The following is a 91,017-nucleotide window of genomic DNA, read 5'->3' on the forward strand; positions in this document are numbered from 1 at the left end:
AGCGACCTCGAGCCGATGGCGCCCGGAGCTGGACAGCGAAATGCGGAGGGCGCCGGTTAGCGACGTACAGATTGGAGGGGTTCTGACGAGATAAAGGAAACACGGCGACGAAGGAGCCGATGTTGACTTATCGTAGGAAGATACCTGAAATCTGCTAGTCGCTGGCGCCCGGAGCTGGACAATAGAAAAGCGAAAGGCGATTGATTAGGGGCTTATGACCTCGAGCCCCTATCGCCTGCAGCTGGACACGGAAAGGCGGAGGGCGCCCGATAATCGGCGACAAGCGCTGGAGGTGAAGAACGGGTGGGTGCTTTTCAACCCACCTGATCTTCTCCGAAGCGACCTCGAGCCGATGGCGCCAGGAGCTGGACACGGAAAGGCGAACGGCGCGTTTTGAACGTCCATGATAGCCTGTCCTTTTTAAAATACTGTAAGGAGATCGTTTTATCATGTTATATGAATTGTTTACTTACAATTGGCAAATTAGGGACGAATGGATCGAATGGTGTGACAGTCTCTCTATAGAAGAATTAAACAAGAAACGGGCCGGCGGTATGGGAAGTATACTTTATAACTTATTTCATGTTATCGATTGCGAACAACTATGGATCAATCAGCTGCAAGGAACCCCCGTTATCCAAAGGGATATGAAAGAGACAGATTTGGAAGAAATTAAGGAGTTTTCATGTGTAACGAAAAAGGCAAGCGGGAGTTTTATTGAAGAGTATGAGAATAGCAAAGAGAAAAAACTGTTTATTCACACTTCAATAAACGGAATTCATAGAGAATGGACTTACGATAAGGTCCTCTATCATATTATTACTCATGAAATACACCATATCGGGCAATTGTCCGTTTGGGCCAGAGAAATTGGATTGAAACCAATTTCATCAGATTTGATTTTTAGAGATATTAAATTATAGTATAAATTCTTCAAGTATTAGCTTAACCATTACATATATCGTTGAAGAGCGACATGGAGAGATGTCCATAAATGAATCATAACACGTGTTCCATTTTCACAGCTAAGGGCGCGCTGTTCTTCGCCATAATGCTGGTAAAGCGCTGTATACAGCAATGGCAGAGCAACTAGGTATATCACCAAAAAGTTTAGCGACGAACGATCGGTGGCTCTAGCGAGGCGAACACGGTGAATCTGGAGCTTGTTGGGCTGAGCCCAGTAAGAATCCAGAAACCAAACCCCATATAACCGACAACAAAAACGGATCCAGACAGCCCCATTGCTCCGGATCCATTTTTATTGCTTATTACATCGATAAATAAGAACCTGGCTGAATATCTGCGATCAGGTAGTCCCCAGGATGGCTGCTCGTTATCCGGACCACCCGGCACTGGCTGCCGAGTGGCTCGACGATAAGCGGAATGCCGTTCCATTCGTAATGCATCTGGCTGCCAAACTGATCTTCACCGACTGGAAAAATCAATTCCGGCGGCACGATCGAATGAATGATCATTGGATCAGATCCCTTCCCTGCTGCTGTCCCTTCAGCGCAATCAACTCATTCAGCTTTTTGAGCGCCTCTCCGATGCCGCCGACTTCATCGATCAAACCACAATCTACCGCTTCCGGCCCGACGATATTCGTACCGATGTCTCGGGTCAGATTCCCTTTGGCAAACATCAGATCTTTGAACATATCTTCTGTGATGTTCGAATTCCGGACAACGAATTTCACGACCCGCTCCTGCATTTTATCCATGTATTCAAACGATTGCGGCACGCCGATGACAAGCCCCGTCAGCCGGATCGGATGAATCGTCATTGTCGCCGTTTCGGCAATAAAGGAATAGGAACAGCTGACAGCGATCGGCACACCGATCGAATGGCCGCCGCCAAGGACGATCGATACCGTCGGCTTTGACAGTGTCGAGATCATTTCAGATATCGCAAGCCCTGCCTCCACGTCGCCCCCAACTGTGTTAAGGACGACAATCAGCCCTTCAATCTTCGGATTCTGCTCAATGGCGACAAGCTGCGGAATGATATGCTCATACTTGGTTGTTTTATTTTGCGGTGGCAGCTGCATATGGCCTTCGATCTGCCCGATAATCGTCAAACAATGAATATTCGTATCCTGCCCCATGTTCGGGACATTCGTTTGGCCGAGCTGCTGGATTTTTTCAATGATTCCCCCTGGTGCGGGACTTGTTTCCCCTCCAGGTTTTGTTTCTTCCCGTTCTTCCTTGGACGAAAAATCGTTTGGCATTTGGTCCTCCTTCATGTATCACGATGATACGATTAGTATGACGCAGCCAGTAAGAAACATGCATCGGAGGGGGGAGACGCACGTACATTCAAAAAGAAAAAGCCTGTACCCGGCGAGGGCACAGACTTTGTGTTAAATTTCCATGATGATTGGTAAAATCATCGGGCGGCGCTTTGTCTTGTCATAAAGGAAATAATTGAGCTTGTCCCTTATCTCCTGTTTGATGCTCGACCAATCAAACGCGTCATTCGCCAAAGTATCTTCGACAATATCCCTGACAAGCTTCGCAGATTCTTCAATCAAGTGCTCCGATTCACGGACGTAGACGAAACCGCGTGAAATGATTTCCGGACCGGCAGCGATCTTTTTCTGCCGCTTGTTCAGCGTCACAACGACAGTAAAAATGCCGTCTTGTGACAGAAGTTTCCGGTCGCGAAGGACGATATTTCCTACATCGCCGACGCCGATTCCATCAATCAGCACATTTCCTGCAGGAACCCGGTTGCCTGGAGACATCCTGCCGTTTTTGTATTCAAGGATCTCGCCCTTGCCTGGGATGAAAATATTCTCATGTGGGATGCCGATCTCTTCCGCAAGTTTGGCATGCGTAACGAGCATCCGGTATTCACCCTGGATCGGTACAAAATATTTCGGCTTCATTAGGTTGAGCATTAACTTCAGCTCTTCCTGGCTGCCGTGGCCCGAAACGTGGAAGCCTCGTCCCGGCGAACTGACCTCAGCGCCGGCACGGCAAAGTAGATCAATCGTCTTGGAAAGGAATGTTTCCAGACCAGCTGAAGGAGTAGCTGTAATCAGTACCGTATCGCCCTCTTTGATGTTCACATGCTTATGGTTTTGGCGAGCCATTTTCTGCAGTGCTTCAATCGGCTCACCCATCGTTCCGGTTGAGATGACAACAAGCTGGCTGTCGTCATACTTCTGCATTTCGGACAGCTTGATAATCAGGTCTTCATCAGCAAGCGACAGATAGCCAAGCTTCATTGCAATTTCGAAGCTCTTTTCTATGCTTTTCCCAACCATGACGACTTTTCGACCATGCTCATATGCAGCATCCAGTGCCTGCTGGACACGGATGAAATTGGAGGCGAAACAAGCGACGATCACGCGTCCTTGCGCCGCGCGGATCACATTGCTCAATTCGCGGCCGATGGCTGTTTCGGATTTGGTGAACCCCGGTGTCTCTGCTTCCGTACTGTCGGACAGCAGGCACAGTACACCCGAATCGCCGACAGCGGCCATTTTTCCGATTTCCGCTTTGTAAGCGCCAGTAGCTGCCTGGTCGAACTTGAAATCTCCAGTATGGACGATTTTCCCCTCTGATGTGTGAATGACAACACCCAGTGAATCAGGAATGCTGTGCGTTGTATGGAAAAATGTTACTGTCACTCCGCCAAACTTCAAGCGCGAGTTTGCCTTAACCGTATGGAACTGTGCACCCGCTTTTTCACCGGCTTCTTTTAATTTTTCCTTCGCAAGCGCCACTGTCAGCCTCGAGCCATAGACGGGCGCCTTTAGCTTCCGCATAATGTAGGGAAGCGCTCCGATGGCATCTTCATGGCCGTGTGTAAGGAAAATCCCTTTGATCCGATCCTTGTTTTCCTCCAGCCATGTTGTTTCAGGAATAACGATGTCAATGCCGAGCATTTCGTTCTCCGGGAACATCAGCCCTGCATCGATGACGAAGATCTCCTCGTCCACCTCGATGACATACATATTCTTCCCGATCTCCCCCACGCCTCCGAGCGGGATGATCCTTATTTTTTCATTTATAGTTTTGGTCAAAGCCTTCTTCCTCCCATGTTGTATTCCCGATCTGCATCAGTACATCCATTATACTTGAAGTTGAAATCTCTGTTCAACAATTTCCCATTCACAAAAATTTCAGGGGTGTTTGGAAAAATCACGAAAGCCGGGCCTCCCTAGGAAGACCCGGCTCCTCATTCTTTGCAAAAATGTTTATTAAAGCTGCTTTTGAACATCGAGCTGCTGCAATAAATGAGCAACATCCCCACGCTCCTGCTCTGTTAAAGGTACGAGCGGCAGGCGAACTGGACCGACATCCAGTCCTGTCAGCTGCAATGCAGTCTTGACCGGAACCGGGCTCGGCGCCTTAAACAGTCCGCGCATAAGAGGCAGTAGCTGCCTGTGCAAAGCACCTGCTTCAGCTGTCTGTCCAGCGAGGAACAGGCGAATCATTTCCTGAAGCTCGTTGCCGATTACATGGCTGGCAACCGATACGACACCTGCGCCGCCAATCGCAAGCACTGGTAGAGCAAGACCGTCATCACCGCTATAAAGAAGGAAATCCTCATCTGTCCCTTCGATGATTTCCGCCATAGCATCGAGATTTCCGCTTGCCTCTTTTACCGCAACAATATTGTCGATTTTGGCCAGCTCAATGATCGTCTCCGGTTCAATATTGACTGCCGAACGACCCGGAATGTTATAGACCATAACCGGAAGCTTCGTTTCCGCTGCGATCGCTTCGAAATGCTTATAGAGGCCCGCCTGATTCGGCTTATTATAATAAGGGGCAACAAGCATAATCGCATCAGCGCCTGCATCTTCCGCCTTTTTTGTCAGCTCGATCGAAGCATACGTGTTGTTGCCTCCGGTTCCCGCAATGACAGGAACTTTGCCTTCTGCGGCTCTCACCGTATGCTTGAACAGGGCGACCTTCTCCTCGGAAGAAAGTACCGGAGACTCGCCTGTCGTACCTGCCACTACGAGCGAGTCCGTGCCGTTGCTGATCAAATGCTTGATAAGCTTCGTTGTTTTATCGAAATCAATATTTCCTTTGTTATCAAATGGCGTAACCATTGCTGTTGATACACGTCCAAAACGCACCATTCTTTCACACCTCTATCCGAATCTTTCCTTTAAATTTCTACCATTTCATCATGAAGGTGGAATTCCTCATGAAGGATATTCACTGCTTCAGCTAGATCCTTGCCATGGACAAGCACCCAGATGGTCGTATGGCTGTCCGCTGATTGCAAAATTTGGATTTCCTTCCCGGAAAGAGCTGTGACGATTCTTGACGCCACTCCCGGCACGCCGGCAATCCCTGCACCGACAACAGACACTTTTGCGCAAGAGCGTTCGACTATCGGCTGATAGCCTCTGCTTTCAAGCACGCGGACGGCTTTGGCAATGTGCTGATCGGAAACCGTATATACGACGCCGCTTGGTGAAATGTTGATGAAATCGACGCTGATGTCCTCCTGGGCCATTGCCTTGAATACTTCCGCCTGCAGATTATACTGCCCTTCTTTTGCATTCACCGTAATCTGAGAGACGTTCGGCACGTATGCTATGCCCGTGACGAGCCTTTCTTTTACATCACCAGCCTGGGGCATGCTGTTCATAGCCGTGACAAGAGTCCCCGGCAGTTCCGAATAGGTGGAACGGATCCGGATCGGGATTTTTGCCTGCATGGCAATTTCCACAGCACGCGGATGAATCACCTTTGCCCCTTGGTATGCCATATTGCAAACTTCAGTATACGTGACGACCGACAAAGGTCTCGCTTTCTCGACGATCCGTGGATCAGCTGTCATCATTCCGTTTACATCGGTGAATATATCAATCCATTCCGCCTTTAAAGCAGCGCCGAGAGCAGCGGCAGATGTATCGCTGCCTCCTCGGCCGATTGTCGTGACGTCGCCGTTTTTGCCGGCTCCTTGGAATCCTGCGACAACCACTGCATCCTTCGTTTCCAGTTCACGCAGGAGCCGCCCGCACTTCATTTCAAGGATCTTCGCATTTGTATGCTCGTTGTTTGTGACAAATCCGGCCTGCGCACCTGTCATTGCCGAGGCTTCAATTCCATTGTCATTCAGCATCCCGGAAAATACGACACTTGAAATTGTTTCGCCGCAGGACAACAGCATATCGACTTCACGGTTCGATAGCTTGCGGTCGGAGCTGCCGACGAGGGAAAGAAGTGTATCCGTTGCATATGGATCGCCGCTTCTTCCCATCGCGGAGACGACTACAACAACTTTATAGCCGTCCTCAATCGCCCGCTGGATATGTTTTAATGCATGGCTTCTCGTTTCCTCCGTCTGCACGGAAGTTCCGCCGAATTTCTGCACGATGATTTTCATGCTTACACCTCTTCTGTAGGTTAACTATGTTGTACGTGGGACAATAGGCCAAGCTTGACCAGGCTCTCAGCAATCTGAATCGTATTGAGGGCTGCCCCTTTCAGCAGGTTGTCTGATACAATCCAAAGGTGGAAGCCGTTGTCTTCATCAAGATCTTTCCGTACTCTTCCGACAAAAACATCATCCTTGCCGGCAGCCGCTGCAGGCATTGGATAAAGCTGCTCGGCCGGATTATCTTGAAGGGTCACACCCTGTGCAGAGGAAAGCGCACCGTGGAGATCTGCTACAGACACTCCGCTTTTCCCAAGCTCAATGTACACGGATTCGGAGTGCCCTGTTTCAACCGGCAGCCTGACACATGTGGCCGCCACCTTCAACTCCGGCATCTCCATGATCTTTTTCGTTTCATTGATCATTTTCAATTCTTCAAGCGTATAGCCGTTGTCGGCGAACATATCAATCTGAGGAATCGCATTGAATGCAATCTGATAATGTTTGTCGGCACCGCCAACAGGCAGGATCGCCGGCTCATATTCCTCTTCATCCAAAATCGCCTTCGACTGGCTGTTTAATTCATTGATGGCTGCAGCACCCGCGCCGGAAACTGCCTGATAGGTGGAAACAACTACCTTTTCAAGCCCGAATGCTTTTCTGATCGGCTCAAGGGCAGCGACCATCTGGATCGTCGAGCAATTCGGATTGGCAATCACCCCTTGATGATCCTTCAACGCATGCTCATTCACTTCCGGCACGACAAGCGGTACATCCGGATCCATCCGGAACGCACTCGTGTTGTCAACGACTACAGCCCCGCGCTTGACCGCTTCTGGTGCGAATTTCTTGGACACACTTCCGCCGGCACTGAACAGCGCGATGTCGACCCCTTCAAACGATTCTGGCACAGCTTCCTGCACGATAATTGTCTCGCCTCTAAACAGCACTTCTTTGCCCGCAGAACGCGAGGAGGAAAGCAATGTCAGCTTCTCAACTGGAAATTCCCTTTTCTCAAGCTGGGCGATGATCTGCCGACCGACCGCACCTGTTGCCCCCATTACCGCCACATGATAACCTTTTTGATCTGCCATCCTTATTTTCCCCTTCCACTCCATCAACATGTTGATTGCTATTTTTCGAATTAACCGATAATGATTATAGTATCATAGTTTCGTTATCTATTCTTTCATTTTAGCAAAAAATCCGCGGATATACTATCGAGAATATAGGAAGCAGGGCAATGGCGGCTATCAGGCGTCGCGGAACTTTTCTACAAGCACCGGCTGCAGCTGCTCTCCTCTAAGCGCTGCTTCGACCGTGTCCTCAAGCATCGGCATTCTCGCCACCATGGAAGTCGGCTTATTCACCGGATCGTCCTGTCCGAACGGGATAAAGTATACATGCTTTGCCGCCATTAGTTTCATCAAATTTACACCGTTCAGCCCGAGAGCATCGTTTGTCGATATTCCCAGCACGACCGGCTTTCGGTTTCGAAGTGTCGCCTTAGCTGCCATGAGAACGGGTGAATCCGTTAACCCGTTGGCAAATTTGCTCATTGAATTGCCTGTCATCGGCGCAATCACCATGCAATCAAGCGGGGCTGTCGGTCCAAGCGGCTCCGCTGCCACCATTGAATCGATTGCCTTTTTCCCTGTCAGCTCCTCAATCTTCCGGACCCAGTCTTCACCGTCTCCAAATTTCGTATCCGTATTTTTCAATGTGAACGTCACGACCGGAACGACATCTGCTCCTGCATTTACGAGCTTCTCCAGCTCTGGCATCACTGCCTCATAGGTGCAGTGAGAACCCGTCAGTCCGAACCCGATTCTTTTTCCCTGTAAACTCATGATTTTGACTCCCCTCGTGTTTGGTGATCTTCGGCCAATAAACCTGAAAGTACCTTCGCCAATATTTGACCTGCCGTCTTCGGTGCGACGATCCCCGGAAGCCCTGGTGCGAGCAGTGCCTTGATCCCCCTCTTTTCAGCATAGCGGAAATCTGTCCCTCCTGGCTTTGAGGCAAGATCGATGATTAGAGAGCGCGGCGGCATCTTTGCAATCACGCCGGCGTTCACTATCAAATGGGGAATGGTGTTGATGCAGACATCAATGTCCTGCACTTCCTCGCGAAGATCATTCAGATGGAATGGGGTCAGTCCCATTTCCGTAATCCTGGCGAGATGCTCGCTCTTTCTTGCTCCGACTTTCACCTTTGCCCCAAGCAGCGCAAATGTTCTCGCCACCGTCATTCCGACCCTCCCAAGCCCGAGAACGGCGACGGAAGATTGGTGGATTGTAATATCCGTATTCTGAATGACCATCATGATCGTGCCTTCAACCGTTGGAATTGAATTATAAATAGCGACGTCATCACGCTCAAACAGCTTCACCAACTTCCGGTTCGCTTTTTTGGCAATCTCATCGAGATACGCATTGCTGATACCAGAATAAATTTTGCAATGGGATGGTGTTTTACCAAACATTTCTTTCGTGAGCACGACCTTTTCATTCGAAAAAATTGTTTCAACCACTCCGTCTAGATCCGTGCCGGGAACCGGCAGGATCAACGCATCCATTTGTGAAAAGTCCAATTCGCCGATCTTTTCTTTGATGGCGCCAGCGAAAGGAATGCCAACCTGCTCAAAGCCAATTAAATACAGCTTTGCATCCAGCTCGGTCAGGCTCTTGATGATCTCAAGCTGCCTCGCATCTCCACCGATAACAGCCACCTGCATCCCTGTTAACATCAAGCTGCTTCACCTTCTTTGCTTTTGCTATCCTTGCAAAACCTTGCTTCCATACAGTATGTAATCCGTCATGAAGCCGTGCATTTGCCTGCAATGGAATCAATAAAAAAACAGCAAGGGCGCCCTTGCTGTTCAAAATATTTCCTTATTTACTTAGGTAGGCATCGATTCATCCATTGACACCATGTCGCACGATCACCTTGCAGGCTCCGGCACTTCCAGGATGATCATATCCTTGCCGATTGTCCGGATAAATCGCCAAGGCACCTCGATTTCTTGCCCGCCCTTTCTCATGCTCCATTTACCCGCCGGGATGATCAGATGATTGATCTGCCCCGTACGCGGATCGATGTCGAGATCCGTCTGTCCCAATACTCCAAGACGTTCCGCTTTCCTGAAATCAACAATCTCTTTCCCTCCCAGTTCACTCAGCCTCATTCCGTCCCTCCTTTCCCTGCTTGTATCAATATATGGGCAGAACGAATAAAAAAACCCCTTTTTTATAAAAAGGGGTCAGGATCCAAATGATTTACGCTACGCCCGCCGGCATCTTCGTTTCAGGGCTGATCAAAGAAATCGTAAAATCATCGGAGAAAATTTTATTCGCCATGCTGATGACGGTGTCGACCGTCACACGGTCGATATCCTGAATGATCTCATCAAGAGACCGATGTTTTTCGAGCAGCAGTTCATTCTTGCCATTCCGGCTCATCCGGCTCCTTGTGCTCTCAAGACCAAGCATCAAGCTGCCTTTGAGCTGTTCCTGGCTGTTCGTCAATTCCTTCGCTGTAATGCCGTCCCTTTTCAGAACTGCAAGAGTCTGCTGGACAGTTGCAAACAGTTCTTCCATCTGGCTCGCGCCTGTGCCTCCATAAATGGTGACAAGTCCGCTATCCTTGAAGGATGAGTGATAGGAGAAGACCGAATAAGCGAGTCCCTTATCTTCACGCACGTCTTGGAAAAGGCGCGAGGACATGCTGCCGCCGAAAATATTGTTCATGACGATCAGGTCATAAATACCGTCATCGTAGATGGGCAGCCCTTCAAAGCCGATGCAAAGGTGAGCCTGTTCGGTGTCCTTTTGCTTCGAGATTTGGTTCGGATGGAAAACCGGCTTCCCTTCCGATTGCGGGCGCACCCCGCGTTCGAAATGGCCAAACATGTCTTCGACCGTCTGAATGAAGCTTTCTTCGATGTTCCCTGCAATCGAAATGACGATGTTTTCCGGTGTATACATATCATGGACGTACTGCTTCAGCATCTCGCTCGTAAAGCTTGAGAGCGTCTCTTCCGTGCCAAGGATCGGATAGCCGAGCGGATGGTTCTCATAAGCGGCTTTCGCTAATAGATCATGGACGATATCATCCGGTGTATCTTCATACATCTTGATCTCTTCAAGAACGACATTCCGCTCCTTGTTCATTTCATCAGAATCGAATTTTGAGTTAAAGAACATGTCCGCCAATATTTCAAGCGCAAACTTGGAATGCGTGTCGAGGACTTTCGCATAGTAGCAAGTGTACTCCTTTGATGTAAATGCGTTAACCTGGCCGCCGATGGAATCAAATGCTTCAGCGATATCCCGTGCTGATCTCGTTTCCGTTCCTTTAAAGAACATATGCTCCAAAAAGTGCGATATCCCGTTGTTTTTTTCATTTTCATCTCTGGATCCAGTTCCGATCCAAACCCCCATTGCTACGGAACGAACAGTCGGAATGTTTTCGAGGACGATTCTGACTCCATTTTGACAAGTATATTTTTTGATCACAGCAATTCCTCCTATTCTCGGTGCAAACAGCATCACGGATTTAAAGCATTATTTTACCATTCTTTCCTCTTCCATCAGCTTTGAAACCGTGCCTATCTTTAACTCTTTCTTCTTTAGCTCTATTATTAAGGTTTCCAGTGATTTTGCTGTCGGGTCTGTCGGGTGCATGAGAATCATCGCACCGGGATGGACTTTAGAAAGCACTCGGTTAAGCAATTCGGCTGGGGACGGCTTTTTCCAGTCTATGGTGTCGACAGTCCACATGACCGTTTTCAAGCCGACAGAGCTTGCAATCTCCACCGTTTCCTGGCGATAGCTTCCAGCCGGAGGCCCGAACCATTCTACTTTCTTTCCTGTTATCGCTTCAATGACCTCATTTGTCTTCACGATCTCTTCACGGCTCTTTTGGGCGCTGAGTTTTTCCATCAGCGGGTGAGTGTAGGAGTGGTTGCCGATTTCATGGCCAGCGTCGGCAATCGATTTTGCCAATGCCGGATTTTCCTTCACCCAGCGCCCTTCCAGGAAAAAGGTCGCGTGGATCTGATGCTTCTCCAATGTCTGAAGCATTCCCGGGATATATTCATTTCCCCAAGCGACATTAATGAGAAAACTGACCATTGGCTTATCCGGATGCCCCCTGAAAATCGGCATAGGCTCCAAGTCGTCCAAATGCACTTTCGGAGGCACTTGAATAAAGACGAGCTTCCGCTCATCAAAGCGCTTGTCCTTCTTCATTTTATCGTAGGATGCCTTTACATCGACTTTCAATCCATTGTATCCCGGCATCGCTTTCCAGACACGATCAATTTTGGCATCTTGCGGCGGCGCTTCGAATTCCGGCGCCCTGCGTTCAATTTCCCCGTACAGCGAATCCCGCTTTGTGGAAACCTGTAAGGCATGTCCTTTCAATTCATGAATATATTGGGTTGTAAACGGATTTACTACAGCAGATACTGATAGAATAACAATCAGCATTAGACCAATCAAGTTTTTCGCACTAAACATACTCATCCCTCCTTGTCTCTAGTCTATGGCAGAGAGAGATGGGTAGAACTTTAGAAAAGCGGAGGGCGGCTGCCTAGGGGCGACAAGCATAAGGCGAATACGGAAAAAGGCGCTTTTGGCCTTTGTCCGTATTTGACTTATGACCTCGAGCCCCTGCCGCCCGCAGCTGGACACAGAAATGCGGAGGGCGCCGTCTAGCGACGTACAGATTGGAGGGATTCTGACGAGATAAAGGAAACACGGCGACGCAGGAGCCGATGTTGACTTATCGTAGGAAGAATCCCGAAATCTGCTAGTCGCTGGCGCCCGCAGCTGGACACAGAAATGCGGAGGCGCCTTGCTCGGCCCCGCTAAGACGGAAACAGATTTTGGCCATAGGCTTGACGCCAGCGGCCAAAAAGAGAAGCCAGGCGCGTTGCCTGGCTTCTCTCTGCTTATTCGCTTTTGCCGCTCTCGGCTTGCTCCTGTGCTTTTTGTTCTTTCAGCACGGCTTTTCGGGAGAGGTTCACTCTGCCCTGGTTATCAATTTCTGTCACTTTTACAAGCATTTCATCGCCGATTGCGAGGACATCTTCCACTTTATTGACCCGCTCTTCAGCAAGCTGGGAAATATGGACAAGTCCATCTTTACCAGGGAAGATTTCAAGGAAAGCGCCGAATTTTTCAATCCGTTTCACCTTACCCATATACAGTGCGCCGACTTCTACTTCACGGACGAGATCTTCGATGATCTTTTTCGCTTTCTGGTTCATCGCTTCATCAGAGGAAGCAATGAAGATTTTTCCGTCCTGTTCGATGTCGATCTTGACGCCTGTCTCTTCAATGATCTTGTTGATCTGCTTGCCGCTTGGCCCGATAACATCACGGATTTTATCCGGATTGATACTCATCGTCAAAATCTTCGGTGCGTATGGAGAAAGTTCTTTTCTCGGTTCGGTAATAGCGGAATTCATCGCTTCAAGGATATGCGCACGGCCCTGTTTAGCCTGCTGCAACGCTTCTTCAAGAATCTGACGGGAAAGACCCTCAATCTTGATGTCCATCTGAAGGGCTGTGATGCCTTTTTCCGTACCAGCAACTTTAAAGTCCATATCGCCGAGATGGTCTTCCATCCCTTGGATGTCGGTCAGGATTGTATAATGCTCGCCTGACTTCACTAGTCCCATTGCAATTCCGGCAACCGGAGCTTTGATCGGCACACCTGCATCCATCATGGCCATTGAGCTCGCGCAGATGCTCGCCTGTGAGGAGGAACCGTTTGACTCGAGCACTTCAGCAACAAGACGGATTGTGTACGGGAATTCCTCTTCGCTTGGAATAACCGGCTCTAACGCACGCTCGCCCAAAGCACCATGCCCGATTTCGCGGCGGCCCGGCCCACGGATTGGACCTGTCTCCCCGACGCTGAAATGAGGGAAGTTATAATGATGCATGAAACGCTTCGTCTCTTCAATGCCAAGTCCATCAAGTATTTGTACATCGCCGAGTGCGCCAAGTGTACAAATACTGAGCGCTTGAGTCTGTCCCCTTGTGAATAGGGCAGAACCGTGGGTTCTTGGCAATAGATGAGTCTCTGTCGCAAGCGGACGGATCTCGTCCACTTTTCTTCCGTCAGGACGCACTTTGTCAACGGTGATGAGGCGGCGGACTTCTTCCTTCACAAGCTTGTCAAGAATCTGCTTAACTTGCTTCATTTGGTCTTCATCCGCTTCATTCTCCGTGAAGTGTGCGATTACTTCGTCCTTAACAGACTGGATCGCTTCCTCGCGGGCATGCTTTTCTTCCACCTGGATAGCAGAAACAAGCTTTTCTTCACAAAGATTGCGAACTTCAGTTTCAAGCTCAGCATTAAGTTCGTAAAGTTTAATCTCCTTTTTTTGCTTGCCGACTTCAGCAGCAATTTTTTCTTGGAATGCGATCAGGCGCTTGATTTCTTCATGACCGAACATGATCGCTTCCAACATTGTCTCTTCGGAAACTTCCTGAGCTCCCGCTTCAACCATGTTTATTGCTTCTTTTGTACCAGCGACAGTCAAGTTGATGTCACTTTTTTCCATCTGCTCAACAGTCGGATTAATAACAAAATCTCCATCCACACGGCCGACGATGACTCCTGCAATCGGGCCTTCAAACGGAATGTCCGATACAGTCAGAGCGAGTGATGAACCGAACATTGCTGCCATTTCCGGTGTGCAGTCCTGGTCCACGCTCATGACGACGCTGACTACCTGAACCTCATTCCGGAAACCGTCGGCAAACAATGGGCGGATCGGACGGTCGATCAGACGGCTCGCCAAAATCGCCTTTTCGCTTGGCCGGCCTTCACGTTTAATGAAGCCTCCGGGAATTTTCCCTACCGCATAAAGACGTTCTTCATAGTTAACTGTCAACGGGAAAAAGTCGACTGATTTCGCTGTTTTTGAAGCGGTCACAGTGCTTAGCACCGCTGTATCGCCATACCTGATCAGTGCGGCTCCATTTGCCTGTTTTGCCAGCTGGCCGATTTCAACTGTCAATTCACGGCCTGCCCAATCAATGGTATACGTTTTCTTCTCTTGCAATTCCATTGAGATTCCTCGCTTTCTCCAAACGATGCAACGATCGTTATATAGTGTTCGCATTTCAGCTCATTTTTCCGGTGCCATTTGCTGGTATGCCGCCTGCTGTCCACTGAACATTAGACATGCGGATGAGCGGCATGCTCATCCGCATGTCCAATGTTCAGTTCTGCCATGAAAAAAATCATGACAGTCCTAAGTATAGCCACAGCAGGGCATTTACAGCCTGGCAAACCGAAAAATCACCGATTGGCTTCCAAGTTGCGGTAAAACATTTTTCACTAATAAAAAAGCGGGATTACTCCCGCTTCTCTCATCGGCTGCTCCTTAGCGGCGCAAACCAAGTCTGTTGATCAATTCACGATAGCGCTGTACATCTTTGTTGCGCAGGTAAGTCAATAAGTTACGGCGGCGTCCGACCATTTTCAACAATCCGCGGCGGGAATGATGGTCTTTTTTGTGTGCGCGCAAATGATCATTAAGATTGTTAATCTCTTCTGTCAATACTGCGATCTGCACTTCTGGAGACCCCGTGTCACTTTCATGAATTTTGTACTGGTTGATGATTTCGTTCTTGCGTTCTTGAGAAATCGCCATCCTGCTCCACCTCCTAATTTTTCCAATCCCCTGTTACCGAGCAACCGTCGGTGATTCGCGTTGCCAAGCAAAGGTTCTTGATACTGTATTAGAATACATCTTCCAGGAAGAAAAATCAAGCGTTATCGCGGAACGTTTTAAAGTAGTCCTCCGCCCATTGCTTATCCTTTCCAATCTGGCTGATCAGTTCGTCGATGCCGTTGAATTTCTTCTCATCCCGGATTCGTGAACACCATTCAACCCGGACTTCCTCTCCATAAATGGATTCGTCAAAGTGGATAATGTGCACTTCTACAGAAAGTTCAGATTGCCCTGGATCTTTAAATGTCGGCTTATATCCAACGTTGCAAACGCCGCCGTAAACTTTCCCGGCGACATGGATCCTAACAGCATATACACCCTTGCCCGGGATGATATAACCGTCCTCCATCCCTATGTTAGCAGTCGGGAAACCGATTGTTCTTCCACGTTTTTCTCCGTGGATGACCGTGCCTTTCGTGCTGTAAAAGCGACCGAGAAGCTGGTCGGCTTCGTCAACTTTTCCTTCTGCAACCAGCTTTCGGATCCTCGTTGAGCTTACCTTTTCCTCGTTATGATCCTCTTTTTCGACAACCTTGACGGAAAAACGCCCCTTCGCATGCTCTGGCATCGTCTCCATCGTTCCTTTGCCGAATTTGCCGTATGTATAGTCGAACCCGGCAACCACAAACTTTGCATTTAGCCCAGCCACATACGAATCGATGAAGGTTTGGGGATCAAGGCTCGCAAATGCAGATGTGAAGCGGACGATAAAGAGGTAATCAACGCCCATCCCGCGGATCAGTTCAATCTTGTCCGCAAGGGGGGTGATATATGCCACTTGCTTTTTCTCTTTGCTCAGCACGATCGACGGATGCGGATCAAACGTCATGACGGCGCTTTTGCAGTCATGCTGCTTCGAAAGACTGATCGCTTCTTGAATCACTTTCTGATGCCCCTTATGTACACCGTCAAAAAATCCGAGCGCCATGGACAGCGGCGGGAATTCCCCCGGCTCCATCGGCTGAGGATGATGGATCGTGATCACTTTCATCTTCTTTCACCTAGCTTCCTATTTCAATCATTGATCGTTTCTCAGCACCTTGACAGGCTTAATTAAGTTCGGCTTTTCGGGATGAAGCTGATAAATTGCCATTGCCTTGTTTCCAAACATCATGGCCGTTTTTCCTTCCGGCCAGCCGGCAGGCAGCGGCAGCACAGCACCATTCTTAACCTTTTCAGCCATTTCCTCATCAAGGTTGAACTTGGCAAGGCCGGCAATTCCTTTTTCCAGCGGATACAGCAGCCCTTCCCAGTCATTCTCTTTAATTTTACTTTCTAACTGTTCAAATGTCACACATTCTGCCGCAGTAAAGGAAGCGGACTCGGTTCTTGTCAGTGAAGACATATGCGCAGGATAGCCAAGCTTTTCGCCGATCATTACTGCGAGGGTGCGGACATACGTCCCTTTGGAACATTTGACCCGAAAACGGAAGGAGACGGTATCACCGCTTCTTTCCGGTTTTTCCAGCAGCTCGAGCTCATGGATCTCAACGGTCCTTGACGGCCGCTCCACTTCGATGCCGGCGCGTGCATATTCATACAAGCGCTTACCCTTTACTTTTACTGCCGAGAACATCGGCGGCGTCTGGGTGATCTCTCCCGTCAATGATTCAAGTACGCTGAGGATCTCCCCCTCGGTAATCTCACGGTCAACCGCTTGAGAATCGACCACATCACCTGAGGCGTCCTCTGTCGTTGTTGAGAAGCCTAGTGTCGCTTCCCCGATATATTCCTTGCCTGACTCCGTCATATATTCAGCAACCTTTGTTGCGGTTCCGATACAGATCGGCAGCACGCCGTCTACATCCGGGTCAAGCGTCCCTGTATGCCCGACACGTTTCATCCGTAGAATTTTTCGGACTTTAAACACACAGTCATGGGACGTCATCCCTGCAGGCTTCCATAATGGCAATATCCCTTCCATTCCGATTCCCCCTTTTTTACGCTCAAAAAATGGATAGACAATTTGTCTATCCATTTTTCCGTTGAGCCGGATCCGCAAAGCTTCCTCCACCGAGTGGGAAAGCTTTGCTTTATTCATCTTCCTTAATTTCTTTCAGCAAGCTTTCGATCCGGTTCCCATAGTCGATCGATTCATCGAATTCGAACAGAATTTCCGGCGTTTTGCGAAGGCGAATCCGCTGGCCGATTTCTGATCGGATAAAGCCCTTCGCCTTCGCAAGACCTTTCAGCGTATTTTCCCGCTGCTCCTCATCACCGAGGACAGAGATATAGACGGTTGCCTGTTGCAAGTCGCCCGTTACCTGGACATCTGTAACGGTGACAAAACCGATTCTCGGATCTTTCAGCTTTCTGCCGATAATTTCACCGAGTTCCTTTTTCATCTGTTCTCCAACCCGGTTTGCCCGAACGCTCATCTAAAGACACCTCACATTACAGCCATTCAAATTCGGTCTTGATCCTTTCCCATTCTGGAAAAGAATCAAGAAAACCGATGGCTTGATTCAGTTCCCGCTCTGAGGCCTGTTTAGAAGATGTGACGGTAACGAGCGCAATCCTCGTCAGCTGCCACAGATCCTGATGGCCGATTTCAGCGGCAGAAACATTGTATTTCTGTTTTACTCTTGTAAGTGTTCTCTGCATTACTGCTCGTTTTTCCTTCAAGGACAACGTACCGAAAATTTTAAATTCGCATTCGCAGTAGCCAATCACACCCGCTTGATTTCCTCCATCACATACGCTTCGACGATGTCGCCTTCTTTGACATCATTGTAGTTTTTGATAGTGATCCCACATTCATACCCTTGGCTCACTTCTTTTACATCGTCCTTGAAGCGCTTAAGGTCATCAATGGTACCCTCGTAAATGACAATGCCGTCTCGGATCAGGCGCACGCCGCTGTCGCGGGTGATTTTACCATCCGTGACATAGGAACCGGCGATTGTGCCGATTTTCGATACTTTGAACGTCTGGCGCACTTCTGCCTGGCCGATGATTTTCTCTTCGAATTCCGGATCAAGCATCCCTTTCATAGCGGATTCGATTTCCTCGATCGCTTTGTAGATGATGCGGTGAAGACGGACTTCTACCTTCTCGGAATCTGCGGCACGCTTCGCATTTACATCCGGACGGACGTTGAAACCGATGACGATCGCATTCGATGCAGCCGCCAGCGTAATGTCGGATTCGTTAATCGCTCCGACAGCCGTATGGATGATTTTTACATTGACGCCTTCTACATCGATGTCGCGCAAAGCAGCGGCAAGTGCTTCTGCAGAGCCTTGTACGTCGGCTTTGATGATGACATTAAGGTCTTTCATCTCGCCTTGTTTCATCTGTTCAAACAGCGTGTCGAGGGAAACGCGGGAGCTTTCATTTCTTGAAGCCTGAAGCGCATCTTGTGCTCTCGATTCGCCGACCTGGCGGGCAGTTTTCTCGTCTTCGAAGACAACGAAGCGGTCACCGGCTTGCGGTACATCGTTCAAGCCTGTGATCTCAACAGGAGTCGATGGTCCTGCTTCTTTTACCCGTCTTCCTATGTCGTTAACCATCGCACGGACACGGCCAAATGTGCCGCCGGCAACGATCGGATCTCCGACACGGAGCGTACCGTTCTGGACAAGCAGTGTTGCGACTGGTCCACGGCCTTTGTCAAGCTGTGCTTCAATGACTGTTCCGATTGCTTGGCGATTCGGATTAGCCTTGAACTCTTCCACTTCACTGACAAGGAGAATCATTTCCAGCAAGCTGTCGATTCCTTCGCCTTTAAGTGCTGAAATCGGAACGAAAATTGTATCGCCGCCCCAGTCTTCCGGTACAAGGCCATGCTCGGTCAGTTCCTGCATAACACGGTCGGGATTGGCAGTCGGCTTGTCAATTTTATTAACAGCAACAATGATCGGCACTTCGGCTGCTTTCGCATGATTGATCGCCTCGACTGTTTGCGGCATAACGCCATCATCCGCTGCGACAACGAGAATTGTAATATCAGTAATCTTCGCCCCGCGTGCGCGCATTGTTGTGAATGCTGCGTGTCCCGGAGTGTCCAGGAAGGTAATATCTTTGCCATTAGCCGTGATCTGGTAGGCGCCGATATGCTGGGTGATACCACCAGCTTCGCCCGCTGTCACTTTTGTATTGCGCAAAGAGTCAAGCAAAGTTGTTTTCCCGTGGTCAACGTGTCCCATAATGGTGACAACTGCCGGCCGTTCGATTTGCTTGTCTTCGTCATCCTCAGTGAAGTAAACTTCGAGGTCTGTTGCATCGATCTTGATTTCTTCTTCCACTTCTACACCGTAATCTGTACAGATCAGCTCGATGGCATCTTTGTCCAACTCCTGGTTGATCGTAGCAGCAACCCCAAGCATAAAGAGCTTCTTGATGATCTCGGATGGCTCTCTATGGAGTTTTTTCGCAAGTTCCGCTACGCTCAGCGAATCGCTGAATGTAATTTTTTCAGGAAGCTCTTTTTGCTTTTGCGGTGCAGGCTGATGCTGTTGCGGCTTTTGACGCTGACGGCCTTTTGGTGCATTGTTGTTTTTGCGATTGCGGTTATTGAATCCGCCTCTCTGGTTTCCACCCTTTTGGTTTCCGCCTTTTTGGTTTCCACCTTTTTGGTTTCCTCCGCCTTGGCTACTTCCTCTTGGTTGCGACTGGTTGCGATTTTGACTTTGCTGTTCACTCATATTCGGTTTTCTTTGCCCCATCTCTTGATTTCTTTGATTTCCAGCCGGACGCTGGTTTTGGCTTTGAGCCGCTGGCCGCTGCTGTGACGAGTTGCCCGTCCGCTGCCCTTGCTGAGCACCTGCATCGGCAGGTCGATTGCTCTGGCCGGATGGCTGTCCGCTTCTTGCTTGGCCGCCGCGGTTGTTCTGCGGTCTGTTGCCGCTTCCTTGCGGCTTGTTTTCACTCTGTTGTCTAGGCTTCTGGCTGGAGTTTTGCGGTTTTTGGCCGGCATTCTGCGGCTTTCTTGCTCCATTTCCAGGCTGCACTCCCGTAAACACTTTGTCCAGTTTACCGACCGTATCCCCATCTAGCATTGACATATGGTTGGTTACCTCTATATTCATGCCTTGCAGCTTTGATATAACATCTTTGCTTGTCGTGTTCTGTTTCTTCGCATATTCATAAACACGTACTTTACTCATATGTTCACCCCCGTTTTATTCATCGAGCAGGAATGATAGTTTTTCGGCAAAGCCTGCTTCCAAGACAGCAACGGTTACTCTCGCTTCTTTCCCGATTGCGGAACCGAGCATTTCCCGGTTTTCTACAAGGCGGATTGGAACTCGGTAGTAACTGCATTTATCCTGTATCTTTTTGGAAGTGTTGGAGGAGGCATCTTTGGAAAGCAGAACGAGCTTTGCTTTCCCTTGCCGGATTTCCTTGACGACCAAGTCTTCTCCCGAAATGACTTTTCTTGCCCGATTTGCCAATCCAAGCAGTGACATCCATTTTTCCTGATTCATCGGATTATTGTTTCTCCTCGCCGGCCAGATCCAGAAGCTCATCATACACCGATTCCGGAACTTCTGCCTGAAGCTGGCTGGCAAAAACATTTTTCTTCTTTGCCTGTAATATGGCTTCGCGATCTTTTGAAACGTATGCACCCCTGCCCGCTTTCTTTCCAGTCAGGTCAACCGATACTTCCCCTTCTTTCGAACGGACGATGCGAACCATTTCTTTCTTTGGCTTCATTTCCCCTGTTGCCAAACATTTTCTCATCGGTATTTTTCGGCGGACTGCCATTTCTCTTCACCCCTATTCGACATCTTCCTCAATTCCATCGAAAGTATCAAAAGAGTCATCTTCATCATACGCTTCATAATCGTCCTCTTCAAAAAGAGAGTCCTCGCGCGGATAAATGCCGGCTTCCCGTGCATCCGTTTCACTCTTGATATCAATTTTCCAGCCTGTCAACTTAGCTGCCAAGCGTGCATTCTGTCCGCGTTTTCCGATTGCCAGGGATAGCTGGTAATCCGGTACGACTACAGTTGTGGCCTTATCATCTTCGTTTACCGCCACATCCACTACCTTCGACGGGCTAAGTGCGTTTGCTACGAAATCAACAGGATCGGCAGACCATTCGACGATATCAATTTTCTCGCCTTTAAGCTCATTGACGATCGCCTGAACTCTAGTTCCCTTTGGACCGACACATGAACCGACCGGATCGACCTCTTCATTGTCCGTATAGACAGAGATCTTAGAACGGTCACCCGCTTCGCGCGCAACAGACTTGATCTCAACCGTGCCGTCAAAGATTTCCGGCACTTCGATCTCAAACAATCTTTTCAGAAGGCCTGGATGTGTGCGGGATACATAGATTTGTGGACCCTTTGTTGTCTTCTCGACTTTGGTGATATACACTTTGATCCGGTCATGCGGTTTGTAGGTTTCGTTCGGCATCTGCTCGCTCTGCGGCAAAAGTGCTTCGATTTTGCCAAGGCTTACATAGATGAAACGAGGATCCTGGCGCTGCACGATTCCTGTCATGATGTCATCTTCACGGTCGACAAACTCCGAATAAATAATGCCTCTCTCTGCTTCACGGACACGCTGGGTGACTACTTGTTTCGCTGTCTGAGCAGCAATCCGGCCGAAGTCCTTAGGTGTAACTTCCAGCTCGACAATGTCGCCTGATTCATAGGCAGCACTGATTTTCTTTGCTTCATCAAGCGAGATTTCCAATCGCGAATCAAAAACTTCATCAACGATCTCTTTCCGGGCAAATACCCGCATCGTGCCGGCTTCCAGATTCAAATCAACACGGACGTTTTGCGCCTGGTTGAAATTTCGTTTGTACGCTGAGACGAGAGCAGCCTCGATGGCTTCGATTAATACGTCACGAGAAATGCCTTTCTCTTTTTCCAAAATAATCAGAGCATCCAATAATTCTGAGCTCATGATAATGTCATCCCCTTTTTTTACAATTCAGCTTTACGCTATGAGATTTTTAGAAAACGACAGCCAGCCGCGCTTTGGCGACTTTGTCATATGGCAATGTCACGGTCTTCACTCTCGTCTTCACTTTCATTTCCAACGTTAGGTTGCCGTCCTCAAAAGAAACGAGCTTCCCTTCGAATGTCTTTTCTCCGTCAATTGGCTCGTAAAGCTTTACATGAACATGTTTGCCGACCGCCTTCAGGACATCCGCTTCCTTCTTCAAAGGGCGCTCTGCACCGGGCGAGGAAACTTCCAGAAAATAATTCTGCGGAATCGGATCCAGCTCATCCAGCTTCTCACTGAGCTTTTCGCTGACAATGCCGCACTCGTCAATATCGACACCGGCATCCTTGTCAATGAAAAGGCGAAGAAACCAGTTCTTGCCCTCTTTTACATACTCAATATCCACCAGTTCAAGCTCCATCTCTTCCAAAATCGGAGAAGCCAATTCTGCTACGGTATCTATTACCTTGCTCATACAAAACCTCCAGGATAAATGATTCTTCCACACCCATTATTATCCCCGACAATACGAAAGAGTGGGGGGCGCCCACTCTTGTTTACAGAGAGTTATTCGTAGTATTTCCACTAAAAATATACCATACCCAGAAATTGAATGCAAACAAGAAAAGCGGAGGCGGCTTGCCCAGGGGCGACAGGCGCTGGAGGGAATCCAACGAGATAAAGGAAACACGGCGACAAGGGAGCCGATGTTAACTTATCGTAGGCGGATTCCCGAAGTCCGCTAGCCCCTGCCGTCCCGAGATGGACAATGAAAAGCGGAGGCGGCTTGCCCAGGGGCGACCCCGAGCCCCTAGCCGCCCGGAGCTAACCATTAGAATAACGGTGAAACAAAAGAAAACGGAGACCGCCTCCGGTCTCCGCCTTCTGATTAGAACAGCGACAATTGGTTCTGCTCCGGCAATTCTTCGAGGCAGCCGTGCTGATCCAAGTATTCCACAATGGTTTTTGATACCCTTCCCCGTTGCTGTAAATCTTCTTTCGAGAGGAATTCGGCTTCCTCGCGAGCTTTTACAATATTGATGGCAGCGTTTGTGCCAAGTCCAGGGATTGCATTGAATGGCGGGATGAGGGAATCCCCCTCAATGATAAATTCCGATGCGCTTGATTTATAAAGGTCCACGCGCTGAAATTTATAGCCCCGTTCACACATCTCAAGGGCAAGTTCCATTACTGTGAGCAAGTTCTTCTCCTTCGTCGACGCTTCCAGACCTTTGGCATTGATTTCCTCAATTTTCGCCCGAATCGTCTGGGATCCGCGAACCATCGCATTCAAATCGAAGTCCTCCGCACGTACTGTAAAATACGCTGCATAGTATAGGAGCGGATGGTGTACTTTGAAGTAAGCAATACGGACAGCCATCAAAACATAGGCGGCCGCGTGCGCTTTCGGGAACATGTATTTGATCTTTTTGCATGAATCAATATACCATTCCGGCACTTCATTCTTGCGCATCTCCTCTTCCCATTCAGGAATCAGTCCTTTCCCTTTCCGGACAGATTCCATGATCTTGAAGGCGAGAGACGGCTCAAGACCCTGATAGATAAGGAAAACCATGATATCGTCACGACAGCCGATTACTTCCGGCAACGTGCAAGTCTTGCTGTAAATAAGCTCTTGGGCATTGCCGAGCCAGACGTCGGTTCCATGAGAAAGTCCGGAAATCTGGACGAGCTCTGAGAACGTCGTCGGTTTTGTATCCTCAAGCATTTGACGGACGAAACGGGTTCCGAACTCTGGAATCCCAAGCGTTCCGGTTTTGCACATGATCTGTTCCTCTGTCACGCCAAGTGATTCCGTTCCACCAAATATCTTCATTACTTCCGGATCATCGGTCGGAATCGTCTTCGGATCGATCCCGCTCAAATCCTGAAGCATCCGGATGACCGTCGGATCATCGTGCCCGAGAATATCGAGCTTCAACAAATTATCATGAATGGAATGGAAGTCGAAATGCGTTGTCTTCCACTCGGACTCGCTGTCATCGGCTGGATATTGGATCGGTGAGAAGTCGTAGATTTCCATATAGTCAGGAACTACGATAATGCCTCCCGGGTGCTGTCCTGTCGTCCGTTTTACCCCGGTGCAGCCCTGGACAAGCCTCTCCACCTCTGCATTTCTCAGCATCATATTATGATCCTGGGCATAGCCCTTTACATAGCCAAACGCCGTCTTCTCCGCAACCGTACCGATTGTTCCAGCACGATACACATAATCCTCGCCAAAGAGCACTTTCGTATAGTTATGGGCTTTCGGCTGATACTCCCCGGAGAAGTTCAAGTCGATATCCGGAACTTTGTCCCCCTTGAATCCAAGGAATGTTTCGAACGGAATATCCTGGCCGTCCTTTACGTATTCTGTGCCGCACTCCGGGCATGACTTATCAGGCAAGTCAAACCCTGATCCGACAGATCCATCATTGAAAAACTCGGAATGCTTGCAGTTCGGGCAAACGTAATGCGGCGGCAGCGGATTTACTTCGGTAATTTCCGTCATCGTCGCAACGAACGACGAGCCGACGGACCCCCGGGAACCGACGAGGTAGCCGTCATCAAGCGACTTTTTCACGAGCTTATGAGAGATGAGATAAATAACGGCAAACCCATGGCCGATGATACTTTTCAGTTCTTTCTCAAGCCGGGCTTCAACAATTTCAGGAAGCTCATCGCCGTATATCTTCCTCGCCATGTTGTAGCTCATGTCTTTGATCTCATCTTCAGCGCCTTCAATTTTTGGCGTGTACAAATCATCTTTAATCGGCTTAATACTTTCGATTCTGTCCGCAATTGCATTCGGGTTCAGAACGACGATCTCTTTCGCCTTCTCTTCTCCGAGGAAACGGAATTCCTTCAGCATTTCATCCGTTGTCCGGAAATGCACGTCAGGAAGCTGATGGCGATTGAGCGGATTCGCTCCCCCTTGGGAACCAACGAGAATCTGCCTGTACACCTTGTCAACTTCGTTCAAATAGTGTACGTTCCCTGTTGCTACCGCAGGAATCTCCAATTTTTCTGCGAGCTCGACGATGTTTTGAATAATGTCTTCAAGATCCTTCTCATTCCGCACAAGCTCCATTTCGAGCAGATGGGAATAAACAGGCTTTGGATGGACCTCAAGGTAATCATAAAAACGGGCTGCTTTTTCCGCCTCTGTCTTCCCTTTTTGCATCATCGCTTCAAACACTTCACCTTTGTCACAGCCGGAACCGATCAATAGGCCTTCACGGTACTTCTCCAAAAGCGAGCGTGGAATTCTTGGCACCCGATAAAAGTAATTCATATGTGAAAATGAAACGAGCTTGAACAGATTTTTCAATCCGGTATCGTTTACGGCGAGGAGCGTGCAATGGTAAGGGCGCGCCCGCTTGTATGCATCGCCTTCCCCCACATGCCGGTTCAGGTCATCATGGTAATCGATCCCCTTCTCCTTCGCATCCTTCAGCATTTTCAACATGAGATAGCCAGTCGCTTCAGCATCATAGATGGCCCGGTGGTGCTGGGTCAGTTCGATGTCGAATTTCTTCGCAAGCGTATTGAGCCGATGGTTTTTAAACTGAGGATACAAAAATCTTCCAAGCTCAAGCGTATCGATTACCGGGTTCTCCGCCTTTCCAATCCCGTATCTCTGATAGCCAGTATTAAGGAAGCCCATATCAAAAGAAGCGTTATGGGCAACGTAAACAGCATCCCCTGTCCATTCATGGAAATCACGAAGCACCTCATCGACATCTGGAGCATTTTGCACGAGGTCATCCGTAATCCCGGTCAGCTCGATGGTCGTTGAAGAAAGCGGATGATGCGGATTGGCAAAACGTTCAAACCGGTCGATAATCTCACCGCCCTGGACTTTTACGGCAGCCAGTTCAATAATCGTGTCATAAATTGCGGATAACCCTGTCGTTTCGACGTCGAATACGACAAACACATCGTCATCTAAAAGGCGATGGGCGCTATTATAAGCAATCGGGACTCCATCGTTGACCAAATTGGCCTCAAGCCCGTAGAGGATTTTGATGTCATGCTTTTTCCCTGCGCTGAAAGCTTCCGGGAAGGACTGGACAACTGCATGATCGGTAAGCGCAATCGCTTTGTGCCCCCATTTTTTCGCCTGTGCGATATGGTCAGCGACCGATGTGACAGCATCCATCTGGCTCATCGGCGAGTGGAGATGAAGCTCGACTCGCTTTTCTCCTTCAGGGGCTAAGTCTTTCCGTTCGACAGGGCGGATTTCATTGATGTCATTCGCCATCATGACGAGGTCGCGGACAAATGTATCCATCTGGACACTGCCCCGGACCCTTGCCCACATCCCTTTCTTTACTCTGGCAAGCATCGCAGCATCCTCTTTGTCACGGGAGAACATTTTCACCATAATGGAGCTTGTATAATCGGTGATTTTAAAAGTAAGCAGCGTCCGGCCGCTCCGAAGCTCTCTCGTCTCTGCATTGAAAATATATCCCTCAATCGCGACCCGGCGCTCCTCATCGATGATTTCTTCAAGCCGTTTGATTTCTTCGTTTTCTTTGATCGTAATCCCGATCGTAAGCGGGCCTTGAGGCGCTTCGGCTCCGCCGCCTTTTGCACGTTCCGCCTCCTGCTGCACCATGTCAATTACAGCCTGCCTTGCCCGCTCCTCATCTTCTTTTTGCTTCGCTTCTACAAATCTCTCAAACTCCTCGCCGCCGTTAGCCTCTTGCTGAACGACCGCGTCGAGGATCAAATGTGGAAAGCCGTATTTTTGGAGGGACAGGCCAATGAGATCACCGTATTTTTGCTTCAGTGTCCTCGCCTCTGTATCATTTCTTGCTGTGATCAGCAGCTTATTCCCCTGCAGTTCCGGGAGCTGTCCATTGAGCAGAGAGAGAAGCATTGGTGAGATGCCTTGCAGCTCTTGAAGGCAATCTGTCCAGTAGTCGGCAATCAGCTCAGGCGTGAATTCGGCGTTTTTTACCTTCAGCGTAAAATTGATATCGGCAATACTGCGGAAACTATGCTGCAAATGCTGTTCCAGCTTTTTGTATGCGGCAAAGGGGATCAGCTTTTCCAATAAAAAATAAAAATGCCAACGCTTCCTTTTCCTGTCGATTTGCAGCTTTTCAATTTCCCCGTTTTCGACGTATTGTATGAAATGGTCCTCGGTCAGGCCGAGCTGCTGCAATAAGAGCCGGAATCGCTCTTTTTTCTCTACAGGATCTTTTTCCAACTTGCACACCCCCTACATGAATAAAATTGAATGAAGGTACCTTAAATTAAGGTACCTCTTCATCAGTTAGGCTGGAATACAGGCAACCTGTCAAAGCTTGCTGAAATAAGGATTCAGCATTTCCAGCAATTCATTTTTATTGACTTCGAATGTTTCACCTGAAGCTCGCAGCTTCACCTCAACGATTCCTTCGTTCGCCTTTTTGCCGACTGTAATCCGAACCGGAAGTCCAATCAGATCGGAATCTTTGAATTTTACGCCCGGGCGTTCTGCACGGTCATCCATTAGCACTTCATAACGGTTTTGCTGCAGCAGGCCGTATAATTCCTCGGCAAGTCCAGCCTGATCTGCGTCCTTCATATTAACAGGAATCAAATGGATGTCATACGGGGAAATGCCGACCGGCCATGTGAAACCTGATTCGTCATTGTACTGCTCCGCCACTGCAGAGAGTGTCCTTGATACACCAATTCCGTAGCAACCCATAATGAAGCTCTTCGCCTTTCCGTTCTCATCGAGGAACTCGGCTTTCAGGGCATCACTGTACTTTGTGCCAAGCTTGAAGATATGACCGACTTCAATTCCGCGGGCAAACTTGATGGTTCCCTTGCCATCCGGTGAAGGATCCCCTTCCTGGATAAAGCGAAGATCGGCATACTGAGCTTGGAAATCCCGGCCAGGCACGACATTGATGTAATGCACACCTTCTTTATTAGCGCCGCAAACGGCATTTACGATCGACTCGACCGCATTGTCAGCAAGAATTTTCGCTTTTCCTTCCACACCGACCGGTCCGAGCGAACCTGGCGAGCAGTTGAGCAGGCCGACGATTTCTTCTTCTTCAGCCATTTCAACCGTTTTTGCACCGAGCACGTTTTTCACTTTAATGTCGTTGATTTCATGGTCGCCTCTTGCCAATACGATGACAAGCTCGTCATCCGCCTTGAAAACAAGCGTTTTAATGCACTTCTCCTCTTCAACCTGCAAAAATCCGGAGATAGCCGCAATTGTTTTTTGTCCCGGTGTGTCGACTTCAGCCAACTCTTTCTCAGGCTCTTCCGATCTCTTGTACACTTTTACGACTTCGGCCATTTCAATATTCGCCGCGTAATCAGATGCATCTGAATAGGCAATCGTATCTTCACCGATTTCCGAAAGAACCATGAATTCCTGGGTATCTTTCCCGCCGATTGCACCCGAATCCGCCAAAACAGAGCGGAAATCAAGCCCGCAGCGCGTAAAGATGTTTGAATAGGCGGTATGCATCTTTTTATAGGTTTCATCAAGACTCTCAGGTGTTGCATGGAAAGAATACGCATCTTTCATAATGAATTCCCGGCCGCGGAGCAAACCGAAACGTGGTCTCTTCTCGTCCCTGAATTTCGTCTGGATCTGGAATAGGGCAAGCGGCAGCTTCTTATAAGACTTGATTTCATCCCTTAGAAGGTTTGTAATTACTTCTTCGTGGGTCGGCCCAAGAGCAAAGTCGCGGTTATGACGATCGTGAAGACGCATCAGTTCTTCCCCGTAAGTATACCAGCGGCCAGACTCCTGCCATAGTTCGGCAGGCTGGAGTGCGGGCATCAAAAGCTCCGCTGCACCTGCCCTTTCCATCTCTTCCCTGATGATTCTTTCAATCTTATCCAACAGCCTTTTTGCAAGCGGCATATACGTATACACTCCACTTGCCGTCTGGCGGATGAACCCTGCCCGGAGCAGGAGCTGGTGGCTCTTTACGTCCGCATCTGCAGGCACTTCCCTGAGCGTGGGAATAAGTGTCATCGTTTGTCTCATTGATCGCACCTCTATCTCTACAATTGGTCAGTTAATAAAAAAGCGTTGAATATCATTCCACGTTACTACGATCATCAGCACCATGAGAAGTGCAAATCCGACCAGATGAACGAGAGTCTCTTTCTGACGGTCCAGCGGTTTTCCGCGAAGTGCTTCTACTCCGAAGAACAGCAGCCGTCCGCCGTCAAGCGCAGGAATCGGCAATAAATTCATTATACCAAGATTTATGCTCAACAACCCGCCCCATCTCATCAAATTCATCAGTCCGGACTGAGCGACTGTCTCAGTCGTTTTGTAAATCCCGACTGGACCTGACAGCATATCAATCGAAAACTGTCCGGTCAGAAGCTTCGACAGCAGTTTAAAGATTTCAATCGTCATTGTATACGTTTCTGTAAAGCCGTAAGCGAGAGTTTTTGGCACCGATTTATCGAGGGCAGACTGGACACCGATCAATCCGTATGACTCGCCTTCTGCCTCCTGCTTTTCGGGAATTACCGGAACATCCAGTGTCTCTCCCCCACGCTCAACCGTAAACACCAGTTCCTCATCAGGATGAGCACGGACAATCTCGGTCATATCAACGAAGGTCGAGACTCCCTGTCCGTTAATCGTCAGCACTTCATCGCCGGCTTTTAAATTCGCTTCGCTCGCCGGGCTGTCAGGCATTACCTTTCCAAGCACCGCCTCTTTCACGGGCACGCCGTTCAAGAAGCCGATAATCATGAAAATGACAATGGCAAGGATGAAGTTGAACATTGGTCCTGCAAAGATTGTCATGGCCCGTGCGCTCAACTTCTTCGAGGCGAACTGCCGGTCCCAAGGAGCAATCTTCGTCTCTACCTGATCCTCCACAATATAGGCATCACGTGAGACCGCAAATCGCTTTAGTTCTTCATCGTCGCCGTCCTCATACCCTTTGATGAAGAGTTCCCGCTCAAGATCGGCCTCCTCCACCTCAATCGTGATGGCATTCGGATAACGGCTTTTTTGGTTCATGATGATTTTTTCTGCTTTTCCGTCTTGGTCAAGCAGCAGTGCAATTCGGTGACCGGGCTTCAGCTCCGGCATTTCCGGGTCTTCCCCGGCCATGCGGACATACCCGCCGATTGGGAGAAGCCGGATCGTATAGGTCGTTTCATTTTTTGTATAAAAAAAGATTTTTGGCCCGAAGCCGATCGCGAATTCTCTTACCAAAATTCCCGAACGCTTTGCAAAGATAAAGTGTCCCAGCTCATGGAAAAACACAAGCGCGCCGAAAATGATGATAAACGCCAGTATTGTATTCAAAATGGACTACCACCTTTATTAAAAGAGTGTGCTTGCAAATGCCCGGGCTTCCTTATCTGCCTGATGAATCGTCTCCAAATCAGGATTTTGGACCGCTTTATGTTTATTCATCACAGTTTCAATGATGCTTTCAATTTGGAGAAACGAGATCTTCTCCTTAAGGAAAGCGGCAACCGCCACTTCATTGGCTGCATTTAATACAGCAGGCATCGTGCCTCCTTCTCTGCCGGCGTCATAGGCGAACTGAAGACAGCGGAATCTTTCCATGTCCATTTCCTCAAAATGAAGAGTGCCTGTTTTAACCAAGTCAAGCCAGTTGGCGGAAGGGAGCGGCAGGCGGTCAGGATAAGAGAGCGCAAGCTGGATTGGCACACGCATGTCAGGGCTGCCTAGCTGAGCCATTACACTGCTGTCTTGGAATTCAACGAGAGAATGGATGATGCTCTCCCGGTGAAGCAAGACATCAATTTTGTCATAAGGCATGTCAAACAGCCAATGTGCCTCAATCACTTCCAAGCCTTTGTTCATCATTGTAGCAGAGTCAATCGTAATTTTGGAGCCCATCGACCAATTTGGATGATTCAAAGCTTGTTCAAGCGTAACATTTTCAAGCTGCTTTCGGTTATAATCACGGAAACTTCCGCCTGAAGCTGTGATGAGCAGGCGCTGAATCGTCTTCTCATCCTCACCGCGCAAGCATTGAAATATCGCCGAGTGTTCGCTGTCGACTGGAATCAAGTCGACCTTGTGCCGGTCAAGGGCCGCTTTGACGAGATGACCGGCAACAACGAGCGACTCCTTATTGGCAAGGGCGACCGTTTTCTTCGCTTCTATTGCTGCAAGCGTTGACTGAAGGCCGATACTTCCGAGGACAGAATTTAGGACGATGTCTGCTTTTTCATACGCAGCTGCCTGAATCAGTCCTTCCTCTCCCCAAACAAATGTAATGCCTGTTGGGAATTCGCTTTTCAGCCGATCACAATCTTCCTTTGTTTCCACGCAGACGAGTTCCGGCCTATCCGTATTGATAATCTTGCGTGCATACTCGACATTGCGCCCGAATGCCATTGCCGTTAACGAGAACTCTTCCGGATGCTCCCGGATGACTTGCAACGTCTGGGTACCGATCGATCCTGTCGCCCCAAGCAAACTGATATGTTTCAAACTTCTCAACTCCTATTCATCTGGCGGTGGTTTGGTTATAGTGCAGAAAGTAAGTAGAACAGTGGCAGAACAAACAGCCAGCTGTCGCATCGATCCAAAATACCGCCGTGACCCGGCAGCAGATTGCCGGAATCCTTTACATCATAATGTCTTTTCAGTGCAGACTCTGCCAAATCTCCTACTTGTCCAAAAGCAGACAGAACAATCGTAATCAGCATCAATTTTCCTAGTGGAATGTCGATTCCGGAGAAAAAGAAGAATAGCAGCGCTACAACAAGGGCCGCGACGATACCGCCAAGCGAACCTTCGACCGTCTTGTTCGGAGAAATTTCCGGCCAAAGCTTTCTTTTTCCCATAGCTCTCCCGATAAAATAGGCGCCAGAATCGGTCACCCAGACGACGAACAATGCATAGAACAAGTAGACAAGCCCTGCTTCGCGCGTCGCAATAAAATAATAGAAGCCGATGCCCACATAGAGGATGGCCATCATAAAATAGCCCGCATCGTCAAATGTGAACGTGTTTTTTACGACAACTGTGTAGACGAGGAAAAGCAGGGCACCAATAACGCCGAGCTCCGCTTTTCCGAGACCCGTAAAATTATAGGCAGAAAATACATCTGCCGGAAGCAGCAGAATCCAGAGCAAAACAAGGCTCAATATGCCGGGGAATGAGAAAAACGGCTGTTTTCTCATTTTAAACAGCTCATGGAGCCCGATGGAAGCCATGGCGTAGGCCAATAAGGTGAACGGAAGGCCGCCCCATATGGCCAACGGCAGGAAAACTGCTATTGCAACTGCTGCTGTGATGATTCTTTGTTTCATTTCTCTATCTCCTCGCTATGTATGCCTCCGTATCTCCTGGAACGGTTTTGGTAGGCCTCGACAGCCTCCAGCAAATGTTCATCTTTAAAATCCGGCCAAAGAACATCCGTAAAAAACAGCTCTGTATAAGCCAGCTGCCAAAGCATGAAATTGCTCAGCCGCAGCTCGCCGCTTGTACGAATTAAAAGATCCGGATCGGCAAAGGCACTGGTCATTAAATAGTTGGACAAATTTTCATCTGTGACATCATTTTCGTCAAGCTGCCCGTCTTTAATATCTTGGTACATCTTTTTAATTGCTTCGACAATTTCTGTCCGGCTCCCATAATTCAAGGCAAGATTCAGATTCAAGCCCGTATTGTGAGCTGTGGAGCGTAATGCCTGATCTACCGCCCGTTTCGTATGTTCAGGAAGAAGCTCTTTCTCCCCCATCATGGTCACCTTCACGTTTTCTTCAATCAATTCAGGCAGAAAACTGCCGAGAAACTCCTCAGGAAGGCGCATCAAATAATCCACTTCGAGCTTTGGCCTTTTCCAGTTCTCTGTTGAAAACGCATATAATGTAAGTGTGTCAATCCCGAGACGGTTGGCAAGCTTGGTAATCTTCTTGACCACCTGCATGCCTTCATGGTGCCCGGCAATTCTCGGCAGTGCCCGTTTTTTTGCCCACCGACCATTTCCGTCCATAATGATGGCAATATGGCCAGGAACCGGCTGTGTTCGTATTTTCGCTATTCTCTCTTCCATCGCCGGCATCTCTTTGGAAGTTTTCCATAACTTCATTTTATTCAGCATGAGAGTATCCTCCGTCAGAAATCCTTCCGTCTGCTATCCATTCCATAATATTAGCATACTTCGCCAGAAATCGTTATTGTTTGTGCTGGTCTTCTAAAAATCCGAACAGCATCGTAACCTATTATAAAGAAAAGTTCTCATTTTGAATAGCAGTCTATTTTATTCTGGTTGATGAAGGAAAATGCTTGCAGGCTGAAAGAACACGGGCTGCAGGGCAAAAATAAAAAGCCCTTCGTTAAGAAAGGGCTTTTCGGCTGAGGATCAGACCGCTAAAATTTCTTCCTCTTTTTCTTTCGTCAGCTGATCGATTTTTTTAATATGATCATCAGTGAGCTTCTGAATGTCATCTGCGTATCCACGAAGTTCATCTTCGGAGATGTCGCCATTTTTCTCTAGCTTTTTTAGGTCATCATTGCCGTCGCGGCGGATATTCCGGATTGCGACTTTTGCATCTTCGCCTTCTTTTTTGACAACTTTCACAAGTTCTTTTCTCCGCTCTTCCGTAAGCTGCGGAATCGAAAGACGGATCAATGAACCGTCGTTTGACGGAGTAAGTCCGAGGTCAGATTTCAAGATCGCTTTCTCAATATCGCCAAGAATAGTCTTGTCATACGGCTGGATAACGAGCAAGCGAGCCTCTGGCACCGATACAGACGCCATTTGGTTGATCGGTGTAGGTGCTCCGTAATAATCTACTGTGATACGGTCAAGATGGGATGCATTGGCGCGGCCCGCACGAATGCTGGCCAATTCACGGCTGTACGCTTGGATCGCTTTTTCCATTCTTTCTTTTGTCGTATTCAGTGTCGCTTTCGGCATTATTTATTCCCCCTTACAATTGTTCCGATTTCTTCGCCCATAACGGCGCGCTTAACGTTGCCTTTTTCAGTGAAAGAAAAAACAATCAATGGAATATCATTGTCCATGCATAAAGAGGAAGCGGTGGAATCCATTACACCGAGGCCTTCCTTCAACACATCAAGATAGGAGAGTTTGTCGTATTTGACTGCATCCTTGTCAAGCTTCGGATCGGCGCTGTATACACCATCAACATTGTTCTTCGCCATCAGGATAACATCTGCTTCGATTTCAGCCGCACGCAGCGCTGCTGTCGTGTCGGTAGAAAAGTATGGATTGCCGGTGCCGGCAGCAAAAATGACGACACGGTGCTTTTCTAAGTGACGGATTGCTCTTCTTCGGATGTATGGTTCTGCAACCTGGCGCATATCGATCGATGTCTGTACGCGCGTTTCGATTCCGAGCTGTTCCAGGCTATCCTGGAGTGCAAGTGAATTCATCACGGTTGCCAGCATACCCATATAATCCGCTGATGCGCGGTCCATGCCCATTTCACTGCCCGTCTTGCCGCGCCAGATGTTGCCGCCGCCTACAACGACTGCCACTTCCACGCCAAGTTCGGCTACTTCCTTCACCTGTTCGGCAATCGAACGGATGATGGCAGGATTAATACCGAATCCTTCATCTCCTGCAAGTGCTTCTCCACTTAATTTAAGGACGACTCTTTTATATTTTGGGGTGCTCATGTGAACCTCCAATACAGTATGTAAATTTCTTTTGCTTGTAAAAAATAGGGAACACGAGGCGTGCTCCCTATTTCGTTGTGATTATTCATTATCCAGCTGCGGGCGATAGGGGCTCGAGGTCTCTTCAGAAAAGAGCTTGTCGCCCCTGTTCAATCGCCCTCCGCATTTTCTTTGTCCAGCTCCGGCGCCTGGCCGCTCGAGGTCATAAGCCAGAAACGAATAAAGGCTGAAAAACGCCTTTTTCCGTTTCCGTCTTATGCTTGTCGCGGCCGAGCAAGGCGCCTCCGCATTTCTGTCTTACTTCTTAATTTGGCTCATTACTTCTTCTGCGAAGTTTTCTTGGCGTTTTTCGAGGCCTTCTCCGACTTCGTAGCGGATGAAATCTGCTACTGTAGCGCCGTGGGATTCTACGAATTGGCGTACTTTTTGGTCAGAGTTTTTCACGAATGTTTGGTCAAGCAGGCAGATTTCTTCGAAGAATTTGCCAAGGCGGCCTTCAACCATTTTTTCAACGATTTTTTCAGGCTTGCCTTCGTTAAGAGCTTGTTGAGTCAACACTTGGCGCTCATGCTCTGTTTCTTCCGCAGAAACTTGGTCGCGGGAGATGTATTTTGGATTGATCGCTGCGATGTGCATCGCTACGTCTTTTGCAGCATCTGCATCGGTAGTGCCTTCAAGCTTGACGAGAACGCCGATACGTCCGCCCATGTGAAGGTATTCGCCGAAAGCGTCGCTGTCCGTTTTTGTTTGGATCGCAAAACGGCGCAAAGTCAGCTTTTCGCCGATTGTAGCGATGGCTGCATTGATGTATTCATTGACAGTTTGTCCGTTCTGCATTTTTGTTTCAAGTGCAGCTTCCACTGTCTCTGGCTTTTCTGCAAGCAGTTGCTCAGCCAGTTCTTTAACAAGGTTTTGAAAGTTTTCGTTTTTCGCAACGAAGTCTGTTTCAGCGTTCACTTCAAGGATGACTGCGTCATTGCCTTTGCTCATGATGAAAGTTGTGCCTTCCGCAGCAATGCGGTCCGCTTTCTTCGCTGCTGAAGCGATACCTTTTTCACGCAGGAAGTCGATTGCTTTTTCCATATCACCATTTGTTTCAGTCAATGCTTTTTTGCAGTCCATCATGCCCGCGCCAGTTTTTTCACGCAGTTCTTTAACCATTTGTGCAGTAATTGCCATGTTTACATCCTCCTTGTGACAGTTCATTCTTTGTTTGAAAAAAGGTGACAAGTGTACGCACCCTCATCACCTTTTTCAGACTGAAGCCCTTTAATGGGCGTTTGCCTTATGTTTGATTATGCGTTAGCAGTTTCTTCAGCTGCTTCTTCTGCTTCCACGTCATCTTTCGCTTCCATCAAAGCATCAGCCATTTTGGAAGTGAGCAATTTCACGGCGCGGATTGCATCGTCGTTAGCCGGGATGACTACGTCGATTTCATCAGGGTCGCAGTTTGTGTCAACGATGCCGACGATTGGAATGTTCAGTTTGCGTGCTTCTGCAACTGCAATACGCTCTTTGCGCGGATCGATAATGAACATTGCATCTGGAAGAGTCTTCATGTCTCTGATGCCGCCAAGGAATTTAACAAGGCGCTCATGTTCTTTCTTCAATTGCACGATTTCTTTCTTAGGAAGGACTTCAAATGTGCCGTCTTCTTCCATTTTTTCGATTGCTTTCAGGCGATCGATACGCTTTTGGATCGTTTCGAAGTTTGTAAGTGTTCCGCCGAGCCAGCGATGGTTCACATAGTAGTGGCCTGCGCGTTCAGCTTCTTCTTTAACAGAGTCTTGAGCTTGTTTCTTTGTGCCGACAAACAATACTTTTCCGTTGTTTTCAGCAAGCTCTCTCATGAAGTTATAAGCTTCTTCGACTTTCTTTACTGTTTTTTGCAAGTCGATGATGTAGATGCCGTTTCTTTCCGTGAAGATGTATTTCTTCATCTTTGGATTCCAGCGGCGTGTCTGGTGACCGAAATGTACACCAGCTTCAAGCAGTTGTTTCATTGAAATTACTGACATAGTGTTGTTTCCTCCTCGGTTTTGTTTTCCTCCGTCTCACTCATTTTCCGAACAGACTGCCGTCAGACAGCACCTTGCACGGAATCATGAAACGTGTGTATTAACACCATCAATCAATATATCATAACTTTGGAAATGATACAAGTTCCAAGTTCATCTTTTTCTGAATTTCAAAAGGAGCTCAATCTCCGTCTTGCCTTTATGCAGTTTTTTGGCGATCTCTTCAACCGGCATACCCTCTTCCGCCAGGAGAAAGACCTGGTCCTCAAACGGAAGATCCTCAAAAACGGGATCCGCCTTTTCTGCGGGTTTATAGGCACGTGCTGCCATCATTTTCTGATAGCCGGCTTGCGGAATTTGAAGCTCTGGCTCCTGATTCTCTGGTTCTAGCGGTTTTTGTTCGTTAGAAGAAGCTGAACCTCTGTCCTTTTCCTGCACAGACCGGATTTTTGCGAGGAAAAGCTCGTTTTCCTCCTTCATTTCCATCATGAAGGCAGACAGCAGCTCCTCCGACTCTTGCAGTCCCTTTTGCTGGCTTCGCTCCAGTTCAATCAGCCTGTTCTGACGCTGGAAGAGCAGGACAACCGCAAAGATGGTTAGAAGATTGAGGATAAACAATATAACGACTATCATTCCCATTAGACATCACTATCCATTATAATCAATTGATTTCCCTTTGTAAGGATGGTTTTCCGACCGCGATTCGGCTTCTTCCTTGGGTGATTGGCGGCGCTTTTTTTGCCGTTCTCTTTGCTCGCCACCGCCTTCTCGCAAGGAAGCCTTGTCTTTCCCCTCCAGATTCAACACGTTTTGTCGTGCCTCTTCCAGCTTCTTTTCCCCTTCAAGGGCCGCATAATCATTGGCAAGCTGGCTTTTTTGGTTAAGCTGTTCGGTAACTTTTCCGGCATCGTATGTACGGGGAAGAGCGACCTGCAATTCAATCGCTTTTAAGCTCATTGTGCCGCCTCCCTCAATGGTATTGTTTTAATAGAAGATGTTTTAGCTTAAAAAGGGCTTTCGAATGGATTTGCGAGATTCTGGATGTGGAGAGATTTGTAATTTCGCCTATTTCCGTAAATGTCAGTTCTTCCTTATAAAACAGGCTGAGAACGAGCTGCTCCTTCTCGGTCAATGTTTTAATAACCTCCGCCATCTCTTGGAGCCATTCTTTTTTGATCAATGAATCTTCGGGCAGCGGCGTCCCCTCGTCCTTGACAGAGTAGGAATGTGTCTCTCCTTCCTCCTGGTCATGGATAAATTCATCGATTGAGAGAACATTCGAGAAAAAATGCTCGCTGAATGTTTTGCACACTTCCTCAACCGGCATTCCAAGCTTTTCTGCGATTTCTTCTGGGGTGACGTGGCGCAAATATTCTTGCTCCATTTTTTCGGCGGCCGCTTCAATTTTTTTCGCTTTTTCACGAGTGCTTCTCGGTAGCCAGTCCTCTTTACGGAGCCCATCAATGATTGCTCCTCTAATGCGAAAGGAGGCATACGTATCGAATTTCAGGTCACGTTTCCTATCGAATTTATGCAAGGCGTCGAGCAGGCCCATCATTCCAAAGCTCTTCAATTCATCGCGGGGAACGTTTTTCGGGATTCCAACAGCAATCCGCTGCACATGATACGTTACGAGCGGCATGTATTTTTGAATCAGAATATTCCCCGCATCCGGATCGCGGTCCTCACTCCATTTGTCCCAATAGACTTGTTCTTCAATCAGTGACGAGTCTGACATTCCATCTCCTCCTCCCAGTTGCAAACAGCACAGTCGGGATCCATGCAAACCACAGCAGCTTGCGACATCCATGTCTGAATGCTAAATGACCGTCGTACCTAAATTCACCGTTCTAATTTCAAGCTGGCAGGTATCCGGATCAAATTCGATCGTTCTGCCGCTTGAACCGCCGACGTCTTCGGCGACAATTTGAATGCGCAGCGTCTCCAGCATCTCTTTCACTGCCTGGACATTTCGCGGGCCGATGCGCATCTGTTCGCTGCCCCCTTGGGTAAATTTGAACATCTGTGCCCCGCCGGCGATTTTTGCACGCATATTCCTCTGCTTGGCTCCCTGCCTTTCGAGATCGGCAACAAGCGCAGGCAGCGCCGTATCAGCAAATTTCGCCGCGTTTACCGGCTGCTGACCTTTTGCAAGCGACGAATCCGGAAGCATAATATGAGCAAGTCCGGCCGTTTTCGCATGTGCATCATAAAGGGCAATGCCTACGCAGGAGCCAAGGCCCGACGTCCTGATACGCTCGGGCGCTTTGGCGATTTTCATGTCAGCTATGCCGACTCTTATGACGGTTTCTTCATTCTTCATTCCCATTTACCCCTAGTGCTTTGAAAAGAATCGAAAACGACTCAGGATCCGGCAGCAGGAAGAACTGACCATGAACGAGCTCACTATGATGTTGTTCGTCATCCTGTAATGACGTATCAATCACAATGGCATAATCCTCGGACTGTGACAGCTCAATCAGGCCGTAACTGATGATCGCACCGGCCATATCCACGCTGAGCGAAGGAACAGACGGGTGAAGATCCAGCCCGGTAAAGTCCGATAAGGAAGATAGATAGGAACCTGACAAGATATTCCCCAATTCCTGCATAGCAGAAAGGCCCAATTCAGAATAAGGAGGATTGGCGAAGGAAAATGTTTCATCTCCGGTCATCTGCTGGATATATCTCGTACCTTGGTCTAGCGGAAGAATAAAGAACATATTGCCCGATACATCGCCTTCAATCCGCAAATATACCGCCACTACTACATTTTCATGCCCGCCGGCAAGCTCAAGCATATCACCAAATGGCATAATCCTTACTTTCGGCACAACCATGTCGATTTTCTTTTCCATTAGGACAGACAATGCTGTAGCCGCGTGCCCAGCGCCGATATTGCCGATTTCACGAAGAACATCAAGATGGACAGCATCGAATTTTTTTTCCAAACCCATTTCATCCATTCCTTTAGCTCGGATTCAGCACATTTTCAAGGCTGAGCAAAATCAACAGCCGTTTGCCGTATTTTGCCACTCCGGTGATAAAATCCGTTTCGATTGAACCGACAACATCCGGGCGCGGTTCAATTGAATCCGCTGCGACGTCCAATACATCGTTTGCCCCGTCGACGATGATCCCTACTTCAAAATCATTGACATTGACGATGATCATCCTTGTGCTCTTTGTGTAAACAGCATCACCAAGGTTTAGCCGCTTTTTTAAATCAATGATCGGGATGATTGATCCCCGCATATTAATGACCCCTTTAATATGCGCAGCCGCTCTTGGGACTCTTGTAATATGAAGCGGCTTTTCAATCCCTTTTACTTGTTCGACCGGTACGGCGTATTCTTTGTCATCCAACGAAAAGACAATCAGCTTCAGTTCCTTTGCTGCTGCATCAACTGCCATTGTCATCACGCTCCTTTTGAGCAAAATAGTAAGCTAATTGCATTATTTAATCAGTGCATTACAGTCCATAATCAACGCGACCTGGCCATCGCCAAGAATAGTGGCGCCTGAAATGGCGAATACTTTGGACAAATAGTCTCCGAGTGATTTCAAAACGATCTCCTGCTGGCCAATGAAAGAATCCACTTCAAGTCCCGCCATCTTGTCACCTTTCCGAACGATGACGAGTGAAACGAACTCATCTTCTTCTTCTTTTCTCTCAATCTCAAAAATATTTTTCAGATCGATGATCGGTACCACTTTCCCGCGAAAATCAATGACAGGCTGATTATGTGCCTGCAAGATCTCTTCGCGTTTAATGATTGCCGTTTCAAGAATAGAAGATAACGGAATTGCATATTTCTCTTCACCGATTTCAACGAGCATTGCTGAAATGATGGAAAGAGTCAGCGGAAGCTGGATTGAAAAAACCGAACCCTTCCCTGGCGCCGACGAAATCGATATAGAGCCGCCAAGAGACTGGATTTTCGACTTGACGACATCGAGGCCGACTCCCCGGCCGGATATATCGGAAATCTTTTCCGCCGTCGAGAAACCGGATGCCATGATCAGCTCATAAGCCTGCTCATCCGGAAGATCCATCGCTTCTGCCTCTGTCAAAATCCCTTTTTCAATCGCTTTTCTTACAACGACATCCCGATTGATTCCCGCTCCGTCATCCTCTATTTCAATGAACACATGATTCCCGCTGTGGTATGCTTTCAGCACGATCGTGCCTTTCGCAGGCTTGCCATTGTTTTTCCGGACTTCTGCGCTTTCGATTCCATGGTCAATCGCATTTCTCAACAAATGAACGAGCGGGTCGCCGATTTCATCAATGACCGTACGATCAAGCTCCGTCTCGGCTCCGATAATTTCGAGCTCAAGCTCCTTGTTCAAATCTTTGGCCAGCTGTCTCACCATTCGCGGAAAACGGTTGAACACTGTTTCGATTGGGACCATTCGCATATTAAGGATAATATTTTGCAAATCACCTGAAATCCGGGACATTCTTTCTACCGTTTCTTCAAGTTCCGGGCTTTTAATATCCTGAGAAATCTGCTCAAGCCGCCCGCGGTCGATGACCAGCTCCTCAAACAGGTTCATGAGGATGTCCAGCCTTTCAATATTGACGCGGATCGTCTTACCGCCTGCCGCATGCTTTGGCTGTTGGGAATCTTGTTCAGCTTGAGGCTTTGCTGAAGTTTTCGCAGCTGCCGGTCCTTGCTGCTCTTTCTTTTCTTCCACTTTTTCTTCTTGTTTCGGCTCTGCGATTTGATCAATCACAATCGCTTCAGCCTTTTCGATTTCTGATATCTTCATAATTTTAGCTTCGATATCCGCTTTGCTTTCCTTCGAGATAATCGTAACCGTAAAGTCGGAATCAAACTGCTCTTCCTCCAACTGTTCAACAGTAGGAACCGATTTGATCACTTCACCGATTTTCTCTAACACTTCAAAGACCATATAAACACGGGCTGTTTTCAGCAAGCAGTCTTTCCGCAGCGAGACGGATAGTTCATAGCACTGGAAACCCTGCTCGCGGGACTGCTCGATGACCGTTCTCTCGAATTCATCATACGTATTTTTAAGAGCGGCAGGCGCCTCCACTGCTGTGGCTGTTTCTTTTTCTGCCTGTGCTTGGACTGAGCCTTTGCCGATGCTTTGCAATTTGTCGATAGCTTCTGATACATCCCGCTTTCCGTCTTCACCTGCTGCAATCGCTTCTATCATGATTTCGAGCTCATCGACGGCGAAAAAGACAATGTCCATGATTTCTGATGTGACAGCGATTTTCTCGTTGCGGATATCATCCAGCACATTTTCCATATGGTGGGTAAGGTTCGCCAAGTCGTCGAAGTTCATCGTTGCCGACATTCCTTTCAGCGTATGGGCCGAACGGAAGATTTCATTGACAATCGCCAAGTTATGCGGATCTTTCTCCAGCAATAGCAGCTGCTCGTTGCAAGCTTGCAGATGTTCCTTACTTTCATCGATAAAAATTTCTAAATATTGATTTACATCCATCTGCTACACATCCTATTTTAAAAATTTCATTATTTCTCCGGCAATGTCTCCAAGCTTGGCAACAACATCCACCTTGCCGGTCTGCACCGCAGCTTTGGGCATGCCGTAAACGATGCAGGTTTCTTCGGACTCGGCAATCGCCCGTACCCAAGGCTCTTCCTTAAGCAACGCCAGCCCTTTTGCCCCATCCGCTCCCATTCCGGTCATAATGACTGAAACAACCTCATACCGGCTCAGCTTCGCAGCGGAAGTGAAAAGGACATCGACAGAGGGTCTATGCCCGTTCACAGGCGGTGTTTCACCGATTTTTGCCTTTAGCCCGGAAGGACTTTCTTCGAGGAAGAGATGCCGTCCTCCTGGTGCAATATAAGCCGTACCCTTCCTCAGCAATTCACCGTCCTCCGCTTCCTTCACCCGGATTTTGCAAACAGAATCAAGCCGGTTGGCCAAAGATTTGGTAAAGTTAGGCGGCATGTGCTGGACGATGGCAATCGGAGCCGGAATATTCGCCGGGATGCTTTCAAGTACTGACTGTAACGCTTTTGGCCCGCCTGTTGACGTGCCGATGCAGACAAGCTTTTCCGGTTTTTTTACAAAGGGCAGTTTTTCTGCAACCGGAGAAGAAACGGAAGGTGTTACCTGCACATTCGGTGTTGAGGGTCTTATCTGCTTACAGCGCGTAACGGATTGCAAGAAATTTTCCCGGAATTCCTTCACGTCTTCTCCTTCTAATTTTGCTGGCCTGTCGAGGATCACCATTCGGTCTTTAAATGACTCAAGTCCTGCCGGAATTCCTCTTTCCCCGTGGACAAACAGGATCATCCGGGAAAAGGTTTCAGGGTCGATTTCTGCCACATATCCGGGCCACTCTGTGAATTGCGGATCAAGGTCAATGGCGAGCACATCTGGTTTCAAATTACTAAGCTTCTTGAAAGATCCCGCATCAGGTCTTGAAGCACCAAGCACTTTCACTTCATTGTCTCTCATAAATAAATTGCCCATGATGATTCTCGCAAGTGCCGTCGGGCTAATGACATACAGGCTTATCTTTTCCATCCCCGCTCCTCTCTGCCAAGGAAAAGGCCGCGGATTTTGCTCATGAATGTTTCTTTTCCGACTGGGAGAGTACCTACAGTACCCTCGATATAGCGGTCCATCATCGAAGATAGACTTACTGCAGCGGGAGATTGCGGGAAACTTAGGCATAGCGCTCGCTGCTCGATTACCGCTTTACGTACATGCTTGTCTTCCGGCAAAATGCCGAGCAGGGTCAAATCCCGCTGCAAAAACTGTTTTGTGACGTTTTGCAGTTTGTGCAGAGTCTCTTTCCCTTGCAACTGGCTGTCTGCCCTGTTGCAAACGATCAAGAAACGACTGCTGGAACCTTCCAAACAAATAAACTTGATCATGGAGTAGGCATCCATAATGGCTGTCGGCTCTGGTGTCGTAACGACTAGGATGTCATCAGCTGCAAGCAGGATCTGCAATGAAAATGCCGCTGCCCCAGCCGCCATGTCAAAAATAATATAATCATATTGCTTCTGGATCTCTTCCAGACCGGCCAGCAGCTTTTCGGCCTGGCGGCGGTCCATCTCTGCTGCTTCATTCAAGCCGTTTCCGCCGGCAATATAAGAAATTCCTTCGTCACCCTTTTGGATAATATCGGCAATTGGCAAGTCGCCTTCAAGAAAATCGGAGATTGTTTTCGGCTGTGAGCTCCCGAGTAAAATATTGACATTGCCCATTCCGATATCAAGATCGAATAAAAGCACTTTGTAGCCTTTTCTTGTCAGCAGCAAGGCGGTATTAATCGAAATATTCGATTTTCCAACGCCGCCTTTTCCGCTGACAACTGCCAATGTTCTTGCCTCATGGCCGTCTTCCCTCTGCATCATCTTTCTCAGCTTTTCCGCCTGGTCACTCATGATGTTCAGCTCCAAACAAATAGTCGGCGATCAATCCCGGTGATGCCGGACGGATATCGTCCGGAACATCCTGCCCTGTCGTCAAGTAAGCTGCGCCCTTTTCATGTTCAAGCATCATATTGATCATCGATCCATATGTCGCCGTTTCATCCGCTTTTGTAAAAATAAACTGGCTGATTGGCATTTCCTTAAAATTGTCCGTAATCTTATTCATGTCACTTTCCTTCATTGACAGTGACAAGACGAGCAGAATGTCGAGCTCTCTGCTATCCGTGAGAATGGCTTGCAGGTCACGGATGAATTCCGCCTGCCGGTAATTTCTCCCGGCTGTATCGATAAATATGAGATCGCATCCAGAAAGCCTTTCCGCAGCCTCCTGGAAGTCCTCTCTCTTATAAACGACCTCTACCGGTACATGTAAAAGCTGTGCATAGGTCTTCAGCTGCTCGATGGCTGCAATCCGATACGTATCGAGCGTGATGAATCCGATCTTTTTTTCGTCCTTCAACATGGCATGAGCCGCGAGCTTTGCCAATGTTGTCGTCTTGCCGACGCCGGTAGGCCCAGCAAGAGCAATGAATTTCTTGTTGTAGTCCAACCCGGTGAACCGGAAAGTGGACAGCCTTTCAATCATCATTTTCTTTGCTTCTTCCAGCAGGGCGGCCTCTGACAAAGGCTCGGAGGCCCCGCGCCATTTATCAAGCAGCCTGTCGCCAATATCAGCTAGCTGCTGTTCGTCCAGCTCCTGCCTTTCGAGAAGCGAAAGGACTGACTGAATTTCTTCAGGATAATGGCTGAAATGGATACTTGGCCGGCTCATTGTTTTTTTCAGCTCGGCAAGTTCTGCAAGTATTTTCTCTTCTCCCGCGGGAGGTGTCGGTGCCAGTATCGGTTTCGTCTCAGCAGGTATCTTCCGCTCTTTATGCTTAATGGTTGGAGCAGCCTGTTTCTTGAACTCGTCAAGAGCAGCGATCACTTCAATATTCTTTTTCTTGAAAAATCCGAGAAAGCCTCCGGTATAGACTACCCGGGAATTGAGGATGACCGCATCATCGCCAAGCTCCGTTCTCACTTTTCGCATCGCTTCCGGCATCGTGGCCGCCATGATTTTTTTTACATTCAATCTACGTTCACCACCCCAACACTTTGGACTTCGACATTTGCTTCCAATTCATTATAGGATAAAACCGGAATATGCGGGAAGTATCGCTCGGTCAGCTGTCTGACATACATCCGGACAGCTGGTGAGCATAGCAAAATCGGTGTCTGCTGCATCAAAGCCAGGTTTTCGATCTGACCTGCCATCGCCTCAAGAATCCGCTGAGAATCATTTGGATCCATTGACAAATAGTTTCCGTGCTCGGTCTGCTGGATGCTGTCTGCGATCATCTTTTCAATTCGGCCGGAAACGGTAAGAACTTTTAGAACTGACTGTCCATCCGAATACTGATTCGTAATCTGGCGCGCCAGCGACTGCCTCGCATATTCCGTCAGCAAGTCCGTGTCGCTCGTTATTTTTCCGTAGTCTGCGAGAGTTTCGAAAATGATTGGCAAGTTGCGGATCGATACATTTTCTTTTAAAAGCTTGGCGAGTACTTTTTGTACATCTCCGATTGACAACGGATTTGGCGTAACTTCCTCGACAAGGATCGGATGCGTCTCCTGCAGATGGTCGATCAGCTGCTTCGTTTCCTGACGGCCGAGCAGCTCATAGGCGTTCGCACGGAGTACCTCCGTAATATGGGTCGATACGACAGATGGCGGATCAACAACCGTATACCCCATAATCTCCGCTTGTTCCTTCGTCTCTTCTGTAATCCACTTAGCGGGAAGACCAAAGGATGGCTCGATCGTGTCGATTCCTTCGATTTCATCGTCTCCGCCCGGACTCATCGCCAGATAATGGTCAAGCAGCAATTCGCCCTTTGCCATTTCTGTACCCTTGATCTTCAGTCGGTACGCATTCGGCTCAAGCTGAATATTGTCACGGATGCGGACAACCGGAATGACCAAACCGAGTTCAAGTGCAAGCTGGCGGCGGATCATGACGATCCGGTCAAGCAGGTCGCCGCCTTGGTTTACATCAGCGAGCGGAATGAGTCCATAGCCAAATTCGAACTCGATTGCCTCAACATTCAACAAGTTCACGACGCTTTCGGCACTTTTCATATCCTCCGGTTCCTCCGCATCTTCTGAAGCAATCAAATCGCTGTCCTCCGGTGCAGGTGTCCTCGAAAGGGCGATTCCGCCGAAAACAAGCGCAACCGCAATCGGAATGGTCAAAATATCATTGATCGGCGTGACGAGACCAAGAAGGAAAATTGTTGCAGCCGTGATGTACAGCATTTTTGGAAAACGGAACAATTGCTCTGAAATATCGGTGCCAAGATTGCCCTCGGACGCAGCACGCGTCACGACGATCCCTGTCGCAGTCGAAATGAGCAGCGCCGGGATCTGGCTGACGATTCCATCCCCTACGGTTAAAAGCGAAAATCTTGTCGCCGCCTCGCCGATAGGGAGCCCCATCTGCGTCATTCCGATGATAACCCCGAACAAGAGGTTGATGAGAACGATAATAATCCCGGCGATCGCATCCCCTTTAACGAACTTGCTCGCACCGTCCATCGCCCCGTAAAAATCAGCCTCACGCGAAACCTTTTCACGTCTTGTCCGTGCTTCATGCTCGGAAATCATCCCGGCATTCAAGTCGGCGTCGATACTCATCTGTTTTCCCGGCATCGCATCGAGTGTAAAGCGGGCTGCCACCTCTGAAACCCGCTCCGCACCTTTTGTGATGACGACAAACTGGATGATGATCAGGATGAAGAAGACAACCATCCCGACGAGGACGTTACCGCCGACTACGAAATTCCCGAATGTATCGACTACCCCGCCGGCATCCCCTTTTGAGAGGATGGACCTCGTCGTTGAAACGTTCAGGCCGAGGCGGAACAACGTCAGCAACAGCAATAAAGAAGGAAATATCGAGAACTGCAGCGGCTCCTGCATATTCATTGATGTGAGCAGAACGATCAGGGCGAGAGTAATGTTGGTGATGATCAGCACACTTAACAGCCATGGAGGAAATGGTATGACCAGCATGGCGACAATTAGGATAACACTTGATAAAACTACTATTTCTTTAGCCTTCATTGTAATCTCTCCCTGCAAAACAACACTGGACTTCTTAGGTGCGGCCAACCGGTGAAATCATTTCACAATTTATTTTTGATTCTGTACACATAGGCTAGGATTTCTGCTACAGCCTTGAAAAAATCATCCGGAATCATTTCGCCGATTTCCGCCTGATCATAGAGCGCCCTTGCAAGCGGCCTGTTTTCGACAGTGATGATTTCGTGTTCTTTGGCGACAAGTTTGATCTTCTGCGCCATGAAATCAACACCTTTGGCGACGACGATTGGTGCGTCAGAGACGGATTCATCGTATTTGAGCGCGATAGCGTAATGCGTCGGGTTCGTGATGATTACATCCGCTTTCGGGACTTCCTGCATCATCCTCGACATCGCCATTTCCCTCTGCCGCTGCTTCATTTTTGATTTGATGAGAGGATCGCCCTCAATGTTTTTGTATTCATCTTTGATGTCCTGCTTGGACATCCGGATGTTTTTTTCAAAGTCATAGCGCTGATAGAGGAAATCGAACAACGCCAGAAACAGAAGCGCGACCGATGCTGAAATCCCCATCTGGATTGTCAGTTTTCCTAAAGTCTCTACTGCAGACGCCAATGTCTTATGAGAAAGAAGGAGCACTTCATCGATGTTGTTCCAAAGAACAACAAATGTGACTGAGCCGATAAACGCTATTTTCAATATCGATTTCAAAAGCTCAACAATCGCACGGACGGAAAAAATTCTCTTCATCCCTTTGATCGGGTCGATCTTTTCCAACTTTGGCTTCAGCGGCTCGCCTGTCACAAGGAATCCGACTTGCAGAAGATTCGAGCCTACTCCTGCCAACAGAGCAATTGCCAAGACAGGTGCCAGGATCAGCCCTGTTTGCATGATAACCTCCATCACAATTGACCTGAACGTTTCCTCTGTGAGCGGCATATGCATATAGCCGGTCAGCGACTTTCTGAAAATGCCGAGAACCTTTGGTCCGAACTGCCCGGAAGCAAAAGAGAGGAAACCGAAGATCGCAAGAAGCCCGATCGCCGTATTCAAGTCCTGGCTTTTTGCCGTCTGCCCCTTTTTTCGTGAATCCTGTCGTTTTTTCGGCGTGGCCTTCTCGGTCTTTTCACCTGCAAAAAACTGGAGATCCAGAGTGAGAAGCTTCATCTCGTTCCCCCCATTAATTCCATTAAGTTTCGCATCGCGAGCATTGCCGTTTCAAACAAGTTCTGTACGACTCCAAACATAACGCTGAATACAATGATTAATAAGATAAAGCTGACCGCTATCTTGATCGGAAAGCCAACAACAAAGATGTTCAGCTGAGGCACTGTCCGGGCCACGATTCCAAGTGCCACGTCAACGAGAAAAAGTACGGCGACAACCGGAACAGCCATCTGGAAAGCAACATAAAACATATAGCTGAATGACTTTACGACAAATTCAGCGAGCGCCTCATGGCCGAACCCGATGGACAAGCTGTCAGCGGGAATGAACTGGTAGCTGTAGTAAATCCCATCGAGAATAAGATGGTGCCCGTTCACAGATAAGAGCAAGAGCAATGAAAACATATATAAGTACTGGCCGATCAACGGGCTCTGTGCACCTGTCTGCGGGTCGATCACATTGGCGATCGCAAAGCCCATCTGAAAATCGATGAACCCTCCGGCGATTTGAATGGCCGCCAAGATCATATAGGCGAAAAAGCCGATGAACAGGCCAACCATTGCCTCTTTTAGCACGAGTAAGAAAAACGTACCGTCAATTGCCAGCGGGGTACTCACCTGAATTGAAATGGACATGAGCAGCGCTAGGAAAAAAGCGAAACCAATCCGGTACTGAGCCGGCAGCGTTCTGTATGAAAAAATCGGCATTGTGACAAAAAAGGCGGACACCCGCATAAAAACGAGTAAAAAAACTGCTAGATCCGGAATAAAAGCTTCCATTCAATCAACCTACAAACCTCGTAAGATTTTGGAAAATATCCGCTGCATAGGATAGAAGATGACTGAGCATCCACGGGCCGAGAAAAACGAGCCCAACCATAACTGCTACAATTTTTGGTATGAACGCGAGCGTCTGCTCCTGGATCTGCGTCGTCGCCTGGAAAATCGACACAATCAAACCGACCGCAAGCGCAAGCAAAAGCAATGGCCCAGATACGATCAACGTCGTGTATACTCCTTTTTCCGCCAATGAAATGACCGTTTCAGCACTCATGCGATCACCTTCCTTTGTTCAAACTGAATGGCCTCATTGAAAACTTTCCAGCAGCGACTTGACGACAAGATACCAGCCGTCGACAAGGACGAACAGCAAAATTTTAAACGGCAGAGAGATCATGACTGGCGGCAGCATCATCATCCCCATAGACATGAGAATGCTTGCGACAACCATATCAATCACGAGAAAAGGAATAAAAATCATAAATCCGATTTGAAATGCCGTCTTCAATTCACTCATTGCGTATGCCGGTACGAGAGCTGTCATCGGGATATCCTGGATGGACTCAGGCCGGTCTGCTTTCGCATAGGTGAGGAATAAGTCCAGATCCTTCTGTCTTGTATGCTTGCTCATGAATTCCTTAAAAGGGACGGATGCCCTGTCATAGGCCTGTTCAAGATTGATCTCATCATTAAACAAAGGAGTAAGGGCTTCTTTGTTCACCTGGCTGAACACCGGTGACATGATAAAAAAGGTTAAAAATAGCGATAGCCCAACTATGACCTGGTTTGGCGGCATCTGCTGTGTTGCAAGCGACGTCCGGACAAACGACAGGACGATGATGATTCTTGTAAAGGAAGTCATCAAAATGAGAATCGCCGGTGCGAGTGAAAGGACCGTCAGCAGAAGAAAGAGTTTAACGGAAGTCGAGACGGTATCAGGGGAAGCACTATTAAAAAATTGCATGAACTCATTCATCCTGATTCCGCTCCTTCTTTCCCATCTCATCAATCGCCTGGCGGCGGCTGTTTTTTACTTCTTCCATCTGCTTAGTCAAATACTCGTTAAACGGTCTTTTGTTTTTGACACCCTTCTTGTCCCCTGGTGCTTTCAAACCCCGCACAACCTTCGAGAACAGATCGGCAGGCTGAAGCGACTGCTCAAGCTGCTGTTCATACTGCTCGGTAAACTGCTTTAATTCCTGTTCATCGGTAATTTCTTTCAGAAGACGAATATCTTCCCCGACTCCAAGGATTAAAAGCCGGTTACCTGCCCGAACCATTTGCACGGAGCGGTTTCCGCCCAGCGAAGTTCCGCCAAAATGCTGAATGAACCGGTTTTGCTGATACGATTGGCTCCGCTTATTGATGAATTTCAACAACGCATACAAGAGAAAGACGACAAACGCCAAAGCCGCAATCATCTTCATAACGGCAAAAAAACCAATGTTCAAATCGGCCGGTTCCTGCTCCTGCACATCCTGCCGGAGCACAGTCTCATTTCCTTTGTCTTTCTTTGCCTCGTCTTTGTTCTGCGTTTTTTCATAGTTGTCTGCGACAGAATCATTAATCTTATCGGCAGACGCAGGCACAGCCGCCATGCTATGGGAAACCCACAACAGGACGGCGAGCATGACTGCAATTCTCTTTACATCCTTCATTTACATCAACCCAATGCTTTGGAAATGGCTTCAATTACACGATCAGCCTGGAACGGCTTGACGATGAAGTCTTTTGCTCCAGCTTGGATGGCATCAATAACCATTGCCTGCTGGCCCATCGCGGAACACATGATGATTTTCGCACTGCTGTCAATCTGTTTGATTTCCTTCAAAGCGGCAATGCCGTCCATTTCCGGCATCGTAATGTCCATCGTGATGAGATCTGGGCGAAGCTCTTTGAACTTCTCCACTGCCTGGGCACCGTCTGCCGCTTCCCCGACAACATCAAACCCGTTTTTCGTCAAAATATCTTTGATCATCATTCTCATAAAAGCTGCATCGTCTACTACCAAAATTTTATTCGCCACAAGTATTCCCTCTCAATCTACTTATTTCAATTTTTTCAAGCGGTCAGATTGACTCGCGATTTCTGTTACCCGCACGCCAAAGTTTTCATCAATAACCACTACTTCCCCTTTGGCGACAAGCTGCTTGTTGACAAGAATGTCGACAGGTTCTCCCGCCAGCTTGTCGAGTTCAATGATGGAACCGGCTCCGAGGTCCAGGATTTCTTTCACTGATCTCCTTGCCCTCCCCAATTCAACTGTCACCTGAAGCGGAATGTCCAAAAGCATGTCGAGATTCCGCGTATCGGTGCTTTGGTGAGAAGCCGGGGTAAATTCCGAAAAGCTTGCCGGCTGCACGTTGGTAGGAGCAGCGGGACGCGGCGGTTCTTGCACAGCCTGCCTGGCAGGCTCGGGAGCCGAATAAACCGGCTGTTCTGGTGCCGGGCGATGAACTGGATCAGGAGCACTCTGTTTCGGCGGTTCAGGCGCCGTCTCAGGCTCTGGCTGATTCATCAATTGATCAACCATGTTCTTGGCAAATTCGACCGGTAGTACTTGCATAATATTGGAATCTATCAGCGTACCAATCTTGAGTCGGAAAGAAACTCTGACAAGTAAATTTGTACTCGGAATTTGGTCCGTCCCCTGGTCATCACTGACGTTCAGGAAGTTAATGCTTGGCGGTGAAATGTCGACCCGCTTATTAAAGACGGCAGACATCGAAGTGGCAGCAGAACCCATCATTTGGTTCATGGCTTCCTGAACGGCACTTAGATGAATTTCATCCAAATTTTCGTCAGGTGATGTGCCGTCACCTCCAAGCATCAGGTCGGCAATAATAGCCGCATCACTTTGTTTGATGACTAAAATGTTTACGCCGGAGAAGCCATCGGTATATTGGACTTGGATGGCCACATAAGGATGCGGGAACTCATTTTCCAACTTGTCACGCTCAATAATGGACACCGTCGGCGTCGTAATTTCCACTTTTTGTCCAAGCAAGGTCGAAAGGGCTGTTGCCGAGCTGCCAAATGAAATATTGCCAATTTCCCCAAGGGCATCCTGTTCAATTTCCGTTAAATAGTCGGAGATTTCCGGCTTCTTTTGCTCTTCATCAGAAGAACCGGCATTCAGCAACGCATCAATCTCATCTTGAGAGAGCATATCACCATTCATAATCCTTGTCTCCCTCCTCTATCGTTTCCATAATTTGAATCGCTTGTTTCTGTTTCACTTTACCAGGCTGAGCCAGGAATTTCGGAATCCCGCCGACATGAACTGTAAGAGGCTTGTAAATATTTGCATCCAGTTCAATCACATCTCCATAGGTTAGCGCAAGGAACTCCTGAATGGTCAAATCGGACCTGCCCAATTCGGCGACAAGCGGCAATTCTGCATCCTTCACTTTTTCCTGCAAAATTTCCTGCTCACCCGGCTTTCGGACCTTGTCCTGCGTCTCCATCCAGTAATGGGCGGAGAGCTTCGGAATGATTGGCTCCAGGACAATGTGCGGGATACAGATGTTCATCATCCCTGTCGTGCTTCCGACCGAAGCGTTCATCGAAATAACAACGACCGTCTCATTCGGCGACACGACTTGCAAAAACTGCGGATTGATTTCAATATCTTCCAAAATCGGCTCGATATCAGCAATTCCGACCCAAGCTTCCTGCAAATGCTCGATTGTCCGCTCAAACAGGTTATGCATCAGCTTCATTTCAATTTCGGTCAGGTTTTCAACCTTATTGATGCTGGAACCCATGCCCCCCATAATCCTGTCGAACATTGCATAGGCGATCGCCGGATGAACTTCCATAATCATCCTGCCCTCAAGCGGAGCCACTTCAAAGATATTGAGAATCGTCATATTCGGGATGGACCGGACATATTCCTCATACGGAATCTGATCGGCGGAAGCAACGGAAATCTGCACATTAGTCCGCAGTGTTGCAGAAAAATAAGTTGTCAGCAGCCGGGCGAAATTTTCATAAATCCTTGTCAAATTCCGGATCTGATCCTTTGAAAATCTCAGGGCCCGCTTAAAGTCGTATACTTTGACCTTTTTCTCGGCTTCTTCTTTTTTAAAATCCTCCGCTGTCATCTCCCCGGTTGAAATGGCGGAGAGCAGCGCATCAATTTCACTCTGTGATAATATATCATCCGGCATGGTCCCACCTCCAATCATAGTAAAAGTCAGATCAGGAAATTATATAGGAGGTGATGTACACTTTCTCAACTTTCCCGTCCTGCATCAATTCATTAATTTTCACCTTCAGAGTTTCCTCAAGCTTCTTTTTGCCCGCTTTGCCGTTCAGATCGGCAGGCTTCATTTCCGAGAGTTCGGAAATCAGCATGTTCTGTACTTGGAAATTTCTTTTTTCCAGTTCTTCCTTTGCTTTTTTTCCGTCTGTCTGGATGGTAAAAGAGATTTTTACATAATCATTGGTTACCAGATTTGTCGTAATTTCAGGAATGCTTACAGAGGCCTCGACTATCTCATCGATTGACGGCTCCTTCGCCTTTTTCCCATCTCCTGTATCATCACTTTTCTGAATGAAAATAAAAATAACTGCCCCGGCAAGCAAAATTGCCGTTAAAAGAACGATCATGATGCCCATTAATTTCTTATTCATTTTGTAAATCCTCCCACTCCTTGCGGCCAAGGAGAGTAATCGATTGATAAAACTCCAGGATTCGTTCCTTTACCCGCTCTTCTGGTTCCGCGACAACAAACTTTTTCCCATTCGTCAAAGTAATGGTCGTGTCTGGAAACGACTCAACCGTCTCGATAAAAAGCGCATTTAAGTGAAACGTCTTCCCGTTCAATTTCGTAACCAAAATCATAAGAATCCAGAGCCGGAGAAAAGCGCCCGGCTCTGTTCCTCCCTTACATTATCGTTTTAAGTTGACAAGCTCCTGCAGAATTTCGTCAGAAGTTGTGATGATTCTCGTATTCGCCTGGAAACCACGCTGTGCAACAATCATTTCCGTAAACTCCTCGGAAAGGTCAACGTTGGACATTTCGAGAGAGCCGGAGACAAGAGTGCCTGATCCTTCTGTACCAGGAACAGTATAGGTTGCATTTCCAGAACTAGCCGTTTGGGTATACATGTTTTCTCCAACTTTTTGCAAACCGCCGCTATTAGAGAAACGAGCCAGTCCGATGGAAATGTTTGTGGTATATAAATCTCCGTCTTTAGTCAAGCCCATTTCTCTCGCATTGAAACTGTCGACAGCATCCCTTGCAGAACTAAACATATTTGATGCAACAGACACTGTATCAGTTGCGTTATTTGCCTCGGTCAAAGCGCTTGTAGCTGCATCGGCTATTGCCTTAATTTTTGTCTCATCATTTGTGGTGTCAGCTTGATATGCTTTGTAAGCAGTATTGACAGTTTCAACCGATGTTTTTAGAGCTTGTGCTGCTGTTTTAATCTTATCTACTTCTATTTTTGCTTTATCAGCCTTGTCTTTTGCAGCTGCAGCTTCATCTTTCACTTTTTGATCCGTGCTGTTATTAGCTTTATTTACCAAAGCTTGGGCTTCCTCAGCTAATAACTTGGCTTCCGTCTCGGCTGCTGTTGCTTTTTCAGTTAGGTCCGAGGACAGTTTATAAAGCTGATCCATATATTTTTGTGAAGTTGGGTTTTCAGCGAGGTTTTTCGCTGCTGCTGCTGCATCCCCTGCTATCTTTAAGGCATTATCGACCTCGCTAGAGCCAGAACTCTTGATAAAGCTGATCTGCCCATTTTCTGAAATACTAAAACTTTGAATCTCTTGGACCTTCCCGCCATTTAGCCTAATTGGCTGCAAATTATCATTATTAGGATTGGTTGCCATTACATAATGTCCTGATCCTGTTACCAAGTATCCATCATTGTTTAAATATAGATTTCCTGCTCTAGTGTAGTAAGTAGAGCTAGCAAAGAATGTATCTCCGCTTGGGCTTCCTTCCGCAACAGTCAAATATCCATCTCCCTGAATAGCGAGGTCCAACACACGTCCTGTAGTCTGCAATGAACCCTGTGTGTCGATCGTATCGATTGCAGCAAGCTGGGAACCAAGTCCTACTTGTTTCGGGTTAACTCCGCCTTTTCCTTGAGTTGGACCGCTTGCGCCGGAAATAGTTTGGTTAACCATGTCTTTGAAAGTCACACGGCCTTTTTTAAAGCCGTATGTGTTGACGTTGGCGATGTTGTTGCCGATAACGTCAAGTTTAGTTTGGAAGTTTTTCATACCGCTAATGCCTGAGTACATGGATCGAATCATGTTATGTTTCTCCCTTCATGGAGCCGCGTCGGTCGGTCGGCGGCTCCCGGCTTCCTCATTGAGGTCCAGCCGTTTTTCCTGTTAAAGTTTTTGATTAGTCGATGACAATCGTGCCATCTATATTGGTGAATATCTGCTTTCCTGCTTCCTGTCTGTCCATCACAGTGACTACGGTCCGGTTTTTGGCACTGACGATCATTGCTGCATTTTTCAGCAATACGAGAGAATCGTTCACGCCTTTTTGCTTCGCTTCGTCAATTTTCGCGCCGATTTCATGCCATGTTGTTTCTTCGATGGTAATGTTGCGCTGCTGCATTCTCATGTCCGCGTGTTTTGAAATCGATAGTTTTGACTGGTCTGCGGCAGCTTTGTTCAGCACCTCTGCGAATGCATTCCCATTCGTTTTCGGTTTGGCCGGTGATTTACCCGGCAGCTGCCCGATAGTTGTCGGCTGTGATGGCAGTCTATGAAGGAATGATTGTCCCATTACAACCCACCTTGCATTATCCGATTTTTGTCAATTGGTTCGTTTTAATTGTTTCTCCATTGCTCAGGACGAGTGAGACGATGCCGTCTTTTAATGAGACAGATGCGACAGTGTCACTTTGTTCTTTTTCGTCAGCCATCCAGGAAACGTCCTTTCCAATCAATGCGCTTGCCTGCATGAGCGGTGTTTCCGTGCTCTGGCTATTTACCTCCGACACATTCGCCGGTAGCAATTCTGTGCCGTCTTCCAGAATAAGTTTGACTGTGTCTTCCATAAAGCGGATTGTTTTCACAACACCTGTTCCCTGTGTGACTGCATTTTCACCCGGTTCAGCATTCTCGTTCAGTTTATGCCAAGTAATCTCTTTTCCCACGAAATCCTGAAAAGCTATCAGGCTCGACTGTGATTCAAGTTGGACCATCTTCTGGATCGCCTGGTTCATATTCGTCATTTGCTCCAATGATGAAAAGGTCGCCATCTGGGATATGAACTCCCTATCCTGCATCGGGTTGGTCGGATCCTGGTTTTTCAACTGGGTCATGAGCAATTTTAAAAAGTCATCTTTGCCCAAAATATCATTGCCTGTTTTCGCTTCCCGCTTCTTTGCCGAGGAAAGCATCAGATCCGGTGAAATTCCTTCTACCAAACTTGTCATCTCCTATGCTTCAGACTGAAACAGCATGCTGTTCAGTGTCTCATGAAAATCCTGTTCTTGTTCGTTGTGCATTTCCCTCTTGTCGGTCTGCTGCTGGCTGTTTTGTTGTTGCTGGCCGCTTCGTCCATCCTGATTCGTATACTTTTGTGCTTCTCCTTGCGGATAGATGACCTCCACCTTATCCACCTGGATATTCTGCTGTGTGAACGCCTGGCGCAAGCTATGAAGCTGCGAATCCAGCATGTCTTTTGCCGAATTTGATGAAGCGACGAGCCTAGCCATCATCATTCCATCCTTTTGTAAAAGTTCGACTCTCAGCTGCCCGAGATGCTCAGGATACAGTTTGATCAAAAGCTTCGTTCCCCCTGCTCCCTGTGTGAGGCTGGAACGGGCCAATATGGAGTTGAATTCCTTGATGAACTCATTCATCCGGGTCTCAGGAGCGAGCTTCTCATTTACATGGAGGCTGAATTGTTCGATTCGTGTCATCTGGTGCTGGGCAGGCTGGACTATGTCTCCTGGCTTCACCTCTTCCACCGCCGTCACTGAGTGTGCCTCCATTGATATCGGCTTCTTCAGAATAAGGTTCATGGCCGGCAGCTGAGGAACTGGAATCGGTTTGGCTTTTGCATCTGAATGTGTTGTCTCGGCAATCAGTGACTGGAATCGGCTTTCCTTGCTCCATTCTTCAAGCTTGTTTGTCAACTTATGCAGCGACTGAACCGCTCCTTCAAGCTCATTCATTGCTTGTGGCATGACATTTGCTGTCTGGGGCATTCTTTCCAGTACTTTGGCAGCAGTCATAAGCTGTGCGATTTTATCCCCGGCCAGCCCTTGCAGTTGAGCAGGCTCCATTTTCCCAAGCAATTCAAGTGTCTGTGCAATCGCATTTGTAAATTGCTTTTCAGATAGCGCGTTCTTCAGGCTTTCCAAATCAATAGCAGTAATTTGCTCGCTTTGACTTGAAGATGCTGTGTTACCAGTATTTGCGTCCGGATTCTGATTGATGATCCCTGTCAAAACCGTCATAAGCTCTCCAAGCCAATCGATTAGTTCCGGGAATTTTTCCTCGATTGCTTCATCGATTTGTTCAAGGTCAAGATTTTCCTCAGAGAGAGCGACAATTGGTGATGCATCTTCGTTGGTCAGCGCCTGAAGCAGGGCGGTTAACCCATCTTGCGAAACAGCGGGATTTTCTTGTTGATTGCTCTGCGTAGCTGGATCCATGTTTCCGCCTAAAATCGAGCCGAGCACAATTCCAAATCCTGTATTTCCTGTGTTTGCTGCCTTCACACTGCCAAGCCCTGATCCTGATTGCGGCATGACCGCGGTCAATTGTCCTACGTCCAATTTGTTTCACCTCCTTTCAAGCTATAAATCCTTACTCGGCGCTGGCTGAAAGCATTTCTGAATATTTTGCGGCGTTTTCTGGTGGCATTTTCTCCATGATCTTCGCGAGCTTGTCTGTGCTGATGTTTGAGAGAATTTTCACCGCTTCTTCTTCCTTCATTTTCAGGATAATCGGTGCAGCGCTTTTTGGAGCCATCGCTTCGTATGTCGATACAATCTCTTTGAAAGCCCGCTTGTTCTCATCTCGCATCTTCCGCAATTCCTCTATTTGTTGCTCCAGTTGTTCCTGCTCCGCCAGCATCCGTTCCTTCTCTTTATCAGCCGTTTCAATTTGCGTTTTCAATTCATTGACCTTTGCATCCTTATCTTGGATATCAGCTTCCAGGTCAACGATCTTCCGCTCATAGTCAGCGAGATCCTCTTTTTCCCCGCCACTTATCATATCGGATACAAATGGGATTTTTTTGCTTATTTCTTGAGTTTTTTCAAAAACATTGTATCCACTGGCGCTTGCGATCACGACAAAGAGAAATAGAGCAAAGAGAAGCGGAATTAGAAACCAATAGATGAACTTCTGGAAAAACCTTGGTTCCTTTGCGTTTTTCACTTTTTCAATCTTATCCATTCGCTGTGTCACCTATTTTCCGTCTCGATGATAATATTGGAGCGAAGAGATTTCATCCAGCTCCAGTTTCTCCATCTCATTGAGCGAGGCCAGATAATACCCATGGCTCTTCTCTTTCATTTTCTCGTATTTCTTCATCTCGATATTGCTCTCCTGCAATTTTTCCTCATGCCAGTTCATCCGGTTGCGTGCAGTCATGACAAGCTTTTGGCAATGCTCAATCGACTTCTCCAGATTGCTGATAAAGGTCTGGTAATGGCGCATCTCGTGAATTGAGAAGCCGCTCGCGAGTTTCAGAGATTGGAATTCCTCGAGCTCCTCTTTCTTTTTCAGCAATTCATAGAGCTGCTCGGCAGCCGCTTCAAATTTTTTCACTGATTCTTGATAAAGAGCGAACGCTTCGTCTTTCTCTCTTTCTCTCAAGTTCAGGATTTTTTGGAATTTAAATTGATGACTCAATTGAACTCACCCGTTCCGGATAATTGTAGCAAGGCCTCGATGCTTTCCTCTTTTGTGATTTTTTCATCGGTTTCTTGCTTAAGGAAATTGATAATTTCAGGATATAATTGGATCGCTTCATCAATCTCTTTCGATGCTCCGCGTTTATAAGCACCGATATTGATCAAGTCCTCCGAGTTAAAATACGTGCTAAGCAATTCACGAACCCGTTCAGCTGCCTTCCTGTGTGCCGGAGTCGCAAGGTGGTTCATCAGCCGGCTGACACTTTTCAGCACATTAATGGCCGGGTATTGGCCTCGGTTGGCAAGAGACCTGTCGAGAACAATGTGCCCATCCAGAATGCCTCTTGCGGCATCGGCGATTGGTTCATTCATATCATCGCCATCAACAAGGACGGTATAAAAGGCAGTAATGGAACCCACCTTGTTTGTTCCGGTCCTTTCCATCAGCTGGGGCAGAATGGCAAAAACGGATGGTGTATATCCTTTTGTTGCTGGGGGTTCACCGACCGCAAGCCCTACTTCCCGCTGCGCCATCGCAACCCTTGTAACAGAATCCATCATGAACATGACGTTGCATCCCTTATCGCGGAAATACTCAGCGATCGCAGTCGCTGTAAACGCACCTTTGATCCGCATTAAAGCCGGCTGGTCGGAGGTTGCCGCGACGACGATCGTTTTCTTTAATCCTTCAGGTCCAAGATCCCGCTCAATAAATTCCCGGACTTCGCGCCCCCGTTCACCAATCAATCCGATCACGTTGATGTCAGCTGTCGTATTGCGGGCGATCATGCCAAGCAACGTACTCTTGCCGACGCCGCTTCCGGCAAATATTCCAAGACGCTGTCCCATGCCGACTGTCAGCATGCTGTCGATGGCACGGACACCAACTTCGAGCTGCTCTGAGATTGGCGGCCGGCTGAGAGGATTCGGCGGTGCTTGATCTGTTCCGACGACCGCCATGCCTGCAGGAATCAACGAATCATCTAACGGCTTTCCAAGCGAATCCACGACTTTGCCGATCAGTTCGGGTCCGACCTTGATTTCGAGCGGCTTTGATGTCGCCTCCACTAAACTTCCGGGTCCGATTTCCTGAATGTTTGTGTATGGCATGAGGATGATGAACTGTTCTTTAAAACCTACGACCTCCGCCATAATTTTCCGGCTGCTGCCTGTTGCTTTCATCCCGACATGAATGAGACACACATCTCCGATGGAGCTGTCTGCCGGCCCTTGGGATTCAATCATGAGCCCGACGAGCCGTACCACTTTGCCGTACCGTTTGAACGAGTTGATGCTCGCAACTTGGGATATCAGCTTTTCGGCCTTCATGTCAGCTCACCCAACATTTCAACCAAAGCTTTCTTGATTTCAACCAACTGTGTATCCACTCCTGCATCGATCTTTCCGTTTTCTGATTCGATCACACATGCGTCTTCCGGCAAATCCCCATCCGGATAAATATACAATTGTACATCATGCGGGAAAATCGCCCGCAGCTCATCCAGATCTTCAAGAAATAGTTCGTATTTCGATGGATGAACTTGAATTTGGACTTCTTTGTAGTCCCGTACTTCTTTGATGACATTTTTTACGAGCGGTATAAACTTACCCGGTTCTTTTTCAATTGTTTCGTGGATAATTTTTTGAGCCACTGCCATCGCAAGTTCTAGAATGACGCGCTCTGCCTCCTCGATATGCGAGTGGAAAGCCTGCTTTGCGTTGTCCACAGTTTTTTTCGCATCTTCAATCGTTTGGAGATATTCCGTATACCCATCGACGCGGCCCGCTGCCTGGCCAGACTCAAATCCTTCTTGAAAAGCCGAGTCCATCAGCTGCTGCTTCTCGATTTCCCAACTTTTTCTTTCCTCGGCGATCTTCTCAGCGGCAAAATCCTTCTCCCTCATTGCTTTTTCAACAATCGAGGCAGCTTCTTGTTCAGCATGCTCGACGATCGCCCGCCTCTCCTCTTCCGCAAAAAACGGTTCGGCTACCGGCTGTTCTTCATCATTAGTTGATGTTTGGGCGAATGTCCTCAGCTTGATTTCTTTTGCCTGTTCCTCGAGGAGCCGTGCATTGATTTGTTTAATGACGTTAGACAATGATATCATCTCCCCCGCCGCGGGCTACGATGATTTCACCAGTTTCTTCCAACCTGCGAACAATTCCTACAATTCTAGACTGGGCTTCCTCTACATCACGCAGACGGACAGGTCCCATATATTCCATTTCCTCTTTGAATGTCTCTACCATTCTTGAGGACATATTACGATAGATAATTTCTTTCACTTCGTCGCTTGAGATTTTCAGTGCGAGAAGCAAGTCTTCGTTGTCACACTCGCGGATGATCCGCTGAATCGATCGATTATCCAGCGTAACGATGTCTTCGAAGACAAACATCCGTTTCTTGATCTCTTCGGCGAGTTCCGGATCCTGTATTTCAAGTGCATCAAGGATCGTCTTCTCTGTAGCCCGGTCAACGCCGTTCAGCACTTCAACAACCGTTTCAATCCCGCCGGTCTGTGTATAATCCTGCGTCGCCGTCGAGGAAAGCTTCCTTTCCAGAACGGCTTCCACTTCACTAATTACATCAGGCGATGTCCGATCCATTACTGCAATCCGCTTCGCGATCTCTGCCTGCATTTCCTGTGGCAGCTCGGAAAGGATCTGCCCCGCTTTTTCCGGTTCGAGATACGACAAAATCAGTGCGATTGTCTGCGGATGCTCGTTTTGAATGAAGTTCAAAATTTGTCCGGCGTCTGCTTTTCTTGCAAAGTCAAACGGCCTTACTTGCAGGGAGGAAGTCAGCCTGCTGATGATTGCGGCGGCTTGATCCTCTCCCAGTGCTTTTTCCAATACTGTCTTTGCATAACCGATACCGCCCTGTGAGATATAGTCCTGCGCCAGCGCAATATTATGAAACTCGTCCAGTACATCTTCTTTCGCCGAGGAATCGACTTTCCGTACGCTTGAGATTTCCAGCGTCAGTTTTTCCATCTCCTCTTCTGTCAAGTGCTTATAGACGGATGAGGCGACATCCGGACCAAGCGAAATGAGGAGAATGGCGGCTTTTTGCTTGCCCGTCAATTTCGTATCTCTTTTAGCCATCGCTGATGCCTCCTCCTTAATCTTCAGTCAGCCAAGAACGCAGAAGTTTGGCGAACTCGTCCGGTTTCTCTTTTGCAAGTTTTTCAAGCTGCTGTTTTTTCATGCCGGATTCTGTAAGGATTTCATTATCCAAATCAGGCACTTCTGGCGGAACATAAGTCTCTTCTTCCTCCAGTTCAAACTCTTCTTCCGCTTCTGCTTCAGCTTCTCTTCTCCGTCTGAACATGAAGAAGGCAAGAACTCCAATAACGGCGAGGAGCAATCCGCCGATTACGTAAATCCACCAAGGGATGGACGTTGATTTTTCACTGTCGGCGTTTGCTGTCTGGAACGGCTGAATGGACACAGTGATTTTTTCCTGTACATCTTGATCGGTAATATCCGTGTTCTCGGATTTGTCGATAGATGTTTTCACGATTGTTGCTAGCATTTGCTGAATATCATCTTCCAAGCCGGCTGAAAGCGGATCTTCGCCTTCGCCTGGCTGGTCGACAAATACTTGTATACCTAAATCGCGGATCTTATATGGGCTTTCGACAATTTGCTTGCGGATCCTGTTTACTTCCGAGTTGATCGATTCATCCGAACGTTCGTAATCTCCGTTCCCGTCAGTGCCTTCCATATATTGGGCGGCACCGCTGTCGGCTGGATCGGTGCCTTGCGGTATCCCGCCGGCTCCATTTGCATTGCCGGTAAAGGACTCCGTAATTCTTTGGGCACTGATTTCGATTCCACGCATATTTTCTTCATCGACTGGTGTAACTAGGTTTTCTTCCCGGTTTTCCTGGGTAAAGTCAACATCGGCAGTAACCGATGTAACAACCTTATTGAATCCCATCAAAGTGCCGAGCATATTCTGCACCTGCCGCTGAATATCCTTTTCGATCTGCTTTTTGATTTTCATTTGCTGGGTAGCGCCTGCGCCAGCATAATCTGCATCTTCCAAGTCGAAATATTCAAGGTATTGATTGCGGATGACGATATTATCAGTAGATAAGTTCGGTATACTTTTTGCTGCGAGATTGTATAAAGACTTGATTTGCTTCTGGTCGAATTCTTGTCCTGCTTTCGTCTGCAGGACAATCGATGCAGTCGCTTCTCCTCCGGTTTCGTCTACAAAAATCCCTTTATCCGGCAGATTGATCATAACAGTCGCTTTCTGGATCCCTTCAATTCCTTCCATCAGTTCTGCAAGCTTGGATTCAACGACACCGACTTTGATTTCCTTGAACTCATTGTCGGTCATCCCGAAGCTTGCATTGTCGCTGAAAAATGTCGGAGCGACGTTTCCTGATTTAGGCAAGCCTTCTGATGCCAGTTCAACGAGCAGTGCCTCTTTGTTTGCTTCTGGCACGAGGATGGTCGTCCCGCCATTTGTAATTTCGGACGGAATAGCCTTTTCATCGAGGCTTTCTTTGATTGAACCCGTTTCTGATGGTTTCAAATTCGTATACAACGGCACCATTTGCGTTCTCGTCAAGAAATACGTTGAGAGAGCAATGATAAAGATCCCGGCCGCGATGGAGGAGATCCAGATCATCCTTTGCTTCTTTGTACGGCTTGACCAGTATTCTTTTAATCTAGACAAATATTTTTTCAAAGTCTCCAACATCGATAACCCCTAACATGCAATCGGTTATTAAACTTGCATTCGCATAATTTCTTGGTATGCCTCAACTGCTTTATTTCTCAGCTGAAGCGCTGTCTGCATCGTAATGGAAGCTTTCTGTGCTGTAATCATTACTTCGTGAAGGTCAATGTCTCCTCCAGCTGCGAGCATTGCAGTCGCCTTGTCGGATTGATTTTGCGCTTCATTCACCTCGGAAATCGCCTGTTTGAGCATGTCTTTAAACCCTGATTGCTGACCGCCTTCGGCCCTGGAAGCCTGATTGGCGACAGGCATGCTGACGGGCAGTGTGTTCATAGAAACGATATTTTGAATTGCCATGGTTGCTAACCTCCAGCGGGTATCCGGCTCTTACCCCTCGCCATTAAACCCGGTTTTATTCGTTGATCCTATTTACCCAATTCCAAAGCTTTCATCAACATCGACTTTGAGGCGTTCAAAACTGTGACATTCGCCTCATACGATCTTGTCGTGCTGACAAGGTCTACCATTTCCCGGAGCGGATCTACATTCGGCATTTCTACATAGCCATCCGCGTTGGCATCAGGGTGTTCTGGGTTATACACAAGCTTGAACGGCGATTCATCCTCTTCAATCCTTGTAACCTTCACTCCGTTCATTCCCTTATTTGAGGCATTTGAAAGCTCTTTGCGGAAAAATGAGGAAAAAGACTGTTCTTGTGGCTGCATAACGGTCATCTTTCTTCTGTACGGCTGCCACTCTCCATCAACGAACTTTCCTCTTGTCGAATCAACATTCGCCATATTGGACGAAATGGTATCCATCCTCAGCCGCTGCGCTGTCAACGCCGATGAGGAGATGTTCATGCTGTTAAACATAGACATCGTTAATTTCCTCCTCTCAACACAGATTGAAGCGTCGAGAATTTGCCATTCAGGCGCTCAATCAATGCATTATAGTAAATTTGGTTAGTAGCAAGGTCGGACATCTCTTTGTCGATGTCGACATTGTTACCATTGTCCTGATACTGAAGGCCGTTTTTGACATAAATAGAAGGCTGCCCTTGTTGAGAAGCAAACGGTAGATGTCTAGGATCTGTTCGATATGCTTTCAATTGTTGCTGGGAAGCCTCGTTGAGCATGCTATTGAAACTAACGCCCTTGCTTTTATAATTCGGTACGTCTGCATTTGCAATGTTCTGGGCAGTTACTTTTTGTTTTAATGAAGAATAATCCAGTGCCTTCGAAAGCAAGGATATATTTCCTGAGAATAATTCCAAATTCGACACCACTTTCCAAAGTTCTCTATCATTAGCATCAAACTATACCTTATTGTATGCTTTAAACGGACTTTGGTCTATATCACGACGAGGATTTTTTGTGAAAAATTGTTGTGTTTTGCCGAAAGTAGGACTATATTCCCATAAACTAAAATAACCACCAATAATAATTGGTGGTTATTGTAAATTCTTAAGTATTTAGTTTGATTTAAGCTTTTCCAGCTCTTTCAAGAACTTCGAGTTCAATACTTTAATGTATGTTCCTTTCATACCGAGGGAACGAGATTCGATTACCCCTGCACTTTCCAGTTTTCTTAACGCATTGACGATGACGGAGCGTGTGATTCCGACTCTGTCTGCAATTTTCGAAGCAACAAGCAGACCCTCAGTCCCGTTCAGTTCTTCAAAAATATGCTCAATGGCTTCCAGTTCACTATAGGAGAGAGAAGAGATGGCCATTTGAACGACAGCCTTGCTTCTAGCTTCTTCTTCGATTTCTTCTGCTTTCTCGCGCAAAATTTCCATTCCGACAACAGTTGCGCCATATTCGGCCAAGATCAAATCGTCATCATTGAATTCTTCCTGCAGACGGGCGAGGATAAGCGTGCCCAGTCTCTCACCGCCGCCGATAATTGGAACAATTGTTGTCAGGCCTGTGCCGAACAAGTCTTTGTTTTCAACAGGGAAGGCACTGTGCTCACTGTTCACATCCAAGTTGGATGATGTTTCGGTAATATGGAAAAGATTCTTCGTATACTCTTCTGGAAACTGGCGGTCTTCGATCATTTTGATCATACGCTCATTTTCGATCTGCTGATTGATTGCATAACCGAGAAGCTTTCCGCGGCGGCTCAGTACATACACATTCGCCTCGATTACATCGCTTAGGGTTTCAGCCATTTCCGCAAAATTCACCGGTTTTCCTGCTGCTCTCTGCAGCATCACATTAATTGTTCTTGTTCTGTCTAATAATTTCATAAAATCTCCTCCAAATCTTGTACGTTCAATTGTTGCTGTGCTTCTCCTTTTCCCTTAAGCCGAGAAGAGGAAACAAACTATAGTATGAACTGGCTCAAATCCTTGTTTTTTGCTATTTCGCCTAATTTGCTGTCAACATATTGAGGTGTAATGTTCACTTTCTCCAACGTGACGTCTGGAGCTTCAAAAGAAAGGTCCTCCAGCAATTTTTCCAATATCGTATGCAAACGGCGTGCCCCGATATTATCGGTGTTCTGATTCACCTCAAAGGCGATTTGGGCTAATCTATTTATAGCCTCGTCAGAAAATTCTATTTGTATACCTTCTGTTTCCAATAATGCTTTGTATTGTTTGATCAAAGCATTATCCGGCTCGGTCAATATTTTGACAAAGTCCTCTACCGTCAATTTGCCAAGTTCAACCCGGATCGGAAAACGGCCCTGCAATTCAGGGATAAGATCTGATGGCTTGGCGATATGGAAGGCTCCTGCTGCAATAAAAAGCACATGGTCGGTCTTTACCGGGCCATATTTGGTCACTACTGTCGATCCTTCCACAATCGGCAGGATATCACGCTGAACACCCTCCCGTGATACATCTGCAGATGACGACTGGCTGCCGCTACTCGCAATCTTATCGATTTCATCAATGAAAATGATACCGGTCTGCTCCGCACGAAAAACAGCAAGCTGCGACACTTCATCCATATCAATCAGCTTTTGCGCCTCGTCATTAATCAGGATCTGCCTTGCGTCCTTGACAGGCAGCTTGCGTTTTTTCTTTTTCTTTGGCATCAGGCTGCCAAGGGCATCCTGCATATTCATCCCCATTTGCTCCATGCCCGATCCTTGAAGGAAATCGAACATTGAAGCCTGCTGTTCTTCCACTTCCACTTGCACGATCAGATTCTCAAGCTCACCTTCCGCCAGCTTTTCCGCCATCATTCTCCGCTTTTCACGGTTATTGAGCTCTTCCTGATTTGACTGACTATTATCCTCGGAAGCCTCCTGGCCGCCGCCAAAAATCATTTCAAACGGATTTTTAAAGCCTTCGGATTTTTTCTTGGCCGGGACAAGCAATTCAACGAGCCTTTCGTTCGCCTGTTTTTCTGCCTGATCCCGCACTTCAAGCATCTTTTCCTCTTTTACGATTCGGATAGAGGTTTCGACAAGATCCCGGACCATGGATTCAACATCCCGGCCGACATACCCGACTTCCGTGAACTTCGTCGCTTCCACTTTGATAAATGGAGCACCAACTAGCTTTGCCATCCTTCGGGCAATCTCAGTCTTTCCAACTCCGGTCGGTCCGATCATCAAAATATTTTTTGGAATGATCTCATCCCGAATTTCCGGAGCGAGCCGGCCGCGGCGGAACCGATTGCGGAGTGCAACGGCAACCGCCCTTTTTGCGTCGCGCTGACCGATAATAAACTGATCAAGCTTTTCTACGATTTGTCTTGGCGTCATGTCGGACCCTTTGTATGCTTGAACCAAATTAGTCCCTCCCTATACGGCATGTGACCGTAATTTAAAGTTCTTCCACAATGATATTCCGATTTGTGAACACACAAATATCAGCCGCGATCTCAAGCGCCGCTTTCGCCATTTCTTTTGCACTCAGACTTTCACCTGAATAATTCTTCAGCGCCCTGCCGGCAGCGAGAGCATAGTTGCCACCGGATCCGATCGCAAGGATGCCATCATCCGGCTCGATGACTTCTCCTGTACCTGAAACAAGAAGCAGGTTTTCCTTGTCCATAACGATCAGCATCGCTTCAAGCTGGCGCAGCATCTTATCGCCCCGCCATTCTTTTGCCAATTCGACAGACGCACGCTGCAAATTGCCGTTATATTCTTCAAGCTTGGCTTCAAATTTTTCAAACAAAGTAAATGCGTCAGCAACTGAACCGGCAAACCCAGCCAAAACTTTTCCGTTAAAAAGCTTACGTACCTTTCGGGCAGTGTGCTTCATCACAACTGAATTGCCTAATGTTACTTGCCCGTCTCCGGCCATCGCACACTCGCCGTTGTGAATAACTGCAAAGATCGTTGTCGCGTGAAATTGCCCCATGTTCATTCCTCCAATTTTCCGGACTATGCCCTGGGATGGTGCTGCATATACGTATTGCGGAGATGTTCTTTCGTCACATGCGTATACACCTGTGTGGAGGACAGGTGTGCATGGCCGAGCAGTTCTTGTACCGTCCGCATATCCGCTCCATTGTTCAGCAGATGCGTCGCAAAGCTGTGGCGGAGCATATGCGGATGTATTCCGCCAGTTAAAGCTGTGCTGTCGATCAGCTTCTGCAAAATGTGACTGATGCCTCTTGGGGTTAGCGGGCCTCCACGGGAATTGACGAACAAAGTTTTATGCTCCTCTTTCCCCGTCATTAATGCCATCCGTCCATTTGCCAGATATCGTTCCAACGCATCCTGCGCAAAACTACCGAACGGTACATAGCGCTCTTTTCTCCCCTTGCCCCTGGCCAACAGAGTCGAAAGCTCCAAATCAATGTCCTGGAGCCTGAGACCTGCACATTCACTGACCCGGATTCCCGTCGCATAAAGAATTTCCAAAAGTGCGAGATTTCTTACCCCGAGCGGCGTTTCAGGGTCACAGGCAGCAAACAGTTTTTCCATTTCCTCCTCATAGAAAAACTTTGGCAGCCTGACGCCCTGCTTTGGTTGGCTGACAAGCAAAAAAGGGTTTTCCTTAACATGCTTTTCCCTAGCCAAAAACCTGTACAAACTCCGCAGGCAAGAAATCTTCCTCGATGCGCTTGCTCTGGCGTACTGCCTGTCATGGAGTCCGGCCACATAAAGCCGGGCGGCATAATAGTCGACGTCTGCAAAATCAGCGATGCTTTGCTCGTTCATGAACATACAAAAGTCTTCAATATCTTCCGTGTAGAATTTAATGGTCAATGCTGAATAGTTTTTCTCAATTTGTAAGTATTCAATGAATGATGATACATGTCCATGTAAAGACTGGTTCATTCGATCACCCCAATAAGGCTACTAAATATTAACACAATTCAGCGACCTGCGCAATGAATGTTACAAATTTTTCACAAAGTTTCGAATTGTTCCCAAAGCTCGTTCTGCATACCTTTCATACTTCAATTTCTTGTCCCGGATTCTTTCAGGAAGCTCCGGCAGGAGACCGAAATTGACGTTCATCGGCTGGAAACTCTTCGCATTTGTTTTCGTGATGTAGTGCGCCATGCTGCCGATTGTTGTCTCAGGCGGGAAGACAACAAGATTCTCGCCTTTGGCCAGTCTTGCCGCATTAATGCCGGCTGTCAGACCGCTTGCTGCCGATTCGACATACCCTTCCACACCCGTCATCTGTCCGGCAAAGAACAGATTCTGCCGTTCTTTAACACTGGTAGGTTGGCGCTAGTACCTTCGGCGAATTGATGAAGGTGTTTCGGTGCATTACACCGTATCGGACGATTTCAACATTCTCCAAGCCAGGGATCAGCTGAAGAACTTCCTTTTGCGGCCCCCATTTGAGATGTGTCTGGAAACCGACAATGTTATACAAAGTGCCGGCAGCATCGTCTTGGCGAAGCTGGACAACTGCATATGGCCGTTTGGCAGTACGAGGATCTTCTAGGCCAACCGGTTTCATCGGACCGAAAAGCATCGTTTTTTTGCCCCTTGCCGCCATTACCTCAATCGGCATGCAGCCTTCAAAAAAAGATCTCCTTTTCGAACTCTTTCAGCGGAACAGTCTCCGCTGCGATTAGCGCCTCGTAAAAACGGTTGAATTCCTCCTCGTTCATTGGGCAGTTCAAATAGGCCGCTTCCCCTTTATCATAGCGGGATTTCAAGTATACCTTGTCCATATCGATGCTGTCTTTTTCGACAATTGGTGCTGCCGCATCATAGAAATATTAATATTCCTCGCCCGTCATTCCCTTTAATTTGGAAGAAAGAGCTTCACTCGTAAGCGGGCCAGTAGCAATGATCGTAATTCCTGAAGGGATGTCAGTGATTTCTTCATTGTGTACGGTGACAAGAGGATGGTTTTTCACTTTTTCAGTCACATAACCAGCAAATTCGTGGCGATCTACCGCAAGCGCTCCTCCAGCCGGAACAGAAGAGCGGTCTGCAGCTTCGATGATCACCGAATCAAGTGCCCGCATCTCTTCTTTCAGCACACCGACTGCATTTGTCAGAGCATTTGCCCTCAGCGAGTTTGAGCAAACAAGTTCGGCAAATTTATCGGTATGATGTGCCGGTGTCTGCTTTACCGGACGCATTTCATATAGATCTACTTCTATTCCTCTTTTTGCGAGCTGCCATGCCGCTTCACTTCCTGCGAGCCCTGCACCTACTACATTGACCTTTTCAGCCACTGCAATCCCTCCTGCATATCCCATAAACCATTACGCTCATTCCTAATCCCTTAAGCATTTTACACCATCAGCCACCGAATGAAAAATAATCCGAATAAAAAATGTCGATAAATAGCGAAAACGAGCGAAAATCGCCCGTTTCCTTCCATTAATGGTTATGTTTGACTGTCATTTGCTGTCTTTCGATTATTGCACGGTCTGTTCCTTATAATCACATGCCGTGCACTGTACCTGGATGCCTTTTTTCAGCTTCTTCTCGACGAGCAGACCGCTGCACTTCGGACACGGACGCTCAAGCGGTTTATCCCACGAAAGGAAATCACAGTCCGGATAGCGGTCACAGCCATAGAAAATCCGTTTTTTCTTGCTCTTCCGCTCAATCACGTTGCCCTTTTTACAAGTTGGGCAGGTGACACCGATTTGCTTGACGATCGGCTTCGTATTCCGGCAGTCAGGGAAGTTGCTGCAAGCCATGAATTTTCCGTAGCGGCCCATCTTGAAGACCATCGGGTTCCCGCATAGTTCGCAGTCCTCACCTGCAGGCTCATCCTTAATCTCCACCTCTTGCATCTCCGCTTCGGCGACTTTCAGGCTCTTTTCAAATTCCTTGTAAAACCCATCGATGACAGAAACCCATTCCGTTTGCCCGGCTTCCACTTTATCGAGGTCACTCTCCATTTTGGCAGTGAAGTCGGCATCAATGATTTCCGGAAAAAACTCTTTCATCAATTCATGTACGATTTCACCCAATTCTGTCGGGATGAATCGCTTATTCTCCAATGCGACATAGCCGCGTTTCTGAATGGTATCCAATGTAGGGGCGTATGTTGAAGGCCTTCCAATACCCAGCTCTTCAAGCGTTTTGACCAGCCTCGCTTCTGTATATCGCGGAGGCGGCTGAGTGAAATGCTGTTTCGGCGCAATGTCTTCCGCTTTGACGACGTCGCCTTCTTCCAATGATGGCAGCATATTGTCCTTCTCTTCCTGCTGATCATCATTTCCTTCTACATAAACTTTCATGAATCCAGGAAACTTCACTTTTGAGCCGTTGGCACGGAAAAGAACTTCTCCGTTAACAAGGTCGACTGTCATCGTATCCATAACTGCCGGTGCCATCTGGCTTGAGATAAATCGTTCCCATATCAGTTTATACAGCCGGTACTGATCACGGCTTAAATAAGATTTTACCACATTTGGCTCACGCATAGTGCTTGTTGGCCTGACAGCCTCATGCGCATCTTGTGCATTTGCCTTCTTTTTTTCTTTCGCTTGTGTTTTCTTGCCGTATTCTTCTCCGAATTGAGAATGAATGTATTCGGATGCTTCCTGTTGAGCGACTTCAGAAATCCGGGTTGAGTCTGTCCTCATGTAAGTGATCAGACCGACCGTTCCTTCTTTTCCTAAATCAACGCCTTCGTAAAGCTGCTGGGCAAGCATCATCGTCTTCTTCGCCCTGAAGTTCAGTTTCCTGGCTGCTTCCTGTTGAAGCGAGGAGGTTGTAAACGGCAGCGCAGGATTCCGCTTTCTTTCTTTCCGTTGTACCGATGATACAGTGAACTTGTCACCGTTGATCAATTTCAGGACCCTGTTCACATCTTCCTCTGACAAAAGCTTTTCACGTTTGTCACCAATTCCGAAAAAGCCGGCTTGGAATGTATCTTTCCCTTTTGTGAAAAGGCTGTCGATTGTCCAATACTCTTCCGGAACAAACGCTTTGATTTCATTCTCACGATCGATGATCAGCCGGGCAGCCACTGATTGTACCCGACCTGCGCTCAGTCCTTTTTTCACTTTCTTCCATAAAAGAGGGCTGATGTTGTAACCGACCAGCCGGTCCAAAATCCGTCTCGCCTGCTGTGCATCAACAAGGTCCAAATTGATAGGTCTCGGGGATTTAAACGACTCTTTGATCGCGTCTTTTGTGATTTCGTTGAACACGACTCTGCAGTCTGAATGGATATCGATGTTCAGACTATGTGCAAGATGCCATGCAATCGCCTCACCCTCACGATCCGGGTCAGCCGCGAGATAGATTTTTTTCGCTTTTTTGGCAGCCGTTCTTAGTTCTTTCAAAACAGGGCCTTTTCCTCTAATAGTTATATATTTAGGATCATAATTGTTTTCAGTATCAACGCCCGTTTGGCTTTTAGGCAAATCCCGCACGTGGCCCATCGATGCTTTTACCTTGTATTTTTTTCCTAAGTATCTTTCTATTGTTTTCGCCTTTGCCGGCGATTCCACTATTACTAAATAATCAGACATGCATAGTCCTCCCTGGAGGTGATGTAAACACGAATTGCTACGGAAGAATCATGTCCATGGCAAGCAATTCCAAACGCCTGCTGTCGAATGCACATTCTTCTCTGCAAATCAGTGTAAATACTATATGGGCAATGGGTGTTTGTCAACGCCCGGTCAAAAATTCTTTTCATCCGCCTTGAATTGCTTCTTTGGAAAAATCTATCCCACTATACGGATAATTGCAAGGCTTTTTACTTTTTTTCTTAACATTTTGCCATTTTCAACCTCTACTGGAAGGTGGAATTTCCTTAAAAAAATGCAGGTTTGCCTCTCGCTAGCATTCAAGTTCAGCCAATATATCCTCTGCATTCATGACAAGCTTTGCCCCCTGCTGTATCAGGTGATTTGTTCCTTCGGATAAAGGAAAGCCGATCGGTCCAGGGACAGCAAATACTTCCCGTCCTTCCTCAAGTGCCCGGTCCGCCGTGATCAAGGAACCGCTTTTTCGCTTTGCCTGGACAATGAGGGTACCCTTGGCAATGCCGCTGATAATTCGGTTACGCATAGGAAAATGCCATTTTTGCGGGCGTGATATTGGCGGATATTCGCTAATAAGCAAGTGATCCTGGGCCATTTCTTCCGCCAGCCTCCGATTTTCCCGCGGGTATACGTGAAAGAACCCTCCAGCCATTACACCAATCGTCTTGCCTTGGAGACGGATCGTTTTTTCATGGGCCAGCGTATCTGTACCTTTGGCAAGCCCGCTTGCGATGACGATACCCCGGGAAACAAGTCTTGGCAACAGCAGATCGAGAGCGGTTCCGGCATATCCTCCGGCGTCTCTCGCCCCAACAACGGCAAGGCATTGGCGGTTAAGCAGGCTCACTTCACCTTTTGCGAATAACAGAACGGGCGGGTCATAGATTTCCTTCAGCATGCTAGGATAGTGCGGACTTGTTATTGGAATAAATGAAACGTTACGTGATTGATAAAGTTCCATCAGTGGTTCGATCGGAACCTTTTGGATTTCTTCGTGAATGAGATTTGCTTTGGCGGTGTTCACACGGAGGATAGAGGATAGATTTGCAGGGGATAAAGAGTGGGTGGATGCAAGTGTCGGATCGTCGGCGATCAGTGTTGCAATGCTTACGCGGGAGAGGGAATAGCAATGTGACAAGCGGACGAGATTTTTAATAAAAATCGAAATCAGCCACCTTTTCTTCCATATTATATTTTAAACAGGTATAGCCCCTCGAATAACGAGGGGCCGGTAAGGATTAATGAGTTTTACACTTTTCGTAAAGGCCTCTTTCTTTCAAGACACCGATCATCGTCTCACCGATGACAGCCGGTGTTTCAGCCACTTTAATTCCGCATTCGTTCATGACGCGGATTTTTTCGTCAGCTGTACCTTTGCCGCCGGAAATGATGGCGCCGGCATGGCCCATACGCTTTCCTGGAGGTGCTGTGCGGCCGCCGATGAAACCGACAACCGGTTTCTTCATGTTGGCTTTTATCCACTCAGCCGCTTCTTCTTCGGCTGTTCCGCCGATTTCACCGATCATGATGACGGCTTCCGTTTCAGGATCGTCATTGAACGCTGTCAATACATCGATAAAGTTCGTTCCATTTACAGGGTCTCCGCCGATGCCTACAGCTGTAGACTGGCCGACACCCGCCTGGGACAATTGATGAACAGCTTCATATGTCAGCGTACCAGAGCGTGAAACGACGCCTACATGGCCTTTTGTATGAATGTAGCCCGGCATAATGCCGATCTTGCACTCGCCTGGAGTGATGACGCCAGGGCAGTTTGGACCGACGAGTCGTGTTTTCTTGCCTTCCATATAACGGACGACTTTTACCATGTCAAGTACCGGAATATGCTCTGTAATACAGATGGCAAGATCAAGCTCCGCATCGACCGCTTCGAGGATCGCATCCGCTGCGAAAGGTGCCGGAACATAAATGACGGAAGCATTTGCGCCGGTTTCTTTTACTGCTTCTGCAACCGTATTGAAAACCGGAACGCCCTCAACTTCTGTACCGCCTTTGCCAGGTGTGACGCCGCCGACGATTTTCGTGCCATACTCAAGCATCTGTTTTGTATGGAATAGGGCAGTAGAGCCCGTGATGCCTTGTACAATGACCTTCGTATCTTTGTTTACATAAACGCTCATGTTTTTCCCTGCCTTTCAAAATTCTCGCTTGCAGGCGCAAGCAAAATTATCCAACAAGTTTCACGATCTTTTGAGCTCCGTCCGCCATCGATTCAGCGGGAACGATGTTCAGTCCGGATTCTTTCAGGATCTGCTTGCCTTGATCCACGTTAGTGCCTTCGAGTCTGACTACGAGCGGCACTTCAAGTCCAAGCTGCTTCGCTGCAGCGACTACACCGGATGCGATGATGTCACATTTCATGATGCCGCCGAAGATATTGACGAAAATGCCTTTGACATGCTCATCGGATAGGATGATTTTGAAGGCTTCGGTCACTTTCTCTTCTGTCGCACCGCCCCCAACATCAAGGAAGTTTGCGGGATCTCCGCCATAGTGCTTGATGATATCCATTGTAGCCATTGCAAGGCCCGCTCCATTGACCATACATCCGATATTCCCATTAAGGGAGATATAGCTCAGGTCATATTTGGAAGCTTCTATTTCTTTCGGATCTTCTTCATCAAGGTCACGGTAGTCTACGATGTCTTTATGTCTGAACAATGCATTATCATCAAAGTTCAGCTTCGCATCAAGTGCCATGACATTGCCGTCTCCTGTCACGACGAGAGGGTTGATTTCGGCGATAGAGCAGTCATTGTCAGTGAAAGCGCTGTAAAGGCCAAGCATAAATTTAGCAGCTTTGCCGACAAGCTCCTTAGGAATGTTGATATTAAATGCGATGCGGCGTGCCTGGAAACCTGTCAAGCCGACAACTGGATCGACCACTTCATAAAAGATTTTCTCAGGTGTTTTCTCTGCCACTTCTTCGATTTCGGTACCGCCTTCTTCGGAAGCCATAAGGACAACGCGGTCTGTCTCACGGTCAACGACGATTCCTACATAATATTCCTTTTTGATATCGCAGCCTTCTTCGATCAAGAGGCGTTTGACTTCTTTTCCTTCAGGTCCTGTTTGGTGTGTCACCAATGTTTTGCCGAGGATTTCCTCTGCATATGTACGTACTTCATCAAGATTCTTTGCAACCTTGACACCGCCGGCTTTTCCGCGTCCGCCCGCATGAATCTGCGCTTTAACAACACATACTCCAGGCGTGAGCGACTTAGCCGCTTCCACCGCTTCATCAACGGTAAATGCCACCTTGCCATTAGGTACCGCAACCCCATATTTTCTGAGGATTTCTTTACCTTGGTATTCGTGGATATTCATCTTCCATCCTCCTATCAAACTGTCAAAAAATTGTTTGCGTTTTAATTGTAGTAGAAGGAAGATGGATTGTCTACCTTAAAGATGTCCATCTTCCTCTTTCCCTTTGTTTCTATCAAGCTTGTAAACGAAAGCGAATACTTCGGCGACCGCTTTGTACAGCTCTTCCGGGATCGCTTCATTAATGTTCAGCTGGCCGAGCAGTTCCACAAGTGAAGGGTCTTCCTGGACCGGTATATGATGACTCTTCGCTTTTTCAAGAATTTGCTCGGCAACGAGGCCTTTTCCTTTCGCTGTCACGACAGGTGCGTCCTGGGCATCCGGCTGATACCGCAAAGCGATCGCTTCTTTTCTCTGAATCTTGTCTTTTTCAGCGCTCATATCCGTATATCAACTCCGCTGTAAGATGTCTGCCCACGGTAATAGGGGGCCATCTGGGCAGCTGTTTTCTCGCCTTCCTCCGGCATGTCGAAATGAACAGAAGAAAGTGTATACCCCATCTCTTTAAGGCCCGATTTCAGCTCTGGAAGGAATGATTGGGCAAGCTCTTGCAACTGTTGATCGCCGTTGATCAGACGGACAGCAACGACTCGGTTTTGAATTTGCATGTCTACAACCGTCTCATCGAGCCTCTCAAGCTCCAGGTAAAAGATGATTCGGCAGAAGTCCGGGTCAATTGCGCCTTTTTCCGTCCTTTTTCCTGACCATTGCATCTTCATTGTCGTTTCAAAGCTGCTCAATTTAAGAGGAATTTCGAACATCAAATGCTGGATCGGTCCGCTCTCATAACTGAGCAGCTGCTGGCCGTTCATCTTTAATAATAGCTGCTGTGCGGCATCTTTTGACGGCAGTCCGTCTGCTTGTTCTTGGATATGGCGGACAAGCAGCGGCTTTAGCATTTCCTCCCATTTCATCTCTTCTCCGCCAGTCTTGATGAGCCCAGCCTCGTAAAACAGCCCTGTCCTTCCAAGAGCCGTTTTGATTTGTCCTAGTGCTTCTTGGCGGCCAAAATGCCGTTCGGAGAGCACAGCAAGCTCCCTGACCAATTGCGCTTCCTGGTCAGTCCATTTAGGTTCCGGTACCGCGGAAGCGCGTACACTCGAAGAGGACGCACTCTGGGGAGTTGGGGCTATCAGACTAAGCAATCGTGCAGCTCCTTCCGCTCGTTGGAGGCCTGTCGCCCCGTCTGGAGGGAGATCAACCTTGCGAATAATGGACAAAGCGGTCTCCTGCACAGCTGAAGAAGCCTTGCTGGAACTGGCAGCCAGGCTGAACAAGTGATTCAGGACTTTCCCTGCTGCTTCCCCTGACTGTGTACCATCCCTTGAACCGATCAGGGAAAGGATTGCTTTTCCTGTAGCTGTCTCCTGTTCTGCACCAATTGCAGTTCGCAGGCGGCCGACCAGTTCATGGCTCGGCGTTTCCTTGCCTGCTTGCTGCAAAGAGGTGAAAACATTCTCCGTCAGAGGCATTTTTCTGTTGCTCATAAACTTGATCGTTTCCAGCGCCGTATCGAGGCTTTCCGCTTTTTTCAGAAGCTGTGATGCCTGTACGACTTCCTCTTTCGTAAGCGGCAAGCTTTCACGGATGAAAAAATCGGCCATTTTCCTGTTTGCCGCGTCATTCGGAAGCGACAGCCGCTGCAAGAGAGATTCAGCCGCATCCGGCTTTTGCATGCCGCCTCCCTGTCCATCGAGCAGCCTAAGCTTCGGCTCCCCTTCTGCGGAAGCGACTTGAAGCCAGTAGCCTTGGCCAGCGGCAAGCGGAATTTCCAACTTGGCTACAAGCGTATGGGAACCGAGCTTGATCTCCGCGAGCTGGTTCGGAAACAGCTTCTGGATCGTCCCATAAAAGATCTGGCCGCTTCTGAACTGCAGAGGACCTTTGTTTTCTATCGATTGATTTGCGAATATCTTCCTAAATACAGATTGAACATCGGCCATTTCAGTTCCTCCCTCTTTTGCCGGATGCGTGATTATCGTCTTTTTAAACGCCTTTAATCGGAGCGAATGTCATCCTGTGAATCTCACATGGTCCATATTGCGCAATTTGCTCCAAGTGTTCTTTCGTTCCGTATCCCATATGCCTGATAAAACCGTACTCGGGATACATCCCGTCATACTCGCGCATCAGCCGGTCACGTGTAACTTTCGCCACAATTGATGCTGCTGCAATCGAAACACTTTTTGCGTCCCCTTTGATGATCGCTTCCTCGGGGTAAGGTGAGCCGAGCCGAACCGCGTCGATCAACAGGATATCAGGATCGATATGCATGTCGGCAATAGCCGCCAGCATCGCTTTTTTCGTGGCGACATATATATTGCTCTTATCAATCTCCTCGGCGGAGACGATCCCAACCCCGACTGAAAGTGCAGCCCCCATGATTTCCTCAAACAACTCATCACGGCGAACTGCGCTCAGCACCTTCGAATCGTTCAATCCGCTTATGTATGCATCTTCCTTCAATATTACTGATGCTGACACGACCGGCCCTGCAAGCGGGCCTCTGCCGGCCTCATCGATTCCCGCAATTACCCGGTATCCTTCTTCACGCGCCTTATTTTCAAATGACTGCATTTCGGCATATTGTGCTTTCCGCAATTTCTCCTGCTCTTTCTGTTTTTCCCAGCTTTCAAGCAGACGTCTTACACCTTTCCGTTCATCCTCGTATAGAACGGAGAGGAACGGGTCCCCCTCTTCAATTCGGGATAGCCTATCCTTGATACTGGCAATCGTCATTTTCGCCATCATACTCACACTCTTTCTATTCTCTATATCGGCCATTTCAGTCAAAAATAAAGACCCTGTTATACAGGGCCTCATGTTGGATCTTGTTCTGGCATATCAAATGTAATAGGACCAAAATGCTGGAGCCGCATGTCTCTGACAATCGTCTCAGCAGTCTTGTCATAATCGATTTCGCCTCCGGCTGAAAGACAGCCTCTCCTTTTGCCAATCACCATGAAAAGAGTAGGCATATCATCTGTCAGCTTGTCAATCCCATAGCGTTCCTTGAGCTTTTCAGGGTAATATGCTTCAAGAAACCTCAAGGCAAAGATTGCAATGTCCTGCATGTTCAGGAGGGTATCTTTGATCGCACCTGTCAGGGCAAGCTTATAGCCGGTTTCAGGGTCATCGAATTTGGGCCAAAGAATCCCGGGAGTGTCGAGCAGTTCGAGTTCCTTGCCCACTTTGATCCATTGCTGGGCCTTCGTCACACCAGGCGTGTTGCCTGTCTTTGCAATATTCTTCTTGGCAAGGCGGTTTATCAGCGTCGACTTTCCGACATTCGGAATTCCGATGATCATCGCCCGAATTGCCCGCGGCCGCATTCCCTTCGCTCTTTGCCGCTCCCTTTTTTCAGAAAGAATCTCCTCTGCCGCCTTGATGATTTCCTTCATGCCGCTCCCGGCTTGGGAATTGATCGCAAGTGCTTTTTGGCCCTTCGCTGCATAGTGCTGGATCCAGCGGTTTGTCGCCTCTCGGTCTGCCATATCCGCCTTATTCAGCAAAATAACCTTTTGTTTATGCTGAATAATCTCACCCATCATCGGATTTGCTGATGAAACAGGAATCCTTGCATCTACCAATTCGAATATAATATCAACAAGCTTTAGTTTTTCAGTTATTTCCCTGCGGGCCTTCGCCATATGACCGGGAAACCATTGTATCGTCATTATATTTTATCCTCCAGCTTCTACTTCACAAAACGGATATCTTTGACCGGCCAGTAAACAAAATTGGTGTCGCCGATCACTTTCTCGATCGCAACCGGTCCGATATGCCGGCTGTCCTTACTGAACCGCCGATTGTCCCCCATCACGAAGATTTCTCCTTCCGGAACTGTTTTCTGTCCGGTCAATTCTTCCAGCGTAAAATCCTCAGTAAGCGGTCCGTCAGTGATTTCCTTTTTGTAAGCGTCGAGATAATCTTCCTGATATGCTTTACCATTTATGTAAAGTACATCATTCTTGTATTCGACCGTGTCGCCAGGAAGCCCGATCACCCTTTTGATATAATCCTTTTGCTCCGGTGCATGGAAAACGACAATATCAAAACGGTCGGGCTTGCCGAATTTGTTGACGATCATCCTGTCGCCATTGTGAAGTGTCGGCATCATGGACAAGCCATCCACCACGATCGGCGCAAATAGGAAATACCGGATAAGTGCTGCTAAGCCGACCGCGATCAGCAGTGCCTTGATCCATTCCCACAGCTCATTTTTCTCTTTAGCCATTTCTCCACCATCCTATCCAAACTGTAAGAGCAGCATACTCGCCGCCCGCTTTCCGCTTCCCTCGGTAAAGCCGTCAGCCTATTTCTTATGTATTCACCATTTTACATGAAGAGTAAACAATAGAAAAGAAACAACCATTTATTGGTTTCCGGATAGGAGCTCTCTTTTCTTGCTACGCCCGCTAAGAATGGACAAAAGGAGCTTGCAAGCAAGCTCCTTTTTCCTTCTTTCATCCGGCAAGCGGCCTTTCTCGGAAGAAAGCCGCTCGACAGGTTTATTATCGAATTTCTTTGATACGGGCTGCTTTACCGCGAAGGTTACGCAGGTAGTAAAGTTTCGCACGGCGAACTTTACCGCGACGCACGACTTCAAGTTTCGCAATTCTTGGTGTGTGTACAGGGAATGTACGCTCAACACCTACGCCGTAAGAGATTTTGCGAACAGTGAAAGTTTCACTGATCCCGCCGCCTCGGCGCTTGATGACTACCCCTTCAAAAAGCTGGATCCTCTCACGTGTTCCCTCAACAACTTTAACGTGGACACGTACTGTATCACCAGGGCGGAATGCCGGCAGATCATTGCGAAGCTGATCTTTTGTAATTTCCTCAATCAATTTGTGCATCGTATTCAACTCCTTCCAACCGATGCTCATGCATACGTTCACACATGCAGCGGAACACCGTAGTTCCAGCCGGGACAATTTGCCCCAAACCACAAAGGTAATCATATCACAGCAAAAGCTTGATTGCAACGGTTGCTGCGCATTTTTTCAGCGTTCCAGCCACTTCTTTTGCTCATCTGTAAGAGTCATTTTTTCAAGGAGGTCCGGCCGTCTTTCCTTCGTCCTTTTCAACGACTCCTGCACCCGCCATTTTTCTATTTCCTTATGGTTTCCGGATAAGAGCACGTCCGGCACCTTCATACCCCTGAAATCAGCTGGTCTCGTATAATGGGGATGCTCCAGTAACCCTGAGGAAAATGAGTCATACACCGGCGAGTCTTCGTTGCCAAGCACACCGGGAAGCAGCCGGACAATGCTGTCAATCATCGCCATCGCCCCCACTTCACCGCCTGTCAACACGTAATCGCCGATCGAAATTTCATCGGTTACAATATTTTGGCGGATCCGCTCATCATACCCTTCGTAATGTCCGCAGATAAAAATGAGATGGTCTTCTTTTGCCAGTTCTTCGGCCTTTTTTTGGTTGTATGTCTCTCCTTGGGGGCAGAGAAGGATAACACGGGTGCCCGGAGCTGCATCGGATTTGAGAGCCTCAACCGCATCGAAAACTGGCTGGGGCTTCAACACCATCCCTGCTCCGCCGCCGTATGGATAATCATCGACTGTATTATGCTTGTCATCCGAGTATTCTCGAAAGTTGACGAGCCGGTAAGAAACCGCCTCTTTTTCTGCCGCCTTCTTCAAAATGGAGGAACCGAGGACCCCAGTGAACATTTCCGGGAAGAGAGTCAGCACATCAATTTTCATCATGGCAGCAAGCCTTCCATCGGCTCGATGATAATGGTCTTGCTCGCAATGTCAATGTCCTTCACGACATCTGGAATATAGGGGATCAACACTTCCTGCCCTTTCTCCCCTTTGACGACCCATACATCGTTGGCACCGGGCGTTAAGATCTCTTTCACTTCTCCTATCGTTTCTCCCGCCATCGTTTTAACGGTGCAGCCGATGATCTGATGGAAATAAAATTCCCCTTCCGGAAGTGTGCCGAGCTGATCCTCTGTGACTTTAAGGATACTGTTTTTAAATTTTTCGACGTCATTGATGTTGTGATAGCCTTCGAAGGTGAGTAAGTCGAAGTTCTTATGTTTGCGGTGAGTCTTTACTGTCAGTGCGACAGGCTGTTTTTGATTCTCAGGAAAGAGATGGAGAGTATTGCCGGGAGCATAGCGTTCTTCTGGAAAATCAGTTTTGGAGATGACACGCACTTCCCCCTGAATACCATGTGTGTTGACGATTTTTCCTACATTGAACCATTTTTCCATCAAGTTCACCTCTATCTGATTTCTTCGATGATGCCGTCTTTGACGACGATTGTCTTCCCTTTTGCAATTTGCTGCCAATCATCTCCGACTTCAACATTAACGAGCGCCTGGATTTCCTGGTCCTTCAACTCGCTGCCATATGGGAGAAGATCGAGCTGCTCAATTTGGAAGTCGATCATCTTAATCTTATCCTTCCGCAATTCAATCTCTTTATCGAATTGTGCCTTTAAGCTGCCTGTAGAATATTTGCGGGTTCTTTCAAGCTTTTTGCATTCGAACAGAAGCTGGTCGCACTCCTTTTTCAGCTGCAGCTTGTTTTCTTTGTATTTCTTATGTAAGTCCGATTTGCTCTTTTCCGTCAAAACTTGCTTTACAACAACCGTTTGGAGAATCTGCATCGTTTTCTCCTCCGTATCATTTAATGGATCAGTACTGAAGCGGAAGCGGGGCTCACTCTCTCTAACCTTACGCACCCCATCTTAATGGTACAAAAAAAGGGGATGCTGATGCCTCCCCCTTATTCGTCGATTTCCATGTAGACCTTCTTATGTTGTTTTGACCCTGCTGCGGCATAGACGACCATCCGAATTGCTTTTGCAACTCGTCCGTTCTTGCCGATGACCTTGCCCACATCCTGTTTATGGACCGATAGACGGTAGGTGACACGCTGATCTTCTTCATCCGCATGAACTTTCACATCATCCGGATGATCAACAATCGGCTTCACGATCGACTTAATCAAGTCTTGCATTTCGGCCACGCTTATTTGCTAAGTTTTGCGTTATGGAATTTTTCCATCAGGCCTTGTTTAGAGAACAGGTTGCGAACTGTATCAGATGGTTTCGCACCATTTTGCATCCACTTCAACGCTGCTTCTTCATTGATTGTTACTAGAGCAGGCTGAGCTGTCGGATTGTATGTTCCTACTTCCTCGATGATTCTGCCGTCACGTGGTGAACGGGAATCTGCAACTACGATACGGTAAAAAGGAGATTTTTTTGCTCCCATACGCTTCAAACGAATTTTAACTGCCATTTTACTAGCACCTCCGAATAGTTTCACACAAGATAGTATAATACCAAATACATGATTTGTTTGTAAAGGGTTTTTTCTTAACACGTAAAAATTTCTAAAGGAAATTTACATGAAAGGAAGCTTGAAGCCCTTTCTTTTCCCTTTTTGCTGCATGCCAGTCACCTGCTTCATCATTTTCTTCATCTCTTCGAACTGCTTCAGCAATCGGTTTACTTCCTGGATGGACGTTCCGCTGCCTTTTGCAATCCGGCGCCGGCGCGATGCATTGATCGTTTCGGGATGCTGCTTCTCATCCGTCGTCATCGACCGGATGATCGCCTCCACGTGTCCGATCTGCTTTTCGTCAACCTGGAGATTGTTCAAGCCTTTCATCTTACCGGCCCCAGGCATCATTTTCAGCAGTTCATCGAGCGGCCCCATGTTCCGGACCTGTCCAAGCTGCTCCAGAAAATCGTCAAGAGTAAAGGAAGCAGTTTTGAACTTTTGCTCAAGCTCCTTCGCCTTTTCCTCATCGACATTCAATTGTGCTTTTTCGATCAAGCTCAAAACGTCACCCATGCCGAGAATCCTGGAAGCCATCCGTTCAGGGTGGAACGGTTCAAGTGCGTCCAGCTTTTCACCCATACCGACGAATTTGATCGGCTTTCCGGTAACGGAACGGATCGACAGTGCAGCACCGCCGCGAGTATCCCCGTCAAGCTTCGTCAGAACGACACCGGTAACACCCAACTGCTCATTAAAGCTTTCAGCGACGTTGACCGCATCCTGCCCGGTCATCGCATCTACGACGAGGAAAATCTCTTCCGGGTTCGCGATGTCCTTGATTTGTTTCAATTCATCCATCAGCTCGCCGTCGATATGAAGGCGGCCGGCGGTGTCGATAAGAACATAATCATAATGCTCTTCCTTCGCCTTCTCGATCGCCTTCTTAGCAATTTCCACGGGGCTGACCTGATCGCCCATCGAGAACACGGGCATATCAAGCTGCTTCCCGAGCGTTTCAAGCTGCTTGATCGCTGCCGGGCGGTAAATATCAGCCGCGACAAGAAGCGGCTTCCGGTTATGCTTCTTCCTAAGAAGGTTAGCAAGCTTGCCTGTTGTCGTCGTCTTACCGGCCCCTTGCAAACCAGTCATCATGATGACGGTCGGCGGCCGCTTGGCAACGCCAATCTGGCTCTGTTCGCCACCCATCAACTCTGTCAGTTCTTCTTTGACGACCTTGATGACTTGCTGGCCAGGTGTCAGGCTCTTCATTACTTCCTGCCCAACGGCCCGTTCGCTCACCTTCTTGACGAATTGCTTGACCACTTTGAAGTTGACATCCGCTTCCAGAAGCGCAAGGCGGACCTCACGCATCATTTCCTTGACGTCGGCCTCATTCACCTTGCCTTTGCCGCGGATTTTTTGAATCGTATTTTGCAGTCGGTCGGCCAATCCTTCGAATGCCATATATGCCGCCCCCTAATCCAATTCCGTAAGCGCTGCTGCAAATTGCAGGAAAGCCTGCTGGTCAAGCTTGCCCTCAGCAGCGGAGCGCTTCATTTCGTCCATGATTTCCTTGCGTGTCTGAAATTTCTCAAACAGGCGCAGTTTCTCTTCATACTCCTCCAGCATGGCCTCTGTACGCTTGATATTATCATATACAGCTTGCCGGCTGACCCCATATTCTTCGGCGATTTCGCCTAGGGAAAAATCATCAAGATAGTAGAGGGACATATAGCTTTGCTGTTTCGGAGTCAATAACGACTGATAAAAGTCATACAGATAATTGATCCGCGTTGTTTTCTCAAGCATCGTCACAAATATCCCGCCTTGTTAAGTTAAAAACCTTTACAATACATAATACACAGTTTAAAAAGAGAAGTCAAGCGTTGCCCGAGCCTTATTCCTCGGCGTTTTCGATGGAATCGGCGAATAATCCGTACACGTATTTTTCAGGATCAAATTGTTGAAGATCATCCATTTTTTCACCGAGACCGACAAATTTAACCGGGATTTGCAGCTCATTTCGAATTGCAAGTACAATACCGCCCTTTGCTGTTCCATCCAGTTTGGACAAAACGATACCTGAAACGTTTGTCGCCTCTTTGAAGGTTTTCGCCTGAATTAAGGCATTTTGCCCGGTCGTTGCGTCGAGAACGAGCAGGACCTCATGCGGAGCACCCGGGACTTCGCGTTCGATTACACGCTTCACTTTTTCCAACTCGTTCATCAGATTTACTTTGTTCTGCAGGCGGCCCGCCGTATCGCAGAGCAAAATATCGGCCTTCCGTGACTTGGCAGCAAGGACAGCGTCATACATGACAGCCGCCGGGTCAGAGCCCTCTCCCTGCTTAATAACGTCAACGCCGACCCTCTGTCCCCAAACTTCCAGCTGGTCAATCGCACCGGCTCTGAATGTATCGCCGGCAGCAAGCAGAACTTTCTTGCCTTCTTCTTTGAACATATGGGCAAGCTTTCCGATCGTCGTCGTCTTACCGACTCCGTTGACACCGACAAATAAGATAATTGTCAGTCCGCCTTCCTGGATGTTCAGTTCAGGGTTCGCTCCTTCCCCCCCTTGTTCATAAATATCCACAAGCTTCTCGGAAATGACGGATTGGACGTCGAGCGGGTCCTTGATGTTGCGCCGCTTTACTTCCATCTTTAATTCTTCGACCAGCTCCATGACGGTGTCAAAGCCGACATCCGCCTGAATCAAGATCTCCTCCAACTCCTCGAAAAAGTCCTCATCGATTTTACGGTAGCGGGCGACGAGGTCATTGACCTTTCCCGAAAAACTGTCCCTTGTTTTCGTCAGGCCGTCTTTGAACTTTTCCGATACCGAATCGGTGGACGCGGTGAATTTATCTTTCAGTTTCTTAAAAAAACTCATCTTTTTTCCTCCCTGAATTTACATTTCAATAAGCGCCTTTTCTTCCTCCATTTTGACAGAAACGAGTTTAGAGACACCGGATTCCTGCATGGTCACCCCGTAGAGCACATCCGCCCCCTGCATCGTTCCCTGTCGGTGAGTGATAACGATGAACTGAGTTTCCTGGCTGAACATGCGCAAATAATCACTGAATCTCTGTACGTTTGCATCATCAAGCGCTGCCTCGACTTCATCCAAAATACAAAACGGGACAGGGCGTACCTTAAGAATCGAAAACAGCAGGGCGATCGCAGTCAAAGCCCGCTCCCCGCCCGATAACAGGCTGAGGTTCTGCAATTTTTTCCCTGGCGGCTGGGCAACAATGTCTACCCCTGTCGTCAGCAAATCCTGCTCATCAGTGAGCTTCAGCTGCGCCCTTCCGCCTCCGAACAGCGCCTGGAAAACACCTTCAAATTCATTTTGGATCGCGTGGAACGTATAGCTGAAACGCTTCTTCATTTCATCATCCATTTCATCCATGATGCTGAATAACGTCGTCTTCGCATGAAGCAGGTCTTCTTGCTGTTCGGATAAAAAGCTATAGCGCTCATTCACTCTTTCAAACTCTTCAATTGCTCCAAGATTGACGGCGCCAAGCTCCGTAATGCCCCGTTTGATCAGTTTCACTTTTTCACGCGCTACTTCCGCGTCCATCGGCAGCGTGTACTTGCTTTTTGCCCCTTCGAATGTCAGCTCATACTCCTCCCGGAGACGTTCTAGCCTTGAATCAAGCTCAACTTCATACCGGTTCATTTTCACTTCGGTGTCATTCATCGCTCTAAGAAGGCCCTGATTCTGCCGCTTCCGTTCCCGGACTTCAGCGTCTTTTTGCTCGACCTTTTCCCGAAGAGACTCTCGTTCATTCTGTAAAACCGAAATCGTTTCGACAGCCTCCGCCTTTTTTGCGGCTTTTTCTTCCGCTTCGACTGCAAGCTCTTCTTCAGTTGTATGGTGCCCGTTCAATTGCTGGTCAAGCCATTCCCGGTCAGCCTGCAGCGAGGAATGCCGTTTTTCCGCTTCCTTCAATTCTTTAGAAATCCGAGAAAGCTCCTGCTTTTGCGCAGCCAATTGCTCATTGGCAACCGCCGATTTTGCCGCAAGCTCACTCGTTTCATTTCCAAGTGTTTCACGGGATTTCCGTTCAAGATCACGTCTTGTCGTCAGCGTTGAGATCTTCTCGTTCAAGCCATTGATCTTTTCTCCGCTTTCTTCCAATATGGCAGTCAGTTCCGCGATCCGCGATTCAATCGTCGCCGACTCGGACTTAAGTTCCTTTTCTTCAATATCGTAGAGTGAAAGGCGGTCATTGATATTTTTCTTGACGATTTCCGCCTGTTTTACCAAAGACTGTGTTTCGTTTACTTTCGACCGCAGTTCTTCTCCTTGCTCCCGAATATGTTCCAGCCCGGCTGACTTTTCAGCAACATCCGTCTTTAGTCGCTTCACGGTCTCTTCCAGTATGGCTGTTTTCTTTTCCATGTCCTCCAGCTTGCCCTTCAGTTCTTCAAGCTCGTTTTTTCTGCTCAGGAGCGAACTGCCGGTTTGCCTCGTCGCACCGCCTGTCATCGATCCGCCCGGGTTGATGATTTCCCCTTCCAGCGTCACAATTCTCAAGCGATGTCCGGCAAGAGCTGCGAGCCTGGAAGCTCCCTTCAGGTCTGAAGCAATCACCGTGTTGCCAAGCAGGCTCTCAATCGCTGCTTTATGCTCCGGCTTATAGTGAATCAGCTCGCTGGCCACACCTACAAAAGCTTCTTGGTCTGAGAGCTTATGTTTCTGGTCGGAAGGGAGGAACTTCGGCTTTACAATATTGAGCGGGAGGAAGGTTGCACGGCCGAGCCGGTTCCTTTTCAAAAACTCGATTGCTTTTCTGCCGTGCTCCTCGGTTTTGACAACGATGTTCTGCAGCGACCCGCCAAGCGCTGTATCAATGGCCACTTCGTATTTTTTCGGCACTTGAACAAGTTCTGCAATCGCGCCTTCTATCCCTTCAAGCTCGGAATCTCTCGCTTTCAGCACTTCTCGGACACCTTGGAAGAACCCCGAGTAGTCCTCTTCCAAGGCTTCCAAGCTCTCTTTCCGGGACTTCGTCTGCTGGATAAAATGATAGGCCTGATATAGAATCGCCTCTTGCTTTTCAAGCTCCTGCCTTTTTTCAGCGAGCTCCTGCTGGGAGGTCTGGAACTGACGGAGCTGTTGGTTCAGCGCATCCTCCAACCCTTTGAACTGTTCGGAAAGGCTGCTGTATTCATCCTCTGCCTCCTGGCGCTGATCGAGGAATTTTTTATTTTCCTCATCCAGCCTCCCTCTTCTCTGGCCCAGAAGCTGAAGTTGCTGCTCCATATACTGAAGCTCATTCTTGGAGGACGCCTGCTCATTCAGCAGGTCGATATAATCGCCTTTCAGCGATTCGATCGTCTCTTCCAGCGTTCCATCGAGCAGCTCAATCTGCTGTCTCTTCAAAAGTAGTTCCTCGGCAAGGGATGCCGCCTCTTGCTCCTTTGCCAAAATTCCCGTCCGCTTTTCTTCAAGCTCTTGGCGCAGTGCGGACATTTTTTCTCCTGCTTCGGCAATCGATTTTTGCAGCTGTTCAGTGTTTTGAACAGCGTTTTTCTGCCGTTCACGCAATACTTCCCTGCGTCCTTCCAGCTTCTCCAGCTCTTCTGTTAATGTCAAAAGGGCAGCCTGCAGCTCGGAATGCCGCAGCTCCAGCGAATGGAGTGCTCCTCGGTCCGTTTTAAGCCCGCTCTCGAGCTCTGCCACCTGGATTGAATCATCCCGGACGGTAGATTGGAGCCTTTCGAATTCCTGCTTTGACTTTTCCCATAATTGATGAATCGACTCAATGTCATGAACAATGAGCGCGACCTCAAGGTTTTCAAGTTCACTCTTTTTATCCAAATAATCTTTCGCAATCGAAGCTTGGATTTGCAACGGTTCCAGCTGGCCCTCCAGCTCATTGATAATATCGCTGACGCGGTTCAAGTTCTCCGTCGTTTCCTGAAGCTTGCTTTCGGCCTTCTTTTTCCTCGTTTTGTATTTCAGCACGCCGGCCGCCTCTTCGAAGATAGAACGTCTTTCCTCGGGCTTGCTGTTAAGGATTTCATCTACTTTCCCTTGGCTGATAATAGAGAACGCTTCCCGTCCGAGTCCTGAATCCATAAACAAATCGATAATATCCTTTAGCCTGCATGACTTCCGGTTGATCAGAAAATCACTGTCGCCTGATCTGTATACTCTTCTCGTGACGCTGACTTCATTAAATTCAACCGGCAGCGCACCGTCCTCGTTGTTCAGGACGAGAGATACTTCCGCATAGTTGAGACGCTTTCTCGAGTCGCTCCCCGAAAAAATGACGTCCTCCATTTTTCCGCCCCGCAGTGACCTTGCCGATTGTTCGCCGAGCACCCAGCGGATTGCATCGATGATGTTGCTTTTTCCGCTTCCGTTTGGCCCGACGACGGCCGTGATACCGGGCACAAATTCAATTGCTGTTTTTTCCGCAAATGATTTGAATCCCACAATTTCCAATTGTTTGAGGAACATCGAATTCCCTCCCCCTGCCACATGTCCTGGTGTGTTGTGCTTTCATTGTTGTTTATCCGTTATTATTGTTTTTTCAATTTTCCAAGCGCCATCTGTGCCGCATGCTGCTCTGCTTCTTTTTTGGAACGGCCTTCGCCTTGTCCCAGTACTTCTCCATTCCAGGAGACTTGCGAGATGAAGACCCTGCTGTGTGCGGGCCCCTCCTCCTGGAGGATCTTATACTCAAGCGCACCATTTCCGTCCCGCTGAATATGTTCCTGAAGCTGGCTTTTGAAATCCATCACATGAGAAAAAGCACCTGTATCCACTTTCGGGTAGACAACCTTTTCCAGGAACGACAGGGCGGAATCGAGCCCCTGGTCCAAATAAAGAGCGCCGATAAACGCTTCAAAGGCATCGGCAAGAAGTGCAGGCCTCGTTCTTCCGCCTGTCATCTCTTCTCCTTTGCCAAGCAAGACCATGTCCCCGAAATTCAGTTCATTGGCAAAATTAACAAGTGAAGGCTCGCAAACGATCGCAGCCCTAAGCTTGGTCAATTCCCCTTCGCTCATGAGCGGAAATTTTTTGAATAGGTACTGGGAGATAACCAGCTCCAGTACAGCATCTCCAAGAAACTCCAGTCTCTCATTGTCTTCATGCGGTTTTTTGCGATGCTCATTCACATATGATGAATGGGTAAAAGCTTGTAAAAAAAGTTTTTCATTCTTGAATTCAAGCCCATGCTTCTCTTGAAAATCCTTCAGCTTCTGGTTCATTTTCTGATAGTTTTTTTTCGATCGGTTTACTTTTCTCATGTTCATCCACCTTGCAAGCATGATTTACGTAGAAAAGTCCCGTATATTTCAACGGGACACCCTCTACATTCCAGCGATTAGCTATTGCTTTGTATGTAATTGACAACGTCGCCGACTGTTGCAATTTTTTCAGCATCATCATCGGAAATTTCCATATCGAACTCATCTTCAAGTTCCATAACCAATTCCACGACATCCAGCGAATCTGCTCCCAAGTCATCTTTGAAAGAAGCCTCCAAAGTGATCTTTGATTCTTCAACACCCAAACGGTCAACGATGATTTTCGTTACGCGCTCTACTACATCTGCCATGCCTTTCACCTCCCCTCAAGTCATTATAATGGAAATGCTGTGAAAGATAAATAGTTCCGGTGGGTTGAAGAGCACCCACCCGCTTTTTTCTTCCAGCGCTTGTCGCCGATAAGCAGGCGCCCTCCGCTTTTCTCTGTCCAGCTCCGGCGGCTAGGGGCTCGAGGTCACAAGCCATGCAAGGCCAAAGGCAAAAAGCGCCTTTTTCCTTGCCCGTCTTGTGCTTGTCGCCCCTG

The 91,017-nt window shown here is 47.9% G+C and carries 91 protein-coding genes and 2 pseudogenes; 1 reads left to right on the forward strand and 92 read right to left on the reverse strand.

The window, feature by feature from the left end; genetic code table 11:
• Positions 1-449: 449 nt before the first annotated feature.
• Complete coding sequence (locus tag AC0TWI_RS02185) at positions 450-923, forward strand: DinB family protein (RefSeq protein WP_488124697.1); 474 nt, start codon at positions 450-452, stop codon at positions 921-923.
• A 345-nt stretch (positions 924-1,268) separates the two neighbouring features.
• Here the strand turns inward: AC0TWI_RS02185 and AC0TWI_RS02190 are convergent, their stop codons facing one another.
• The 92 genes and pseudogenes from AC0TWI_RS02190 to acpP all read right to left on the reverse strand — a co-directional run bounded on the left by AC0TWI_RS02190 (position 1,269) and on the right by acpP (position 90,784).
• The gene (locus AC0TWI_RS02190) at positions 1,269-1,475 is read right to left on the reverse strand and encodes a YlzJ-like family protein (protein ID WP_488124698.1); all 207 of its coding nucleotides are present in this window, start codon (positions 1,473-1,475) and stop codon (positions 1,269-1,271) included.
• The gene (locus tag AC0TWI_RS02195; protein WP_488124699.1) at positions 1,472-2,227 is read right to left on the reverse strand and encodes a ClpP family protease; all 756 of its coding nucleotides are present in this window, start codon (positions 2,225-2,227) and stop codon (positions 1,472-1,474) included. The genes AC0TWI_RS02190 and AC0TWI_RS02195 overlap by 4 nt, the downstream gene beginning before the upstream one ends.
• Positions 2,228-2,359: 132 nt before the next feature.
• Positions 2,360-4,030 carry a ribonuclease J gene (locus AC0TWI_RS02200; RefSeq protein WP_488124700.1) on the reverse strand — a complete coding sequence of 557 codons (1,671 nt, stop codon included), beginning with the start codon at positions 4,028-4,030 and terminating at the stop codon, positions 2,360-2,362.
• Between the two features lie 177 nt (positions 4,031-4,207).
• The gene (gene dapA, locus AC0TWI_RS02205; RefSeq protein WP_488124701.1) at positions 4,208-5,098 is read right to left on the reverse strand and encodes a 4-hydroxy-tetrahydrodipicolinate synthase; all 891 of its coding nucleotides are present in this window, start codon (positions 5,096-5,098) and stop codon (positions 4,208-4,210) included.
• A 29-nt stretch (positions 5,099-5,127) separates the two neighbouring features.
• Entirely contained in the window at positions 5,128-6,357 is a 1,230-nt protein-coding gene (gene dapG / locus AC0TWI_RS02210; RefSeq protein ID WP_488124702.1) for an aspartate kinase, read from the reverse strand.
• Between the two features lie 20 nt (positions 6,358-6,377).
• The gene (gene asd, locus AC0TWI_RS02215) at positions 6,378-7,442 is read right to left on the reverse strand and encodes an aspartate-semialdehyde dehydrogenase (protein WP_488124703.1); all 1,065 of its coding nucleotides are present in this window, start codon (positions 7,440-7,442) and stop codon (positions 6,378-6,380) included.
• A gap of 159 nt (positions 7,443-7,601) precedes the next feature.
• On the reverse strand, positions 7,602-8,198 hold the full coding sequence (dpaB, locus tag AC0TWI_RS02220) for a dipicolinate synthase subunit B (protein ID WP_488124704.1): 597 nt from the start codon (positions 8,196-8,198) through the stop codon (positions 7,602-7,604).
• Positions 8,195-9,097 (reverse strand): dipicolinic acid synthetase subunit A, encoded by a 903-nt coding sequence (gene dpaA / locus AC0TWI_RS02225; RefSeq protein WP_488124705.1) that lies wholly within the window; start codon positions 9,095-9,097, stop codon positions 8,195-8,197. The genes dpaB and dpaA overlap by 4 nt, the downstream gene beginning before the upstream one ends.
• Before the next feature lie 195 nt (positions 9,098-9,292).
• Complete coding sequence (locus AC0TWI_RS02230; RefSeq protein ID WP_488124706.1) at positions 9,293-9,535, reverse strand: YlmC/YmxH family sporulation protein; 243 nt, start codon at positions 9,533-9,535, stop codon at positions 9,293-9,295.
• Between the two features lie 91 nt (positions 9,536-9,626).
• Positions 9,627-10,865 (reverse strand): M16 family metallopeptidase, encoded by a 1,239-nt coding sequence (locus tag AC0TWI_RS02235; RefSeq protein ID WP_488124707.1) that lies wholly within the window; start codon positions 10,863-10,865, stop codon positions 9,627-9,629.
• A 48-nt stretch (positions 10,866-10,913) separates the two neighbouring features.
• Positions 10,914-11,870: a polysaccharide deacetylase family protein gene (locus AC0TWI_RS02240; protein ID WP_488124708.1), complete on the reverse strand. Its 957-nt coding sequence runs from the start codon at positions 11,868-11,870 to the stop codon at positions 10,914-10,916.
• 434 nt (positions 11,871-12,304) lie between these two features.
• Entirely contained in the window at positions 12,305-14,437 is a 2,133-nt protein-coding gene (gene pnp / locus AC0TWI_RS02245; protein WP_488124709.1) for a polyribonucleotide nucleotidyltransferase, read from the reverse strand.
• 318 nt (positions 14,438-14,755) lie between these two features.
• Positions 14,756-15,025 carry a 30S ribosomal protein S15 gene (gene rpsO / locus AC0TWI_RS02250; RefSeq protein WP_488124710.1) on the reverse strand — a complete coding sequence of 90 codons (270 nt, stop codon included), beginning with the start codon at positions 15,023-15,025 and terminating at the stop codon, positions 14,756-14,758.
• Positions 15,026-15,124: 99 nt separating this feature from the next.
• Positions 15,125-16,097, reverse strand: a pseudogene (gene ribF / locus AC0TWI_RS02255) (bifunctional riboflavin kinase/FAD synthetase); the annotation flags it as partial.
• 27 nt (positions 16,098-16,124) lie between these two features.
• Positions 16,125-17,030: a tRNA pseudouridine(55) synthase TruB gene (gene truB / locus AC0TWI_RS02260; protein ID WP_488124783.1), complete on the reverse strand. Its 906-nt coding sequence runs from the start codon at positions 17,028-17,030 to the stop codon at positions 16,125-16,127.
• Positions 17,031-17,139: 109 nt separating this feature from the next.
• Positions 17,140-17,484 (reverse strand): 30S ribosome-binding factor RbfA, encoded by a 345-nt coding sequence (gene rbfA / locus AC0TWI_RS02265; protein ID WP_488124711.1) that lies wholly within the window; start codon positions 17,482-17,484, stop codon positions 17,140-17,142.
• Positions 17,485-17,500: 16 nt separating this feature from the next.
• Complete coding sequence (locus AC0TWI_RS02270; RefSeq protein ID WP_488124712.1) at positions 17,501-17,779, reverse strand: DUF503 domain-containing protein; 279 nt, start codon at positions 17,777-17,779, stop codon at positions 17,501-17,503.
• Positions 17,776-20,214 carry a translation initiation factor IF-2 gene (gene infB, locus AC0TWI_RS02275; RefSeq protein WP_488124713.1) on the reverse strand — a complete coding sequence of 813 codons (2,439 nt, stop codon included), beginning with the start codon at positions 20,212-20,214 and terminating at the stop codon, positions 17,776-17,778. The genes AC0TWI_RS02270 and infB overlap by 4 nt, the downstream gene beginning before the upstream one ends.
• A gap of 15 nt (positions 20,215-20,229) precedes the next feature.
• Positions 20,230-20,535, reverse strand: coding sequence for a YlxQ family RNA-binding protein (locus AC0TWI_RS02280; protein WP_488124714.1), 306 nt, complete (start codon positions 20,533-20,535; stop codon positions 20,230-20,232).
• Positions 20,536-20,539: 4 nt separating this feature from the next.
• Entirely contained in the window at positions 20,540-20,815 is a 276-nt protein-coding gene (gene rnpM / locus AC0TWI_RS02285; RefSeq protein ID WP_488124715.1) for an RNase P modulator RnpM, read from the reverse strand.
• Between the two features lie 12 nt (positions 20,816-20,827).
• On the reverse strand, positions 20,828-21,973 hold the full coding sequence (gene nusA, locus AC0TWI_RS02290; protein ID WP_488124716.1) for a transcription termination factor NusA: 1,146 nt from the start codon (positions 21,971-21,973) through the stop codon (positions 20,828-20,830).
• Positions 21,974-22,022: 49 nt separating this feature from the next.
• Entirely contained in the window at positions 22,023-22,490 is a 468-nt protein-coding gene (gene rimP / locus AC0TWI_RS02295; RefSeq protein ID WP_488124717.1) for a ribosome maturation factor RimP, read from the reverse strand.
• Positions 22,491-22,904: 414 nt separating this feature from the next.
• Positions 22,905-27,236 (reverse strand): PolC-type DNA polymerase III, encoded by a 4,332-nt coding sequence (locus AC0TWI_RS02300; protein ID WP_488124718.1) that lies wholly within the window; start codon positions 27,234-27,236, stop codon positions 22,905-22,907.
• 90 nt (positions 27,237-27,326) lie between these two features.
• Complete coding sequence (locus AC0TWI_RS02305) at positions 27,327-29,030, reverse strand: proline--tRNA ligase (RefSeq protein ID WP_488124719.1); 1,704 nt, start codon at positions 29,028-29,030, stop codon at positions 27,327-27,329.
• Between the two features lie 27 nt (positions 29,031-29,057).
• Positions 29,058-30,320, reverse strand: a complete 1,263-nt coding sequence (gene rseP / locus AC0TWI_RS02310; protein WP_488124720.1) for an RIP metalloprotease RseP — start codon at positions 30,318-30,320, stop codon at positions 29,058-29,060.
• A gap of 18 nt (positions 30,321-30,338) precedes the next feature.
• Positions 30,339-31,484: a 1-deoxy-D-xylulose-5-phosphate reductoisomerase gene (locus AC0TWI_RS02315; protein ID WP_488124721.1), complete on the reverse strand. Its 1,146-nt coding sequence runs from the start codon at positions 31,482-31,484 to the stop codon at positions 30,339-30,341.
• 35 nt (positions 31,485-31,519) lie between these two features.
• Entirely contained in the window at positions 31,520-32,308 is a 789-nt protein-coding gene (locus AC0TWI_RS02320) for a phosphatidate cytidylyltransferase (RefSeq protein WP_488124722.1), read from the reverse strand.
• Positions 32,305-33,102, reverse strand: a complete 798-nt coding sequence (gene uppS, locus AC0TWI_RS02325) for an undecaprenyl pyrophosphate synthase (RefSeq protein ID WP_488124723.1) — start codon at positions 33,100-33,102, stop codon at positions 32,305-32,307. Before uppS ends, AC0TWI_RS02320 begins: the two co-directional genes overlap by 4 nt.
• A 261-nt stretch (positions 33,103-33,363) precedes the next feature.
• Positions 33,364-33,921, reverse strand: coding sequence for a ribosome recycling factor (frr, locus tag AC0TWI_RS02330; protein WP_488124724.1), 558 nt, complete (start codon positions 33,919-33,921; stop codon positions 33,364-33,366).
• Positions 33,921-34,646: a UMP kinase gene (gene pyrH, locus AC0TWI_RS02335; RefSeq protein WP_488124725.1), complete on the reverse strand. Its 726-nt coding sequence runs from the start codon at positions 34,644-34,646 to the stop codon at positions 33,921-33,923. Before pyrH ends, frr begins: the two co-directional genes overlap by 1 nt.
• Before the next feature lie 297 nt (positions 34,647-34,943).
• Positions 34,944-35,825, reverse strand: coding sequence for a translation elongation factor Ts (tsf, locus tag AC0TWI_RS02340; RefSeq protein WP_488124726.1), 882 nt, complete (start codon positions 35,823-35,825; stop codon positions 34,944-34,946).
• Between the two features lie 116 nt (positions 35,826-35,941).
• Positions 35,942-36,664, reverse strand: coding sequence for a 30S ribosomal protein S2 (gene rpsB, locus AC0TWI_RS02345; RefSeq protein WP_488124727.1), 723 nt, complete (start codon positions 36,662-36,664; stop codon positions 35,942-35,944).
• 153 nt (positions 36,665-36,817) lie between these two features.
• On the reverse strand, positions 36,818-37,303 hold the full coding sequence (locus AC0TWI_RS02350) for a hypothetical protein (RefSeq protein ID WP_488124728.1): 486 nt from the start codon (positions 37,301-37,303) through the stop codon (positions 36,818-36,820).
• Between the two features lie 9 nt (positions 37,304-37,312).
• Positions 37,313-37,621, reverse strand: a complete 309-nt coding sequence (locus tag AC0TWI_RS02355; protein ID WP_488124729.1) for a hypothetical protein — start codon at positions 37,619-37,621, stop codon at positions 37,313-37,315.
• Between the two features lie 13 nt (positions 37,622-37,634).
• On the reverse strand, positions 37,635-38,402 hold the full coding sequence (locus AC0TWI_RS02360; RefSeq protein WP_488124730.1) for a FliA/WhiG family RNA polymerase sigma factor: 768 nt from the start codon (positions 38,400-38,402) through the stop codon (positions 37,635-37,637).
• Positions 38,403-38,483: 81 nt separating this feature from the next.
• A complete protein-coding gene (locus AC0TWI_RS02365; protein WP_488124731.1) occupies positions 38,484-38,987 on the reverse strand; it encodes a chemotaxis protein CheD in 504 nt (167 codons plus the stop codon).
• On the reverse strand, positions 38,977-39,621 hold the full coding sequence (locus AC0TWI_RS02370; protein WP_488124732.1) for a chemotaxis protein CheC: 645 nt from the start codon (positions 39,619-39,621) through the stop codon (positions 38,977-38,979). Before AC0TWI_RS02370 ends, AC0TWI_RS02365 begins: the two co-directional genes overlap by 11 nt.
• 13 nt (positions 39,622-39,634) lie before the next feature.
• Positions 39,635-40,084, reverse strand: a complete 450-nt coding sequence (locus AC0TWI_RS02375; protein WP_488124733.1) for a chemotaxis protein CheW — start codon at positions 40,082-40,084, stop codon at positions 39,635-39,637.
• A gap of 36 nt (positions 40,085-40,120) precedes the next feature.
• Complete coding sequence (locus AC0TWI_RS02380; protein WP_488124734.1) at positions 40,121-42,145, reverse strand: chemotaxis protein CheW; 2,025 nt, start codon at positions 42,143-42,145, stop codon at positions 40,121-40,123.
• Between the two features lie 12 nt (positions 42,146-42,157).
• Positions 42,158-43,201, reverse strand: coding sequence for a CheB methylesterase domain-containing protein (locus AC0TWI_RS02385; RefSeq protein WP_488124735.1), 1,044 nt, complete (start codon positions 43,199-43,201; stop codon positions 42,158-42,160).
• Positions 43,189-44,070, reverse strand: a complete 882-nt coding sequence (locus AC0TWI_RS02390; protein WP_488124736.1) for a MinD/ParA family protein — start codon at positions 44,068-44,070, stop codon at positions 43,189-43,191. The genes AC0TWI_RS02385 and AC0TWI_RS02390 overlap by 13 nt, the downstream gene beginning before the upstream one ends.
• Positions 44,063-45,193: a flagellar biosynthesis GTPase FlhF gene (flhF, locus tag AC0TWI_RS02395; RefSeq protein WP_488124737.1), complete on the reverse strand. Its 1,131-nt coding sequence runs from the start codon at positions 45,191-45,193 to the stop codon at positions 44,063-44,065. Before flhF ends, AC0TWI_RS02390 begins: the two co-directional genes overlap by 8 nt.
• Complete coding sequence (flhA, locus tag AC0TWI_RS02400) at positions 45,190-47,223, reverse strand: flagellar biosynthesis protein FlhA (RefSeq protein WP_488124738.1); 2,034 nt, start codon at positions 47,221-47,223, stop codon at positions 45,190-45,192. The genes flhF and flhA overlap by 4 nt, the downstream gene beginning before the upstream one ends.
• Before the next feature lie 62 nt (positions 47,224-47,285).
• Entirely contained in the window at positions 47,286-48,368 is a 1,083-nt protein-coding gene (flhB, locus tag AC0TWI_RS02405) for a flagellar biosynthesis protein FlhB (protein WP_488124739.1), read from the reverse strand.
• Positions 48,365-49,147, reverse strand: a complete 783-nt coding sequence (fliR, locus tag AC0TWI_RS02410) for a flagellar biosynthetic protein FliR (RefSeq protein ID WP_488124740.1) — start codon at positions 49,145-49,147, stop codon at positions 48,365-48,367. Before fliR ends, flhB begins: the two co-directional genes overlap by 4 nt.
• Positions 49,148-49,151: 4 nt before the next feature.
• A complete protein-coding gene (gene fliQ, locus AC0TWI_RS02415; protein WP_488124741.1) occupies positions 49,152-49,421 on the reverse strand; it encodes a flagellar biosynthesis protein FliQ in 270 nt (89 codons plus the stop codon).
• A 33-nt stretch (positions 49,422-49,454) separates the two neighbouring features.
• Positions 49,455-50,123, reverse strand: coding sequence for a flagellar type III secretion system pore protein FliP (gene fliP, locus AC0TWI_RS02420; RefSeq protein ID WP_488124742.1), 669 nt, complete (start codon positions 50,121-50,123; stop codon positions 49,455-49,457).
• Positions 50,116-50,805: a flagellar biosynthetic protein FliO gene (locus AC0TWI_RS02425; RefSeq protein ID WP_488124743.1), complete on the reverse strand. Its 690-nt coding sequence runs from the start codon at positions 50,803-50,805 to the stop codon at positions 50,116-50,118. Before AC0TWI_RS02425 ends, fliP begins: the two co-directional genes overlap by 8 nt.
• 5 nt (positions 50,806-50,810) lie before the next feature.
• Positions 50,811-51,173 carry a response regulator gene (locus tag AC0TWI_RS02430; protein WP_488124744.1) on the reverse strand — a complete coding sequence of 121 codons (363 nt, stop codon included), beginning with the start codon at positions 51,171-51,173 and terminating at the stop codon, positions 50,811-50,813.
• Positions 51,174-51,194: 21 nt separating this feature from the next.
• The gene (gene fliY / locus AC0TWI_RS02435; protein ID WP_488124745.1) at positions 51,195-52,328 is read right to left on the reverse strand and encodes a flagellar motor switch phosphatase FliY; all 1,134 of its coding nucleotides are present in this window, start codon (positions 52,326-52,328) and stop codon (positions 51,195-51,197) included.
• Entirely contained in the window at positions 52,318-53,319 is a 1,002-nt protein-coding gene (gene fliM, locus AC0TWI_RS02440) for a flagellar motor switch protein FliM (protein WP_488124746.1), read from the reverse strand. The genes fliY and fliM overlap by 11 nt, the downstream gene beginning before the upstream one ends.
• Before the next feature lie 31 nt (positions 53,320-53,350).
• Positions 53,351-53,785, reverse strand: coding sequence for a flagellar basal body-associated protein FliL (fliL, locus tag AC0TWI_RS02445; protein WP_488124747.1), 435 nt, complete (start codon positions 53,783-53,785; stop codon positions 53,351-53,353).
• Positions 53,778-53,996, reverse strand: a complete 219-nt coding sequence (locus AC0TWI_RS02450) for a flagellar FlbD family protein (RefSeq protein WP_488124748.1) — start codon at positions 53,994-53,996, stop codon at positions 53,778-53,780. Before AC0TWI_RS02450 ends, fliL begins: the two co-directional genes overlap by 8 nt.
• Before the next feature lie 48 nt (positions 53,997-54,044).
• Entirely contained in the window at positions 54,045-55,421 is a 1,377-nt protein-coding gene (locus AC0TWI_RS02455; protein WP_488124749.1) for a flagellar hook-basal body complex protein, read from the reverse strand.
• 94 nt (positions 55,422-55,515) lie between these two features.
• Positions 55,516-55,908: a TIGR02530 family flagellar biosynthesis protein gene (locus tag AC0TWI_RS02460; protein WP_488124750.1), complete on the reverse strand. Its 393-nt coding sequence runs from the start codon at positions 55,906-55,908 to the stop codon at positions 55,516-55,518.
• Between the two features lie 16 nt (positions 55,909-55,924).
• Positions 55,925-56,554, reverse strand: a complete 630-nt coding sequence (gene flgD / locus AC0TWI_RS02465) for a flagellar hook assembly protein FlgD (RefSeq protein WP_488124751.1) — start codon at positions 56,552-56,554, stop codon at positions 55,925-55,927.
• A 12-nt stretch (positions 56,555-56,566) separates the two neighbouring features.
• A complete protein-coding gene (locus AC0TWI_RS02470; protein ID WP_488124752.1) occupies positions 56,567-57,913 on the reverse strand; it encodes a flagellar hook-length control protein FliK in 1,347 nt (448 codons plus the stop codon).
• Positions 57,914-57,944: 31 nt separating this feature from the next.
• Positions 57,945-58,538: a MotE family protein gene (locus tag AC0TWI_RS02475; RefSeq protein WP_488124753.1), complete on the reverse strand. Its 594-nt coding sequence runs from the start codon at positions 58,536-58,538 to the stop codon at positions 57,945-57,947.
• 12 nt (positions 58,539-58,550) lie between these two features.
• Complete coding sequence (fliJ, locus tag AC0TWI_RS02480; RefSeq protein WP_488124754.1) at positions 58,551-58,997, reverse strand: flagellar export protein FliJ; 447 nt, start codon at positions 58,995-58,997, stop codon at positions 58,551-58,553.
• Positions 58,994-60,328 carry a flagellar protein export ATPase FliI gene (fliI, locus tag AC0TWI_RS02485; protein ID WP_488124755.1) on the reverse strand — a complete coding sequence of 445 codons (1,335 nt, stop codon included), beginning with the start codon at positions 60,326-60,328 and terminating at the stop codon, positions 58,994-58,996. Before fliI ends, fliJ begins: the two co-directional genes overlap by 4 nt.
• Entirely contained in the window at positions 60,325-61,098 is a 774-nt protein-coding gene (gene fliH, locus AC0TWI_RS02490) for a flagellar assembly protein FliH (RefSeq protein ID WP_488124756.1), read from the reverse strand. Before fliH ends, fliI begins: the two co-directional genes overlap by 4 nt.
• Positions 61,091-62,104, reverse strand: a complete 1,014-nt coding sequence (fliG, locus tag AC0TWI_RS02495; RefSeq protein WP_488124757.1) for a flagellar motor switch protein FliG — start codon at positions 62,102-62,104, stop codon at positions 61,091-61,093. Before fliG ends, fliH begins: the two co-directional genes overlap by 8 nt.
• A gap of 16 nt (positions 62,105-62,120) precedes the next feature.
• Positions 62,121-63,716 (reverse strand): flagellar basal-body MS-ring/collar protein FliF, encoded by a 1,596-nt coding sequence (fliF, locus tag AC0TWI_RS02500; RefSeq protein ID WP_488124758.1) that lies wholly within the window; start codon positions 63,714-63,716, stop codon positions 62,121-62,123.
• Between the two features lie 27 nt (positions 63,717-63,743).
• On the reverse strand, positions 63,744-64,052 hold the full coding sequence (gene fliE, locus AC0TWI_RS02505; protein ID WP_488124759.1) for a flagellar hook-basal body complex protein FliE: 309 nt from the start codon (positions 64,050-64,052) through the stop codon (positions 63,744-63,746).
• 68 nt (positions 64,053-64,120) lie between these two features.
• The gene (gene flgC / locus AC0TWI_RS02510) at positions 64,121-64,576 is read right to left on the reverse strand and encodes a flagellar basal body rod protein FlgC (protein ID WP_488124760.1); all 456 of its coding nucleotides are present in this window, start codon (positions 64,574-64,576) and stop codon (positions 64,121-64,123) included.
• A 2-nt stretch (positions 64,577-64,578) separates the two neighbouring features.
• Positions 64,579-64,971 carry a flagellar basal body rod protein FlgB gene (gene flgB / locus AC0TWI_RS02515; protein WP_488124761.1) on the reverse strand — a complete coding sequence of 131 codons (393 nt, stop codon included), beginning with the start codon at positions 64,969-64,971 and terminating at the stop codon, positions 64,579-64,581.
• A 198-nt stretch (positions 64,972-65,169) separates the two neighbouring features.
• A complete protein-coding gene (codY, locus tag AC0TWI_RS02520) occupies positions 65,170-65,949 on the reverse strand; it encodes a GTP-sensing pleiotropic transcriptional regulator CodY (RefSeq protein ID WP_488124762.1) in 780 nt (259 codons plus the stop codon).
• Positions 65,950-66,026: 77 nt separating this feature from the next.
• Entirely contained in the window at positions 66,027-67,418 is a 1,392-nt protein-coding gene (gene hslU / locus AC0TWI_RS02525) for an ATP-dependent protease ATPase subunit HslU (protein ID WP_488124784.1), read from the reverse strand.
• Between the two features lie 61 nt (positions 67,419-67,479).
• Positions 67,480-68,022: an ATP-dependent protease subunit HslV gene (gene hslV, locus AC0TWI_RS02530; RefSeq protein WP_488124763.1), complete on the reverse strand. Its 543-nt coding sequence runs from the start codon at positions 68,020-68,022 to the stop codon at positions 67,480-67,482.
• Between the two features lie 23 nt (positions 68,023-68,045).
• Entirely contained in the window at positions 68,046-68,948 is a 903-nt protein-coding gene (gene xerC / locus AC0TWI_RS02535) for a tyrosine recombinase XerC (protein ID WP_488124764.1), read from the reverse strand.
• Between the two features lie 60 nt (positions 68,949-69,008).
• Positions 69,009-70,315: pseudogene (trmFO, locus tag AC0TWI_RS02540) on the reverse strand (FADH(2)-oxidizing methylenetetrahydrofolate--tRNA-(uracil(54)-C(5))-methyltransferase TrmFO).
• Between the two features lie 186 nt (positions 70,316-70,501).
• On the reverse strand, positions 70,502-72,577 hold the full coding sequence (topA, locus tag AC0TWI_RS02545) for a type I DNA topoisomerase (protein WP_488124765.1): 2,076 nt from the start codon (positions 72,575-72,577) through the stop codon (positions 70,502-70,504).
• A gap of 313 nt (positions 72,578-72,890) precedes the next feature.
• Positions 72,891-73,733 carry a DNA-processing protein DprA gene (dprA, locus tag AC0TWI_RS02550; protein ID WP_488124766.1) on the reverse strand — a complete coding sequence of 281 codons (843 nt, stop codon included), beginning with the start codon at positions 73,731-73,733 and terminating at the stop codon, positions 72,891-72,893.
• A 100-nt stretch (positions 73,734-73,833) separates the two neighbouring features.
• A complete protein-coding gene (gene sucD, locus AC0TWI_RS02555) occupies positions 73,834-74,736 on the reverse strand; it encodes a succinate--CoA ligase subunit alpha (RefSeq protein ID WP_488124767.1) in 903 nt (300 codons plus the stop codon).
• 46 nt (positions 74,737-74,782) lie between these two features.
• Entirely contained in the window at positions 74,783-75,943 is a 1,161-nt protein-coding gene (gene sucC / locus AC0TWI_RS02560; protein ID WP_488124768.1) for an ADP-forming succinate--CoA ligase subunit beta, read from the reverse strand.
• A 75-nt stretch (positions 75,944-76,018) separates the two neighbouring features.
• Positions 76,019-76,321: an EscU/YscU/HrcU family type III secretion system export apparatus switch protein gene (locus tag AC0TWI_RS02565; protein WP_488124769.1), complete on the reverse strand. Its 303-nt coding sequence runs from the start codon at positions 76,319-76,321 to the stop codon at positions 76,019-76,021.
• Positions 76,318-77,883 carry a hypothetical protein gene (locus AC0TWI_RS02570; protein ID WP_488124770.1) on the reverse strand — a complete coding sequence of 522 codons (1,566 nt, stop codon included), beginning with the start codon at positions 77,881-77,883 and terminating at the stop codon, positions 76,318-76,320. The genes AC0TWI_RS02565 and AC0TWI_RS02570 overlap by 4 nt, the downstream gene beginning before the upstream one ends.
• Positions 77,884-77,926: 43 nt before the next feature.
• The gene (gene rnhB / locus AC0TWI_RS02575) at positions 77,927-78,688 is read right to left on the reverse strand and encodes a ribonuclease HII (RefSeq protein ID WP_488124785.1); all 762 of its coding nucleotides are present in this window, start codon (positions 78,686-78,688) and stop codon (positions 77,927-77,929) included.
• Between the two features lie 71 nt (positions 78,689-78,759).
• Positions 78,760-79,617 carry a ribosome biogenesis GTPase YlqF gene (ylqF, locus tag AC0TWI_RS02580; RefSeq protein WP_488124771.1) on the reverse strand — a complete coding sequence of 286 codons (858 nt, stop codon included), beginning with the start codon at positions 79,615-79,617 and terminating at the stop codon, positions 78,760-78,762.
• 20 nt (positions 79,618-79,637) lie between these two features.
• Entirely contained in the window at positions 79,638-80,177 is a 540-nt protein-coding gene (lepB, locus tag AC0TWI_RS02585) for a signal peptidase I (RefSeq protein ID WP_488124772.1), read from the reverse strand.
• Positions 80,178-80,454: 277 nt separating this feature from the next.
• On the reverse strand, positions 80,455-80,799 hold the full coding sequence (gene rplS / locus AC0TWI_RS02590) for a 50S ribosomal protein L19 (RefSeq protein ID WP_488124773.1): 345 nt from the start codon (positions 80,797-80,799) through the stop codon (positions 80,455-80,457).
• Between the two features lie 147 nt (positions 80,800-80,946).
• Positions 80,947-81,666 (reverse strand): tRNA (guanosine(37)-N1)-methyltransferase TrmD, encoded by a 720-nt coding sequence (gene trmD, locus AC0TWI_RS02595; protein ID WP_488124786.1) that lies wholly within the window; start codon positions 81,664-81,666, stop codon positions 80,947-80,949.
• Positions 81,666-82,184 (reverse strand): ribosome maturation factor RimM, encoded by a 519-nt coding sequence (gene rimM / locus AC0TWI_RS02600; protein ID WP_488124774.1) that lies wholly within the window; start codon positions 82,182-82,184, stop codon positions 81,666-81,668. The genes trmD and rimM overlap by 1 nt, the downstream gene beginning before the upstream one ends.
• Positions 82,185-82,195: 11 nt before the next feature.
• A complete protein-coding gene (locus AC0TWI_RS02605; RefSeq protein ID WP_488124775.1) occupies positions 82,196-82,582 on the reverse strand; it encodes a YlqD family protein in 387 nt (128 codons plus the stop codon).
• A gap of 119 nt (positions 82,583-82,701) precedes the next feature.
• Positions 82,702-82,935, reverse strand: coding sequence for a KH domain-containing protein (locus tag AC0TWI_RS02610; RefSeq protein WP_488124776.1), 234 nt, complete (start codon positions 82,933-82,935; stop codon positions 82,702-82,704).
• Between the two features lie 11 nt (positions 82,936-82,946).
• Positions 82,947-83,219, reverse strand: a complete 273-nt coding sequence (rpsP, locus tag AC0TWI_RS02615) for a 30S ribosomal protein S16 (protein ID WP_488124777.1) — start codon at positions 83,217-83,219, stop codon at positions 82,947-82,949.
• 105 nt (positions 83,220-83,324) lie between these two features.
• Positions 83,325-84,668, reverse strand: coding sequence for a signal recognition particle protein (gene ffh, locus AC0TWI_RS02620; protein WP_488124778.1), 1,344 nt, complete (start codon positions 84,666-84,668; stop codon positions 83,325-83,327).
• Between the two features lie 12 nt (positions 84,669-84,680).
• Positions 84,681-85,013 carry a putative DNA-binding protein gene (locus AC0TWI_RS02625; protein ID WP_488124787.1) on the reverse strand — a complete coding sequence of 111 codons (333 nt, stop codon included), beginning with the start codon at positions 85,011-85,013 and terminating at the stop codon, positions 84,681-84,683.
• Positions 85,014-85,101: 88 nt separating this feature from the next.
• Positions 85,102-86,094, reverse strand: coding sequence for a signal recognition particle-docking protein FtsY (gene ftsY, locus AC0TWI_RS02630; protein ID WP_488124779.1), 993 nt, complete (start codon positions 86,092-86,094; stop codon positions 85,102-85,104).
• An 18-nt stretch (positions 86,095-86,112) separates the two neighbouring features.
• Positions 86,113-89,679, reverse strand: coding sequence for a chromosome segregation protein SMC (gene smc, locus AC0TWI_RS02635; RefSeq protein ID WP_488124780.1), 3,567 nt, complete (start codon positions 89,677-89,679; stop codon positions 86,113-86,115).
• Between the two features lie 62 nt (positions 89,680-89,741).
• The gene (gene rnc, locus AC0TWI_RS02640; protein WP_488124781.1) at positions 89,742-90,473 is read right to left on the reverse strand and encodes a ribonuclease III; all 732 of its coding nucleotides are present in this window, start codon (positions 90,471-90,473) and stop codon (positions 89,742-89,744) included.
• A gap of 77 nt (positions 90,474-90,550) precedes the next feature.
• The gene (acpP, locus tag AC0TWI_RS02645; protein ID WP_488124782.1) at positions 90,551-90,784 is read right to left on the reverse strand and encodes an acyl carrier protein; all 234 of its coding nucleotides are present in this window, start codon (positions 90,782-90,784) and stop codon (positions 90,551-90,553) included.
• Positions 90,785-91,017: the final 233 nt, after the last annotated feature.

This window comes from Lederbergia sp. B243.17, assembly GCF_057657925.1.

Coding starts and splice junctions, on each gene's coding strand:
- AC0TWI_RS02185 (WP_488124697.1), top strand. CDS start 450: ATGTTATATGAATTGTTTACTTACAATTGGCAAATTAGGGACGAATGG.
- AC0TWI_RS02190 (WP_488124698.1), bottom strand. CDS start 1,475: ATGATCATTCATTCGATCGTGCCGCCGGAATTGATTTTTCCAGTCGGT.
- AC0TWI_RS02195 (WP_488124699.1), bottom strand. CDS start 2,227: ATGCCAAACGATTTTTCGTCCAAGGAAGAACGGGAAGAAACAAAACCT.
- dapA (WP_488124701.1), bottom strand. CDS start 5,098: ATGGTGCGTTTTGGACGTGTATCAACAGCAATGGTTACGCCATTTGAT.
- dapG (WP_488124702.1), bottom strand. CDS start 6,357: ATGAAAATCATCGTGCAGAAATTCGGCGGAACTTCCGTGCAGACGGAG.
- asd (WP_488124703.1), bottom strand. CDS start 7,442: ATGGCAGATCAAAAAGGTTATCATGTGGCGGTAATGGGGGCAACAGGT.
- dpaB (WP_488124704.1), bottom strand. CDS start 8,198: ATGAGTTTACAGGGAAAAAGAATCGGGTTCGGACTGACGGGTTCTCAC.
- dpaA (WP_488124705.1), bottom strand. CDS start 9,097: ATGTTAACAGGGATGCAGGTGGCTGTTATCGGTGGAGATGCGAGGCAG.
- AC0TWI_RS02230 (WP_488124706.1), bottom strand. CDS start 9,535: ATGAGGCTGAGTGAACTGGGAGGGAAAGAGATTGTTGATTTCAGGAAA.
- AC0TWI_RS02240 (WP_488124708.1), bottom strand. CDS start 11,870: ATGTTTAGTGCGAAAAACTTGATTGGTCTAATGCTGATTGTTATTCTA.
- pnp (WP_488124709.1), bottom strand. CDS start 14,437: ATGGAATTGCAAGAGAAGAAAACGTATACCATTGATTGGGCAGGCCGT.
- rpsO (WP_488124710.1), bottom strand. CDS start 15,025: ATGGCGATTTCTCAAGAACGCAAGAACGAAATCATCAACCAGTACAAA.
- truB (WP_488124783.1), bottom strand. CDS start 17,030: ATGGAAGGGATATTGCCATTATGGAAGCCTGCAGGGATGACGTCCCAT.
- rbfA (WP_488124711.1), bottom strand. CDS start 17,484: ATGAGCGTTCGGGCAAACCGGGTTGGAGAACAGATGAAAAAGGAACTC.
- infB (WP_488124713.1), bottom strand. CDS start 20,214: ATGAGTAAAGTACGTGTTTATGAATATGCGAAGAAACAGAACACGACA.
- AC0TWI_RS02280 (WP_488124714.1), bottom strand. CDS start 20,535: ATGAATCAGGAAAAATGGATGTCACTGCTTGGATTGGCAAATCGGGCA.
- rnpM (WP_488124715.1), bottom strand. CDS start 20,815: ATGGCAGTCCGCCGAAAAATACCGATGAGAAAATGTTTGGCAACAGGG.
- nusA (WP_488124716.1), bottom strand. CDS start 21,973: ATGAGCTCAGAATTATTGGATGCTCTGATTATTTTGGAAAAAGAGAAA.
- rimP (WP_488124717.1), bottom strand. CDS start 22,490: ATGAGCAAGGTAATAGATACCGTAGCAGAATTGGCTTCTCCGATTTTG.
- AC0TWI_RS02305 (WP_488124719.1), bottom strand. CDS start 29,030: ATGAGACAAACGATGACACTTATTCCCACGCTCAGGGAAGTGCCTGCA.
- AC0TWI_RS02320 (WP_488124722.1), bottom strand. CDS start 32,308: ATGAAACAAAGAATCATCACAGCAGCAGTTGCAATAGCAGTTTTCCTG.
- uppS (WP_488124723.1), bottom strand. CDS start 33,102: ATGCTGAATAAAATGAAGTTATGGAAAACTTCCAAAGAGATGCCGGCG.
- frr (WP_488124724.1), bottom strand. CDS start 33,921: ATGCCGAAAGCGACACTGAATACGACAAAAGAAAGAATGGAAAAAGCG.
- pyrH (WP_488124725.1), bottom strand. CDS start 34,646: ATGAGCACCCCAAAATATAAAAGAGTCGTCCTTAAATTAAGTGGAGAA.
- tsf (WP_488124726.1), bottom strand. CDS start 35,825: ATGGCAATTACTGCACAAATGGTTAAAGAACTGCGTGAAAAAACTGGC.
- rpsB (WP_488124727.1), bottom strand. CDS start 36,664: ATGTCAGTAATTTCAATGAAACAACTGCTTGAAGCTGGTGTACATTTC.
- AC0TWI_RS02350 (WP_488124728.1), bottom strand. CDS start 37,303: ATGGGAATGATAGTCGTTATATTGTTTATCCTCAATCTTCTAACCATC.
- AC0TWI_RS02355 (WP_488124729.1), bottom strand. CDS start 37,621: ATGAGCTTAAAAGCGATTGAATTGCAGGTCGCTCTTCCCCGTACATAC.
- AC0TWI_RS02360 (WP_488124730.1), bottom strand. CDS start 38,402: ATGTCAGACTCGTCACTGATTGAAGAACAAGTCTATTGGGACAAATGG.
- AC0TWI_RS02365 (WP_488124731.1), bottom strand. CDS start 38,987: ATGAAGAATGAAGAAACCGTCATAAGAGTCGGCATAGCTGACATGAAA.
- AC0TWI_RS02370 (WP_488124732.1), bottom strand. CDS start 39,621: ATGGGTTTGGAAAAAAAATTCGATGCTGTCCATCTTGATGTTCTTCGT.
- AC0TWI_RS02375 (WP_488124733.1), bottom strand. CDS start 40,084: ATGACAATGGCAGTTGATGCAGCAGCAAAGGAACTGAAGCTGATTGTC.
- AC0TWI_RS02380 (WP_488124734.1), bottom strand. CDS start 42,145: ATGGATGTAAATCAATATTTAGAAATTTTTATCGATGAAAGTAAGGAA.
- AC0TWI_RS02385 (WP_488124735.1), bottom strand. CDS start 43,201: ATGGAAAAGATAAGCCTGTATGTCATTAGCCCGACGGCACTTGCGAGA.
- AC0TWI_RS02390 (WP_488124736.1), bottom strand. CDS start 44,070: ATGAGTGACCAGGCGGAAAAGCTGAGAAAGATGATGCAGAGGGAAGAC.
- flhA (WP_488124738.1), bottom strand. CDS start 47,223: ATGAAGGCTAAAGAAATAGTAGTTTTATCAAGTGTTATCCTAATTGTC.
- flhB (WP_488124739.1), bottom strand. CDS start 48,368: ATGAAGCTTCTCACTCTGGATCTCCAGTTTTTTGCAGGTGAAAAGACC.
- fliR (WP_488124740.1), bottom strand. CDS start 49,147: ATGGAAGCTTTTATTCCGGATCTAGCAGTTTTTTTACTCGTTTTTATG.
- fliQ (WP_488124741.1), bottom strand. CDS start 49,421: ATGAGTGCTGAAACGGTCATTTCATTGGCGGAAAAAGGAGTATACACG.
- fliP (WP_488124742.1), bottom strand. CDS start 50,123: ATGAATGAGTTCATGCAATTTTTTAATAGTGCTTCCCCTGATACCGTC.
- AC0TWI_RS02425 (WP_488124743.1), bottom strand. CDS start 50,805: ATGAAGGATGTAAAGAGAATTGCAGTCATGCTCGCCGTCCTGTTGTGG.
- fliY (WP_488124745.1), bottom strand. CDS start 52,328: ATGAATGGTGATATGCTCTCTCAAGATGAGATTGATGCGTTGCTGAAT.
- fliM (WP_488124746.1), bottom strand. CDS start 53,319: ATGCCGGATGATATATTATCACAGAGTGAAATTGATGCGCTGCTCTCC.
- fliL (WP_488124747.1), bottom strand. CDS start 53,785: ATGAATAAGAAATTAATGGGCATCATGATCGTTCTTTTAACGGCAATT.
- AC0TWI_RS02450 (WP_488124748.1), bottom strand. CDS start 53,996: ATGATTTTGGTTACGAAATTGAACGGGAAGACGTTTCACTTAAATGCG.
- AC0TWI_RS02455 (WP_488124749.1), bottom strand. CDS start 55,421: ATGATTCGATCCATGTACTCAGGCATTAGCGGTATGAAAAACTTCCAA.
- AC0TWI_RS02460 (WP_488124750.1), bottom strand. CDS start 55,908: ATGGGACAATCATTCCTTCATAGACTGCCATCACAGCCGACAACTATC.
- AC0TWI_RS02475 (WP_488124753.1), bottom strand. CDS start 58,538: ATGGATAAGATTGAAAAAGTGAAAAACGCAAAGGAACCAAGGTTTTTC.
- fliI (WP_488124755.1), bottom strand. CDS start 60,328: ATGAAGGCCGAAAAGCTGATATCCCAAGTTGCGAGCATCAACTCGTTC.
- fliG (WP_488124757.1), bottom strand. CDS start 62,104: ATGGCTAAAAGAGATACGAAATTGACGGGCAAGCAAAAAGCCGCCATT.
- fliF (WP_488124758.1), bottom strand. CDS start 63,716: ATGTTGGAGACTTTGAAAAAATATTTGTCTAGATTAAAAGAATACTGG.
- fliE (WP_488124759.1), bottom strand. CDS start 64,052: ATGGCAATTCAAAATATCGTTTCTATGAACACACTGCCCGTCAGCATG.
- flgC (WP_488124760.1), bottom strand. CDS start 64,576: ATGTCTATGTTTAACAGCATGAACATCTCCTCATCGGCGTTGACAGCG.
- codY (WP_488124762.1), bottom strand. CDS start 65,949: ATGAAATTATTAGACAGAACAAGAACAATTAATGTGATGCTGCAGAGA.
- hslU (WP_488124784.1), bottom strand. CDS start 67,418: ATGACGCCAAGACAAATCGTAGAAAAGCTTGATCAGTTTATTATCGGT.
- hslV (WP_488124763.1), bottom strand. CDS start 68,022: ATGGGGCAATTTCACGCGACAACGATCTTTGCAGTTATTCACAACGGC.
- xerC (WP_488124764.1), bottom strand. CDS start 68,948: ATGAACCAGTCTTTACATGGACATGTATCATCATTCATTGAATACTTA.
- topA (WP_488124765.1), bottom strand. CDS start 72,577: ATGTCTGATTATTTAGTAATAGTGGAATCGCCGGCAAAGGCGAAAACA.
- sucD (WP_488124767.1), bottom strand. CDS start 74,736: ATGAGCGTTTATGTAAACAAAGATACGAAGGTCATTGTACAAGGCATC.
- sucC (WP_488124768.1), bottom strand. CDS start 75,943: ATGAATATCCACGAATACCAAGGTAAAGAAATCCTCAGAAAATATGGG.
- AC0TWI_RS02565 (WP_488124769.1), bottom strand. CDS start 76,321: ATGAGCGCTGAAAAAGACAAGATTCAGAGAAAAGAAGCGATCGCTTTG.
- AC0TWI_RS02570 (WP_488124770.1), bottom strand. CDS start 77,883: ATGGCCGATGTTCAATCTGTATTTAGGAAGATATTCGCAAATCAATCG.
- rnhB (WP_488124785.1), bottom strand. CDS start 78,688: ATGGCGAAAATGACGATTGCCAGTATCAAGGATAGGCTATCCCGAATT.
- ylqF (WP_488124771.1), bottom strand. CDS start 79,617: ATGACGATACAATGGTTTCCCGGTCATATGGCGAAGGCCCGCAGGGAA.
- lepB (WP_488124772.1), bottom strand. CDS start 80,177: ATGGCTAAAGAGAAAAATGAGCTGTGGGAATGGATCAAGGCACTGCTG.
- rplS (WP_488124773.1), bottom strand. CDS start 80,799: ATGCACAAATTGATTGAGGAAATTACAAAAGATCAGCTTCGCAATGAT.
- trmD (WP_488124786.1), bottom strand. CDS start 81,666: ATGAAAATTGATGTGCTGACTCTCTTCCCGGAAATGTTCACTGGGGTC.
- rimM (WP_488124774.1), bottom strand. CDS start 82,184: ATGGAAAAATGGTTCAATGTAGGAAAAATCGTCAACACACATGGTATT.
- AC0TWI_RS02605 (WP_488124775.1), bottom strand. CDS start 82,582: ATGCAGATTCTCCAAACGGTTGTTGTAAAGCAAGTTTTGACGGAAAAG.
- AC0TWI_RS02610 (WP_488124776.1), bottom strand. CDS start 82,935: ATGCAAGACTTGATTAAGTCGATCGTGAAGCCGATTGTTGATCATCCG.
- rpsP (WP_488124777.1), bottom strand. CDS start 83,219: ATGGCAGTTAAAATTCGTTTGAAGCGTATGGGAGCAAAAAAATCTCCT.
- ffh (WP_488124778.1), bottom strand. CDS start 84,668: ATGGCATTCGAAGGATTGGCCGACCGACTGCAAAATACGATTCAAAAA.
- AC0TWI_RS02625 (WP_488124787.1), bottom strand. CDS start 85,013: ATGCTTGAGAAAACAACGCGGATCAATTATCTGTATGACTTTTATCAG.
- ftsY (WP_488124779.1), bottom strand. CDS start 86,094: ATGAGTTTTTTTAAGAAACTGAAAGATAAATTCACCGCGTCCACCGAT.
- smc (WP_488124780.1), bottom strand. CDS start 89,679: ATGTTCCTCAAACAATTGGAAATTGTGGGATTCAAATCATTTGCGGAA.
- rnc (WP_488124781.1), bottom strand. CDS start 90,473: ATGAGAAAAGTAAACCGATCGAAAAAAAACTATCAGAAAATGAACCAG.
- acpP (WP_488124782.1), bottom strand. CDS start 90,784: ATGGCAGATGTAGTAGAGCGCGTAACGAAAATCATCGTTGACCGTTTG.